Annotated in this window: 94 protein-coding genes and 1 other RNA gene; 52 read left to right on the top strand and 43 right to left on the bottom strand. The window is 31.9% G+C overall.

Annotated elements, in window-relative coordinates:
* Positions 1–260: 260 nt before the first annotated feature.
* Positions 261–965 (bottom strand): DUF4294 domain-containing protein, encoded by a 705-nt coding sequence (locus J8L88_RS21495; RefSeq protein ID WP_027393966.1) that lies wholly within the window; start codon positions 963–965, stop codon positions 261–263.
* A 107-nt stretch (positions 966–1,072) separates the two neighbouring features.
* On the opposite strand from J8L88_RS21495, the gene J8L88_RS21490 reads away from it, so the two are divergent.
* A complete protein-coding gene (locus J8L88_RS21490; protein ID WP_211061808.1) occupies positions 1,073–2,197 on the top strand; it encodes a M42 family metallopeptidase in 1,125 nt (374 codons plus the stop codon).
* Positions 2,198–2,248: 51 nt separating this feature from the next.
* Here the strand turns inward: J8L88_RS21490 and acs are convergent, their stop codons facing one another.
* The 8 genes from acs to J8L88_RS21450 form a co-directional block, all read right to left on the bottom strand.
* Entirely contained in the window at positions 2,249–4,156 is a 1,908-nt protein-coding gene (gene acs / locus J8L88_RS21485) for an acetate--CoA ligase (protein ID WP_027393967.1), read from the bottom strand.
* 139 nt (positions 4,157–4,295) lie between these two features.
* Positions 4,296–4,661: a response regulator transcription factor gene (locus J8L88_RS21480; protein WP_027393968.1), complete on the bottom strand. Its 366-nt coding sequence runs from the start codon at positions 4,659–4,661 to the stop codon at positions 4,296–4,298.
* A gap of 60 nt (positions 4,662–4,721) precedes the next feature.
* On the bottom strand, positions 4,722–7,421 hold the full coding sequence (locus J8L88_RS21475) for a sensor histidine kinase (protein ID WP_211061807.1): 2,700 nt from the start codon (positions 7,419–7,421) through the stop codon (positions 4,722–4,724).
* The gene (locus J8L88_RS21470) at positions 7,414–7,608 is read right to left on the bottom strand and encodes a hypothetical protein (protein WP_027393970.1); all 195 of its coding nucleotides are present in this window, start codon (positions 7,606–7,608) and stop codon (positions 7,414–7,416) included. Before J8L88_RS21470 ends, J8L88_RS21475 begins: the two co-directional genes overlap by 8 nt.
* A gap of 66 nt (positions 7,609–7,674) precedes the next feature.
* The gene (locus J8L88_RS21465; protein ID WP_027393971.1) at positions 7,675–9,465 is read right to left on the bottom strand and encodes a sodium:solute symporter family protein; all 1,791 of its coding nucleotides are present in this window, start codon (positions 9,463–9,465) and stop codon (positions 7,675–7,677) included.
* Between the two features lie 126 nt (positions 9,466–9,591).
* Positions 9,592–9,855: a DUF4212 domain-containing protein gene (locus tag J8L88_RS21460; protein WP_027393972.1), complete on the bottom strand. Its 264-nt coding sequence runs from the start codon at positions 9,853–9,855 to the stop codon at positions 9,592–9,594.
* An 11-nt stretch (positions 9,856–9,866) separates the two neighbouring features.
* Positions 9,867–11,099 carry a hypothetical protein gene (locus tag J8L88_RS21455; RefSeq protein ID WP_211061806.1) on the bottom strand — a complete coding sequence of 411 codons (1,233 nt, stop codon included), beginning with the start codon at positions 11,097–11,099 and terminating at the stop codon, positions 9,867–9,869.
* A gap of 110 nt (positions 11,100–11,209) precedes the next feature.
* A complete protein-coding gene (locus J8L88_RS21450; protein WP_027393974.1) occupies positions 11,210–11,629 on the bottom strand; it encodes a helix-turn-helix domain-containing protein in 420 nt (139 codons plus the stop codon).
* Between the two features lie 158 nt (positions 11,630–11,787).
* On the opposite strand from J8L88_RS21450, the gene J8L88_RS21445 reads away from it, so the two are divergent.
* From J8L88_RS21445 to J8L88_RS21435, 3 genes are all read left to right on the top strand, one after another.
* Positions 11,788–12,342: an NUDIX domain-containing protein gene (locus J8L88_RS21445; RefSeq protein WP_211061805.1), complete on the top strand. Its 555-nt coding sequence runs from the start codon at positions 11,788–11,790 to the stop codon at positions 12,340–12,342.
* Between the two features lie 94 nt (positions 12,343–12,436).
* The gene (locus tag J8L88_RS21440; protein ID WP_118386586.1) at positions 12,437–12,889 is read left to right on the top strand and encodes a Dps family protein; all 453 of its coding nucleotides are present in this window, start codon (positions 12,437–12,439) and stop codon (positions 12,887–12,889) included.
* A 10-nt stretch (positions 12,890–12,899) separates the two neighbouring features.
* On the top strand, positions 12,900–13,763 hold the full coding sequence (locus tag J8L88_RS21435; protein WP_081415641.1) for an SdiA-regulated domain-containing protein: 864 nt from the start codon (positions 12,900–12,902) through the stop codon (positions 13,761–13,763).
* A 6-nt stretch (positions 13,764–13,769) separates the two neighbouring features.
* Here J8L88_RS21435 and J8L88_RS21430 read toward each other — a convergent pair whose 3' ends face one another.
* On the bottom strand, positions 13,770–14,312 hold the full coding sequence (locus J8L88_RS21430; protein WP_118386587.1) for a GNAT family N-acetyltransferase: 543 nt from the start codon (positions 14,310–14,312) through the stop codon (positions 13,770–13,772).
* Positions 14,313–14,623: 311 nt separating this feature from the next.
* Here J8L88_RS21430 and J8L88_RS21425 point away from each other — a divergent pair, with 311 nt between their 5' ends.
* Positions 14,624–14,911, top strand: a complete 288-nt coding sequence (locus J8L88_RS21425; RefSeq protein WP_211061804.1) for a hypothetical protein — start codon at positions 14,624–14,626, stop codon at positions 14,909–14,911.
* A 400-nt stretch (positions 14,912–15,311) separates the two neighbouring features.
* Positions 15,312–15,773, top strand: coding sequence for a hypothetical protein (locus tag J8L88_RS21420; RefSeq protein WP_162897349.1), 462 nt, complete (start codon positions 15,312–15,314; stop codon positions 15,771–15,773).
* Positions 15,774–15,828: 55 nt separating this feature from the next.
* On the opposite strand, the gene J8L88_RS21415 is transcribed toward J8L88_RS21420, so the two are convergent.
* On the bottom strand, positions 15,829–19,533 hold the full coding sequence (locus tag J8L88_RS21415) for a metallophosphoesterase (protein ID WP_211061803.1): 3,705 nt from the start codon (positions 19,531–19,533) through the stop codon (positions 15,829–15,831).
* A 52-nt stretch (positions 19,534–19,585) separates the two neighbouring features.
* Here J8L88_RS21415 and J8L88_RS21410 point away from each other — a divergent pair, with 52 nt between their 5' ends.
* On the top strand, positions 19,586–20,761 hold the full coding sequence (locus J8L88_RS21410) for a Pycsar system effector family protein (RefSeq protein WP_118386591.1): 1,176 nt from the start codon (positions 19,586–19,588) through the stop codon (positions 20,759–20,761).
* Between the two features lie 6 nt (positions 20,762–20,767).
* Here J8L88_RS21410 and J8L88_RS21405 read toward each other — a convergent pair whose 3' ends face one another.
* A complete protein-coding gene (locus J8L88_RS21405) occupies positions 20,768–23,134 on the bottom strand; it encodes a GAF domain-containing protein (protein WP_211061802.1) in 2,367 nt (788 codons plus the stop codon).
* 368 nt (positions 23,135–23,502) lie between these two features.
* Between J8L88_RS21405 and J8L88_RS21400 the strand changes: the two genes are divergently transcribed.
* The gene (locus tag J8L88_RS21400) at positions 23,503–24,624 is read left to right on the top strand and encodes a TlpA disulfide reductase family protein (protein ID WP_211061801.1); all 1,122 of its coding nucleotides are present in this window, start codon (positions 23,503–23,505) and stop codon (positions 24,622–24,624) included.
* Positions 24,625–24,681: 57 nt separating this feature from the next.
* Here the strand turns inward: J8L88_RS21400 and J8L88_RS21395 are convergent, their stop codons facing one another.
* The gene (locus tag J8L88_RS21395; protein ID WP_027393984.1) at positions 24,682–25,332 is read right to left on the bottom strand and encodes a rhomboid family intramembrane serine protease; all 651 of its coding nucleotides are present in this window, start codon (positions 25,330–25,332) and stop codon (positions 24,682–24,684) included.
* A 137-nt stretch (positions 25,333–25,469) separates the two neighbouring features.
* Between J8L88_RS21395 and J8L88_RS21390 the strand changes: the two genes are divergently transcribed.
* Together J8L88_RS21390 and J8L88_RS21385 are read left to right on the top strand one after the other, a co-directional pair.
* The gene (locus J8L88_RS21390) at positions 25,470–26,375 is read left to right on the top strand and encodes a lysophospholipid acyltransferase family protein (protein ID WP_027393985.1); all 906 of its coding nucleotides are present in this window, start codon (positions 25,470–25,472) and stop codon (positions 26,373–26,375) included.
* 77 nt (positions 26,376–26,452) lie between these two features.
* On the top strand, positions 26,453–27,352 hold the full coding sequence (locus J8L88_RS21385) for a lysophospholipid acyltransferase family protein (protein ID WP_211061800.1): 900 nt from the start codon (positions 26,453–26,455) through the stop codon (positions 27,350–27,352).
* A gap of 47 nt (positions 27,353–27,399) precedes the next feature.
* Here the strand turns inward: J8L88_RS21385 and glmM are convergent, their stop codons facing one another.
* The gene (glmM, locus tag J8L88_RS21380) at positions 27,400–28,788 is read right to left on the bottom strand and encodes a phosphoglucosamine mutase (protein ID WP_118386595.1); all 1,389 of its coding nucleotides are present in this window, start codon (positions 28,786–28,788) and stop codon (positions 27,400–27,402) included.
* Positions 28,789–28,909: 121 nt separating this feature from the next.
* Between glmM and J8L88_RS21375 the strand changes: the two genes are divergently transcribed.
* From J8L88_RS21375 to J8L88_RS21360, 4 genes are all read left to right on the top strand, one after another.
* On the top strand, positions 28,910–29,494 hold the full coding sequence (locus J8L88_RS21375; protein WP_211061799.1) for an ACP phosphodiesterase: 585 nt from the start codon (positions 28,910–28,912) through the stop codon (positions 29,492–29,494).
* Complete coding sequence (locus J8L88_RS21370) at positions 29,491–29,880, top strand: hypothetical protein (RefSeq protein ID WP_211061798.1); 390 nt, start codon at positions 29,491–29,493, stop codon at positions 29,878–29,880. The genes J8L88_RS21375 and J8L88_RS21370 overlap by 4 nt, the downstream gene beginning before the upstream one ends.
* A gap of 16 nt (positions 29,881–29,896) precedes the next feature.
* Complete coding sequence (gene ggt / locus J8L88_RS21365) at positions 29,897–31,606, top strand: gamma-glutamyltransferase (RefSeq protein ID WP_211061797.1); 1,710 nt, start codon at positions 29,897–29,899, stop codon at positions 31,604–31,606.
* A gap of 284 nt (positions 31,607–31,890) precedes the next feature.
* Complete coding sequence (locus J8L88_RS21360; RefSeq protein WP_211061796.1) at positions 31,891–32,946, top strand: T9SS type A sorting domain-containing protein; 1,056 nt, start codon at positions 31,891–31,893, stop codon at positions 32,944–32,946.
* Positions 32,947–33,076: 130 nt separating this feature from the next.
* Here J8L88_RS21360 and J8L88_RS21355 read toward each other — a convergent pair whose 3' ends face one another.
* Positions 33,077–34,384: a hypothetical protein gene (locus J8L88_RS21355; protein WP_027393991.1), complete on the bottom strand. Its 1,308-nt coding sequence runs from the start codon at positions 34,382–34,384 to the stop codon at positions 33,077–33,079.
* A 199-nt stretch (positions 34,385–34,583) separates the two neighbouring features.
* Positions 34,584–36,491, bottom strand: a complete 1,908-nt coding sequence (gene dnaK, locus J8L88_RS21350) for a molecular chaperone DnaK (RefSeq protein ID WP_027393992.1) — start codon at positions 36,489–36,491, stop codon at positions 34,584–34,586.
* 235 nt (positions 36,492–36,726) lie between these two features.
* Between dnaK and J8L88_RS21345 the strand changes: the two genes are divergently transcribed.
* Together J8L88_RS21345 and J8L88_RS21340 are read left to right on the top strand one after the other, a co-directional pair.
* Complete coding sequence (locus tag J8L88_RS21345; protein WP_027393993.1) at positions 36,727–38,154, top strand: L-serine ammonia-lyase; 1,428 nt, start codon at positions 36,727–36,729, stop codon at positions 38,152–38,154.
* Positions 38,155–38,163: 9 nt separating this feature from the next.
* Positions 38,164–38,838, top strand: a complete 675-nt coding sequence (locus J8L88_RS21340; protein WP_211061795.1) for a type II CAAX prenyl endopeptidase Rce1 family protein — start codon at positions 38,164–38,166, stop codon at positions 38,836–38,838.
* A gap of 1 nt (position 38,839) precedes the next feature.
* On the opposite strand, the gene J8L88_RS21335 is transcribed toward J8L88_RS21340, so the two are convergent.
* Entirely contained in the window at positions 38,840–39,307 is a 468-nt protein-coding gene (locus J8L88_RS21335; RefSeq protein ID WP_211061794.1) for a nuclear transport factor 2 family protein, read from the bottom strand.
* A 157-nt stretch (positions 39,308–39,464) separates the two neighbouring features.
* Between J8L88_RS21335 and panB the strand changes: the two genes are divergently transcribed.
* The 3 genes from panB to J8L88_RS21320 all read left to right on the top strand — a co-directional run bounded on the left by panB (position 39,465) and on the right by J8L88_RS21320 (position 41,997).
* The gene (gene panB, locus J8L88_RS21330) at positions 39,465–40,283 is read left to right on the top strand and encodes a 3-methyl-2-oxobutanoate hydroxymethyltransferase (RefSeq protein ID WP_027393996.1); all 819 of its coding nucleotides are present in this window, start codon (positions 39,465–39,467) and stop codon (positions 40,281–40,283) included.
* A gap of 35 nt (positions 40,284–40,318) precedes the next feature.
* Positions 40,319–41,017: an RluA family pseudouridine synthase gene (locus tag J8L88_RS21325; RefSeq protein ID WP_027393997.1), complete on the top strand. Its 699-nt coding sequence runs from the start codon at positions 40,319–40,321 to the stop codon at positions 41,015–41,017.
* Between the two features lie 104 nt (positions 41,018–41,121).
* Complete coding sequence (locus J8L88_RS21320; protein ID WP_027393998.1) at positions 41,122–41,997, top strand: hypothetical protein; 876 nt, start codon at positions 41,122–41,124, stop codon at positions 41,995–41,997.
* Between the two features lie 33 nt (positions 41,998–42,030).
* Here J8L88_RS21320 and J8L88_RS21315 read toward each other — a convergent pair whose 3' ends face one another.
* Together J8L88_RS21315 and J8L88_RS21310 are read right to left on the bottom strand one after the other, a co-directional pair.
* Positions 42,031–42,891 (bottom strand): DMT family transporter, encoded by an 861-nt coding sequence (locus tag J8L88_RS21315; protein WP_027393999.1) that lies wholly within the window; start codon positions 42,889–42,891, stop codon positions 42,031–42,033.
* Positions 42,892–42,902: 11 nt separating this feature from the next.
* Positions 42,903–44,447 carry a hypothetical protein gene (locus J8L88_RS21310; RefSeq protein WP_211061793.1) on the bottom strand — a complete coding sequence of 515 codons (1,545 nt, stop codon included), beginning with the start codon at positions 44,445–44,447 and terminating at the stop codon, positions 42,903–42,905.
* Positions 44,448–44,640: 193 nt separating this feature from the next.
* Here J8L88_RS21310 and J8L88_RS21305 point away from each other — a divergent pair, with 193 nt between their 5' ends.
* From J8L88_RS21305 to J8L88_RS21260, 10 genes are all read left to right on the top strand, one after another.
* The gene (locus J8L88_RS21305; RefSeq protein WP_118386603.1) at positions 44,641–45,813 is read left to right on the top strand and encodes a 2-isopropylmalate synthase; all 1,173 of its coding nucleotides are present in this window, start codon (positions 44,641–44,643) and stop codon (positions 45,811–45,813) included.
* 35 nt (positions 45,814–45,848) lie between these two features.
* Positions 45,849–47,231 (top strand): 3-isopropylmalate dehydratase large subunit, encoded by a 1,383-nt coding sequence (gene leuC / locus J8L88_RS21300; RefSeq protein WP_211061792.1) that lies wholly within the window; start codon positions 45,849–45,851, stop codon positions 47,229–47,231.
* A gap of 4 nt (positions 47,232–47,235) precedes the next feature.
* Entirely contained in the window at positions 47,236–47,823 is a 588-nt protein-coding gene (gene leuD / locus J8L88_RS21295) for a 3-isopropylmalate dehydratase small subunit (RefSeq protein WP_211061791.1), read from the top strand.
* A 64-nt stretch (positions 47,824–47,887) separates the two neighbouring features.
* Complete coding sequence (gene leuB, locus J8L88_RS21290) at positions 47,888–49,003, top strand: 3-isopropylmalate dehydrogenase (RefSeq protein WP_027394003.1); 1,116 nt, start codon at positions 47,888–47,890, stop codon at positions 49,001–49,003.
* Between the two features lie 609 nt (positions 49,004–49,612).
* The gene (locus tag J8L88_RS21285) at positions 49,613–50,626 is read left to right on the top strand and encodes a hypothetical protein (protein ID WP_211061790.1); all 1,014 of its coding nucleotides are present in this window, start codon (positions 49,613–49,615) and stop codon (positions 50,624–50,626) included.
* A gap of 11 nt (positions 50,627–50,637) precedes the next feature.
* The gene (locus J8L88_RS21280; protein WP_211061789.1) at positions 50,638–51,948 is read left to right on the top strand and encodes a hypothetical protein; all 1,311 of its coding nucleotides are present in this window, start codon (positions 50,638–50,640) and stop codon (positions 51,946–51,948) included.
* 2 nt (positions 51,949–51,950) lie between these two features.
* Positions 51,951–52,928 (top strand): hypothetical protein, encoded by a 978-nt coding sequence (locus J8L88_RS21275; protein ID WP_211061788.1) that lies wholly within the window; start codon positions 51,951–51,953, stop codon positions 52,926–52,928.
* Between the two features lie 70 nt (positions 52,929–52,998).
* Positions 52,999–56,244, top strand: coding sequence for an RHS repeat domain-containing protein (locus J8L88_RS21270; RefSeq protein ID WP_211061787.1), 3,246 nt, complete (start codon positions 52,999–53,001; stop codon positions 56,242–56,244).
* A gap of 7 nt (positions 56,245–56,251) precedes the next feature.
* Positions 56,252–60,031, top strand: coding sequence for a DUF6443 domain-containing protein (locus J8L88_RS21265; protein ID WP_211061786.1), 3,780 nt, complete (start codon positions 56,252–56,254; stop codon positions 60,029–60,031).
* Between the two features lies 1 nt (position 60,032).
* Complete coding sequence (locus J8L88_RS21260; RefSeq protein WP_211061785.1) at positions 60,033–60,569, top strand: hypothetical protein; 537 nt, start codon at positions 60,033–60,035, stop codon at positions 60,567–60,569.
* Positions 60,570–60,625: 56 nt separating this feature from the next.
* On the opposite strand, the gene J8L88_RS21255 is transcribed toward J8L88_RS21260, so the two are convergent.
* On the bottom strand, positions 60,626–60,835 hold the full coding sequence (locus J8L88_RS21255; protein WP_211061784.1) for a hypothetical protein: 210 nt from the start codon (positions 60,833–60,835) through the stop codon (positions 60,626–60,628).
* A gap of 696 nt (positions 60,836–61,531) precedes the next feature.
* Between J8L88_RS21255 and J8L88_RS21250 the strand changes: the two genes are divergently transcribed.
* On the top strand, positions 61,532–61,951 hold the full coding sequence (locus tag J8L88_RS21250) for a DUF4174 domain-containing protein (RefSeq protein WP_211061783.1): 420 nt from the start codon (positions 61,532–61,534) through the stop codon (positions 61,949–61,951).
* 151 nt (positions 61,952–62,102) lie between these two features.
* Here J8L88_RS21250 and J8L88_RS21245 read toward each other — a convergent pair whose 3' ends face one another.
* From J8L88_RS21245 to J8L88_RS21235, 3 genes are all read right to left on the bottom strand, one after another.
* Positions 62,103–63,053: a phosphoribosylaminoimidazolesuccinocarboxamide synthase gene (locus tag J8L88_RS21245; RefSeq protein ID WP_211061782.1), complete on the bottom strand. Its 951-nt coding sequence runs from the start codon at positions 63,051–63,053 to the stop codon at positions 62,103–62,105.
* 53 nt (positions 63,054–63,106) lie between these two features.
* Complete coding sequence (locus J8L88_RS21240) at positions 63,107–63,484, bottom strand: four helix bundle protein (RefSeq protein WP_211061781.1); 378 nt, start codon at positions 63,482–63,484, stop codon at positions 63,107–63,109.
* Positions 63,485–63,588: 104 nt separating this feature from the next.
* Complete coding sequence (locus tag J8L88_RS21235) at positions 63,589–64,545, bottom strand: PhoH family protein (protein WP_027394006.1); 957 nt, start codon at positions 64,543–64,545, stop codon at positions 63,589–63,591.
* A gap of 282 nt (positions 64,546–64,827) precedes the next feature.
* On the opposite strand from J8L88_RS21235, the gene J8L88_RS21230 reads away from it, so the two are divergent.
* The 3 genes from J8L88_RS21230 to gldG all read left to right on the top strand — a co-directional run bounded on the left by J8L88_RS21230 (position 64,828) and on the right by gldG (position 68,469).
* Positions 64,828–65,658: an S-adenosyl-l-methionine hydroxide adenosyltransferase family protein gene (locus J8L88_RS21230; RefSeq protein ID WP_027394007.1), complete on the top strand. Its 831-nt coding sequence runs from the start codon at positions 64,828–64,830 to the stop codon at positions 65,656–65,658.
* A gap of 38 nt (positions 65,659–65,696) precedes the next feature.
* A complete protein-coding gene (locus J8L88_RS21225) occupies positions 65,697–65,981 on the top strand; it encodes a putative quinol monooxygenase (RefSeq protein WP_118386610.1) in 285 nt (94 codons plus the stop codon).
* A gap of 88 nt (positions 65,982–66,069) precedes the next feature.
* Positions 66,070–68,469, top strand: a complete 2,400-nt coding sequence (gene gldG / locus J8L88_RS21220) for a gliding motility-associated ABC transporter substrate-binding protein GldG (RefSeq protein ID WP_211061780.1) — start codon at positions 66,070–66,072, stop codon at positions 68,467–68,469.
* Between the two features lie 70 nt (positions 68,470–68,539).
* On the opposite strand, the gene J8L88_RS21215 is transcribed toward gldG, so the two are convergent.
* Positions 68,540–68,752 carry a hypothetical protein gene (locus J8L88_RS21215; RefSeq protein WP_027394010.1) on the bottom strand — a complete coding sequence of 71 codons (213 nt, stop codon included), beginning with the start codon at positions 68,750–68,752 and terminating at the stop codon, positions 68,540–68,542.
* A 232-nt stretch (positions 68,753–68,984) separates the two neighbouring features.
* Here J8L88_RS21215 and J8L88_RS21210 point away from each other — a divergent pair, with 232 nt between their 5' ends.
* Complete coding sequence (locus J8L88_RS21210; protein WP_211061779.1) at positions 68,985–69,554, top strand: DUF1572 family protein; 570 nt, start codon at positions 68,985–68,987, stop codon at positions 69,552–69,554.
* An 80-nt stretch (positions 69,555–69,634) separates the two neighbouring features.
* Here the strand turns inward: J8L88_RS21210 and J8L88_RS21205 are convergent, their stop codons facing one another.
* Positions 69,635–70,609, bottom strand: a complete 975-nt coding sequence (locus J8L88_RS21205) for a VPGUxxT family thioredoxin-like (seleno)protein, type 2 (RefSeq protein ID WP_211061778.1) — start codon at positions 70,607–70,609, stop codon at positions 69,635–69,637.
* A 264-nt stretch (positions 70,610–70,873) separates the two neighbouring features.
* Between J8L88_RS21205 and dnaN the strand changes: the two genes are divergently transcribed.
* The 4 genes from dnaN (at position 70,874) to J8L88_RS21185 (ending at position 74,183) form a co-directional block, all read left to right on the top strand.
* Positions 70,874–71,992, top strand: coding sequence for a DNA polymerase III subunit beta (gene dnaN, locus J8L88_RS21200; RefSeq protein ID WP_027394012.1), 1,119 nt, complete (start codon positions 70,874–70,876; stop codon positions 71,990–71,992).
* Positions 71,993–72,178: 186 nt separating this feature from the next.
* Entirely contained in the window at positions 72,179–72,706 is a 528-nt protein-coding gene (locus tag J8L88_RS21195; RefSeq protein WP_211061777.1) for a Crp/Fnr family transcriptional regulator, read from the top strand.
* A gap of 83 nt (positions 72,707–72,789) precedes the next feature.
* Positions 72,790–73,566, top strand: coding sequence for a type 1 glutamine amidotransferase domain-containing protein (locus J8L88_RS21190; RefSeq protein ID WP_211061776.1), 777 nt, complete (start codon positions 72,790–72,792; stop codon positions 73,564–73,566).
* Positions 73,567–73,670: 104 nt separating this feature from the next.
* Positions 73,671–74,183, top strand: coding sequence for a hypothetical protein (locus J8L88_RS21185; RefSeq protein WP_211061775.1), 513 nt, complete (start codon positions 73,671–73,673; stop codon positions 74,181–74,183).
* Between the two features lie 77 nt (positions 74,184–74,260).
* Here J8L88_RS21185 and J8L88_RS21180 read toward each other — a convergent pair whose 3' ends face one another.
* Positions 74,261–76,189 (bottom strand): endonuclease, encoded by a 1,929-nt coding sequence (locus J8L88_RS21180; RefSeq protein WP_211061774.1) that lies wholly within the window; start codon positions 76,187–76,189, stop codon positions 74,261–74,263.
* 360 nt (positions 76,190–76,549) lie between these two features.
* Between J8L88_RS21180 and J8L88_RS21175 the strand changes: the two genes are divergently transcribed.
* From J8L88_RS21175 to J8L88_RS21165, 3 genes are all read left to right on the top strand, one after another.
* Positions 76,550–76,741 (top strand): hypothetical protein, encoded by a 192-nt coding sequence (locus J8L88_RS21175; RefSeq protein WP_027394016.1) that lies wholly within the window; start codon positions 76,550–76,552, stop codon positions 76,739–76,741.
* 81 nt (positions 76,742–76,822) lie between these two features.
* Positions 76,823–77,026, top strand: coding sequence for a hypothetical protein (locus tag J8L88_RS21170; RefSeq protein ID WP_027394017.1), 204 nt, complete (start codon positions 76,823–76,825; stop codon positions 77,024–77,026).
* Between the two features lie 199 nt (positions 77,027–77,225).
* Positions 77,226–77,411 carry a hypothetical protein gene (locus J8L88_RS21165; protein ID WP_027394018.1) on the top strand — a complete coding sequence of 62 codons (186 nt, stop codon included), beginning with the start codon at positions 77,226–77,228 and terminating at the stop codon, positions 77,409–77,411.
* Between the two features lie 67 nt (positions 77,412–77,478).
* Here J8L88_RS21165 and J8L88_RS21160 read toward each other — a convergent pair whose 3' ends face one another.
* The 7 genes from J8L88_RS21160 to J8L88_RS21130 all read right to left on the bottom strand — a co-directional run bounded on the left by J8L88_RS21160 (position 77,479) and on the right by J8L88_RS21130 (position 84,990).
* The gene (locus J8L88_RS21160) at positions 77,479–78,663 is read right to left on the bottom strand and encodes an acetate/propionate family kinase (protein WP_211061773.1); all 1,185 of its coding nucleotides are present in this window, start codon (positions 78,661–78,663) and stop codon (positions 77,479–77,481) included.
* A 16-nt stretch (positions 78,664–78,679) separates the two neighbouring features.
* Positions 78,680–80,773, bottom strand: coding sequence for a phosphate acetyltransferase (pta, locus tag J8L88_RS21155; RefSeq protein ID WP_211061772.1), 2,094 nt, complete (start codon positions 80,771–80,773; stop codon positions 78,680–78,682).
* Positions 80,774–80,943: 170 nt separating this feature from the next.
* Positions 80,944–82,044, bottom strand: coding sequence for a DUF2911 domain-containing protein (locus J8L88_RS21150; RefSeq protein WP_118386618.1), 1,101 nt, complete (start codon positions 82,042–82,044; stop codon positions 80,944–80,946).
* Positions 82,045–82,186: 142 nt separating this feature from the next.
* Entirely contained in the window at positions 82,187–83,413 is a 1,227-nt protein-coding gene (locus J8L88_RS21145) for a peroxiredoxin (RefSeq protein ID WP_211061771.1), read from the bottom strand.
* A 101-nt stretch (positions 83,414–83,514) separates the two neighbouring features.
* The gene (locus tag J8L88_RS21140; RefSeq protein ID WP_211061770.1) at positions 83,515–83,871 is read right to left on the bottom strand and encodes a hypothetical protein; all 357 of its coding nucleotides are present in this window, start codon (positions 83,869–83,871) and stop codon (positions 83,515–83,517) included.
* Positions 83,872–84,023: 152 nt separating this feature from the next.
* Entirely contained in the window at positions 84,024–84,719 is a 696-nt protein-coding gene (locus J8L88_RS21135; protein WP_120650370.1) for a hypothetical protein, read from the bottom strand.
* Between the two features lie 67 nt (positions 84,720–84,786).
* On the bottom strand, positions 84,787–84,990 hold the full coding sequence (locus tag J8L88_RS21130) for a hypothetical protein (RefSeq protein WP_118386621.1): 204 nt from the start codon (positions 84,988–84,990) through the stop codon (positions 84,787–84,789).
* Between the two features lie 124 nt (positions 84,991–85,114).
* Between J8L88_RS21130 and pheT the strand changes: the two genes are divergently transcribed.
* The 5 genes from pheT (at position 85,115) to J8L88_RS21105 (ending at position 90,754) form a co-directional block, all read left to right on the top strand.
* Positions 85,115–87,541, top strand: a complete 2,427-nt coding sequence (gene pheT, locus J8L88_RS21125; RefSeq protein ID WP_118386622.1) for a phenylalanine--tRNA ligase subunit beta — start codon at positions 85,115–85,117, stop codon at positions 87,539–87,541.
* A gap of 188 nt (positions 87,542–87,729) precedes the next feature.
* On the top strand, positions 87,730–89,505 hold the full coding sequence (locus J8L88_RS21120) for a serine hydrolase (RefSeq protein ID WP_211061769.1): 1,776 nt from the start codon (positions 87,730–87,732) through the stop codon (positions 89,503–89,505).
* Positions 89,506–89,583: 78 nt separating this feature from the next.
* A complete protein-coding gene (locus J8L88_RS21115; protein WP_118386624.1) occupies positions 89,584–90,303 on the top strand; it encodes a hypothetical protein in 720 nt (239 codons plus the stop codon).
* A gap of 10 nt (positions 90,304–90,313) precedes the next feature.
* On the top strand, positions 90,314–90,541 hold the full coding sequence (locus J8L88_RS21110; RefSeq protein WP_027394029.1) for a putative signal transducing protein: 228 nt from the start codon (positions 90,314–90,316) through the stop codon (positions 90,539–90,541).
* A 6-nt stretch (positions 90,542–90,547) separates the two neighbouring features.
* Positions 90,548–90,754, top strand: a complete 207-nt coding sequence (locus tag J8L88_RS21105; protein ID WP_027394030.1) for a hypothetical protein — start codon at positions 90,548–90,550, stop codon at positions 90,752–90,754.
* On the opposite strand, the gene J8L88_RS21100 is transcribed toward J8L88_RS21105, so the two are convergent.
* On the bottom strand, positions 90,751–92,310 hold the full coding sequence (locus tag J8L88_RS21100; RefSeq protein ID WP_035085833.1) for a GMC oxidoreductase: 1,560 nt from the start codon (positions 92,308–92,310) through the stop codon (positions 90,751–90,753). The two genes, J8L88_RS21105 and J8L88_RS21100, sit on opposite strands and share 4 nt — an antisense overlap.
* Entirely contained in the window at positions 92,307–94,160 is a 1,854-nt protein-coding gene (locus tag J8L88_RS21095) for a fatty acid desaturase (protein ID WP_211061768.1), read from the bottom strand. The genes J8L88_RS21100 and J8L88_RS21095 overlap by 4 nt, the downstream gene beginning before the upstream one ends.
* Before the next feature lie 85 nt (positions 94,161–94,245).
* Between J8L88_RS21095 and J8L88_RS21090 the strand changes: the two genes are divergently transcribed.
* Complete coding sequence (locus J8L88_RS21090) at positions 94,246–94,848, top strand: TetR/AcrR family transcriptional regulator (RefSeq protein ID WP_027394033.1); 603 nt, start codon at positions 94,246–94,248, stop codon at positions 94,846–94,848.
* 52 nt (positions 94,849–94,900) lie between these two features.
* On the opposite strand, the gene J8L88_RS21085 is transcribed toward J8L88_RS21090, so the two are convergent.
* Positions 94,901–96,526 (bottom strand): ABC-F family ATP-binding cassette domain-containing protein, encoded by a 1,626-nt coding sequence (locus J8L88_RS21085; RefSeq protein ID WP_027394034.1) that lies wholly within the window; start codon positions 96,524–96,526, stop codon positions 94,901–94,903.
* A gap of 244 nt (positions 96,527–96,770) precedes the next feature.
* On the opposite strand from J8L88_RS21085, the gene J8L88_RS21080 reads away from it, so the two are divergent.
* Positions 96,771–98,243 (top strand): hypothetical protein, encoded by a 1,473-nt coding sequence (locus J8L88_RS21080; RefSeq protein WP_211061767.1) that lies wholly within the window; start codon positions 96,771–96,773, stop codon positions 98,241–98,243.
* 37 nt (positions 98,244–98,280) lie between these two features.
* Here J8L88_RS21080 and fsa read toward each other — a convergent pair whose 3' ends face one another.
* From fsa to ffs, 3 genes are all read right to left on the bottom strand, one after another.
* Positions 98,281–98,934: a fructose-6-phosphate aldolase gene (fsa, locus tag J8L88_RS21075; RefSeq protein ID WP_027394036.1), complete on the bottom strand. Its 654-nt coding sequence runs from the start codon at positions 98,932–98,934 to the stop codon at positions 98,281–98,283.
* A 75-nt stretch (positions 98,935–99,009) separates the two neighbouring features.
* Entirely contained in the window at positions 99,010–99,831 is an 822-nt protein-coding gene (locus J8L88_RS21070) for an SDR family oxidoreductase (RefSeq protein ID WP_211061766.1), read from the bottom strand.
* A gap of 93 nt (positions 99,832–99,924) precedes the next feature.
* An RNA gene (gene ffs / locus J8L88_RS21065) (signal recognition particle sRNA small type) lies at positions 99,925–100,023 on the bottom strand.
* Between the two features lie 88 nt (positions 100,024–100,111).
* On the opposite strand from ffs, the gene J8L88_RS21060 reads away from it, so the two are divergent.
* From J8L88_RS21060 to J8L88_RS21050, 3 genes are all read left to right on the top strand, one after another.
* Entirely contained in the window at positions 100,112–101,161 is a 1,050-nt protein-coding gene (locus tag J8L88_RS21060) for a glutaminyl-peptide cyclotransferase (protein WP_118386627.1), read from the top strand.
* Between the two features lie 117 nt (positions 101,162–101,278).
* Positions 101,279–103,048, top strand: a complete 1,770-nt coding sequence (locus J8L88_RS21055) for a DEAD/DEAH box helicase (RefSeq protein WP_027394039.1) — start codon at positions 101,279–101,281, stop codon at positions 103,046–103,048.
* Positions 103,049–103,165: 117 nt separating this feature from the next.
* Positions 103,166–103,930 carry a carboxypeptidase-like regulatory domain-containing protein gene (locus J8L88_RS21050; protein ID WP_027394040.1) on the top strand — a complete coding sequence of 255 codons (765 nt, stop codon included), beginning with the start codon at positions 103,166–103,168 and terminating at the stop codon, positions 103,928–103,930.
* Positions 103,931–103,942: 12 nt separating this feature from the next.
* Here J8L88_RS21050 and J8L88_RS21045 read toward each other — a convergent pair whose 3' ends face one another.
* Entirely contained in the window at positions 103,943–104,308 is a 366-nt protein-coding gene (locus J8L88_RS21045) for a VOC family protein (RefSeq protein ID WP_211061765.1), read from the bottom strand.
* A 140-nt stretch (positions 104,309–104,448) separates the two neighbouring features.
* Here J8L88_RS21045 and J8L88_RS21040 point away from each other — a divergent pair, with 140 nt between their 5' ends.
* Positions 104,449–105,141: a hypothetical protein gene (locus tag J8L88_RS21040; protein ID WP_211061764.1), complete on the top strand. Its 693-nt coding sequence runs from the start codon at positions 104,449–104,451 to the stop codon at positions 105,139–105,141.
* A 77-nt stretch (positions 105,142–105,218) separates the two neighbouring features.
* On the opposite strand, the gene J8L88_RS21035 is transcribed toward J8L88_RS21040, so the two are convergent.
* The 3 genes from J8L88_RS21035 to J8L88_RS21025 form a co-directional block, all read right to left on the bottom strand.
* On the bottom strand, positions 105,219–105,362 hold the full coding sequence (locus J8L88_RS21035; protein WP_155839710.1) for a hypothetical protein: 144 nt from the start codon (positions 105,360–105,362) through the stop codon (positions 105,219–105,221).
* A gap of 199 nt (positions 105,363–105,561) precedes the next feature.
* Positions 105,562–106,221 carry an RNA methyltransferase gene (locus J8L88_RS21030; protein WP_027394043.1) on the bottom strand — a complete coding sequence of 220 codons (660 nt, stop codon included), beginning with the start codon at positions 106,219–106,221 and terminating at the stop codon, positions 105,562–105,564.
* A 383-nt stretch (positions 106,222–106,604) separates the two neighbouring features.
* On the bottom strand, positions 106,605–108,530 hold the full coding sequence (locus J8L88_RS21025) for an OmpA family protein (RefSeq protein ID WP_371813719.1): 1,926 nt from the start codon (positions 108,528–108,530) through the stop codon (positions 106,605–106,607).
* Positions 108,531–108,595: the final 65 nt, after the last annotated feature.

Below are 108,595 nucleotides of genomic sequence, written 5' to 3'. Positions count from 1 at the left end.
AAAAAATAAGTATTTTTTTAAAGAAATTTTGAACTTACTGGTTTTTAAAAAGTTGGAAAGCGAAGATAATAAAATAAATCAAAATAAAGGATAAAAGTTTTTAACAATACAAGCACAGCTTTTCTCACTCCCTAAATCCATAAAAACCACAACTACAACATCTTAAATTAAAACTTAGATTATCAATATCAATAAATCAGAAGTTTTCTAGGAGATAGTATTAAAAAGAGTACTTATTAAATAAAAGAAATATAATAACACTAATTCTTTGTGGCAGTAGTTTTAATTGTATCGTTCCATTTGTTTCTAAGGTCATAAAAACTAAAATCCAATGCCGTTTTTTGTTCTTCTAATATATTAGATTGAAAACTTCTTTGTAGAATATCTTCGATCCAATAATCTTCCTCTACATTAATAGGATCATATTCTTCTTTTAAGGAAATACTAAAAAGTTTAGCTGTACTATTATACCAGAATGCTTTCCAACCACTTCTATATTCCTTTACCAAATCAAACATTGTCTGACCAGTTTGCCTGTGAATTAACTTTACTAAAATCTGTCCTTCTGTACGCGTCATCTTTTTTAACTCTGCTGTAAATTCTTCTTCCATATACTTCTGAAGTATTTTTACATATTTTTTACGAGCACTTTTAGACTTAATATTTTTTAATCTTTCATTTAACGTTGTTAGCCTATCTGATGCTAATTTTGCGTATGGATAAACTTTTCTTGTTTTGCGTCTTAATATAAGATACTTTCTTCTTGCTAGTCTATCTTTAAATTTCAACTTACCCAATATCACCACTTCATCAAGGTCAATAGCATCGTGTGGAATCGTATCTCCTTCTATAATATAGTATTGTACATACCCCGTAGAATCAGTTTTTATTGAATCTATTTCCTTTTGACACAAAACCGTCAATGGAAATAATATCATTAATATGTACATTATTTTTTTCTGCATAATAGATATTGATCTTCTAAAATCATTCCAAAATTAACAATAAACAGTTTGTAAACTGTAAAATCTTTGTGAATATTATTAACTTCGTACAAAACAAATTTATATAAATGGCTAAAAAAAGTATACTAAATAAAAAGTCTTTGACTTTTCTTGAGAAGTATTTGAACAATGCGGCGCCTACAGGTTATGAATGGGAAGGGCAAAAAATCTGGATGGATTATTTAAAACCTTATGTAGATGATTTTATTACTGATACATATGGAACTGCTGTTGCTGTCATTAATCCTAAAGCTAAATACAAAGTAGTAATTGAAGGGCACGCTGATGAAATTTCATGGTATGTAAACTATATTACGGACAATGGTTTAATTTATGTTATTAGAAATGGCGGTAGTGATCACCAAATAGCGACATCAAAGCGCGTAAACATTCATACAAAAAAAGGAATTGTACAAGGCGTATTCGGTTGGCCAGCAATCCACACAAGAAATAAAGCTAAAGAAGAAGCTCCTAAATTAAGTAACATATGTATTGATGTTGGGTGCAATACCAAAGAGGAAGTATTAGCTCTTGGAGTTCATGTTGGTTGTGTAATAACATATCCTGACGAGTTTTTTATTCTTAATAATGATAAGTTTGTTTGTCGTGCTTTAGATAACAGAATGGGTGGTTTTATGATCGCTGAAGTTGCTCGTTTACTAAAGGAAAACAAGGATAAACTTGATTTTGGTCTTTATATTACTAATTCTGTACAAGAAGAAATTGGTCTTAGAGGTGCCGAAATGATCACGCATACTATACAACCCGATGTAGCTATCGTAACGGATGTCTGTCATGACACAACCACTCCTATGATAGAAAGAAAAACTGAAGGTGAAACCAAAATTGGTGATGGCCCTGTAATTTCTTATGCTCCTGCTGTACAAAATAGACTTAGAGAATTGTTGATTGATACTGCAGAAAAAAAGAAAATACCTTTTCAGCGCATGGCATCAAGTAGATCAACAGGAACGGACACTGATGCATTTGCATATAGTAATGGTGGTGTTGCATCGGCATTAATCTCTTTACCTCTTCGCTATATGCATACTACTGTAGAAATGGTTCATAAAGATGATGTAGAAAATGTTATACGTCTTATTTACGAAAGTTTGCTTTCTATAAAATCGGGAGAAACTTTTAGTTATTTTGAAAAACCTAAACCTAGAGCAAGAGCTAAATCAAAAAAATAACAAATTAAAAAGCCTCGCATTTGCGAGGCTTTTTAATTAATACAGAAAATACTACAGTGCATTATCCATTATCTCTTGAACTACTTCTGGATTTAATAATGTACTCGTATCTCCAAGGTTCGATGTATCTTTAGAAGCTATCTTTCTCAAGATACGCCTCATAATCTTCCCACTTCTGGTTTTAGGCAATCCGGATACGAATTGAATTTTATCTAATTTAGCAATCGGTCCTATACGTTCAGTTATTTGTTGATTCACCTCTTTGCTCAAATTATCACGATCTCTAGATTCTCCAACTTCTTTAAGAATTACAAAACCATACAAGGCATTTCCTTTAATATCGTGCGGAAAGCCGACAATGGCCGATTCTGCTACCGCAGGATGTTCATTAATTGCATCTTCTATTGGTGCAGTTCCCAAATTATGACCGGATACAATAATCACATCATCTACTCTACCGGTTATCCTATAATACCCAACCTCATCTCTGAAAGCTCCGTCTCCAGTAAAGTATTTATTATTAAACGCAGAAAAATAAGTATCCTTATATCTCTTATGGTTACCCCAAATAGTTCTTGCTATGGAAGGCCAAGGAAACTTAACACACAATCTTCCTTCTACCTGATTTCCTTCAATTTCATTTCCATTTTCATCCATAAGTACCGGTTGTACACCAGGCATTGGAAGTGTTGCATATGTAGGCTTTGTTGGTGTCGCAAAAGGAATAGGTGAAATTAAGATTCCTCCTGTTTCAGTTTGCCACCAAGTATCTACTATTGGACATTTCTTTTCACCTACATGATCATTATACCAATGCCAAGCTTCTTCATTTATTGGTTCTCCAACCGTACCTAACACCTTTAGACTTGATAAATCGTACTCAGTAACATAATCTAAATTTTCCTTCGCCAAAGCTCTTATAGCTGTTGGAGCAGTATAAAACTGAGTAATCTTATGCTTTTGAACTATATCCCAAAACCTTCCAAAATCGGGATAGGATGGTACTCCTTCAAACATTACTGTTGTCGCTCCATTTGCTAATGGGCCATATACAATATATGAATGTCCTGTAATCCACCCTATATCAGCCGTACACCAATAAATATCATCTTCCTTGTATTGAAAAACATTTTTAAAACTATATGCAGTATAGACCATATAACCCGCAGTAGTATGCATCATACCTTTTGGTTTTCCTGTAGAACCAGAGGTATATAATATAAATAGAGGATCCTCTGCATCCATGACCTCAGGAATACATTCGGTATCTGCACTATCTAGTAAAGGCTGTAACCATTCATCTCGATCTGGTTTCATCTGTATATCAGACTTTATTCTTTTTACCACCAGAACAGAATTAATCCCAGGACAATCTTCTAATGCATCATCTACAATACTTTTTAGATCAATTGTTTTTGCTCCTCTATAGGATCCATCGGAGGTAATAACCATTTTAGCATCACAGTCGTTAATCCTAGTTGACAATGCTGTGGCAGAAAACCCCGCAAATACTACAGAATGAATAGCACCTATTCTTGCACAAGCTAAAACTGAAATTGCTAATTCTGGGATCATTGGAAGATAAATACAAACTCTATCTCCTTTTTGAATCCCTTTACTTTTAAGAACATTCGCAAATTTACACACTCGTTCGTGCAATTGATTATATGTAATATGCTCTGTAGGATCTTTAGGATTATTAGGTTCGAACAAAATGGCCGTTTTATCTCCTCGAACATATAAATGCCTATCTATACAATTTTCTGTAATGTTCAATTTTGCGCCTTGGAACCATTTTACTTCTGGTTTGGTAAAATCCCATTCCAGTACCTTATCCCATTTCTTTCTCCATAAAAAATGTTCTTCTGCTATTTCACTCCAAAAAAGCTCTGGATTCCTAACAGATTTTCTATATACCTGAAAATATTCTTCAAGATGTTTTATGTGATAATTACTCATTATAGTTGGTTTTATATTTTTTTAATATTCAATTTCTTAATAATCATTTTACCTTACATAATTATTTAGGCAAACAACACTTTATTGTTGCTAAAAAACATTTACTTATGTTTTTTTAACATCTAATACTCTGTTTTTTTTATTCAATTAAAGTTTTTATTTCTGCCACTACTTTTTTAACCGAAAATGGTTTTAATAAATATTTATCAGCCCCCATTTCTAATCCTTTTTCTATATCAGCAGTTTTGTTTTTAGCACTTAAGAACACTACTTTAATATTTTCTGTTTTTGGATTCTTTCTTATATATTCAATTGTTTGATATCCATCCACATTGGGCATCATTATATCCAATAATACTACGTCCGGTATCTGTGTTTCTAAAATCTGAATAGCTTCACTTCCATCTCTAGCGATAAAAACTTCATAATTTTGTTTTTTAAAAGTATATTCTAGAGACATTACTATATTAGGCTCATCATCTACTATTAATATTTTTTTCTGCATTTGTCGTAGGTTTTCTATCCTTTCGTAAGATAAAATTTCTTTTTATTTCATTTCTAAAAATTAGCTTATTACATTTTGTGGCAAATCAATAATAAACCTAGCCCCTTTACTAAAAGAATCATCAATCCATATTTTACCTGAATGCCCTTCCATAATTTGTTTACAGATAGCCAATCCCAATCCGCTACCAACAGGTTTCTTAATATTTTGATTATTTGACTGGTAAAACTTATCAAAAATGTATTTTCTATCTCCCTCGGAAATACCTTTCCCGTTATCCTGTATTATTATTCTAACAAGGTTATCAACTTCTGAAAGTGTAATTGTTATCAATCCATTTTTATTCTCTACAAATTTAATCGCATTAGATAAAACATTAGTAAAGACCTGTTGCATCCTGTCCTCATCATAAAAAACAAGAATTTTGTCAGGTAAATCAGAGGTAATAATTTTAATTTCCTTTTGTTTTGTTATCGTTGATACCCCAGTAATTATTTGTTTTAAGGTATCAACCAAATTATTATTCTTTTTATCAAAAATTTCTCTACCAGAAGAAAGTTTCTCTAAATCAAGTATATTATGTATTAATCGAGAAAGTCTTTTTGCATCCATTAGAACAGTACTTAAGAATTGTGTTTTCAATTCACTTGGCATATCATCTTCATCATCTAATAAAACTTCTGCCGCTGCTCTTATAGATGTAATCGGAGTTTTAAGTTCATGCGCTACTGTATCTAAAAATTCATCCTTTATTTTATCCTGAAGTTTCAATTCTTCATTCGCTTGTTTTAACTCTTCCGTTAGTTCAATAAGTTCATTTGATCTTTGTTTTAAAAATTTATTTGTTGAAATTGTTTTTTTGCTTTCTTCTAAAATTTTTAAAACTTCTACCAACGTAACAGGTTGTTCCTTTACAACACTAGCAATCAAGATTCGTGAAGAAGCTCCTCCAATGCTTCCGGTTAATAGTTTTTCTGAAAAATTAATTAATCGGGCATCTGCTTTTTCTTCATTAATAGATAAACCATATTTTTTATAAAATAATTTCAAAGCTCTTTCGGTTCTTGTGGTACCAAGAAATTTAGTTAATAGGTTTCTAATATCTGAAACATAGGCTTCTCCTTTCCATACATATGCACTCTCCTGAAGAGAATTATAACTATTATTAACAAACATTTCGGCATAATTACGCTCCCTATAATTTCCTTTTCTAGAAAGAGAAACTGATAAATACACCAAGGTATTAAAAAACAAACTCCAAAAGAATGCATGAGTAACCGGTGTCATAAAATCTATTCCAAATAATTCATACGGTTTTAATAGTTCTATCCCAAAAGCTCCATTGCGAATAAAACCAGTATCGCCCAATATAATATCCATTACGAATGGTAAGATTAATGTATACACTGTTATCAATGTTCCCGTAATTATCGATGCTTTGGCGGCAATCGCCGAACCTCTGTTCCAAAACAATCCAATAAAAAATGCTGGTGCTAATTGCGATATAACTACAAAAGAAATTTGTCCGATTGAAAACAAAGATAATTGCACATTAAAATTAATATAAAACAAATAGGCTCCAACGATCAATATAAAGATTGCAGTTCTTCTAATGTTTTTAATATAATAAGCATTTCGTTCCGGATGACTTCTACTAAACTTATCAAGAAAACCATAAGGAATAATTAGATTATTACTTAGCATTACCGATAATGCCAATGTAGAAACTACTACCATAGAAATTACTGCAGAAAATCCTCCTAAAAAGACCAAAGTAGCCAGAAATATGTTATCATTTTGCAGTGGCAACAACAATGTATAATAATCCGGATTAAGATTATCGCCAAGACTTAATTTTCCTCCCCAAGCAACAAATATTACAAATAAATTAAATAACAAAAGATATAATGGAAATAACCAAATTGCCTTCTTAAGGTGCTTTTCTGATGTATTTTCTATAACAGAAACCTGAAACTGTCTCGGTAATAGAAAAATAGCAAAAAACGACAATGCGATCATAAAATACCAATTAATACCGGCTTCTAAACCATTAAGTGTAGTAAGTGATTCAAAATTTTCAACTTTGGAAATTTTATCATAAATATCAGTGGTTCCATCAAATAAAAAATAAGTGACGTAAATCCCAATTGTTAAAAAGAAAACTAATTTTAAAACTGATTCTACTGCTACAGAAAACACAATTCCCTGTCTTCTTCTGGTAGCATCAGTAAGTTGAGTTCCAAAAAACGCCGCAAAAACAGCTAATAATAATGCTACGTAAAACGTAGTGTCTTGGAAAATTGAAGCTGAAGAAAGACTTGTATCTATAGAAATAATCGCAAATGTTTCGGATACTGCTTTTAATTGCAATGAAATGTATGGTACAATACTGATCACACAAATTATAGTCACCAACGCTCCCAAGAATCGGTTATTACCATAGCGTAAAGAAACAAAATCAGCGATACTTGATATCTTTTGTTCCTTGGAGATTCTTATTATCTTTTTTAATACTATAATCCATAGAGGAAATGCAATTACCGGCCCCAAATATGTTGTCAAAAAGCTTATACCTGATGTAGCTGCAATCCCTACACTACCATAATATGTCCAAGCTGAACAATAAACCGCTAATGATAAAGTATATACATATGCATTATTGACCCAACTACTTTTCGCTTTTTTTTCTGCCCATAGAGCAATCCCAAACAAAAGTGCCAGGTATATTATAATTATGAATATTAAAATATAATTATTCATAATACTTCATTAAAATAATTGCAGCTATTAAAACTCCAATAGCCCAAATCAAAAAAATAGAAAAAAACATTATAGGAAACCCCAATACACTTCCTGAATGGTTAAATATTAACACCAATGGGATATTAAAAAGTAATAACAACACTAATGATAGTATGATCAATTTTTGTTGATGTCGTTTTTTCATGCAATATTATTATGCTTTTAAAGCCTATGCGATTAACAAAACTCACATAGGCCTCTATATCTTTTATTAATGATTTACGGCTTCTCCTGCTCCGCTCGGTATTCTAATATTTTCTACAATTTCTTGAACATCTTGAGGTGGCGCCGCAGTGAGTTTACAGACTACTATAGAAACTATAAAATTAATAACCATAGCTACTGCACCAAAACCTTCTGGAGAAATACCAAACCACCATTCACTAGATGAAGGAAGTGTTTCATCAAACCAACCTAATTTATATTTTATCATATACAATAGCATACATAAAATACCAACTACCATTCCGGCTATTGCACCTTCTTTATTCATTCTTTTATAAAAAATACCTAATACAATCGCTGGAAAAAATGATGCTGCTGCCAAGCCGAAGGCCAAGGCAACCACTGCTGCTACGAATCCAGGTGGATTAATACCAAAATAACCAGCAACACATACCGCTGCTACTGCAGAAAGACGTGCAGCGATCAGCTCTCCTTTTTCAGAAATATCCGGCTTAATCATTTTCTTTATCAAATCATGAGATACTGAAGAAGAAATCACAAGTAACAAACCAGCTGCTGTGGATAAAGCAGCTGCCAATCCTCCTGCAGCAACTAATGCTATTACCCAGTTTGGTAGATTTGCAATCTCAGGATTCGCTAAAACCATAATATCTCTATCTACAAAAAGTTCGTTTTTCGTAGCTGCATTAACATTTGTAATTACTCGTTCACCTTTTTCGCCGCGATTTTTTCCATCAAATACAGGTTTATTCTTATTCCCTTCCACCGCGTGACCACTCGAATATTGGACTTGACCATCTTTGTTTTTATCTACCCATCCTAATAAACCAGTATCTTCCCAGTTTTTAAACCAAGCTGGCAGTTCTTCATACTTCTTATTCTGAACTGATTCTATCAAATTGGTTTTTGCAAAAACCGCAACTGCCGGTGCAGTTGTATATAAAATTGCAATTAAAAGAAGTGCATATCCCGCCGATTTACGAGCATCTTTTACTCGCTTTACAGTGAAAAAACGAACAATCACGTGTGGTAAACCTGCTGTACCAACCATTAAAGCCAATGTTATTGCAAAAACATCTAATAATGATTTAGAACCATCAGTATAAGCTGCAAAACCCAGTTCAGTACTAAGTCCGTCTAACTTATCTAATAAATACATTTCGGAGCCGTCAGTTACAGTACCTCCAAATCCTAATTGAGGAATTGGATTCCCTGTCATTTGAATAGAGATAAAAATTGCTGGAACCATAAAAGCAAATATCAAAACACAATATTGTGCTACTTGTGTATATGTAATTCCTTTCATTCCTCCTAATACCGCATAAAAAAGAACTATAATCATCCCAATGATTACACCTGTATTAATCTCAACTTCTAAAAAACGAGAAAAAACAATTCCCACGCCTCGCATCTGTCCTGCGACATAGGTAAAAGAAACCAACAAAGCACAGAACACCGCTACTGATCTAGCCGTTTTAGAATAATATCGATCGCCAATGAAATCTGGAACAGTAAATTTCCCGAATTTACGGAGATATGGTGCCAATAATAATGCCAACAGCACATAACCGCCAGTCCATCCCATTAAATAGACCGCACCGTCATATCCCGCAAAAGCAATGATTCCCGCCATGGAAATAAAAGAAGCAGCACTCATCCAATCCGCGGCTGTTGCCATACCATTAGCTAAAGGTGATACTCCACCTCCAGCAACATAAAATTCTTTGGTAGATCCCGCTCTTGACCAAATTGCAATACCTATATATAATGCAAACGTAATTCCTACGATAATATAAGTCCATAATTGAACATTCATAATTTTATATCTTAAATTGTTATTTTAATTTTATTTAACCTTTGGTTATTAAACACCAAGGTTAGTTACAAGCAATAAAGCCTCATTCAACGTGTGTGCTTAATTTCTAACCACAACAACAAAATTCTAATCAGTATCATATCCGTACTTTTTATCTAGCTTATTCATTAACCGAACATATACGAAAATCAAGATCACAAACACATAAATTGAACCTTGTTGAGCAAACCAAAAACCTAACCTAAAACCTCCAAGTCGAATATTATTTAAAGCATCTTTAAACAAAATTCCTGCTCCGTAAGAAACTAAAAACCAGATAGCAAGTAGTATAAAAAGGTATTTTACATTTTCCTTCCAGTACGCTTTTGCTTTTTTCCTTTTTTCTGTCATAATATTAGATTTTATAGATAAATCATTGCTTGCAACGTTAATAATCCTTGGGCACTATTATCGCCATATTTTGTATTTTGATACTCTAGTGTTAATTTAGAGTTATGTCCGCTGATATATGCATTTGCTCCAATTCCAAAACTTGTAGCATTATCATCAATAGCATCTATAGATCTGGTTTTAAACAATGCATAAGGTTGAAACTTTATTTTCTTATCTGTATTAGGAATCACATACCCAACATGGCTATACAACATGGATCCTGTTTCATACGTTTGTCCTAAAGTAAAATCTTTTCCATAATCATTATTTTGATAGGTTGCATATGCCGTAATTGCGGAGCCATTACTTCCTATAGGTGCATCATAAAAAGCATCCACAGCTAATATAGCTACATCTTCTCCTTCTAATGTCCCATCATCGTTAGCAAGTACGCTACCATCTGGATGATAGAAGAATCCAGCACCAACATTAAAGACTTTCTTACCACCTAGGTACGTTCCTACTTTGTAAGGTAAGAAGTTTGATTCTTTATCCATAAAATTATATTCAAAATATCCTGCAAAGTTTTTACCTGCATCCTTAGATCCTAATAATCTGCGTCCTGCATAAACTGCCGAACCATTGGCTACTGGATCTACCGCATCTTGAAGATTGTTTGTTATAGACTCATTAACGGATACTTGATATGAGAAATTACCAAAAGATCCTTTTGCATAAACTCCAATATGTCGAGCAAACTGATCAGATAAACCAATAGTTGCCCAAGATTGTCGATTATTATCTAAAGTCATTATATTTAAAGTACTCTGATTATTTAATCTAGAAATACCATTCCAATAGTGCAACCCTGCTCCTATTGCATGATTTGTTCCTAAACTATATTGTACCCACACACCGTGGAAGAATAATTGAGAACTTTCGCCCAGTCCGGTTGGACTTTGATTATCCGCATTTAAACTATTAAGCCCAAAATGCGTAAGAATAAGAAAGTCTTTATTGATTTGCGAATACAAAAGTACTCTTGCACGTCTGATACTAAAATTAGTATTACTTACATCATCGGGGACATCATCATTATATTGAGCCCAGAACTGAGCCCACGATATTACTCTGAAATATTTAGACCCATCTTCATTAAGTTTCACTTTTAAACCACCAGTATAGTCTGGAGACCCCTGTGAATATGAATACTGAAAGAGAAATAGAAAAATCCCAACCAGCAATATAAATTGCTTTATCATAAAGTTTTAGAGATTAGATTAGTATTAAAATGATTGTGTGCACACTGCTAATCTCATAAAAAGAATGAGTTAACAAAAAAGTACTATACTTTTTTGTTAATTTAATATATCTAATTCCTAAATCGTTCCCATCTTATTAACATAAACTTATCTCCTAGTTCTGTAATTACGAAACCTGCTCCTGATAAATTAGTTGAGTTTTGAAAGTAAATCGACAACTCTGATCCACTGAGAATCTTATATGTAGGATGATAATTATGATTATAAGGCCTCTTTATATTATATTTTTTTACCCAATTCATAATGCTAACATGAGACACCCCCAAAACCCGTTCGATTTCTCGATAAGTTAACCCTTCTAAATACAGTTGCAGCGCTTTATTAACATAATAATCATCGATTTTCTTACCTATCTTATTTACCGAAAAATAATAATTGCAGGATTTACACTTGTATCTTTGTCTATTAGAAACTATTCCACTTTTAATATATTTGTTAGATCCACAGTTTGGGCAGGTTTCGATTTTCATATATATTAAATTTGCATAAATATATTAATTTAGCAATAAAAATTTAACAAACAATTACATTAAACACCAACAAATACTAAAAATAAATGTTATTTATATATAAAATTCATAATAACGAATGATTTTATCGGAAATTAGTATAATCGTATTTCAAAAAAATGGCAGACGAATTAATAGATATTTTAAATAAAAATGCTGAATCTACTGGAGAAGTTAGATTAAAATCTGAAGCACATCAATTAGGATTATATCACGCTAGTGTTCATATATGGTTATATACTATAGATAAAAAAGTTTTAGTCCAACGACGCGCTGGGAATAAGGATACCTATCCAAACCTTTGGGATGTTTCTGTTGCTGGGCATATTGGTGCCGGAGAATTTAAAGAAGATTCTGCTATACGTGAGGCTGAAGAAGAAATTGGGTTATCTCTTAAAAAAACAGACTTAGAGTTTATTGGAAATTATCTATCAGAAAAGCAACCGAACGTTCATATAATAGATAATGAATTTCATTATGTGTATTTAGCTAAATTAACTAAGCCAATAGAGCACCTTACATTGCAGAAAGAAGAGGTTTGTGATGTTAAATTAATTCCTATTCAAGTTATTAAAAATCATCTGGAGGATTTAGAAATAAAAAAGGAATATGTGCCTCATGATATCGAATATTATAATTTCATTCTTAAAGAAATCACAAATCGATTCCAATAATGCCGCGATTACTACTAACTATCGTAAATTCAATTGAAACCATTTAAACTATAGTATTTTTGTATTGAAATAAACAAATCAATAAATAAAAACTATGAAAAATTTAAATAACAACACCGTAAAAGAACTAAATGTCTTATTAGCAGATTATCATTTGTACTATCAAAAGCTAAGAAACTTTCATTGGAATATTACCGGGCGTAATTTTTTTGAATTACATCTAAAATTTGAAGAGCTATATGAAGATGCTAAACTAAAAATTGACGAAATTGCTGAAAGAATTTTGACTCTTAGAGCAAAACCTATTAGTAATTATAGTTCTTACTTAACTACTTCATCTTTAGAAGAAGCTGAAACTAATTTAATAGATCATGAAATGATAACAACTATACTTAAGGATCATGATACTATTTTAAAGCAATTAAGAGTTGTAACAAAAGAAGCTGAAGTAGCTGGAGATGAAGGTACCTTAGATATTACTGGCACATATATTGCTGATTTAGAAAAAACAAGTTGGATGTTAGACGCCTGGAATCAAAAAAGTTAAAACTTATATATTGAAACTAAAAATTTCCATTTTTTTAATAGGTATTACCCTATCTGTTAGTTGCCAAAAGAAAAGTCAACATGATTTTTTAAGTGTAAATCATTTATCAAATTCTTTAAAGGAAATATCTGGCGTAACCAGATTACCAAATGACTCACATCTATATGCTATTAATGATTCTGGAAATGATCATACACTTTTTCGTTTGCTTGAAAATGGAGAAATCTTAGATGAGATCAAAATCCCAAATAGCAAGAATATTGATTGGGAGGATTTGACCTATGATCATCAGAATAATTTATACATAGGAGATTTTGGGAATAATGAAAATAAGAGAAAGAAGCTTACCATTTATACTGTATCAGGAATTACATCAAATTCTCCTGAAACAAGCAGTATAGAGTTTACACTAGAAGATCAAAAAAAGTTTCCACCCTCTAAAAAGAAAAGAAATTTTGATATAGAAGCTTTCATATATAAAGATGGAAGCTTCTATCTTTTTACTAAAAACAGGAGTACTAAATTTAATGGTGAAACAAAATTATACAAACTCTTAAATACACCTGGAAAAAAGCAAGTTGCTAAACTAATTGGTACGTATAAAACATGTAGTGACCCTAATGACTGTTTTATATCTGGTGCCGCCATAAATTCCAAAGGAAATAAAATTGCTCTTCTTACTTATAACAAAATATTTATCTTATCAGACTTTGAAGGTGATCATCTATTTAATGGAAAAATTGAAAAAATAAAACTTAATCACTTCTCTCAAAAAGAAGGGATTTGTTTTAAAAATGACTCTACCTTATTTATTGTCGATGAGCGAAGAAAGAATTCCAAAGGAAAAATATATCAATATCAGCTAGAAAAATAATTACACTTAGTTATTCCAATCTTCCTCTAGCATAGCAAATTCATAATTATCTGACCAACCAGTTTTAAGTGGCAACACTTTTCTTTTATGACCTTCTCTAATCATTCCTATTTTTTCCAAAACTCTCACAGAACCTATATTATCTATAGCACAACCAGCTTCTACCCTATGCAATCCAATTTTTTCGAAACTAAATTTTAAAATTCTTTTAGCTGACTCCGTAGCATATCCCTTAGACCAATAATTAGGATGTAACTTGTACCAAATGGACCCTATACTATACTTAGGGTTTCCAATTTTTAGAGAAACTAAACCAATAAATTCTTTACTTGATTGTATATATATTGCAAAAACAAACTCTTTTCTCATTTCGAAATCATCTATCCATTCCTGAAGATATACATCTGTGACTTCTTTATTAGTAGGTATACCCAAAGCGTTATAAAGATCAACTTCTGGAACAGAGAGCAACTCATGAATTTTAGATAAATTTGACGTATCAACAATTTTTAATTGTAATCGATCAGTAAATAACTCCAACTCTTTCAAAATAATTTAAATTATAGATTATACAAGAACACTTACAAACTCTAAACTACCAAAATAAACAAAAAAGTTATTAACACTTAAGTACTTAAACTAAAGGTTTAACTTTTAATCGGCAAAAACAGTAAAATCAGCACCAAACAAATCAAAAAAAGTAGTACAAAACTTACTTTTTAACAATTAACAAGAGATAAATACGCTTTTCATGTTGATTATTAGCGCTTTATAGATTTTTTTATTAGTAAATTAGCTATTGAAGAATACTATATCGTCGTACTATTTTTCTCTATATAACCCCAAAATCCTATCTATATATGAAAGCTTATCCAGCTTATCTCTTGATGATATCTTTTTTTTCATCTGGTTTACTTTTTTCTCAACAAAACGTAACTAACGATGCTAACAAAGTTCATCAATACAAAATACATGAAACTATAAATAATAACTCAAAAACTGTCGAAAAAAAATTAGCTTCTTCTAATATTAGAAAAGTTGAATTGATTGAGAAAACCAAAATAAACAATAAAAAAGTTAAGACTAATTTAGAACCTGTTAATAAATCAACGAAACCAATACCAAGAACTACTTTAGATTTATTTTAAAATAATATTTTGTTTTGTGAGCAATTCATTGCTCCTTAATAGAAACTCCTAATATTTCGCATCTTATATTGGGAGTTTCTTATTTTCTCTCCTTTTTTACAAAATAATACTACAATATTCCAAACGGAATAGAACTCTAATTATCGTAAAAAACACCAAAACAATCAATTACAAGAAAATAGTTATTAACAACAAGAGGGACGCTTCATAAATTTAGTTGATAATCAACCTATTAGTAACACTATGTTTTTGAGATAAAAAAACCGTAAAACAAAAGTTATTAACAATAATATTCACAATAAAACAACATTAAACAAAGTCGAATAACACATTTTAATATAATTATTAATAAATTTGAAGGAAATAACCTACATGTTATATTAACCCCAAATACAATATTATGATAAAAAACTACATGCCCCTAAGTTTTGTTCTAATCCTATTATCTTCTTTTTCTTTTAGTCAAGAAAAAGAATTAAAAAGTCCTATTATTAATGACATTACATTAATAGCAAATACTACCTATATAGTTCCTAAAGAAATCCTGTTGACCAATGGCTCCATATTAACCATAGAAGAAGGTGTAATTCTAAAAAACAATAATAACCCAAAAATTACAATTAGCATTGAAAATGGTTCTAAAGTAATTGCCTCCGGTTCCTACGAAAACCCTATTACTTCAACATCAAACGAAGCTAACACCAAAAAACCAATGATAATTATGAAATCCAATACAGGTAAAAGCAATAATACCATAACGGATAACCATTTTCATTATAAATCTATAGAGAATCCAACTATATGGATGAATTCTCAACCTGCTATTCAAACAGAAATATCAAGTATACAACCTAATTTCTAGTTAATAATAAATTAGATTATTGAAAAACCGCCTAAGTTTAGTTCTTAGGTGGTTTTTAAAAACTTAGTCCTAATCCAAAAGTAAAACGTAAACCATCCTCACTACTAAACAAATTAAATTGTCCGGCAATTGTATCCAAAGCATTGACCCAAAATCCTCCTCCTATTGAATCGTGCCAATTATCCGCATCCTCACCATCAAACCATACTCTACCTATATCATAACCTCCATAAACCCCTAATTGCAATGGCAACAAACCTGTTTTAAATTTATTAAAACTATATCTAAGATCTCCGCTAAATGCCAACGCTTTATCTCCTGTAAAACGTTCTTCTCTAAAACCGCGTAAACTATTGATTCCTCCTAAAGTAGCCGCTTGATAAAATTCAAAATCATCTCCGATCAGAAATTCTGCTTGTACATCAGTTTTTAATACTAATTTTCGATTTTTAGTAATCGCGTTATAAAAACCTAATTTCGGACTTATATATCCAAAAGTTCTATCAGTATCATCTAAATTCATTTTAGAACCTCCTTGAAGTTTAAACAACATACCTCTAGTTGGATTAGCACTAATATCAGAACTTTTATACTCATAATTAACATCAATTCCAGCAAAGAACTTTCTTTCAAAAAAATCAGGATCCGATGTTACTAAACCTAATCCAGAAGTAATAAATCGTCCTTGAGAATCTTGTACTTCTACGCCTTCGTAGGATGCTGTAACAGTAAAGCCATTACCGTATCTACCATTTTTACCAATTCCAACATTTAGACCCCAAATACCCGTTTTGACGCGATTATAATCCAAGCCAAGATCATCATCAAGGTTCACTGTATTATTACCAAAACCAAAAAAGTTTTGCGCAAAATTTTCACTTGTATATTTTCCACCAATTACTAACCTCCAATCTCCTACTGCATTTAAGAATTCTCCTTTATAAGAGATATCATATCCTTCTGTAGCAAAATAATACGCTGCTTTAATCGTATGCTTACTCTGGTAGGGATTATTATTAAAACCTCTTACTGTATAAACATCAGTAACGTTTATATTAACTCCATCATCTGGATTAAACCCTATTAGTGGTGTCAATGTATTTGTCTTATCTATATACTTATTATAATCATAGGTGTTATGATTATAATTATTACTAAAGATAAATTTAGCTCCACCTTTTTTAACAACTGTATTAGGTTTTGACTTATGATCATAAACTCTTATTTGCCGCCCATTTTCTATTGTGTATTTATCATTATTTTGTCCTCCGACTATTCTCGTACAAATAGGGTTACTTCCTTTTCCGGTAACTATAAATTCATCATCATCATCCAAACCATATATCCATATTTCTTTAGTCTCTTTAGATAAAATAGTTCTTTCATAAAATGGTTCTTGAGGAACTCCATCTTTTATCCTTGAAATTTTAACGGTTGTACTATTATCGTTTCTTATTATTTCAAAACGATCGTCTTTATCCGTTCCTCTAATAATCACCTGTTTAGAAAGGTATTTATAATATCTCTCTGCTATATCTTCAATATTATCTCTTCTCTTTCTTAAATAGCCTTTAATTCTTTCTATCGTTGCATCCTGTAACTCTACAGGCAGGTTACTAAACGCTTTATCTATAGCTTCGTCATTAAGATTATCTTTAATATAATTTGCTTCTTCTAGCCATATTTTCTTACCAGAATTTTGTGCAAAAGTTCGATCTAATCTAATTCCTGACTCATTAATCCATCTTACATTTTTTAATTCGCCTTGATATACTTGAAACTTACGCGTAATAGGAACAATAAATTTTATAACACCTAAAAGTCCACCATCGTAATTAGAAAAGACTTGATCTCGATCTTTAGGAATTGGACGATATAATTTTCCTTTTTTTGTATCAAAACGAGACCATCTCCATTGATCAGAATGTCTGTCCCAATCCCCTAAAATCATATCAAACAATCTTGTTCGGATATAATGTGCTTCATCCATTTGATACTCTTCATCTTTTCTCAAATTTTTAAGTAAGTCATCTGTGCCTTCTATATCATCTGGCCTACCAAATGACGCTAAATCTTTGTGTTCTTTTCCAGGTCTTTCTTCTAGAAAATACATTTCATCACCAAAATCTTTGTTGTACTGTCCTAATGCTGGATGTTTAGGAATATAATACACTTTCGAGTTTGCATGATATACGTCGATTGCGTCCGCCAATCCGCCAACAACTAAAAATGCATAAGGATAACTAGAAGTATAGAAATCAGATAGAAGTTCTTCTGTAAAAGTGTCATCAAAATCGTCTTCTAAATATGTATCTTTAAATGCTCCTTTTTGCAGAAACTGAGTAACACTTTTTCTCATAGCCCTTAAACTATAACGTTTCCCTGTGCTATCTATCAGACGTAGTGATCTAGTAACTTGTCCTCCTCCTCGTCTATCAATAGTAAATCCTCCTAACAACGTATCTAGTGTAGCAATAGGAATTTTAATATCTGTACTGTAAACCTTTCTATAATGATCTCCCCATAAAGATTGATAAAAATTAGACTTTGCTGTTTCTTCTTTATTATATATGGCTGCAGAAATATCATTATCAAAAGAATTACTCAAATTACCACTATCATAATTTTCTGGTTGTTTATGTACATCTATTTGATATACCAATTTTATTTCTCCTTCTTCATTTCCATAAAAACGTACATTTGAGGAGCCATCTTTATAAACATCTAAAACTGCAAAACCTTGATTTGGGTAAGAGAACAATCCATCTTTTCCCAAAGTAGCTGCAGAAGCTTTGGATCCTGATCCTGAAACTATCTGCTTTAACCCTTTACTGTCAATATATTGCAATGAATGTTCATGTCCAGAAGCAAAAATAACTCTTTCACTATCCCTCGCCATAGTGGATAATCTTCTCATTAATTTATTATAACTTTCATTATACCTATCCTGAGGAGAAACACCTCCTTGTGACCTTATTTGAGTAACCAAAGAACCTAAGATAGGAAGAGGAATTTTCTTTTTAGAAGGAAATATATGACTTTTAAAACTGTATTTCCCTCCGTGTGGGCCATTTGTAAACATCGGATGATGCATTACTACTAAAACAGTTTTTCCATTATGCTTTTTAAGCTCACCTTGTATTTCATTTAAAAACTTATCTCTAGTTTTTATTTCACAATTATCATTTATTGTAGGATTTTTATTCCAATCAGCAAGATACCATTGCGTATCTAAAATAAGTAATTGAATTTGGTCACTTACTTCGATACTCTCAATAGGACATCCTTTTGAGGGTAAAAAAGATCTTTTATTACTTAACTTTTTTCTTACGTATTTTTCTTCTCGTCTTAAACCTTTTACCCCATCATTGTACCAATCATGATTTCCCGGAATAAAAACTACATCTCCTTTAAAAGAATCAGCAGCTTCTACCTGTGCATCTATCCTATGCTCTGACAAGGCTCTATCTTCTGATCCTTTTTCGGGCATCCCTTTCTGATATATATTATCCCCAAGGTAAATAAGGTAATCGTCAACAGTATTTTCTTTTTCTACAATTTGTTTTAACGCTTCTAATCCAGCTGTGCTTTGGTTCATTGAGGCATTTCCTGCATCTCCAACCAAATAGAAACTTTTTTCTATTTCTTTATTAGGTAATTTTTTTGGGAAATTTTCGTCTAAATATTGAGTCTGATATGTTGCGCAAGAGTTTAATAATAAAATTGAAATGATTAAGAACGTTTGTATATTTTTATTCATAATGGAGTACATTCATTTTTTTTAATTATTTTGGTTACTGAAAAATTATAACATGAACGAGTTAGTTGAAAAAACTGATAATTTTGTTTCTGAACTTTTTACTAAAAAACTTCCTGAAACCTGTATCTATCATAATTATACACATACCAAAAGAGTATTTAAAAGTACGAAAGAAATCATTGACAATACTAATATTTCAGAAGAAGATAAAGATATATTATTATTGACCGCATTACTTCACGATACAGGCTATTCTGAAAGCCTTGATAATCACGAGGAACACAGTGTTATTATCTCTAAAGCCTTTTTAAAAGAACAAAATATTTCTGACGATATTATTAATAAAGTATCTTCTTTGATATTGGCAACAAAAATGGAGCACAAGCCAAATAATTTATTAGAGAAAATTATTAGAGATGCCGATGCTTCTCACTTGGCTAAGGGGTACTTTAAGGAAACTAGTGAATTTTTAAGACAGGAATTTGAGTTTAACAACAAAGAAAAATATAGTAGCGCTGACTGGTTAAAGATTAATATCGATTTCTTAAAAAACAAACACGAATTTTACACAGAATATGCTTTAAAGAATTGGCAACCAAAAAAAGAAGAACATCTATTAGAAATACTTAATGAACAAACAGCTTTAAAAAAGAAAAAGAAAAAAGCCAAGTTGAAAAAGTTAGTTAAAGAAGAAAGTCCTGAAAAAGGCATCCAAACCCTGTTTAGAGTAACTCTTAGAAACCATTTAAAACTAAGTGATATTGCAGATACCAAAGCGAATATCTTATTATCTGTCAATGCTATTATCATTTCATTAGCACTATCTAATTTAATTCCTAAACTAGATAATCCTTCTAACCAATATTTAATTTATCCAACACTAATATTTATCGTATTTAGTATAATATCGATGTTATTATCGGTATTGGCTACAAGACCTAATGTTACTAGTGGAGAATTTACACGCAAGGAAATAGAAGAAAAGAAGGTTAATCTTTTATTCTTTGGTAATTTTCATAAAATGCCTCTTAATGATTACAAATCGGCGATGCATGAACTAATGGATGACAAGGAGTATATTTATGATACAATGATAAAAGATTTATACTTTTTAGGTAAGGTACTACATAGAAAATATAAAATCCTCAGAATTACTTATACCGTTTTTATGATTGGCTTTATTACTTCGGCATTATCCTTTGTAATTGCATTCAACACATTACAATAAAAGAAGTTATTTATTAATTTCTTTCATTAAATCTTCATAGGTATAATATTCTTTATCCTCTTTATTCTTGTTATAAAGAATATTCACTCTCAATGCTTTTAACCCAGTAACACCTTGTAAATCGTCCAATTCTACCACTTCTATCTCATCTTCTAAATAATTCTTGGACTGTAAGAAGTTGATATATTTGATGTATTCCTTTTCATCAGTACGCTGAGAATAGACAACAACCAATTTTCCTTTTTCAGTGATTCTCTGGTTTGTACCTTTAATCTTAGCTTTATCTACTCTTTTCTTAACTACTTCATATCTTGCATTATAAGTACCATCAACATCAAAACGCTTTTCATCCATTCTAAATCTTACTGATAATGAAGCATTAAAAACCAGTACCATAGAAGCTACATCCAACGGAACAGGTAAATCTTGTTTTAGTTGGTAGTACTCATTCTCCATTTCACACATTACCTGTAACTGCCATAACCTAAGGTTATAAAGATATATTTTATTGAAACTATTCTGTTTAGTAATAGACTCACCTATGTACATATTATGCTCTACTCCGTCAGTTTTAAATCGTTCAAAATAATGCGGGTACATTTTTTGGGCTTCCTTTTGTTTTTCATCTAACAATGCTGCCATCTTTTTATTAATCAACATAACAGATTCATCGTACGCTTTTCTATGCTTATATAGCATTTTAGTACTTTTATCTAATGAATTATTATATTGATTTATCAATCCCTCTAGTTCGATATTAGTTCCCTTTAAATGTTTGAATAACGGCTTAATTTCATTTTTTATAAAATTAAGAATTCGTTGTTCTGTATCTACCTGTAACTGAGAAGAAACTGAATTTATATAATTCTCTATTCTAAATTTAATTTGATCATAAATTGGTAAAGAATCTGTTTCTCTAACCTTATTAATAACCTTAGCAATAGCTTTTAATTGAAGTATTAAATCTTTTTGAACGGAACCATTTCGTGCCTCAGAAGATCCTTTGATATCAATCTGTCCAAATAAAGGATATACATCTTCAAAAACCACCTCTCTAAAAGAAGTTGGATTTTCTTCTACTTTGGATAAAATAAAACGCTTAGCTTCTTGTCTAAATTTCCAATATACACTTGGGTGTATAGAAGTACATTCTTGTTGGATAACCAGTTCTAATTCATCTTCGGCTTTAGCTTTAGATCTTAAAACGGAATCTACTAGATACGGCATAATATCTAACAGTTTGTTGGCATTGATACTATTTAACTCCTTAATATTAGGCGAAACAATTTCTAAAACTCCTAAAAGCTTTCCATTATCCTCGATTGGCGCTATAATTGCGCTTTTAATATTTTGCTTTGCCAGATTGCTGTACATAAGTTCATCTGGATAAGCATCGTGTATTTTTTGAATATTAGAAACTGCGAAAGGTTCTGATTTTTCAAATAGATATTGATAAGTTCCTTTACACAATGCTGTCTCACAACAGTCAGAAAACTTATCATATAGAATATAACTATCTATAGTTTTAAAAGGAACTCGTTCTAAAACTCTTTCTTCCTCGTTATAGTTAGAAAAACCAACTTTAATCTCAGGAAGGTTAAATATTCCTCTAAAAATATTCTGAAAACTTCCTATAAAATCTCCTTGTGTCTTATCGTACTTTAAAAGACTTGTTTTAAATTCTGATAAAGAAACATCGGCAGTTACATCAAATAAATTTGCGATAACAATTCCTTTAAATATCCAACTGTTAGGAGGAAACTTTTCTTTCCAAATCTCTACATTATCAAAATTATCAATTAAAACAGCAACATCTTCATCAGTAATATCTCTTGCATTATCTGTTTTAATTACTTCAATAAAATCACCGTTGTACAAAATTCTATAATGACGCATTATACCAGATGCATCTGGTATATCATAAAAGAAAGGTCTTCTAAAATCAATTTTATAACCGTAATATTGACTCAAAATTATACTACAACCCATTATAAAATAATGGTCTTCATCTAAATTTTTAATTTGTGGTTCAAAATCAGAACCCGCTGCCTTTACAATATTCTTGTAACGTTCAGTAGATTTTACTACTGTATTATTAAAAGGTATTGTTGCAATCTTTATTTCATTTTTTTGTAAAATTTGAGCAAAAGAATCTTCCAAAACGAATTCTATTTGCGGCAACAACTCTTGCACCCGTTCTTCTGTTCTTATCCCTTCTTCTAACTCCGGATAATCTTCAGCAATTTTTAAAATACTTTCCGCACGATCACGCAGTAATTTATTATCACTTTTTAAAAACTCTCTGTATTGGTCAAAGAATGAAGAGAAACTTATCCTAATATCCAACGGAAATTCATGCTCCAGCACCTTCATAACGGTTTATTTACGGTAGTTTAACAAAAATAACACAAAACCTTGTCACTTAATATCGGTATTAACAATTAATTAATTGAAAAGCTTACTTTATAAGACATTTATCAATAATTAATAGACGAATATTAATGTTCAACTAGGACTAAAAACAACAAAAAAATAATTTTCTTAGTAATTTCAGAACAAAACCCCATATTATCTATCTAATTAGACTCCAAACAAATGGTTTTTGTTACACCTATTACATTTTTTTATCTCCTTTATTTTCAGAATACAAATTAAATATTAACAAATACTTATATTTAAAAGTTAATTTTTGGGGTTTAAGGTCCATAATACATATTTTTACAGATCAAAAAAGAAATAGAATGAAAAAAATAGTACTGCTTGCTCTCGTATTGTTAATTGCAGCATGTCAAAAAGAGGAAAAGGGATATTCAATTACAGCTGAAACAAATGGGTTTGAAGATGGAGTTACAGTATATGTGAATGCAATAAACCAGTCAAACAGACCTACTATCATAGATTCTACTACGATAAAGCAAGGTAAATTTTCGATATCATTACCTGTGGTAGAAGATAATGATTTTAATTATTTAACCTTTAATGGGACGCCGCAAAATGTATTATTCCTTGCTGAAAACAATCCCATTAAAATGACTATCTACAAGGATAGTTTGCGATCTTCAATTATTAAGGGAGGACCTGAAAATCAATTATTTTTCAAGTACTTAAGTAAGATGACTGATTTTGGGAAAGAAAAACAAGAACTTAGTAATCAATATCAGATAGCCTCTAAGTTAAAAGAAACAGGAAAAACAGTTAACTTATCTAGAAAATTGCAAAAGATACGTGTTGACGAAAATAAATACAGAAGAGAAATTGCTGAAAACAATCCAAATTCGTTAGTAGCAGTAATGGCGCTTACAGATTTATTAAATCTAAAAGCTGCTCCCGCAAAACAAATTAAAAAAATATATGCTACTGTCCAGGATACCTTAAAAACATCACGATTAGGTAAAAACCTAGATCGATTAATAACAGCTTCTATTGGTAAAATAGATATAGGTAGTGAGGCTGAAGATTTTTCTGCTCCTAATCCTGAGGGAAAAATGGTTTCTCTTAAAGAATCCATGGGTAAAATTACTATAATTGATTTTTGGGCATCTTGGTGTAAACCTTGTAGAGCAGAGAATCCTAATGTAGTTAGAGTTTATAATAAATATCATGATAAAGGATTAAATATTATAGGAGTTTCTCTGGATAGAAAAAAAGACCATTGGACAACAGCAATCGATCAAGATAATTTAGAATGGAATCACGTATCCCACCTAAAATTTTGGCAAGATCCAATAGCAAAAGCCTATGGAGTAAGATCAATCCCCGCTACTTTTATTATCGATGATAAAGGGAACGTAATTGCTAAAAACCTTAGAGGTCCTGCTTTAGAAACAAAAATTTCAGAATTATTAGGAGAAGAATCTCTGTAGATTCGGAACGATAACAATTTAAATAAAAAAAGATCTGATAATCAGATCTTTTTTTATTTAAAGTTTCCCGAGTCGTTGCATGACAAACAAAACAATTATGGGGATTGCTAACAACCCTATCATTAAAAGGTTTTCTTGAAACAAAAAAGGGGCAAGAATTAATGTCACTACATATCCTCCAACTGCTCCACCAAAATGGGCGTCGTGTCCAATATTACCAGACCTACTCTTCATCCCATAAATTGAATATAGCAAATATCCAATACCAAAAATATAGGCAGGAATAGGAATAGGAATAAACATCAGATACAATTTCATTCCTGGTTGAAATAATATTGCAGAAAAAATAATTCCAGAAACAGCTCCACTAGCTCCAACAGCACTATAATGATACTCATCCTTATGAAAAAAGAGAGAAAACAAGTTCCCTACAATCAAGCTACAAAAATAGATTACAAGAAACTTAATATTTCCTAATGCATTAAGAACTACTGGTGCAAAAAAGTATAAGGTAAACATATTAAAAAATAAATGCATATGATCTACATGCAAAAAACCAGAAGTAAGCATTCGTATTTGCTCACCACGTCTTATACCTCCAATATTAAACTTATAGCGTTCCAAAAAAGAAAAATCATTTAATCCCTTTAAAGAAACTAGCACATTTACCAATATAATGGCAATTACTACTACATCAAGATTTAGCATACATAATATTTTATCATCCAAATATAATATATATTTCAACCCAATGAGTACCGAATTTATTTAGAAATAAGATGATTTTATAGTTTAGTAATAGTAAGCTAAAATAGATTATCTTTAGCCGCTAAAAATAGAATTTAATGCAATTAGTGATTTATAGTTTAGTATATCCCATACTTTGGATCATATCTAAACTACCTTGGAGATTATTTTACTTGTTTTCAACTTGTGTTTACATCCTTACTTATCATATTGTAAGGTATCGAAGAAAAACAGTAACAGAAAATCTAAACTTAGCTTTTCCCGATAAGGATACCAAGGAAATAAATCGTATTCGAAAAGCTTCGTATAAACATATGTGTGATATGTTCTTAGAAATGATTCGTTCTTTATCTATAAGTGAAAAAGAAATCGTAAAACGTTTTCATATTACCAACCTAGATGCTATAGTAGACTTAGAGAATAAAAATAAAAGTATCATTGCGATGATGGGGCATTATAATAGTTATGAATGGACCAATTCGATTGATTTAATAAGTAAGTTTAGATGCGTTGGGATTTACAAACCTATCAAGAACAAATATTTTGACAAGTTAGTACATAGAATTAGGGGCAGATTTAACTCTAGATTAATTCCAAGCGCTAAAGTTTTCAGAGAAATGACGATGGATCAAAGAAAGGAGAATCCTGAATTAAGTTTATATGGTTTAATTTCTGATCAATCACCTAAACTAAATAATGCAACATTCTGGACAGACTTTATGGGAATAAAGGTACCGGCATTTGTAGGAGGAGAAGTTCTTTCTAGAAGATTAGGTCTTAGTATATTTTATCTTCACGTAGAGAAGATAAAAAGAGGGTATTATGAGGCAACTTTGATTCCAATTTCTGAAGATCCAAAAAATGAAGATGAATATGCTATTACCAAGAAATTCACAAAACTACTTGAAGAACAAATCAAGCATAAACCAGAGAATTATTTATGGACTCATAAACGATGGAAACATCGCAATGCTAAACCTCCTAAGGATGCTGTAATTGCTTAAAATTTCACTTTTATTTAAGATTATACTAAGATTTTTGAACCTCAAATAATTTTATATTTGTAGGCTAAATTAACATAATGCAACTATTGGTATATCGCCTTGTGTATCCAATTTTATGGATTATTTCTAAACTACCGTGGCGTCTGTTTTATATGTTTTCTACCGGTGTATACATTCTTGTATATCACATTATTGCATATAGAAAGAAAGCTGTAACAGAGAACCTGATACTGGTTTTTCCTGAAAAATCTTCTGAAGAGATCTCCAAAATAAGAAAAGCTTTTTATAAACATATGTGCGATATGTTTTTAGAAATGATTAAATCAATTTCTATAAGTGATAAGGACCTTCTGGATAGGTTTAAAATTATTGATATCGAATCTCTTAAAAAACTAGAAGCAAAAAACAAAAGTATAGTAGTCCTAATGGCACATTATGCCAGTTATGAATGGGCTACAGTTACACAATTATTAATTAATTTCCCGACAGTCGGTGTTTATAAACAAGTTAAAAACAAATACTTTGACCAACTTGTACATCGCATAAGAAAGCGATATGATGCACGACTTATTGCTAGTTATAACGCTATGAAAGAAATTACAAGAGATAAGGTTAATGGTAAATTATGTTCCTATGCATTCTTATCTGATCAATCACCAAGTTTGACAAAAGCAACATATTGGACCGATTTTATGGATATCAAAGTACCTACCCATGTTGGTGGAGCTGTATTAGCTAAAAGACTAGACATGTCCGTTGCCTATTTACAGGTAGAAAAAATAAAGAGAGGGTATTACCAAGCTAGATTTATTCCAATTACAGAAAATGCAAAAAACTGCGAAGATTTTTATATTGTGGAAACTTACTTAAGAATGGTAGAGGAACAAATCCGTAAAGCTCCGGAATATTATTTGTGGACACACAAGCGATGGAAACATCGTAATGCAGAAATACCTAAAGATGCAACAATACATTAATCAAACACTCTTGCTAATTGGATTAACAAGAGTGTTCTGAAATAATATTAAATTCCTGCTATTTCTTTAAGAGTAGCAATTGTATCATTTGCTAATTGATCCGCTTTTTTCTGACTTAAAGCTTCTGTATATATTCTAATAATAGGTTCTGTATTACTTTTTCTTAGATGAACCCAAGAATCACTAAAATCCACTTTTACACCATCAACCGTACTAACTTCTTCCGCAACATGTTTATTATGAAATCCTTTTAAAATTTCATCAACATTTAATTCTGGAGTTAATTGCACCTTATTTTTACTCATAAAATAAGATGGGTAACTATTACGCAACGCACTTACACTGCACTTCTTCTCAGCCAAATGTGTTAAAAACAATGCGACACCAACTAGAGAATCTCTTCCATAATGTAACTCTGGATAAATAATACCACCATTTCCTTCTCCCCCAATGATTGCATTATTAGCTTTCATTTTTGAAACTACATTCACCTCTCCTACTGCACTGGCTTCATAAGTACCATTATGTTTTTCGGTAACATCTCTTAATGCTCTACTAGAAGATAAATTAGATACTGTATTACCTGGCGTCTTACCTAGTACGAAATCCGCACATGCAACTAATGTATATTCTTCTCCAAACATTTCTCCATCTTCACTCATAAATGCTAAACGATCAACATCAGGGTCTACAGTAAGACCAAAATCTGCTTTTTCCTTTACAACAAGTTCTGATAAATCGGTTAAATGTTCTTTTAGAGGTTCTGGATTATGTGGGAAATGGCCATTAGGCTCACAATAAAGTTCTACTACCTCAACCCCCATCTTTTTAAGTAGTTTCGGAATAGCTATTCCTCCAGTAGAATTAACAGCATCCACAACAACTTTAAAACCTGCTTCTTTAACGATTTCTGAGTTCACTAAAGAAAGATTCAACACCTCTTCAATATGCTTATCAATATAAGTATCATTTGTAGTTATTGAACCCAAATCATCTACTTCTGCAAACTGATAGTCATCATTTTCTGCTATATCTAAAATCTTTTTTCCGTTTTCTGCATTCAAGAACTCTCCCTTACCATCTAATAACTTAAGTGCATTCCACTGTTTTGGATTATGACTTGCGGTTAAAATAATTCCTCCATCTGCTTTTTCTAAAGGAACTGCTACCTCGACAGTAGGAGTGGTTGACAATCCTAAATCCACAACATGAATACCTAAACCTATTAATCCATTCATTACTAATTGCTGAATCATTGATCCAGAAATACGAGCATCTCTACCAACAACCACAATAGGATGTTCTTTATTGGTCTCTGCTTTTAGCCAGCTTCCATACGCTGATGCAAATTTAACTGCGTCTATAGGTGTTAAATTATCTCCTACTTTTCCCCCAATAGTTCCGCGAATACCAGATATTGATTTGATTAATGTCATATATCGATTGATTATTTTTTGTTTTTAACAAATGTACGTGCTACAAGTCATTACCACAACCCTATGATTAAAGTTTACATAAAAACAATAACAACTTTCCAAAAAATTGTAAATTCACATAATGAATTTTTTAGCCCATATCTACCTTTCTGGAGAAGATCAAGAACTTAAAATAGGTAATTTTATTGCCGATTCTGTTAAAGGAAAAAAGTTTGCTCAATTCCCAGAACGGATACAACAAGGTATTACTCTACATCGTAAAATAGACTCATATACCGATAGTCATCCAATTGTAAGAGAAAGTGTTTTGAGATTATTCCCAAAATATGGACACTACAGCACTGTTATCGTGGACATATTATATGATCATTATTTAGCTGCATATTGGAGTGATTATTCTAAAATTCCATTAGATAAATATGTCTCTGATTTCTATACGTTATTACAAGAATATTATGAAGTTCTTCCAAAACGAGTACAGGATTTTCTTCCCTATATGTTTCGTGACAATTGGCTACTTAGTTATGCTACAATTCCAGGGATAGGAAGAATTCTTTATCAAATGAACCATCGCACTAAAAACAAATCAAAAATGAACTTTGCCGTTGTAGAACTAGAACAGTATTATGATAAATTCGAAATAGAATTCCGATCTTTCTTTGAGGAGTTAGAATTATTTACAAAAAATGAAATGAGAACACTGTGAAAATATTATATCTTTTTTTATTATTTCTGATGTTTTCCTGTAATACAGGAGAACACAATGTTTCAATAAAAAATATATGTAATGAAGACGTTATTACAACTACTAAAAATGGATATACTAAAAATTACTACCCTAATTCAATAAACTTAGAAAGTCTTGGCCATTATAATAACGGAATTAAACAAGGTTTTTGGAAATATTTTTATCGAAATGGAAGTGTTAAAATTGAAGGGCATTATCAAAATGGTAAAAAACAAGGATATTGGAAAGAATATCACACCAATGGAAATGTAAAGTCTGAGGGACATATAGATAATTGCAAACCTTCGGGTTATTGGAAATTTTATGATAAAAACAACAACACAATTAAAGAAATTAATTACTAATAAAACATCTAACACTATGCGATTACTTTATCTCTTACTTTTTATTCTAGTTATCTCATGTAAGACCAATCCAGAATCAGCACAAGAAATTATTTCTGAAACAAAACCTGTTTTTGGTGTAATTGAAAAAAATGCGATGGTTGTATCTGCACGAGAAGAAGCTTCTAAAATTGGTAAAGATATTCTCCAGAAAGGTGGTAATGCTTTTGATGCTATGGTAGCTACAGAAATGGCATTAGCAGTTTCTTATCCGTATGCCGGTAATCTAGGAGGTGGTGGGTTTATGGTATATAGAAAAGCTAATGGAGAAACTGGCGCTATTGATTATCGTGAAAAAGCTCCTCTCGCCGCATTTAAAGATATGTATCTCGATGAAAATGGAGATCCAATCCCAGAAAAAAGTCAACTAGGTTCTTTAGCTGTAGGTGTTCCTGGCACAATCGCTGGTATTTTCGAAGTACACGAAAAATTTGGAACACTCTCTATAGAAGAGCTGTTAACTCCTGTGGTAAAACTTGCTAAAAAAGGGTATATAATTACAGAAAATCAAGAAAAACGGCTTAACCATTTTAAAGACCTGTTTATTGAAACTAATAAAGACACCATTCTTTATGCTCAGACAATTAAAGCAAATGACACCCTAAAAAATCCAATGTTAGCAAAAACACTTGAACGAATTATTAAGAATGGAAAAAATGAATTTTATAAAGGAGAAACGGGAGAAAAATTAGTTGCATATATCCAATCACAAGGTGGAATAATGACTATGGAGGATCTAAATAAATACGAAGCTAAATGGCGGGATCCAGTTAAATTCTCATATAAAGATTTAAATATCATATCAATGTCTCCTCCTTCTAGTGGTGGAGTATGCTTAGCGCAAATCATGAAGATGATTGAACCCTACGACCTTAGTACGTACGGACATAATTCTTTAAAATCGATACAAGTAATAACAGAAGCAGAAAGAAGAGCTTATGCAGATAGAAGCTTCTATTTAGGTGATCCAGATTTTGTAAAAATTCCAATCGACACTTTAATAAGTGATGCATACTTATCCGAAAGAATGAATGATTTCGATATGGATAAAGCTACTTTATCTACAGATCTTAGCTACGGAAGTATTCCTGGATATGAAAGTAGTGAGACTACTCATTATTCTATCGTTGATCAATTCGGAAATGCAATTTCTGTAACTACAACATTAAATGGCGCGTATGGCTCTAAACTTTTTGTTCCTGAACTAGGTTTCTTTCTAAATAATGAAATGGATGATTTTAGTGCTAAACCTGGAACTCCTAATATGTTTGGGCTTCTAGGAGCTGAAGCTAATGCAATTGCTCCAGAAAAAAGAATGCTTAGTTCAATGACTCCAACCCTAGTCGAAAAAGATGGTAAATTATGGATGTCCGTTGGAACTCCTGGAGGATCTACTATTATCACATCAGTTTTACAAACTATCTTAAATGTTAAAGAATATGGAATGACCATGCAAGACGCAGTAAATGCACCTCGTTTTCATCACCAATGGCTGCCAGATGTTGTTATTTTTGAACCTAATTCATTTGACAAAAATGTGCTAGATAGCTTAAGAAGCAAAGGATACAAGACGAACGAAGAACAAAGTAGAATTATTGGTAAAGTAGATGGCATTTTAGTATTATCTGATGGAACTTTAGAAGGAGGTGCTGATAAACGCGGAGATGATACGGCAGTTGGATTTTAAAATCAAATCTTCGTTTTACCAAAAAAACAAAAACCATATATTATTCTAAACTTGTTAACTATAAAATACCACTATTACTATAAAAAAAGTTAAAAAATTTAAATTATCATAACAAAAACAAACTTCATAGCCCTTTATTCAGAGCTAATGCAACAATATTATCATTAATTGCAACAATTATTACACTAGAGATTTATCCTTAAGAATACATTAGTGGAAACTTAATTAACATTGTTAAAACGTAAACAGATTTTAAAAAAATACAATGTTTAAAATATGTAATTATGATTAAAAAATTATTTTCACTCCTACTATGCTTATGCTCTATTTTTAGCGTAACCGCGCAATATTCGATTAGTTATGATTCGGCAGATCCTGTTACTGTTGTTGCCGGTCAATCTATAACATTAAATTATACATACTCGGCATCTATGGAAGTTGGTGCTCAATTTCAGATTTTTGAAACTGATAATTCAGGTATTTTCGGAGGCGCTACCGCTATAGGAACTGCAGTAGCTGAATTTCCTACGCTAGATGCAGGAACAGATGTTATGGGTACAATTACTCTTAATATCCCAGCGAATTTGCCATTAAGTTCTTCTCTTTCCGGAACGGAATATCGTATTTTCGGAAAACTATCTTCCGAAGCAAATTCTGATGCTACAGCGGATGTAACCTGGGATACTGGAGGAGTATATCCTTCAATAATAGTTACATCTCCTCCTTATTCAATAACATACGACTCTGCAAATCCAGTTACTGTAGCTGCTGGAGAATCTATTACATTAAATTATACATATACAGCATCTATGGATGTTGCTACACAATTTCAAATTTTCGAGGCTGATGTTCCAGGTATTTTTGGCGGAACTACTGCAAACGGTACTGCTGTAATTGTTACTCCGACTGTTGTAGCAGGAACAGATATATCAACTACAGTTACTCTTGACATACCGTCAGACCTCCCAATAAGTTCATCACTTTCAGGAACCAAGTATTACATTTTTGGAAAATTGTCTTCTGCAGATAATCCAGATGCTAGTTCTGATGCGGATTGGAGCATATCTGGAGAATATCCAGAAATTACTATTTCACCTGTACTTAGCACTAGTGATTTCACCACTTTCGATAGAGATAAATTATACTTTAATAATACTTCGGCATCTTTAGTAATCAATGATGTAAATGAAATAAAGTCTTTAAGTATTTATAACATTATAGGTAAAAAAGTATATGAAGTTGAAGATGTAAAAAACACCACAAACATCAACTTATCAACGCTCCCAAAAGGGTTATATATTGCACGATCTGATTCGAAATTCTTAAAATTTATTAGATAAAATATAACAGAATTAAAAAATATTAAGGTCAAAAAATAAACAAAAAGCCAATGATGTATTTCATTGGCTTTATTTATCGTAAAACATTATCTATTTAATGAATTCAATACTTCGAAAAGCAGCTGTTACCTTATAACTTCGAATGATAGGTGTTTGTAACTTCTCTTCTTTTTCCAGAAGAAAGCAAGGGGATTTCATCTACATACAATATATCTATACGAGCATTTTGACCCAAATACCCTTTAAATTCTTCTAACATAGTAGCTTCATCCACTTTCTTATCCGTATTTAATTTGATCTTATAGCTCTTTTCACCATACTGAACCAACTGAAACTGTTTATAATCACCATATTTACATAGCTTATAAGAAACATGAGAAGGAACTATACCTCCTTTAGTATCATAAATCAAATCTAATTTTCTACCCTCAATTGACGAGAGATAACTGATATTATTTTTATCTAAACTTACAACTCCTATATCTCCTGTATCATATCGAATTATTGGCATTGCATAATTATGTAAATCAGTAACAATAATTCTCCCCCTTTCACCTGGAGACACTGGAACATCTTTATAGAAATCAAAAACCTCAATAAAATAACTTGCAGAATTGATAATAAATTTAGAACGTCCCTGTCTATCTTCTTGGGCTAAAATTCCATTCTCATTATTAGAATATCTCGAAATTGGTGAAACTCCAAAATACTTTTTCATACGATTTCTCACATAATCATTAAGCCCTTCTGACATTGTAATAATTGACTGCACATTGGTATCTACAGGATCTGCCTCTACCTTATCAAGGTGTTGACAAATTTTAGTAAACGCAGAAGTGTATCCCAGAAAACTCTTTTTTGAAGAATTTAATCTTAATTCTTTTATAAAAACTTCTATTTCTTTATCCGAAAGTTGGAAAACACTTTTAGGATATATGTTCTGCCACCAAAATCTCGAAAGTATATTATGCTTGTAATTATCAGGCCAAATTTTTACATAAATTAATTTTTGCCCGATCTCATATCCCGATTGATAAGAAAAATATAAATTATCCCCTGTATTACGACAGCGTTTACTCATATTCTGTAACACAGAAAATGGAGCTCCCGTAGAACCACTAGTAGAAACTAACACGCAATTCTTCGCTTTATATTTAGAAGATTTAAATTCTTCAAAATTATCACGAATTATGTTTTTATTAATTACTGGAAAATCTAAAATTGAATTATAACCTGAATATTTCTGATAAAACCAGGTAGTACTAACAGCATGCTTGAGTATTTTCTGAAGATATCTATCTTTTTTAGCTTGAACCGATTGAGAATTTGGATTCTCAATCAATTCTTTAATATCCTTAAAATGGCTTTTGATATCATTTCCCTTAAGAATATCAAAAAACCAAAAGATTTTTCTACGAAAAACTTGTGATAGATTCATTAGTATATTCCATTACTTTAACCCTATATATAGGTAGTATAGCGATTTCCTCTATTAAGAATAACTGTGTGTGAATAAAATTATAAACAGGGGTATTGTTAAGCCTTGATAAAAGTAAACTTTTTTTTGTTATTCATAAATATAAACACAAAAAAAGCACAGTTTTCACTGTGCTTTTTTTTATATAGAATAACAAATGTTATTTCACTTCTTCAAAATCTACATCTTCTACATCACTTCCTTCAGAGTCTCCTCCTTCTGGTTGTGCTCCAGCTTCTGGACCTGCCGCACCACCTTGCGCTTCGGCTTGTGCTTTGTACATTTCTTCACTAGCTGCTTTCCATGCTTCATTCATTTTATCAAGTGCTGGCTGTATAATTGCAAGATCCTTAGTTTCGTAAGCTTTCTTTAATTCTTCTAAAGCTTCTTCTACTGGTTTCTTATTATCATCAGAGATTTTATCGCCAAACTCTTTAAGTTGTTTTTCCGTCTGGAAAATCATTCCATCCGCTTCATTCAACTTATCTGCAGTTTCTTTTGCTGCTTTATCTGCTTCAGCATTCGCTTCTGCTTCTTGCTTCATTTTCTCGATTTCCTCTTCTGTTAATCCAGAAGATGCTTCGATACGAATATCCTGTGACTTATTAGTAGCTTTATCAGTAGCAGAAACTTTGATAATACCATTAGCATCTATGTCAAAAGTAACTTCGATCTGTGGTGTACCTCTTTGCGCAGGTGGAATTCCATCTAAGTGGAAACGACCTATCGTTTTGTTATCCGCCGCCATAGGACGCTCTCCTTGTAACACATGAATTTCTACAGAAGGTTGATTATCTGCTGCTGTAGAAAAAACTTGTGATTTCTTCGTAGGAATCGTTGTATTTGCTTCAATCAGCTTAGTCATAACATTACCCATTGTCTCAATACCTAGAGAAAGTGGTGTTACATCTAATAACAATACATCTTTTACATCTCCTGTAAGAACTCCTCCTTGGATAGCAGCTCCAACAGCAACTACCTCATCCGGGTTTACTCCTTTACTTGGTGCCTTACCAAAGAACTTTTCCACTGCTTCCTGAACTGCAGGAATACGAGTAGAACCTCCTACTAATATAATCTCATCGATATCACTTGTAGATAAACCTGCAGCATCAAGTGCAGTACGACAAGGATCGATAGTACGTTTTACCAAATCATCAATCAATTGATCAAATTTAGCTTTTGTCAATGATCTTACTAAGTGTTTAGGACCACTAGCAGTAGCTGTTACATATGGTAAATTAATTTCTGTCTGAGAAGAAGAAGATAATTCTATCTTCGCTTTTTCTGCAGCTTCTTTAAGACGTTGAAGTGCCATTGGGTCTTTTCGTAGATCCATATCCTCTTCACTCTTAAATTCCTCTGCTAACCAGTCTATTATCTTTTGATCTACATCATCTCCTCCTAAATGCGTATCTCCATCAGTAGATAATACTTCGAATACACCATCTCCTAATTCAAGGATCGATACATCATGAGTTCCTCCACCAAAATCAAATACTACAATCTTCTGATCAGTACCTTTTTTATCAAGGCCATATGCCAATGCAGCCGCAGTAGGCTCATTGATTATTCTTTCTACTTTAAGACCAGCAATTTCTCCAGCTTCTTTAGTAGCCTGACGCTGCGCATCATTAAAATAAGCCGGTACAGTAATTACAGCTCTGGTTACATCCTGTCCAAGATAATCTTCTGCAGTTTTCTTCATTTTTTGAAGTGTCATTGCAGATAATTCTTGTGGTGTATATAAACGACCATCGATATCAACTCGAGGCGTATCATTATCTCCTTTTACTACTTTATATGCAGCTCTATCTGCTTCTTTTGCGGATTCAGAGAATTTATTCCCCATAAATCTTTTAATAGAAGAGATTGTTTTAGTAGGGTTAGTTACTGCCTGACGCTTTGCAGGATCCCCCACCTTAATTTCTCCTCCTTCTACAAATGCAATTACAGACGGAGTTGTTCTCTTTCCCTCTGCATTAGGGATAACAACAGGCTCATTACCTTCCATCACAGAAACACAAGAGTTTGTTGTCCCTAAATCTATTCCTATTATCTTACTCATATTAGTATATAAATGTTTTAGTGTTGTTCTAAATTATTTATTCCACTTAAGTCAATGATTATGCCACGACAATTTATCTGACAGGATGTCATTACTTTATTCTAAGTAATATAATATTCGAAATACTTTCAAAAAATAAAACCAAATAAACAATCTAACTATTTAATAAAAAAAAGCGTTCTTTTTTATCAATACATTATATTTACCAACATAATTTTACACTCAATTAAGAATTATGGAATGTATCAGTGTTTTTGATATGTTAAAGATCGGTGTAGGCCCTTCTAGCTCCCATACTTTTGGCCCTTGGAGAGCCGGACGACGTTGGATTGCGGAACTTAAAAAAAACAACCAGTTTCATCTGGTAGAATCAATAACAGTTGATCTATTCGGATCTTTATCCCTTACTGGTAAAGGTCATGCTACCGATATAGCTTCTATATTAGGTTTGTGCGGTTATGATCCCCAAACAATTGATGTAGCTGCTATTTCTTCTATTATTGAAGATATAAAACTGAATAAAGTTTTAGTATTTAATAAAGAATTAGCTATTAGCTTTAATCCTGAAACTCAAATTGTATTTAACAGAGAGTTTAAAGAATTTCATCCAAATGCCATAACATTTACAGCTACTCTCAAGGATAAAAAAAAAATAGCTTCAACCTTCTATTCTATTGGTGGTGGTTTTGTAGTTCAGGAAACCCGAAAAAGAGAAAAGAAAAAAATGGAAGCATTTAGAGAATTTCCTCTTCCAGTTCAAAAAGCTACAGATCTTTTAGAATATTGTAAAAAGAAAAATAAAAAGATATCCGAAATTGTATTAGAAAACGAACTTTCTCTTCAGCCCCATGAAGAAATAGATGCTAGAATAAGTGATATTTGGAATGTTATGCTAGAATCTATGTACCTCGGTTGTCATACTGAAGGAACACTTCCTGGAGGATTAAATGTAAGACGCAGGGCATTTGATACACACAAGAAATTAATTAGTGATTCTGCCACCTATACGAATCCAACAGAATGGATTGAATCTATTAGAGATACTGAAGTGAAATTTCGTCAGATATTAAAATGGGTTTCTTGTTTTGCTCTCGCTGTAAATGAAGTAAATGCATCTCTGGGAAGAGTAGTTACTGCTCCTACAAATGGGAGTGCAGGAGTTATACCTGCAGTTATGATGTATTATATGGTTATTGAAAATCATGACGCCAATTTTGATGATATAAAACAATTTATGCTAGTTGCAGGAGAAATTGGCAGTTTATTTAAAAAAGGAGCCACAATATCTGCTGCGATGGGTGGTTGTCAGGCAGAAATTGGAGTTTCGTCTGCAATGGCGGCAGGGGCTTTGACCGAATTAATGGGAGGATCACCTGAACAAGTAGTAATGGCTAGTGAGATTGCCATGGAACATCATTTAGGATTAACATGTGATCCTATAGGTGGATTAGTACAAATTCCTTGTATCGAACGTAATGCAATGGGAGCCATAAAAGCGATCAATGCCTGCGAAATGGCTTTAGACTCTGATGCAGCAAATGCCAAGGTCCCATTGGATAAAGTGATAGAAACTATGTGGGAAACAGCAAAAGACATGAATACTAAATATAAAGAAACTAGTGAAGGAGGTTTAGCTATTAAAGTAAGTTTAAGCGACTGTTAATATAAGTTAATGTCTAAAGAAGTTTTATTTTATAAAATAAAAAAATTACTTGTCAGCTACTTTCGGTTATTCGGATTGTACATACTATTCTTTATCTGCGTAGCATTACTTCAGAGCATATTCCCATATTTAGATTTACAAAAATATTCTCAAGATGGTATTTTCGAAATTCTAAAAGAAAACAAGCTCAAAGCGTTTTTCGCAATGGTGATCTTTGCTCCTTTTATAGAAGAATTGATGTTTAGAACATTGTTAAGACCAAAAACTTCGGATCTTATATTATTTTTAACCTCTTGGTCTCTTTTTCTAACCGGACTGTTTATTACAATTGAATTTGAATGGTATTACCGATTCCTTTTATTAACCTTTTTAGTAATCGTATTATTTTTTTCTTATAAGAAAGTAATATCTAACTCTTTTTTAGAAAAAGCTATTATTTACTTAAATAGACATCGATCAATTACACTCCAGGTTACATCAATAATTTTCGGTTTCCTCCACATTTTTAACTACGTGGATTCTTTTAGAATAGATAGTATTTTGTTTTTATTAATTGTTCCCAGAATTATTGCTGGCCATATGTTTGGTAAGATAAAAATAGAAAACAACCATATGATTTGGCCGATACTTTTACATGCTATTAATAATGGAGTTGTATTTTTAATAATAAGTAGCAGATACTAAGTTATTTACAACCTTCTTTTTTTCGAGTATCTGCTATAGCTATTATTTTCCAGGTATCTCCATCATTAAATAATTGGAAAATATTAACTCCGCAATGACTAAACTGATCATTTACATAAAATTCATAAGGAGTCCAGATCTGCGCAATATGTGCATCAGCATCAATCCTAAAGTCCAACAATTTTTCTAACCACTTTTGATCTTTTGGTCTATTATGTATAACCGCTAAGAACTTACCCATATCAGTATTAATAGCCTTTGTTTTGCCTTCTTTTGTTCTAGCAATTGTTTGCATAGCAATACTTGGAGATATCGTTTTTCTAATCATAGAAGTGTCTCCTTTATGAAATCCTTCAAAAAAATCTAATACAGCTTGTTTCGCATTTTTATGATTCGTATTTAAATCTTTCTGTGAAAAAACAACATTACCAGAAACTAACAAAAAACATATAATTAAGAATCTACACATAACAAATCGAACTTTAATTTACCTAAAATTAGGCTTTTAATTATTCTATTAAAAATATAAGTAATACTTCTTTTAAATAAATTTAAATCAAAAATAATATACTCTTGTTACGATCTTTCTAATTGATTACTTTTACGACACTAAATTAACTTATAAAATGTCTACAGCAAAAAAGGATTACAAGCGTGTTACTGTAAAATCTCTAGTCGAGATGAAAGCCAATAAAGAAAAGATTTCAATGCTTACTGCATATGACTATACTATGGCAAAAATTGTAGATGGCGCTGGAGTTGATGTAATTTTAGTAGGTGACTCTGCATCGAATGTTATGGCGGGTCATGAAACTACATTACCGATTACATTAGACCAAATGATATATCATGCTTCTTCTGTTATCCGAGCAATACACAGAGCGTTAATCGTAGTAGATTTACCTTTTGGTAGTTACCAAAGTGACCCAAAAGAAGCACTACGTTCTGCTATAAGAATTATGAAAGAATCAGGAGGACACGCAGTAAAGCTTGAAGGTGGAAAAGAGGTGAAAGAATCGATTAAGAGAATTTTAAACGCAGGTATTCCTGTAATGGGACATTTAGGGTTAACACCACAATCTATTTATAAGTTTGGTACTTATACTGTTCGTGCCAAAGAAGAAGAAGAAGCCAAAAAACTTAAAGAAGATGCTTTAATGCTTGAAAAAGCAGGGTGTTTTGCACTGGTATTAGAAAAAGTACCTGCAAAATTGGCAAAAGAAGTTGCAGAAAGCCTTACCATCCCTGTTATTGGTATTGGTGCAGGAAATGGTGTCGATGGACAAGTATTGGTCACCCATGATATGCTTGGAATGACTCACGAGTTCAACCCTCGTTTCTTAAGACGTTACTTAGATTTATATACAGAAATGACAAATGCATTTCAAAAATATGTTTCTGATGTAAAATCGTTAGACTTCCCTAATGATAATGAACAGTATTAGTTGTTAGTCGAAAATAGTTTTATTCCCTAAGAAAATTGTCTCAAAAAATAATTTCTAACAAAACTAATCTTCAGGTTCTTTATGAGGATAATCACCTGATTATCGTTAATAAGAGAGCTGGAGATATTGTGCAAGGAGATAAAACAGGAGATAAACCTCTAAGTGAAGTGGTTAAGGAATATATTGCTGAAAAGTATCATAAACCAGGTGCTGTTTATTTAGGCGTAGTTCATAGACTTGATAGACCAACAAGTGGAATTGTAGTATTTGCAAGAACAAGTAAAGCATTACCAAGACTTAATAAACTTTTTGCTAATAAGGAAGCTAAAAAAACATATTGGGCAATTGTAAAAAAACCTCCTCCAAAAGAAAATGATAGGCTTATACACTGGTTGAAACGTAATCCTAAACAAAATAAATCATATGCTCATAAAAATGAGGTAACGGATAGCAAAAAAGCAATTTTAGACTATGCAATCATAAAAAAACTAAACAACTATTGTCTTTTAGAAATCGACCTTCATACTGGTAGACATCATCAAATAAGATCTCAACTATCATATATTGGATCTGTAATTAAAGGAGATTTAAAATATGGAGCAGATCGAAGCAATAAAGATGGTAGTATCCATTTACATGCAAGAAAACTTACATTTATACATCCTGTAAAAAAAGAAGCGCTCACCATAATAGCTCCTCCTCCATTGGATTCTATATGGAATGACTGTTTTTAAAGGTATTTTTACTTATATTTTATTCGTAGTAACATTTCCAATAATTATTATACTAATAGGCAAAAGAAAACTCATTTTTTTATTTCATTGCTAATTAAGAATACATGGAGTATGTTTCATATTCATCAGAATTATTTAAAAACATTGATTGGAATTTTATCTGGAGTATTATTAGGGATATTGTACTTCCTAATTCTGGAATTTTGATTTTTAATATCATCCTATTTTTATTTCTAGGGTTGATTATCGCAACTATATACTGTATTTTATTATGGCGTAAAGGTATTTTAAAAAGAACTCCGCGGTATTACAATTGGGCAGTAAAGTTATATATTCCATTATTGCTAATTGGTATACTATACATCTTTGGACAATGGGGGTTTCTAAGAGGTATATATAAAATATTAGATAACGAAAAAGCGGTTATTGTACAAGAAGTATACGAAGGATCTATGTCTCAAGTATTTGAATCCGAAGAAGCCAAAAATAAATTTATAATTTCCATACAAGGACTTGCTATACAAGCAAAATCAGGTTCGCAAGATTATGCAGTCATTTTCGAAAACTATCTAAAAAACCATAATACGGGAAATTCTGTTCTCAATAAAACAAAAAACAAATTAGCAAAATATATTGTTAATCATTACAGTGATGACCTTTATAAATTAACAGTGTATGCATTTATAACATCCGCAGGAAGAGGACATATCGATTTTTCTGAAGCATTACCGTATGAGGAGTTTAGTACTGTAATGGATTTATTATTAGAAGTAGGATATAGGGATATAGAAAAAGTGGTTTTAGGCAAACTAAATGAATGGTTTACATTAGCAATTAGTTCGCAATATAGTGGAATGGTAAAATCATTATTAATACTATTATTTCTAATTCTAATTACTCCCCTATTAGAATATTTTATTTACAAAAAATGGATCGCTCCAAGATACGTCCCCAAAACTAGTCGAATAAAAAAATTATAATTCGTGATAACACATATTTACGAGTTAAATGATTTATTTATATGATCTCACACTCTCAATTACCACTGAAGTTAGAATTAACATCCCACCAATAATTGTTGTTAAAACAGGTATTTCTTTAAGAAAAATTATGCCTATAATAATACCATATACTGGCTGTATACTACTTATAATACTCGCTGTTGTTGCAGAAAAACGCTTTAAACTAAACAAAAATAGTGTATGACCAATTGCTGTAGTAAGAATTGCTAGTACTAATGTCCAAGGCCACTGTGTTACAATCGCTGAACTATCCATTATAAAGAGTGTTGGCAATAACATAATACTAATAATCACAAGTTGATACCACATTAGCACGGAACCATGATAATTACTTACTTTAGTTTTCATGATTAAGTTACGTAGTGCATAGCATAATGCAGATACTACTCCAAATCCAACGGCTTGGGCATAAGAGTTATCTAAACTAAAATTTGGAACTAAAAAATAAATTCCTAATAACACTAAAGCTCCTAAAACCAAATGCATTTTCTGAAATTTAGTCTTCAAAAGTATTGGTTCTAAAAACGAAGTAATTACAGGGTATGTAAATAAAGATAACATACCGATAGCAACATTAGACATTTTTAGAGCATAGAAATATGTAATCCAGTGCAACCCCATCAATACACCTCCGATAATAATTGTAAATCGATCAGAAGAAGCGATTCCAAAAGATATTTTTTTCCATTTGCAAAACAAAAACAGTATAACTCCAGCCAAAATAGCTCTAAAGGCAATAGTTACTGGAACTGGCATATCAATATACCTGCCCAATGCACCAGAAGTGCTTATAAAAAGCATGGCGAGGTTTAATTCTAAAATATTACGTAGATGATGAGAATTTTTTGGCATAAATTATATAGTTAGCGAACTAACTTTTTTGATTTTTCTTTAATAATATCTGCAACTGGTCTACTTTCGATATTGCTCTCCAGCCAAGATAAAATATCTAAATACAAAAATGCTCTTTTTTCGTAAGGATGATCCTCATATTGTTTTAGAGTTTTATGGAGTTTTCTAAACTCATCCTTAATTTGATGTGGAAATATATCTCCAAGGTTTTTCAGAAATTTAATCATCTCCTTTTGTACCTCATAAAGATCATCCATTTTAATTAAAAACCTATAAGTTTCTTTTAACTGGGTTTCTAGATGATAATCCATACCTGCCTCGTAATGAGCCACAAGACTTAATACTCTAGCAAAACACATTAAATCCTCACGCATCTTTAGTGACTTATTATTAATGATCTTGCTTAGATATTCTATGCACTTACGATGATCTGCCATCCCAAAATACAAACAACCTATTTTATAATATAAAACCATAATATGATGATCATCCAAACGGTTTTTATACTCGGTGATACCATCTAAAATCTCACTAACTAAATACTCTCCTTCATCAAAAGTACCTTCCAGAAAATGTACATTTAATCTATTATTATAAATAAATTGAAATGAAAGTACTTCAATATTATCATCTATCGGAAAATCATCCGATTTAATAGTTTTTTCAAACTTACTCAATGTCAATTTTAATTGTGTTTTATCCTGAATAAGATATAAGGATTCTAACAAATAATGATTTCCTCTAAGAAAAAATACCGGATTAAGAATGATCATTTTTGGGTTTTCATAGAAAAGATCAACCCATTTTTTAGAATATTTATAACAAGATAAAAAATCTTGAACCATAAAACTATACCACAAATGAGCTTTATATAACCATAGTTTTTCTCTAAAACCTAAAATATTCCAATCGTACTTGGGCAATTTACTTTCGAAATAATTAGTAATTACATTATGTTCCTTATCATTTCGCACATACCCGCTTTTTATCATCAAACCATACAACTGAAGTGACAGATTAGACAATCGACTTGTAAGCACATTTTTCATACTCAACATCTTTGCTTCTATGGTTAACTCATCTGCACGACTATTGATACTTCTTGTTATATATTGAGTTTCTATTACCTTTTCTAATTCTACTATTTCATAGGCAATATTATTCTCTTCGTTTTCTTTTGCTAAAGTTTTTGCTTTATCTAAAATCTTTAAACTTTGTTTATACAATCCTTTATGATATAAAATAGTAGCAAAATCAAGTTGTTCTCTTATTTGTGACCTGACATTCTGATGCAAAGGACTTAATCTAAGGCTGATCAAAATTTGTTTATATAAATGTGCTTTGAGATTAGATAATTGTTGTTTTTTTACAATCCCTTTAGCCACAATTAATTCTTCGTCTAAAGTTTCACTCTTATCTAAATGATTAAAAAGCGCTAAAAATTTAGAATCTGTATTTACACCAAGCCTGCCAACATATACCTTAAACTGTCGTTTTTCGGACTTAGATAGTGACTTCACTAAAACAAACAAAGGATCTTTTTGATCATTAGTCATTGTAAGAAAATATATTGTAATTAACTGATTAAAAAAGAGTTAAGTTTATTTAAAAACATTTCAACATTGTAAAACATGTAGCTAAATCCCTTCTTTTTGAATAACCAAAATATAAATTCGTAAGAGAATACTAAAACATCTTAGAATATATTTTCAAAAGAAATTATCAAAATTAACAATTCACATAATTCCTATGAGCGATAATAAAGTCCAAATTTTTGACACCACGTTAAGAGACGGAGAACAGGTCCCTGGTTGTAAATTAAATACGAAACAGAAGTTAGTGATTGCGGAGCGATTAGATCTTCTAGGAGTTGATGTAATAGAAGCTGGGTTTCCAGTTTCCAGTCCAGGGGATTTCACTTCTGTAAATGAAATTGCAAAAATTGTAAAAAACGCAACTGTTTGTGGATTAACAAGAGCCGTAGAAAATGACATTAAAGTGGCGGCAGAAGCTTTGAGATATGCCAAAAAACCAAGGATTCATACAGGAATTGGAACATCAGAATCACATATTAAATACAAATTTAATTCCACTCAAGACAAGGTAATTGAACGAGGAATTGCCGCAGTAAAATATGCTAAATCTTTTGTTGAAGATGTGGAGTTCTATGCAGAAGATGCTGGTCGTACAGATAATGAGTTTTTAGCCAAAGTTTGTGAAGCTATGATCAAAGCTGGAGCAACAGTACTTAATATTCCTGATACAACAGGTTATTGCCTACCAGAAGAATATGGTGAAAAAATAAAATATTTAAAAGAAAATGTAAAAGGTATTGATAATGTTATTATTTCTTGTCACTGTCATAATGATCTTGGGTTGGCAACAGCTAATTCTATTGCCGGAGCTATCAATGGTGCTAGACAAATAGAATGTACCATTAACGGTATTGGAGAACGTGCAGGAAATACTGCTCTAGAAGAAGTGGTAATGATTATGAAACAACATCCATATCTACACCTTAATACTGATATTAACTCTAGATTATTATACGACACTAGTTTAATGGTTTCTGAAAGTATGGGAATGATAGTACAGCCAAACAAAGCTATCGTTGGAGCAAATGCTTTTGCACATAGCTCAGGAATACATCAAGATGGAGTTATTAAAAATCGTGAAACATACGAAATTATTGATCCAGCAGAAGTTGGAGTTACGGAATCCGCCATTGTACTTACTGCTAGAAGTGGTAGAGCGGCATTAGCCTATAGAGCGAAAAAAATTGGATACGAATTAACAAAACTTCAACTAGATCAAGTGTACAAAGAATTCTTAAGCTATGCTGATAGAAAGAAAGAAGTAATTAATGATGATATTCATGAAATTATGAAAACTGTTCAAGTAGAAGCTGTCGCAGTAGCATAATTTTTTTCCTGATTACTTCCAGAATAACATAACATATGAAGAAGACATTATTTGATAAAGTTTGGGACGCTCATGTCGTCAAAGAAGTAGAGAATGGCCCTCAAATACTTTATATAGACCAACATCTTATCCACGAAGTTACAAGTCCACAAGCATTTAATGAACTTGAACAGCGTGGAATTCCTGTTTTAAGACCTAATCAAGTCGTTGCAACTGCTGATCATAATACACCAACCGTAGATCAGCATCTACCCATAAAAGATCCGTTATCTCGAAATCAGCTAGAGCAACTCACAAAGAATTGTGAGAAAAACAATATCACTCTTTATGGTCTTGGACATAAGTATAATGGAATTGTTCACGTAATGGCTCCAGAACTTGGTATTACACAACCAGGCATGACTATGGTTTGTGGTGATAGCCACACCTCTACCCACGGTGCATTTGGTTCTATTGCCTTCGGAATAGGAACCAGCCAGGTAGCCCAAGTATTTGCTAGTCAATGTTTATTACTACAAAAACCTAAAAGCCTTAGAGTAAGCGTAAATGGAAAATTACGATCTGGTGTACTACCAAAAGATGTTATACTGTACATAATTGCGAAACTAGGAACTAATGCTGGTACCGGATATTTCTGCGAATATGCAGGTAATGTATTTGAAGAGATGTCGATGGAAGGTCGTATGACCGTATGTAACATGAGTATCGAAATGGGAGCTCGTGGAGGTATGATTGCTCCTGATGAGACTACTTTCGAATATGTAAAAGGACGTGAGTTCGCTCCAAAAGGAGATGCATATGACAAAAAAGTAGCGTATTGGAAAACACTACCTACAGATCAAGGTGCTATTTTTGATAAAGAATACCATTTTGATGCAGCTGATATAGAACCTATGATTACCTATGGAACCAACCCTGGAATGGGGATTAAGGTTACTGAAAATATACCTTCAGAAAACAACGCTTCTTTCGAAAAATCATTAGCATATATGAATTTTGAAAAAGGACAATCTTTAATCAATCAACAAATTAATTACGTTTTTATAGGAAGCTGTACAAACAGTAGAATTGAAGATTTTAGAGTAGCAGCTAACTATATTAAAGGTAAGAAAAAAGCAGAAAGTGTAACAGCATGGTTGGTACCAGGATCACAACAAGTAGCTTCTCAAATTGTTGATGAAGGATTACACGATATTTTTGAAGAAGCCGGATTTAAACTAAGACAACCTGGATGCTCTGCTTGCTTAGCGATGAACGACGATAAAATACCTGAAGGAGCATATTGTGTTTCTACATCTAATAGAAATTTTGAGGGTCGTCAGGGACAAGGAGCTAGAACAATTCTTGCAAGTCCATTAATTGCCGCCGCGACAGCAGTTGAAGGAAAAATTATTGATATCACTAAACACCTAAATTAAAATTATGGATAAGTTTATCAAACTAACATCCACTGCAATACCATTGTCTATAGAAAATGTAGATACTGACCAAATCATTCCTGCTCGTTTTCTTAAAGCAACGGATCGAGAAGGTTTTGGAGAAAACCTTTTTAGAGATTGGCGTTTTCATAAAAACGGAAGTATTAATACCGATTTTGCACTAAATAACACCAATTACTCTGGTAGTATTCTAGTAGCGGGCGATAATTTTGGCTGCGGCTCTAGTAGAGAACATGCAGCTTGGGCTATTCATGATTATGGAATAAAAGTGGTTGTATCCAGTTTTTTTGCTGATATATTTAAGGGAAATTCACTAAACAATGGACTATTACCTGTTCAGGTATCGCCAGAATATCTTCAGGAACTATTTTCAGAAATCAAAAAAGATCCTTCTACGTCTATTGAAGTAGACTTAGAAGAACAGAAAATTACGATTCTTTCTTCAGGATCTTCAGCCAATTTTGAAATTAATAATTATAAAAAAATGTGCTTGATGAATGGCTATGACGACATTGATTTCTTAATTAGTAATCAATCAGAAATTGAAGCTTTCGAAAAAGCAAGGATATAATATACAAAGATCATAATTAGTTCATAGAAAACTATAAAGCTCATTATGATATAACAAACTACTTATGAAACTAGAAATTGCTGTATTATCAGGAGACGGAATTGGACCAGAAGTTACTGGTCAAGCCGTAAAAGCAATGGAAGCCATTGCGCATCGTTTTGATCATTTATTTACTTTTAAAGATGCTTTAGTTGGAGCTATAGCTATCGATAAAACTGGCAATCCATTACCAGATAAAACACTACAACTCTGTGCAGACACCGATGCAGTACTTTTTGGTGCTATTGGAGACCCCAAATATGATAATGATCCCAGTGCTCCTGTACGCCCAGAACAAGGATTATTGAGATTACGAAAAGAATTAGGTTTATATGCAAATATACGTCCGGTAAAAGCATATGAAACTTTGTTAGACAAGTCTCCTCTTAAAAGAGAAATAATAGAAGGTACTGATATTTCGATATACCGAGAGCTTACTGGTGGTATCTATTTTGGAAAAAAGCAGCTAAATGAAGAAGGAACAGTTGCTTCAGATTTATGTGAGTACTCCAAGGAAGAAATTGAACGCATCTCTCACCTGGCGTTTAAAGCAGCTCAAAAGAGAAGAAAAAAATTAACATTAGTAGACAAAGCTAATGTACTGGAATCTTCTCGTCTATGGAGGAAAGTAGTTACAGAAATTGCAAAAGAATATACTGATGTAGATTTAGATTTCTTATTCGTAGATAATGCTGCTATGCAAATGATTTTAAATCCTAGCCAATTCGATGTAATTTTGACAGAAAATATGTTCGGAGATATTATCTCTGATGAGGCCAGTGTAATTGGTGGTTCTATTGGCTTATTAGCGTCTGCTTCTGTTGGTGACACTTGTTGTATGTTCGAACCGATTCATGGATCCTATCCACAAGCAACAGGAAAAGGAATTGCTAATCCAATCGCGGCAATTCTTTCTGCAGCTATGTTATTGGAGCATTTTGATCTTATGGACGAAGCTAACGCAATAAAAGAAGCTGTAGAAAAGGCACTAGAGCTAAACATTACCACTCCTGATCTTAATAGTCTAAATCCTTTAACTACCGAAAAAGTTGGAGACTTTATATATGATTACATACTAAATCCAGAAGATTCTAATATCAATTTTGAAAATATACACGTAGGACAATCTACGATCATATAATATTAGTTATATATTTTTTTAAAAAGCAATCAGGTGGTTTCATCTGGTTGCTTTTATTTTTTATAATTGTTTTAAACATCAAGCTTAATTGGGCTTGGACTATATGGATATTAAGCTTATCAAAAACAGCCCTCATACACTATACAGTATACTCTCATATACTTCTCCGAAGGCTGAGGCTCTCGAAGCCGAAGAATCATGTATCTGGCTTCGACTACACTCAACCCTAACTTTTTTTCTATCACATAGAGAACCTTGAGCAGAGTCGAAGGGTCAGTTTTCATATTATTTCAAAAAAAATGAATTTTGATAGTAACATATTACAATCTCAAGACACTATATATTATAAAATAAAACCAAACGGGGAACTTTAGAAGAATAAAAATATAAAATTATTAAGGGATTTTAAACTGAAAAGCTCATTACCAAACAACTATTAAAACATTATAGTTTAATGACATTAAGAAGTTGTTAACAATCAGTTATTTAAACTATGGGATTACCTTATTCATATTATATTTGCGCCCTTCTTTTAAATACCAAAAGGTATAAACCCCAAAATGGAAGATTTAAATATAGTCAATTAATAATATTCAATTTTTTTAAATTATGAGTAAGTCATTGTTTTTTCTGTGTGTTTTAATTTCTAGTATTAGTGTTTTTGGACAAGATCATTATGAAAAGAAGTACTCACTTGGTCAACATTCTGGAGGTAAATGGTACAAGCTTATGAATTTTGATTTAAACGGAAATGGAAATCATAATTCAGTAAACATTTCTGTTAATTTTCACTACGTAAACACTTGGACAAAATATAATGGTACTGCAATCTTAAGACTTAGAGAAAATTCCACTAATGATTGGCAACACAAGGTTTCTGGAACAAATATGCCTGTTTTAAAATTCAAAAAAATATCTACCAAGGTATCTGAATTGTGGGCATTTTCTCAAAGTGGATGGGGGCATCTTTCCTTTACAGCTGTGGTTACTAAAGAAGCTCCGTTTATCGTCACTATAGCAGATACTCCTATAGAATCTTTAAACATCGACTCATTAGAAGATGTTCCAACAAAAGGCGATTGGTATTTTCCGTCTGGTAGAATAGAAATTGCTCAAGACGATAATCCAAATGAAGACAAAGGACTACTAATTACTGAAAAAAATAACTCTCAGAAAATTCACCTTCATCTTGCGGACAACGCAAGTGGTGAATATGGGTATTTATCCTTAGGAGGGCAAACTAGTTTAAGAGGAAATGGTAAACCATCCTATTTTGAAGGATTCGTTGGAATTGGTACAACAAATTCATCTGGTTTTAAATTAGCCGTAAACGGAAATATTAGAGCTAAAGAAATTAAAGTAGAAACCAATTGGGCGGATTATGTGTTTAAAGAAGATTACAACCTTCCTACCTTACAACAAGTAGAAGATCACATCAATACAAAAGGACACCTGATCAACATACCGTCCGCAGCAGAAGTAGCAGAAAATGGTATCCAATTAGGAGAAATGAATGCTAAACTTCTAGAGAAAATTGAAGAACTGACCTTGTACACGATTTCACAAGAGAAACGTATTAAATCCCTTGAAGACAAATTAAATAAAGTATTAGAAAATAACTAAATCTTAAAAGCATGAAAAAAATTATCTTATTGATACTTTGTATTACCAGTTTAGGATTAAACGCTCAAAATGAAATAAGCAAAACAGTTTCTGTAGATGGACCTGGTTGGAAAAAAGTTGCAAGACTTGATGGAGCGTATGGAAGAGGTTACAATGAAGTAACACTCTTAACTACTGGGGGTTCATCGACACCGAGAGTCGCTAAAATATCTTGGTTTAAAGGTTGGTCTGCTTATGGTGGTCTAAATCTTAGTTCAGTCAGTGACAATGGATATTGGTCTGATGCAAGAATTACTTATGATAGTACAAAAGCCTATTTAGAAATTAATTTTACTAGCGCAATACCAGTTTTAAAAGTCTATTTGGATCAATCTGCTTGGATAGGAGGAGACATTTTAGAAGGCATACTTCCCGTTGGCTCAGGTACGGTACTACTAACTGCAAAATTTGGAAGATTGAATTATGGAGAAAATGATTTATACTTAAGTTATGATGGGAATTTAGGTATAGGCAAGTCTAATCCGACCAAAAAATTAGATGTTAACGGCTCAATAGCTAGTCAAGAATTTCTAAGTGTTCAAAAAGGAGGTAGTTATTTAGTAAGTCTTAATGGACAAGAGCACGGATATATTACAGGAAGAAATTCTAGTTTTGAAAATAAATTTCTGATTGCGTCAAATGGAAATACATTTTTCAATGGAGGAAACGTAGGAATTGGAACCACAACTCCTGCTTATAAACTAGATGTTACCAGTACAGTTAGAGTTGGAGACGATAATTGGGGTGCTTTAATTATAAATGGTAAAGCAAAAAATGATTGGCTTTTTAACGCCCATAATGATGGAAATACTTTCGGTATAAGAACACAACGAGATAATGGAGAAGCTAGTTGGTCATATCAAATAATGACATTTCAACGTTCAACAGGTAATGTAGGTATCGGCACCACAACTCCAGACGCTAAACTAGCCGTAAATGGAAACATCCACACCAAAGAAGTAAAAGTAGATCTAATCGGCTGGGCGGATTATGTATTTAAAAAAGATTACAACCTCCCTACCCTACAACAAGTAGAAGATCATATCATAGAAAAAGGTCATTTAATCAACATCCCGTCAGCGGCAGAAGTAGAGAAAAACGGAATCCAATTAGGCGAGATGAACGCTAAACTTCTAGAGAAAATTGAAGAACTGACTTTATATACTATTGCGCAGGAGAAAAAGCTATACACTCAACAAAAAGAAATAGAAGTCCTCAAAAAACAAAACACCAAGATCAATGAATTGGAACAAAAATTAAATACCCTTTTAAAAACGAAGTAATTATGATTGAAAAGATAATTAGAATTTCTGTAGTAAGCTTTTTGTTTACATCGAGTATTATTGCGCAAAGTTTAGATACTGATGCACAGAATAATGGAGCAATGACCATTGGAAATGGTACTGGCACATTGATGCAATTTGCAGGAGCTCAGAAAGGAACGGATGATACCAATCAGTCGCAAGGTGGATTTGGTATTGTTACGGGCTCTAATCAAATTTCTCCAGTTGTATGGATGTATGGAAATACGGAGAAAAATGCTTTTCAGATTAAAAGAAAAGGATATGGGACTACAGTTCAAAGTGGAGTCACTCTATTTCAAGTAGGTGCAAATGGTAATGTCGGTATTGGAACAATAACTCCTGCTTATAAACTAGATGTTACCAGTACAGTTAGAGTTGGAGACGATAATTGGGGTGCTTTAATTATAAATGGTAAAGCGAAAAATGATTGGCTTTTTAACGCCCATAATGATGGAAATACTTTCGGTATAAGAACACAACGAGATAATGGAGAAGCTAGTTGGTCATATCAAATAATGACATTTCAACGTTCAACAGGTAATGTAGGTATAGGCACCACAACTCCAGATGCCAAACTAGCCGTAAATGGAAACATCCACACCAAAGAAGTAAAAGTAGATTTAATCGGTTGGGCAGATTATGTGTTTAAAGAAGATTACAACCTCCCTACCCTACAACAAGTAGAAGACCATATCTCTAATGAAGGTCACTTGATCAATATACCATCCGCGGCAGAAGTAGCAGAAAATGGTATCCAATTAGGAGAAATGAATACTAAACTTCTAGAGAAAATTGAAGAATTGACCTTGTATACTATTGCGCAGGAGAAGCAATTGAAATATTTTAAAAATGTAACTAAATCGTCTAAAGAAGCTATTAAAAAATTAAAACTTGAAAATGTCCATTTAGAAGACAGGCTTTCAAAATTAGAAGCCATGTTCATGGCTTTAGAAAAGTAACTTATTTTGTGCTTTAAAAAAGCACAGAGTACTTCCAACGATATTACCTATTAACAAAACTGTTATATCAATGAAAAAACCAATTAACTTAATAATTACCTTAGTACTACTATTAATTAGTGATTTATTATTTTCCCAAGATCCGAATGATATTCCTAAAATTTTCCCTGCTTCTCCAGAAGCATCTAATTTAGGTAGATTTGGAGAGATACCAGTAAATTTATCAGTGGGGATGGCTAACTTTTCTGTTCCTGTATATACCATTGAGGAACCAGGTTTTCAACTCCCTATTTCTGTGAATTATCAACATAATGGTTTAGTTGTTGATCAAATACCGGGACATTTGGGAATGGGATGGAGTTTAAGTTCTGGTGGAATGATCACTAGACAAATGAAAGGACGTCCGGATGAAGATCCTGCTGGATATATAGGGAATCAAATGACAGGGAAAAATATAGTAATTCCTTACATCAATAATCTATTAACTCCACAAAGAGAAAGTGATGTTAATCAATTAGCATCAGAAAATCTTATCGATTTACAACCCGATAAATTTATTGCAAGTGCAGGGAATATGAACGTCACGTTCTATTTTGATGAAAATAGAAATCCTGTCATAAAACCTTATAAACCATATAAAATTGAGTTCATAAATAATGATTTCTCGTTAAATCAGGGCATAAAAATAACGGATGACAATGGTATTCAATATTTTTTCCAAGAAAAAGAAACAACTAAACGTACACTACCAATATCTTTAGGTGAAATTGCAGGTTCAATGAGGGATGGCTATACATCTGGATGGAAGTTATCGAGAGTTGTATTAATAAATAATGAAGAGATAACCTTCAATTATGATGCGACCTTACATTATCAAAGTACGAAATCTCAAAGTTTTAAAGAATGGATCGAAGGAGATTCAAATTGCTTCGGTAGTCCATTATCTACCTCAACACGTAATTATGAAATAACTTCTAAAATCATAAAAAACATAACGTTTCCAAAAGGAAAAATAGAATTTGAAAATACTATTGTAACTCTTTCTGACAACAACGATAATAAAAACAGATATTTATCTCATCTTGATAAAATACATATTATTAATCAAAGTGATAAGCTAATAAACACCTATGACTTTTATTATGATGATCTAAACAAAACAAGAAAGCTTTTAACTCAAGTTAGGATTAATAACGATACTAAGAATTTATATGATTTTGAATACTATGGGTCACCACCTGATAACATTAATTTTTACAAGCAAGATTTTTGGGGTTATTACAACTCAAATCCAAATAATTTTTTGATTAATTCTTACAATACATTCGATGTTTATGGAGGAAGAAAACCAGATTTTGAAAAAACAAGAATAGGTGCTCTTAAAAAAATCATATACCCTACAAAAGGTTCTTCAGAAATTGAATATGAACTCAACTCAGTAGAAGCTGAAACTAATAGTGTTCCTTATACATGTCAAAATGCTGAATTAGAAGTTGTGGGTAGTAGATATGTTGGGTTAAATTGGTTAGAGCAAAATGGAGGAGAAAGTTACAAAACTGAGAGCTTAACTTTTACAGTTGAAGAAGGGCTTCAATATGTTTCAATCTATATGAATCTTAAAAAAATAGCTAATGGTAATAATCCTTTTCAAAATTTTGTATACGGAAAAGCAAGTGCATCCTTAACAAATATAGATGGTGTAAATGTAGGTTGTGCAGACATACAATGTTATAGTGGCCCTCCAGGCGAAGATGGATGCGATGGTGTATTTCGTTCTATCGGAGGACCAACACATTTTTCTCCTGGAGAAAAAAGTTTAAGTAGACGCTATAGATTAAAACCTGGAACATACATCTTAAAGGTAGAAGTTCAAAATTATGGTGTCCAATTTGATACAGGAATGGTTATAACAGCTTCTGCTACTGTATCAAAAGAAACTGCCCAGGAAACGACGACAGAGACTGCTGGTATAAGAATTTCTAAAATAAAAAACTGTCCAAATAATAGTAATTCTGAATGCATCGAAAAAGAATATCTATATGAAGACGAGAATGGAACAAGTTATGGGAAGTTATTTAGAAAACGAAATATAACAAAATATAGATTAAATGAAGTAAATAACACGATTGGAAATGGTGTTTGCGGCGCTATTTATGATGTGTATTCTAGTAGTAGTAATGTCCCTTTAGGATATTTTACAGGCTCTCATGTTTTTTATGATACAGTTATTGAAAGGATTAAAGGAAGCAACAATAGTTACCTAGGTTTTACTAAAAAAGAATTTATATGTAGTCCAGTAGAACAAAACTTAACTTTCCCTTTTTTAGATGTTGATAATAAAGAATTTAAAAATGGAAAACCATTAAAAGAAGAAATTTATAATAACTCTTCTCCCATTCCTATTTCTACTAAAGAATATAGGTATGACTTTGATGGTGATGGAACCCCTCTCAATAGTATAAATCAACGTGTTTACATCCTTAATATTGGTGTATCCACAGCTAATAATACTGAGTCTGGTTCAAATGGATATACAAGTAACAATACCATCTTTAGAAACAATATAGATCGTGAATGGTTAACTACTGAAATAAGCACAGAACTATTAAACAATTCTAACCTTATCCGTATTAAAAATTATAACTATTCGAATCCTCAAGGACATATACAAGAACAAGAAGTAATCGATAGTAGAAATGAATCTTATAAAACTAGTTATGAATACCCATATACATTAAATAGTACTATAAATAATGATTTGATAATTAAAAATAGAGTAGCTACACCACTAAAAATAACAGTTACAAAAAATGATTTTCCATTATCTAATCAAGAAACATCTTATCGTGAATGGAGCAGTAATATTATAAGTCCAGAATATATAAAATCGTCTAAAAATGAAAATGTATTAGAAAATCGTCTTCAGTATTACGACTATGATGATCAAGGAAACCCATTAGAAGTTTCTAAAGCTGATGGTGCTCATATCAGTTATATCTGGGGATACAACAAACAATATCCGGTAGCAAAAGTAGAAAATGCTACTAGAGCTGAAATCGAAGCACTATCCGGATTTGGAGCTGATTTCCATACGGGATCCGGCGGATTAACTGCTGTTCAGGAAACTAGACTAAGGAGTTTACCTAATGCTATGGTTAGTACTTATCTATATGAACCTTTAATAGGCGTCACCAGTATGACAGATCCACGAGGATATACCATGACCTATCATTATGACGAGTTTAATAGATTAAAATTCGTAAAAGATGCAGATGGTAATCTGGTATCAGAAAATCAATATAACTACAAAAACTAAGTAACGGATGAAAAATATTATAGAACATAGTATAATGGCCCTACTAGTTTTAGTAGGTATGACTGCTACTGCTCAGGTAGCGGATACAGTAATAATAGAAGATGAAACCATAAATGCATCCAGTGATCCAGCATTGCTGAATGTAAGAGCTGGTCAATCGATCACAATTAAGCCAAACACTTGGATACAATCAGGAACTGTTTTTACAGCAATTGTAACAGCAGACGCATATATACCACATATTTTAAATACAGACGAAAATTATGTATTTACTAGAGCTTTTCAATCACCGATCACAGAAACTATGTTATTGGATCCTACTATTGGAATCAAAAACAATAGTGATGTAATAGAAAATATCACGTATTTTGATGGATTAGGTCGTGATAAACAACAAGTTGATATCAAAGCCTCTCCAGATAAAAAAGATATTGTAACCCATATTGATTATGATGACTATGGGAGACAGGACAAACAATATTTACCTTTCGAAAGACAAGCTGGAGATGTAGGAAGTTATACTACTGTGGATATTACTGATAATATTAATATATATTATCAGACTAAATACCAGGAAGATTTCACGGGAGTAACTACAGCGAATATTAATGCCTATTCGGAAAGTATTTTTGAAGCATCTCCACTAAACAGAGTTTTAGAACAAGGAGCTCCAGGAAAAGATTGGAAAGCAGATGATCAAGTGGATACTGATCATACGATTAAATTTGATTGGACTACCAATGAAGCAGATGAAGTGGTCTATTTTAAAGTAAATTTTCATCTAGATAACACAGAGGTACCTATCTTAGTAAAAGATGCGTACTATGACCCTAATGAACTAATGGTTACCATTACCAAAGATGAAAATTGGCAACCTGGACAAACATACCCAGAAGATCATACAACCAAAGAGTATACAGATAAATTAGGACGAGTAGCGTTGAAACGTACTTTTGATCAAGGAGTATCGCACGATACGTATTATGTATATGATGATTTTGGGAATTTGACCTATGTAATCCCACCAAAGGTTGATATTACAGACGGAGTATCTCCAGAAGAACTTTCCGAACTGTGTTATCAATATAAATATGATCGTAGAAATCGATTGGTAGAAAAGAAAATACCAGGTAAAGGATGGGAATATATTATCTATAACAAACTAGATCAGCCGATTCTTACTCAAGATGCAGTACAACGACCCAAAAGAGAATGGCTTTGTACCAAATATGATGCATTTGGTAGGGTCGTATTTACGGGGCTAGAAAAGTTTCCTTGGGATACGACTAGAGCAGGCTTACAAAACAATCTTGACAACGATACGATACCAGAGTATGAGGATAGAACTGATGGTTTTATAGATGTAAATGGAACAAAATTGTATTATAGTAATAACACTTTTCCTGGTGGAGGCGATATTCTTACGATCAATTACTATGATAATTATGACTTTGATTGGGATTATGGAGGAGGATTTATATATCATCCAGATCTTAATAATGCATATGATCAACCGCACGCCACAAGTTTAAAAGGATTAGCAACAGGATCCAAGGTTCGCATATTAGGAACGGATAAATGGATTGTCTCTTATACTTTATATGATAAAAAGGGCAGACCCATCTATGTTGCAAGTTTTAACGAATACTTAGGAACAGTAGATATTGTAAGTAGCAAGTTAGATTTTGCAGGAAAAGTAGAAGAAACAACAACAATACATCGTAAAACAGGTCAAGCAGAGATACGAACAATTGATACCTTTACCTACGATCATATGGGTAGATTGTTAGATCAAAAACAAACCATTAATAATCAAGCAGAAGAACACCTCATAGCTAATACTTATGATGAATTAGGGCAATTGGAGTCTAAAGAAGTAGGCGGTGGATTACAAGATGTAGATTACACTTATAATGTACGAGGATGGTTAAACAAGATTAATAATGACAACAAAAATGACAATGATTTGTTTGATTTTAGTATCGCTTATAACGATATTACGGATGTGACTAAAAAACTATATAATGGTAATATAAGTCAAACTAGTTGGAGTACTGCAAGTGTTAATAATACTAGCAATCCAGAAAGCAGCCAATATATATATAGCTATGATGCACTAAACCGTATTAAAACCGCTATTGACAATACAGGTAATTATGATCTATCCAATGTTACATATGATAAAAACGGAAATATCTTAAACCTAGAAAGAAAAGGAAACCTTAATACAGCGGTTACTAGTTTTGGTGTTATGGACAACTTAACCTATACCTACAACGAAAATGGAATAGGAAATCAATTATTAAAAGTGGTTGATGCAGCAAATGATTTGCAAGGCTTTAAAGATAGTCTAACAAATGAAAATGATTATCTTTATGATGATAATGGAAATATGACTAAGGACGGTAACAAAAATATTACTGCAATCACTTACAATCATCTCAATCTACCGACAAGGGTTGTGTTTCAATCCTTTGGTACAGAACCTGATAAGTATATTGCGTATATCTATGATGCAACTGGAATTAAGTTAGAAAAACAAGTACAAGAAGCTGTAATTTTGGATAATAGCGGAGTCGTTCCTACATATGGTACCAATACTATAATAACAGAATACGCTGGTAATTATATCTATAAAGGAAATCAAACTGGCGGAGGCGGCTCTAGCTCTTTTAGAGCATCAAATAGCGGTATTATCACCAGTTTAGAGTTTATGAATCACCCAGAAGGGTATGTAGAGCCTAATGGAACCAATGGATTCGATTATATCTACCAATACAAGGACCATTTAGGAAATATTAGATTGTCTTACTCAGATAAAAATAAAGATGGAGATATTGATATAATTTCGGGTTCTGCGGAGAATGAAATCATAGAAGAAAAAAATTATTATCCTTTTGGAATCGAACATAAGGGTTACAATAATGTGATATCTGGAGTTCCACACAATTATAAATATAATGGTAAAGAGCATCAGCAAGAACTTGGTCTTGATTGGTATGATTTTGGTTGGAGAAACTACGATGCTTCTGTTGGACGCTGGATGAATATTGATCCACACTCTGAAAATTATTCTTCTTTAAGTCCTTATAATTCTTTTGCAAATAACCCTATATCTTTTGTAGATCCTGATGGTAGAGATTTATTGTTCTGGCAACAAAATGATGATGGAGAATGGGAACAAGTTCAATTTGATCAATTGAGTAAAGAAGTTCAAGAATCTTTGACTGCTTTTGCGAAAACCGATGAAGGTTTTAGCTTCTTGTCTAATTTCGCAAATGAAGGAGATAAAATAGGTGATGTTGAGTTTGGAGAAACTGGTCAATATGCAAAGCACGAGTTGTCTTTTGGAGAGTTCAACTATTATGGTGGAGCAAGTGGTTCTTCAAAAGCTAAGCAAAAAAATGGAGATGATAAACTAACCTTTGAGTGGACACTTAATTCAGCTTATCGAGGTGATCAAAAAAGTGATGGTATCGACCCAACAGCATCTAATGCGATAACTAATGGACACGAAGCATTTATTCATTATTCACAATATATTGATGAATTGATAGAAGCTTTTGATAGTGGTGATATGGATAGAGTTAATGAAATTTTTAAAGAAAGAAAGGCAATAGCAAGAAACGGTGGAGGAAGATCTGAACACAATGATTTTCTAGATAGTAAATCCGAATTTAAACAAATGAGAACTTATTTAACTCAGTTAAAAAAGGTTTTAAATCCATCAAGCGTTAATAAAGCTTTGAAAGCACATAATAAGAATTTAGAAAGAAGAAGAAATTAGAATGAAATATTTATTATCCATTTTCATAATTATTCAGTTCTTTTCTTGTAGTCAGAAAACTACAATTAATGAAACATATTATTATAGCATCTTTGATGAAGAAAATAATGTCAAAGGTTATTTTAAAAGAATTATAACAAATAACAAAAACAAAAGAGTAGATTCAATTTTTCGTTATGATAAACAAAAAGAATTACAAAATACTCGCCTTGAGGAATTTAGTATAAAAGAAGGAGTTGTAAAATCCTCTAATGGGAGAGATTTATTAATAATAAGTAAAAAAGACTCTTGTTATTCTCATTTTAGCACATCAAATAATGAATATAAATCTTGTTATTTAGGTAAGTCAAAGCTAAACTTGACAGATATGGCTTATGATAATTCTTATAAATTTCTAATTACCGAAATTATAACAGATGGTTTATCGAATTACAGATATTATGATGAAGATTTTGTATTACTTAGACAAGAATATAAGGATGGTTTTTTAGATTATTATAGAATAGATAGAGTCAATAAAATAGAAGGCCTAAAATAGAAATTTTCATAAAATTTTAAAATCAAAACCGTCCAAGTGGCGGTTTTTTTTATGTTCTAACTATAATGAAGTATCGTCATATTATCGAGGTTCAAACCAATTACCTCGTTATTTTCCATTACAGTTTTGATACCTGATATTCTAGATGAATAATTTTTTACTTTACTAACTATACCTTCTGTTTTTCCTTTTACTAGACATCTAAAATTAGTAAGACCATTAATATTATTAAGATCATCAAAATCTAATTCAAAAGGATGAAACACATCAACTTTTATGATTCTCTCGTATAATCCTTCAATAGTATAGTTTTGAAAATACCAGCTCCTGTCTCGTCCTAAAAAAAGTTTACATATTTTATATAATTATCTAAAATAGATTTACAACTTATTCTTAATCCTATTATTGGTTTACAATCCAGTATGATTAATAAATAAAACTTTAACACTACTATAACAAAATTTGCTAAAAACAAGCGAAACCTACTTATGTAAGTACTCAGGGTGTACTTACATAAGTGGGTACGTAAACATAAAACCTTCGTGTTGGGTACTTATGCAAATAGGTACTCTTAACAGAGAATCAGGCATGGGGTACTTCCAAAACAGGATAGAGGTACGTCAAACAGAGGCATGACTAGGTAAAAACAGAAGTACCACTTCTGTCAGAGCTAAGTGGTACTTTCATCAGAGCTTAGTGTAACCTGTGTTTGAGGTACCCACTTGGTACTTCGATAGTAGGGAGAGGGTACATATGAAACACCCCATTAGGCAACCATGTTATGTTAATTTTTTAACAGGTAGGTATACTAGACATGCTTGCACCAACTTCAACTTGGGCTAGAAGAGATATAAAAAGTGTTCATTGGACTTCGGCTACGCTCAGTCCTCGTTTTTTTAATACATCTGGAATCACAAACAGAATCTAGAAGTGAGTCGCTAAGTTTTTTGTACCTTCTATCCATGAAGACTTTTGTATTCCTTTTGACGCTATTACCAATTCTATCTTTCTCCCAAGATCTTGATAAACACCGATGGGAGGATCGCTTGATTTTGGTATTATCAGACTCCTATAAAAACCCCAAATTAGTTAAACAACTAAAGGAATTTAAAAACAAATCGAAAAATCTACAGGATAGAAAGCTAATAGTATATCAGATAACACCTAACTCCTATCAAACAGGAATAGATAAAAACACATCTACCAAAAGTAATGCTGTTTACAAGGGGTATAATCCATCTAATGAAGACTTTAAAATTATCCTAATTGGATTAGATGGCGGTATAAAATTAAAGTCAAACAAGGTATTATTATCTACACAAATTTTTGACCAAATCGATCAAATGCCAATGCGTAGACAAGAATTGAGAATTAAAAATTAAACCAATCAGTTTATTATCTACAATAGATTCCAGATCAAGTCCGGAATGACATAACTTATTTAGAATCCTTATCATTTTCTGTGGATTCCGAATCAAGTCCGGAATGACATATGCTCACGTTCTGCGATAATTTTTAACTTAGCTGCACAAATTAAACAGTCTTCAAATACGCTAACACATTCTCTTCTATCCTACTATCAATATTAGAAACATCCGCTTTTTCAAAAGAAGTTCCTGTTATATTCTCGAATAACTCAATATAACGATCTGATACAGAATTTATATACTCATTACTCATATCTGGAATTTGTTGTCCTTCTTTTCCCTGGAAACCATTACTGATTAACCATTGTCTTACAAACTCTTTGGATAATTGTTTTTGAGCTTCTCCTTTTTGCTGTCTTTCTTCATATCCTTCTGCATAAAAATAACGCGAAGAATCCGGAGTATGGATTTCATCTATCAAGACTATTTTTCCATCTTTTGTTTTTCCAAATTCATATTTGGTATCTACCAAGATCAGCCCTCTTTCTGCAGCAATCTCTGTTCCTCTCTGGAATAATTTTCTAGTATAATCCTCAAGAACTATGTAATCCTCTTCAGAAACAATGCCTTTTGCTAAAATTTCTTCTCTAGAGATATCCTCATCGTGCTCTCCATTATCAGCTTTAGTCGATGGAGTAATAATAGGTTCGGGAAACTTATCATTTTCCTTCATCCCATCAGGCATGGCAACACCACACAAAATTCTTTTACCAGCCTTATATTCCCTAGCAGCGTGACCAGATTGGTATCCTCTAATCACCATCTCTACCTTAAAAGGATCACAAAGATGCCCTACAGCTACATTAGGATCTGGAGTAGCGATTAACCAATTAGGTACTAAATCTTCTGTAGCCTTCATCATCTGAGTAGCAATCTGATTCAGTATTTGTCCTTTAAAAGGAATCCCTTTTGGCATGACTACATCAAATGCAGATAAACGATCTGTAGCAATCATTACCAACAGATCATCATTTATATTGTATACTTCTCTTACTTTTCCTTTATAAACAGATTTCTGTCGAGGAAAACTATAATTTGTATCTGTAATCGTATTCATAATAGTATCTTAGTTGTGGAGTATGTGAGTATCTTAAAAATAAATAATGGTGACTACTCGTTAGATTTTGATTTTAAATGTCTTTTAAATGAGGTTATCATTTTGGATAATTCGGTAATATCTGATCTATTTCTTTCATCCTGATCTTCCCTAATAAAACCTCTTAATTTTGCTTTAGTACTGCAAACAATACATTCATGCGCACTATCCCAAGCCATTTGAAGATATCTATTAAACTGAGCATTAGAACTTGCAGAGCCTTCTGCTATATTTAATGCTACCGAATCCGCTGCTCTAATGAACTGAGAAGCTAATCTATACATTTCTTCCTTCGGAAAAGAAGCTATCTGATTATTTACCGATTCCCCAAACTCAATAGCTTTATTGTAAATAATTAAATCTTCAAATTTAAAATGATACTTACTTTTCAATGTATCTCCTTTTAATATCAAAATAATACAACAATCTTTACAAAACTTAGAATATATTTTATTGAAAGGCTCACCTCTCAAAAACTCACATATTCACCTCTAAATTAATCGTTTCTGTTTTCTATTTCTTTATATGCCGCAATCACCTTTTTTACCAATTTATGACGGATCACGTCTTTATCATCTAAGTGTATTACTCCAATTCCCGAAACTCCTTTTAACACTAATAATGCTTCTTTTAGACCAGATGTTACTCTACGCGGTAAATCAATCTGTCCAGGATCACCGGTAATCATAAATTTTGCATTTTTACCCATACGGGTCAAGAACATCTTCATTTGAGCATGCGTGGTATTTTGTGCTTCATCTAGAATTACAAACGCATTATCCAAAGTACGTCCTCGCATAAATGCCATCGGAGCAATTTGTATCACTCCTTTTTCTATAAAACTTTCTAGTTTTTCTGGAGAGATCATATCGCGTAATGCATCATATAATGGCTGCATATACGGATCCAATTTTTCCTGTAAATCTCCAGGTAAAAATCCTAAATTCTCTCCTGCTTCTACTGCAGGGCGTGTAAGTATGATTCTCTTTACTTGTTTTTCTTTCAATGCTTTCACAGCTAAAGCAACACCTGTATATGTTTTACCAGTTCCTGCAGGTCCAATAGCAAAAACCATATCATTCTTATACGTCAATTCCACCAACTTACGCTGATTTGCTGTCTGCGCTTTAATCGCCTTACCTCCTACTCCGTGAACAAGTGTTTCTCCACTAACAGCAGAAGTTTCATAATCGGCCTTAGTATCACTAGTAAGTACACGTTCTATAACATTCTCATCAAGTTTGTTGTATTTTCCAAAATGTTCCAAAAGCATATTAAGGCGTGCATCGAATTCCTCGAGCATCTCCTCATCACCATATACTTTCATTTTACTTCCTCTAGCTACAATTTTTAACTTAGGAAAGTATTTTTTCAATAATTGGATATTACTATTCTGAAGTCCGAAAAACTCCCGTGGATTGATTTCTGTCAGTTCAATAATAAGTTCGTTCAAAAGCTATAGAAATTTTAGTATGATTTGTTTTTTGGATTGACTAAGTTTGTGCTCCCAATAGCTATTGGGATTGTTTGAAGTTTTTGTCGGGGAATCAAAAATGAAAAACGTATTACAAGTTGGATTTTGTTAAAGATCATAAAGAATATTAGTGGTCTAAAATGATAAACTCATATGTTTTTATTGGTTGATTTCTAGATTCAAAAAAACTTTGAATAACTTCATAGCAAATTTACATATTTTTAAGCGCTTATAATTAAAAGATATTAACAATTCTTATAGATGCCAATAATAACTTTAACTACTGATTTCGGAATCAAAGATCACTTTGTGTCTGCGGTTAAAGGTGCTATCTATACGGAATTACCTGAAGCTACAATTGTTGATATTTCTCACGAAATCTCACCATTTCATATTACTGAAGCTGCCTATATTATCCAAAACGCTTATAAAAGCTTCCCGAAAGGAAGTATTCATATCGTTGGTATCGATAGCGAACTTAATCCAGAGAACAAACACATTGCAGTACAACTAGATGATCATTATTTCATCTGTGCTAATAACGGTTTGATTTCATTAATTGCTTCAGAATTTAGACCCGAGAAAATAGTAGAGATAAATATACATGATGCTATTGGAACCAATTTCCCTGTATTAGATGTTTTTGTTGCTGTGGCTTGTCATATTGCACGTGGGGGAACACTAGAGGTTATTGGGAAATCTATTTCTGATATTAAACTAATTAAAGGAATCACTCCTATTGTAAATCTTGGTGATAAGCAGATCGTAGGAAGCATAATATATATTGATAATTACGGGAACTTAATTACAAATATTACCCGCAAATTGTTCGATGATATAGGTAAAGGAAGAGCGTTTAAAATTACAGCAAGAAGTGCTGTATTTAGTACAATATATGAACGCTATAGTGATGCCATAAATTTCAATATAGAAAAAAGCAAACGCGAAGAAGATGGAAAAAAATTAGCTGTATTTAATTCATCTGGATATTTAGAATTAGCAATTTATAAAAGTAACCCAAAAACTGTAGGAGGTGCCTCAAGTCTGTTTGGATTGCACTTTCGAGATACAGTAAGTATTACTTTTGAATGATCCATAATTCTTTTAAATTTTAAAATACTAAAATAACAATGATCATAAGAATCGTGAAATTAGGTTTCATTCCAGAACAAATCGATGCTTTTTTGGAGAATTTCCATCAAAACAAGGATAAAATTCGAAATTTTGAAGGATGCACACACTTAAAACTAATAAGAGATATCCATAAAACCAATCAATTTTTCACCTACAGTCATTGGGAATCTGAAGAACATCTCAATAACTACAGAAACTCTTCGTTATTTAAAGGTGTTTGGGCAAATACCAAAAATAAGTTTAACCAAAAACCAGAAGCTTGGAGTGTTCAAGAAATATAGATAGTATCTTTCTACCTTTGGTAAAAAGAGTCTACTAAATTCTTATTTTCACCGTAAACTAATTCATAAAAAACGACAATACAAAAATATGCTTGCAGTTATAAGAAAAGAAATCAATACATTTTTTGCCTCCTCTGTAGGGTATTTAGTAATAGGTATATTTTTAGTTCTTAATGGACTTTTTTTATGGGTATTTAAAGGGCAGTTTAATATTTTGGATAGTGGTTTTGCAGACCTTTCGCCATTTTTTCTGATTGCTCCTTGGATTTTGTTGTTTTTGATTCCTGCAATAACCATGAGAAGTATTGCAGAAGAAAGAAAACAAGGGACCTTAGAACTTCTAATAACAAAACCGCTCCCAGGCTGGCAGATAGTTTTGGGAAAATATTTTGGAAGTCTTTTACTCATTATTATTGCTCTAATCCCCAGTTTACTATATGTAATCACAGTACATCAGTTGGGAAATCCAATAGGGAATATAGATATTGGTAGTACGATAGGATCTTATATTGCTCTTTTATTACTCTGCGGTGCTTATACGGCTATAGGGACGTTTTCATCTTCCATAACAAACAATCAGATTGTAGCATTCTTAGTAGGTGTATTTTTATGCTTTCTGTTTTATTTTGGATTTAATGGATTAGCAGACTACCAATTGCTTGGAGCTACGGATTACACTATCGAACAAATCGGAATTCAATTACATTACGAGCGTATTAGTCAAGGGATTATAGATACAAGAGATATTGTGTATTTTATCAGTATTATTGGATTTTTCGTATTTCTCACAACCATTATACTACGACAATATCCTTTAAAAACTATTCTAAAATTTGCCTCTTTTGCTGCCATTGCAGTTATTATACTTAACATAGGAGGAAATTCTTTGTATAATCGTTTTGATCTTACTGCGGATAATCGTTTTACGCTGTCTGAAGCAACCGAAAACTTGCTAAAAGAAGCAGAAGTCCCAATTTCTATAGACGTTTTATTAGAAGGTGATTTTCCATCAGAATTTAGAAAGCTACAAGGAGAAACTAAACAAATTCTAGAAGAGTTTAATGCTATAAACTCTAATATCCAGTATGTTTTTACAAACCCAATAGAGGAAGAAGAATTTAGAAAAGAGACCTTAGAGGAATTACAAAGATTAGGATTGACTCCTATGGAAGTTAGTGTCCAAGAAAGCGGGAAAACTGAAATTGAAACTGTTGTTCCTTGGGCCATTATGAATTATCAAAATCGAAGTGTTAAAGTAGCTTTGGTAAAAAATACAATTGGAGCCACTACCGAAGAAAGAGTCAACAACTCTATTCAACAATTAGAATATGTTTTTGCTGATGCTCTAAAAAAGCTAATCCATCCCAAAAAACATAAAATTGCCGTAATAAAGGGGAATGGACAATTACCTGATGTAAAAATAGCAGATTTTGTAAAAACGCTTCAGGAGTATTATTTTGTTGGGGCTTTTACTTTAGATTCGGTTGCTTCCAATCCCGAAAAAACATTACAAGATTTACAAAAGTTTGATCTCGTAATTAATGCAAAACCAACAAAATCATTTTCTGAAAAAGAAAAATATGTATTAGATCAGTTTATTATGAACGGTGGAAAATCGCTGTGGCTAGTAGAATCAGTTGGCATGGAGATTGACAGCTTATTTACACCTCAATCTCAAGGATCGGCTGTAGCATTTATGCAAGATTTAAAACTTGGAGATGCATTATTTTCTTATGGAGTAAGAATTAATCCGGTTATAGTAAATGACCTCTACTCTGCTCCATTAATGCTTGCCTCTGGCCAAGGAAATGATACTCAATTTACTCCACATCCATGGTTTTATGCTTCGTTAACAAAAAACAGCGGAAATCATCCTATTGTTAAAAACATAGAATCTGTGAAGTTTGAATTTTCGAACCAAATAGATACTTTAAAAAATGATCTAACTAAGACCATATTATTAACCAGTTCTGAAAGATCAAAATTAGAAGGAATACCAACAGAAATAAGACTTGACAATATTATCGGGCAAAAACCAGATATTACTGGTTATACCGAAGGAAATCATAACCTGGCTGTCTTGTTAGAGGGAAGTTTTAAATCTGCATATAAAGATCGTGTAAAGCCATTTAAAATTATTGATGGAAAAGATATCAGTATTGAAACTAAAATGGTAGTAATTGCGGATGGTGATGTGATTAAAAATGGCATTAGAAAAGGAAGGCCAATCACCTTAGGATATGACCCCTATTTAAATCTGCAATACGGAAATAAGGAGTTTTTATTAAACACCGTTAACTATTTACTAGATGATTCTGGACTAACCCAAGTAAGAGGTAAAGAAATAAACATTGCCTTCTTAAATATAGAAAAAGTAGTAGCAACTAGAAGTTTTTGGCAGATAATCAACATCGTGGTTCCACTAATAATTTTAGGGCTATTTGGAGTTGGGTTTTCTTTTCTTAGAAAAAGAAAGTATCAAAAATAGTGCTACATTTTAAATCGATCAGAAAACCCTTTGTTAAGAACTTTCTGATCAAAACAACTAATTTAATCAATTAAATACAGCACTGTCCATTTTGTACGGTACCAAAACAAACTGCTCCACTAGGACTTGGAACTGCACAATTGATTCCATCAATATCTACAAGATAAAATCTGTAACATCCTCTTTGGCAATCAGACAAAATAGGCATTCCTCCTTTGATTTCTTTTTGAGAAGATTTAGGTAATGTTTTAATTCCTGAAATTGAATTCATCATTTTTTTCATAATAAAGGTTTTAAGATTTTAAACTGCGCTACATTAATCTTAAAATCAACATATTTTTTCCCTTTAAAATTACAATCTAAAAAATAAATAAAGTATTATAAATCTGTTGTTTAACCAAAATCACCACTAACCATCCTGCCTTTTTTTTACCGTTATTTATCAAAAAATATGATATAGCATTATAAACCTATATGCTCAAAATTTATTATATTATAATCACTAAATAAGAACAATGGATACTATTATATATATATCAGGAATCAAAAAACAGTTCCTGTACTACAAATCTCTAGGGGAAAAAACAATTGATCAAGTTTCTGATGAAAATTTGTTTTGGCAGCATAATGAAGACAGCAATAGTATTGCAATTATTGTGAAACATCTTTGGGGTAATATGAAATCTCGCTGGACAGATTTTCTAACCTCTGATGGAGAAAAAAAATGGAGAGAGCGTGATAAAGAGTTTGAAAATGACATAAGATCTAAAGAAGAATTATTAATCAAATGGAACGAGGGATGGCAATGTCTTTTTAATGCCTTAGACACTATTAATGAAACCAATTTCGATCAAACAATATATATACGAAATATTGAGCACACCATTACAGAGGCAATCAATAGACAACTTGCTCATTATTCTTATCATATTGGTCAAATCGTATTTATAGGAAAAATGGTTAGTACGCAGTCTTGGAAAACACTCTCTATAGCTAAAGGAGCTTCTAAATCTTATAATACAAAACGTTTTGCCCAACCAAAACATAAAGTACATTATACAGATAAGTTGATGAAAGGTGAATAAATTAAAACAATATCATATCCTCAAGATAAAAGTGATATTATAAATCTCTCTTTCATAAAACTACCAGACTATAACAAGTATTAGATAGCTCCTTTTCCTTTGCTTTTTTTGGTCCAGGCTTTAGCAAAACTTATATGAAACAATACCTCATCTGTATTATTTTTAATCGCTTTAAACCATTTTAACTGAGTAGGACTTAAGAAATGTAATGTAGGCTTACCATCACCCAAAGCACTATTAATTTTCGTTTGCTGAATCGTGGTCAACGGTATATATTTGAACTTTGTTTGTTGTAGATAGTAATGTATATCCTTTGATGAAGATTGATACGATTGTTGATTATCAATTACGATCATCCCATTAGATGTTGCATATGTATCTAATGCTTTTTTGGTCAATTCCTTAGGGTCATAGGTAACTTCTACCACTTCGCTATAATTTATAAAACCTGATTCTGTATTTAATACATCTGTTAATTTACCTAACTCTTTCTCACCAGACCAAAAACACGACATTTTATAGTAAGCTTTATGTGCTTTCTTTACAGATAATTCTTGTGCTAATAAATTGATATATTTAGGAATTTTTTGCCCTTTTTCTTCAATAGCTTGTTGCATACTTTCACACAAACGCAACGCAGAATAGTCATTTCCTATGCGTTTTACTACATCATCTCCATTACTATCAACAATACGAACTACGGGATTGTTCCAACTAGGTTCATTATACTTACGAAGTATTTGTGCATCTTTTCCTCCTTTGTTATTAAATATGGCTAAAGGTATAAATGAATTTTCTATAGCCTCCACCATAAGAGGATGACTTAAAACATTATGTCCATAATTTCTGCAAGTACTACAACCTGGGACTTCCTGAAATAAAATCAACACATCTTTATTTTCCTTTTTTGCCAACGCTATTGCGGTATCATAATCACGCAACCATCGTACTTTTCCTAATTCTTCATTTTGATTATAAGGATCAGTTGTTTTCTGAGCCAAAAGAAGGTTACTTGTAAGTAACAGACATAGTATAAATTGGATCTTGGATTTCATAAGTATCACAGCAAAAATTTTGCTTAATACGTCGATATTTATCGTAAAAACTAACACTAAACGATGGTTTATTTTGAAGAATCATCTTATAAGATATTCAAGGTAATATCTACATCTCATCGAGCATAGTCAATAACTCCTAGCTGTTTGTTAATAACTAACGTTTTTGGCATAATGAAATCCTTGTAGATTACAATTATATTTGCGTTAGCCATTAATATATGGCTACTGTAAAAACAGTACTAATCTAAAAAAATTAAACGGGTGAAATTCATAGTTTCCAGTTCGTATTTATTAAAACAACTTCAAGTATTAGGTGGAGTTATCAATAATAGTAATACACTACCTATCCTAGATAACTTCTTATTTGAATTAGATAATAACTCCTTGACAGTTTCAGCATCTGATTTGGAGACTACTATGTCTGCTAAACTAGAGGTTGAGTCATCAGATGAAGGAATTATTGCAGTACCAGCAAAATTATTATTAGAAACTTTAAAAACGTTTCCTGAGCAACCACTTACTTTTGTTGCAGGAGATAATAATACTATAGAAATCAGTTCTAATCACGGTAAATATGCATTGGCATATGCAGATGGAGAAGAATTTCCGAAAGCTGTAGAATTAGAAGATCCAAGTTCTACAACATTATTAGGAGATATTTTAGCTACTGCGATTAGCAAAACTATTTTTGCTACTGGTAATGATGATCTTAGACCGGTTATGAGTGGAGTATTTTTTCAGTTCTCTACAGAAAGTTTGACGTTTGTGGCTACGGATGCGCATAAATTAGTAAAATACTCTCGTGAAGATGTAAAAGCATCTCAATCTGCTGAATTTATTATGCCTAAAAAACCTTTAAACCTTTTAAAAGGTATCTTAGCTGGTAGTGATACAGAAGTATTAATAGAATACAATGAGTCTAATGCTAAATTCACATTCGAAGATACAGAGTTAATCTGTAGATTGATCGATGGTAAGTATCCTAATTACGAAGCAGTAATCCCTAAAGAAAACCCAAATAAATTAACAATTGCGCGTACTCAATTTTTAAATTCTGTACGTAGGGTTTCTATTTTCTCAAACAAAACTACACATCAAATAAGATTAAAAATAGCAGGTGCAGAATTAAATATCTCAGCAGAAGATATTGACTATTCTAACAAAGCCGAAGAACGTCTTACTTGTGATTATCAAGGAGATGATATGCAGATTGGTTTCAATTCTCGTTTCTTAAGTGAAATGTTGAATAATCTTAATGCAGATGATGTACAGCTAGAAATGTCATTACCTAACAGAGCCGGAATTTTAACTCCTACTGATGGATTAGATGAAGGTGAAAGCGTTACCATGCTTGTAATGCCCGTAATGCTAAACAACTAGTACATATTACCTGAAAACAACATAAAAAGAGTCTGATTATCATTTATAGTCAGACTCTTTTATTTTGTATATACCTAGCTCATAAAGCTTATTCTTTTTTAATATTTTTACAGTAGTAAAAAACGTATTTAGAACCTATACCATATGCATCTCCAAGAAATTTTTCAGGGTTTAACATTGAGTGAAATGCATAAAAATATCATCAGTAAAAAGCTTAAGAAAACAACCATAAATAAAGGAGAAACTTTATTACATCCAAATGATACCACTTTTTATCAATACTATGTAAAAAGCGGTTGTTTAAGATCTTTTTTTACAGATACATCAGCAAAGGAACATACCATACAATTTGCAATAAAAGACTGGTGGATTAGTGATTATACTGCATTTTTCAAGAAAGAAAAAGCAATTCTTCAGATTGAATGTATTCAGGATGCTACGGTTTTAAGACTCTCTAGAGATGATATGAAAGAAATTTTTGATTTGATCCCTGGAATAGAGCGTTACTTTAGAATAAAAACTGAATCGTATATCGGTTCCTTTCAAAAGAGAATCATTGGAGATTTATCAAAAACAGCAAAAGAACAATATATCGAATTCGTAAATACATATCCTAATATCGAGCAATTAGTAAAGAACTATCATATTGCTTCTTATTTAGGAATAACATCAGAAAGTCTTAGTAGAATTCGAAAAGAGATTGCCAAAAAATAAATACTTTTCTTACCATAGATCATTTTTTTGGTTTTTCTGATATTCTAATTTTGTTTCTAATAAACAACAGAAGAATTTTATTCATGAAAAAGATCATCGGTCTTACCGCAATAATTGTATTATTTGCTTCGTGCGGGAAAGAAACAGGAAGTAAGAAAATATCAAAACAAAAAAACCAAATGAAAAAAGTATTATTTGTATTAACAAGTCATAGTGATTTAGGAAATACAGGAGAAAAAACAGGGTTCTGGATTGAAGAATTCGCTTCACCTTACTATTTTTTGAAAGATAAAGGTATAGATATCACCATCGCATCTCCTAAAGGAGGACAACCACCAATTGATCCCAAAAGTGAACTTCCAGATTTTCAGACACCAGCTACTAAGCGATTTAACGAAGATCAAGAAACTCAAAATGTTTTAAAAAACAGTGTAAAACTAGAGAGCATTAATGCTAGTGATTACGACGCTATATTTTATCCTGGTGGTCATGGACCATTGTGGGATTTAGCCGAAGATAAAAATTCGATCAAATTGATTGAAACTTTTTATGAACAACTTAAACCTGTTGCAGCGGTATGTCATGCACCTGCTATATTTAAGAATACAAAAGCAAATGATGGATCACCTTTAGTCAGTGGAAAAAAAGTTACTGGATTTTCTAATACAGAAGAAGCTGCAGTTCAATTAACCGATGTAGTACCTTTTCTAGTAGAGGATATGTTAAAGAATAATGGAGGAACGTACTCCAAAGGGGATGATTGGGCACCATACGCAATAGAAGACGGATTGTTAATTACTGGACAAAACCCTGCTTCTTCTGAACTCGTTGCAGAAAAATTATTAGGCCAATTGAAGTAACACAAACTCATAACATACATTGGACTAAATCAAAAAGCGCAAAACTAACTATTTTGCGCTTTTTTAATATTTTTACATCACATTTATTTCCCAAAATAAAACACATGACAGAGGAGGAGAAACAAAAATATTTTTGCCATACGCATCGTAACCTTTTTGCGCAAAGTAGATGTAATAATTGTTTTAAAGGTATGTGTCATACTTGCGTACACAATAATCCAACGTTATGCGCAGCTTGTTTAAAAAATAATTTTATTACCGGTAGTCAATATAAAAACCAGAAAGAACTTATATATATCCTTTCTATCAGTTTAGGAATTGGTTTATTATACCACATCTATCAATGTGTTACAATTGCAGATATTTACAGTAATTTTAATTTCTCAAAAGACCTCCTGTATGTTACCTTAGGAACACTATCGGTTATAAGTGCATATTACATGTATAGCGAGGTAACTCTTATTTCGAAAGTAAGTAAGATTCCATTTATAGGTGGTAAACTTGCTTTTTTATTAATCATTTTTAGCTTAGTTATAGGAATTCCTTTATTTTACTTACTTTATAAAATACTAATATTTATATGGCAAAAATTAACTAATAAAAAACACCAAACATAGTTTTATCATAATCATAAAAAAATCAACCCCACTTAAAAAAAGTAAGGTTGATACTATTTAATATGTTTTTGTACTAATTATTCTTTAGTAAATTTCTTACTTACTTTTTGCTCTCCAGTATCTATAATTATAAAATACATCCCAGATGATAATCCATTAAGTTGAATTGATTCTGCAGTAAGCTCTCCTTTTTTCATAACTTGACCTACATAATTTACAATTTGATAGTTTGCTTCAACAGCATCATTCAGTTGTAAGTTCAAATTACCTTTCACAGGATTCGGATAAAAACTAAAATCAAAGACATTTGATTTCTCTACTTTCTCTTCAATAGTATCAATCCCAACTCTAGATGTAGAAGTAACACAGAAACTCTTAGTATCTTGAGAACCAAAAGAACCTCCTGAAACCAATACACTACCGCTAGTATCTGTTAATTCATAAGAACCATTTCCATAACTACAACAGATACCGTCGCCATAAGAATCTTTTACTACTAATGTATAACATCCTACATCTAACGTTCTTGATAAATTAATCGTAGAACCATCAGTCTGAGACCCATAAGTACCTCCAGAAAAAACTAATTGGTTGCTTTCATTTCTTATTTCCCAACTAGTTTCTTCTGGATACTGATCAAAAGTAATTCTTAGATTTACATCACTAGTTGTGGATCCTCCTCCTGTACTTCCCGAAGTAGATATACTGACTGCATCAATAGCCATATCGCCTTGCCAAGTAGTACCTGTAATTCCATTAAAACGTAATTGTACTTTTTCACCTAAATAAGCTGCTAAGTTTACAGAAGCTGTTTCCCAAGAATTCCCTTGATTTCCTGATTTACTCCATATAGAGGTCCAACTTGTTCCGTCCAAACTAGCTTCCAATGCGAGACTTCCCATAGCAGAAGCTCCATACATATGGTACTTAAATGAAATAGTTGCTTGGGTAGCACTCGTAATATCATAACAAGGAGAATATAATATCGCCCTTTTATTTGAATAATTAGGGCTTGAAGATTCCATATAAATATAGTAGGAACCAGCATTGGCCGAACTCGGACCAGTATTAGAAGAAGGAGTGCTTCCGGAACGAGTAGCCCAATTAAAATCATCTCCCGATGTAGCTTGCTTCCATGCTCCAAATGTGTTTTCGAACCCTTCATTATAAGGAAATGTAGTTACTGTAGAGCTACACAATGTATTCCCACCACCTCCAGTACTTCCAAAACGATCTTCAGCTTGTGGTCCTCCCCATATCTGAGTAGCAAAAGCAGGATTATCAATGAATGGATTTCTATTACCTTGTAAATTTTCTATAATTGGATTTCTTTGTAATTCTAAGGTAGAAACTGGGTCTTCTGCATTCCATTCTAAAAACAACTCGATCATATCAGAATCTCCAGAAACAGCTGTACCAATACCTACGTTAGATGGCAAGCATCGATTACCATATCTTATATACATAAACATCATCATTCGAGCTACGTCACCTTTAAACTCGTCTCCAGGATACCAATGCCCTTGTGAGGTTGGTCCAGAATTACCAGAACCATCTGCAAACTTTCGACTACCTCTGCTAGAATTTCTTTGTACATCTGAAGGCCTTAAATGATGTGCATCAGCACCAGGTCCAGAAGTTCCTAAATTTGGATTACCTAATGATTTTGGGTACACATGTTCTCTATTCCAATCCGTAGAACCTCCTCCATTATTATCTACACCTCTAGTTCTATCCGTTGTAGTATTTCCATCCGTATCATTATACCCATAAATTAAAATAACTCTTGAAGAATTTGTTGGATCAAGATCAGTTTGCTTTAAAGCATCCCAAACTCCAGGAGTATAAGATAGAGTATTTGTTTGTGTGTTAGTTACTTTAGTCGCTAATTCATTCTTTAGTGATTGACCAGATAAAGAAAGATTGACATCATTATAGTAAGAAGGAATTTGGCCAAAACTAGCCAAAGAGTACCCCATTACTAGTAATAGTACTATTTTTTTCATTGAGTGTTGTGAGTTAAGTTAGTAAGTTTTATCAGTTTCGAAACTAAAACTATTTTGTTTAATTTACTAGAAGGTTATGTTACCAAATCATTACCCAACCTGTTGAAAATGTATCAATTAGATCTGAAAACAAGATTAAATTACTGATAGTCAGTTTTTTACACAAAATCATGTTTGTTAATAAGTTATCACCTACAATAACACATCAGAATAATACTTCAAAAACAGTTCAAAAATCAACAAGCAGAATTTATTCAACATAAAAACTACTACAAAACCGCATTTATTTAATGTTTTTAACCTAGCGCAATTAGGGAATTTTCACTTATTTTTAAGAGATTAACTTAAATATCTTACACAATGAAGAAAATCTTAGATTTACAAGGAATTCAAAAATTAAGTAAAGGACAACAAAGATCTATCAAGGGTGCATGGGGTAATATATCCTGCTGTAGTTCTGGAAGAGGTTGTCAAATCAGTTTTCCAGGTGGAAGTTTTTGCGAACCTGGTTATTGTGATCCATATAGCTTCGGAAGATGTATTCTATATTAGAATAAGATTTATAGGCACGTAAAACTAGTATGCCTTTCTCAAAAACACATCTTAATATTTTTAACTCAAACATAATACACAATGAAAAAAATCTTAGAATTAACAGGTGTCCAAGAACTTAGTAAAGGACAACAAAGATCAATAAAAGGGGCAAATACATATATCTCTTGTTGCAATCCAAATCCAATTAATGGTAGTGGAAACAGATGCCGTATTAGTTTCCCAGGAGGTAGCTTTTGCGAACCAGGTAGATGTACAAGTTTTGGAGGTTGTATTCTTTATTAAACGGCGTATCAATAATATTGAAAGATAAAATAAAAAGAGGCTAGGAAAACTGCCTCTTTTTTATATTTCACTCAATTTTAAATGGATTTGAACCATAGCCAAAAGTTCTTGAAATTTATAAATATCAAGTAATTCAGTTTGTATTTCAATTCATTAACACCCTATCTTGTAGATATAAAATAACTTTAATACTTACACAATGAAAAAAATCTTAAACCTTGAAGGAATTCAAAAATTAACGAAAAAGGATCAAGAACAAATAAAAGGTTCTTGGAGTAACTACGTTTATTGTGGACCTCCTAGAAAATGTTGTCAAATGTTCAACGGTTTTGAGTTTTGCGACTTTGGTTATTGTCAACCTAACGGAAGTTGTATTTGGGCATAACCAAAAAACCAATGTTTTTAATACTTTAACGATTACCCGAACAGTTCTCGGGTAATCGTTTTTATTTTTATGAAATTAAATTAAAGGACTGTCTAGCTATCTCCAATTCTTCATTCGTTGGAATTACCAATATTTTAACCTTGGAAGAAGATTTACTTATGTCCCTTATCTCCTTAGATCTGATAGCATTTTCATCTTGATCCAATTCAATTCCCAAAGATTCTAATTCAGTACAAACCAAATTTCTTACCACCTCCGAATTTTCGCCTATTCCTGCTGTAAAAACAATAGCATCAAGACCATTCATAACAGCAACATATGAGCCAATAAATTTTTTAATACGGTATGCGTTCATTTCTAAAGCCTGCTGACAGTTAATATTCCCTTTTTCTGCTGCAGACTCTATATCTCTTAAATCACTAAAGCCTGTTAACCCAAGCATTCCACTTTCCTTTTGCAATAATGAATTAACCTCTTCTAAAGAATACCCTAATGAATTAACCATATAAAAGATAACTGCTGGATCTATGTCGCCTGATCTAGTACCCATAATTAACCCATTCATTGGTGCAAAGCCTAGAGTATGATCTATACTTTTACCATCCTTAACTGCCGTCATACTACATCCGTTTCCTAAATGTATAGTAATGATCTTAGTATTCTTTTTTTCTAAAAAATCAATTGCTTTTTCCGAAACGTATTTATGACTAGTACCATGAAATCCATACACTCTTATATTGTGTTCTTCTAAAAAAGAGTTAGGAATAGCATACTTATAAGCTTCAACGGGCATTGTTTGATGAAATGCAGTATCAAATACCGCTACTTGTTTAGCTTGTTTAAAAATATCTTCTGACACCAAAATTCCTTGCAAGTTAGCTGGATTATGAAGAGGTGCTAATGCTGAAAGTTTTTCTATTTTTTGTTTTACTTCATTATCAATCAAAACAGTCTCCGCATATGTGCTTCCTCCGTGAACTACTCTATGACCAACTATCTGTATTTCTGAAGCTGTAGTTATTACCCCAATTTTAGCGTCTAATAAATAATTTGCAATTAACTGAAGTCCGATTTTATGATTCTCTATAGCCTCTTCTTTTTCGATATCATCGGTGCTGGTTTTATAGTTTATTTTGGCATTCTCCAAACCAATACGTTCTACCAGTCCTGAACATAGAACCTCAGCAGAAGGCATATTAAAGAGTTGAAATTTAATTGATGAACTCCCTGAGTTTAATACTAGTATTCGCATGTTATTATCTTACTATTTATAATCCTTGTGCCTGAATTGCTGTTATAATTACTGTATTGTAAACATCATCTACCGTGCATCCTCTACTCAAATCATTTACCGGTTTATTTAATCCTTGTAGCATAGGACCAATTGCCAAAGCACCAGTTTCTCGTTGTACAGCTTTATATGTATTATTTCCTGTATTAAGATCTGGAAATATTAATACACTTGCTTGTCCAGCTACTTCAGAATCCGGAAGTTTACTCTGACCTACTCTCATATCCACAGCAGCGTCATATTGAATAGGACCTTCTATCTTAAGCTCTGGATGTTTCTCTTTTACAATTTTAGTAGCAGCTCTTACTATTTCCACATCTTCTCCTTTACCTGATGTTCCAGAAGAATATGATAACATAGCGACTTTAGGTTCTATACCAAATGCTGCAGCCGATTTAGCTGAAGAAATTGCTATTTCTGCTAGTTGTTCTGCATTTGGGTTTGGGTTAATAGCACAATCACCAAATACCGAAACTCTATCATCTAAACACATAAAAAAGACAGAAGAAACCACTTTTACTCCCGGTTTTGTTTTAATAAATTGTAATGCTGGTCGAATGGTATGCTGTGTTGTATGTACCGCTCCAGAAACCATGCCATCTGCATGACCTTTATAAATCATCATAGTTCCAAAATATGATACATCGGCCATCATATCTTTTGCCATGTCTAAATTCACATTTTTATGCTTTCGCAATTCATAAAATGTTTGTACGTAATCGTCAAAATGTGGTGAATTTATAGGTGAAATAATTTTAACCCTACTAAAATCAATAGGAATATCTAGTTTAACTGCTTTACTCTTGATTTTCTTTTCATCCCCAATCAAAGTAATATCAACTACATTTGACGCCTGTAACCTAAAAGTTGCTCTCAATATTCTCTCATCTGATCCTTCAGGTAATACAATGTGTTTTTTGTTTTTTAATGCCCGTTTCAATAGATTATACTGAAACATACTTGGAGTCAAACTATCGGATTCAAAAGTAATTAATGGATCTACTAAACGATCTTCATCTACATACTGTTCAAAAGTGCTAATAGAAGTATTAATTTTTTGTAAATTATCTGCGTGTATTTTCGATCTGATAGCACCTATTCTATTAGTTATAGAAAAAGTGCCTTGTGATACTGACACAATAGGCACAGATAGAGAAACACCTTCTATTAGTTTAAGAATTGGTTCTTCTGGAATTATTCCTCCAGTTAAAATAATACCTGAAATTTTAGGGTAATTATCAGAAATATTTGCCTGTAAAACGCCTAAAATAATATCTGCTCTATCTCCAGGAGTAATAACTAAACTATTATCCTTAAGATGTGTAAGATAATTTCTTAACTGCATCGCTCCTACTCCAAAACTACCTGCTTGATTATTTAAGAATTCTTTTCCAAAAAGAACATTTCCATCTAATTCATTTACAATTTCTCTTATTGTTGGGTTAATTAAGGAACCAATTTTAGGTATGATAATTTTTTCCACAGCAGCACCAAAATCATCATCTAATTTTGCACTCAATTCTTTTTCACAACCATTAACCACTTTATTAGCAACAATTGCTAATACTTCTGCATCCTTACTCGTAAATGTATCATATGCCAGCTTAAGGTTCCCCGTTATTTCTTCTTTAGTTTTATCGACTCCACTAGCCACAATAATCGAAGGAATTCCCAGATTCTTTGCTATAATTACATTTATATCAAACTCAATAATAGAACCTTCATCGGAAAAATCAGTTCCTTCTACAAGAATGAAATCGAATTTTTCTTCTAAATTTTTATATTTTTGGATAATACCATCTATAATTGCTCCAGATCTTCCTTGATTATATTTTTGAAGAACCTCACTTCTTGTAAAAGCATAGGTGTTTTTATAATTAATGTCTAATTCGAAATGTGATATTACAGTATTGATATGATTATCTATCTCACCTTCTTTTGGGTCATCGATAATAGGCCTGAAGTATCCTACTCTTGCCACTTTACCCAGCAACATTCTCATTAACCCTAAAACAACAATTGATTTACCACTATTCGGTTCGATAGTAGCGATATAAACAGCTTTACTCATGTATATAAATTTGGTGGTACAAAGATATGGTAATAATACTAGGTAATATAACAAGAAATAATCAATAGATTAAGCTTTAAAAACATTAACTTTATTTCTTTTAAATCAACAAAAAAAGGATCAGAAAAACTCTAATCCTTTTATTACTGATCTATATTTTTAGGAAGACATTAATTAATATCTTCTCCTTTTTTTAGTTTTTCTAATTCTCCAGATAATCTTCCTTTAAATCTTTCAGGAGCTTTACTCATAGCAGTATTCATTGATTTAATTGCATTTTTATAATCTCCAGTTGCCGAGTAAGCTCTAGCTAATCCATAATTAGAAGGCCAAACGCCATTATTATTCTTTACATTGTTTTTTAAAACCTCTAAAGCTTTATCTTTTTGTCCTTGACCAATAAGTCCATTCCCTAATTGGAATACCTGAGAAGCGTTTCCTTTGGTTGTTGCTTTATCCACTATTGCCATAGCCTCTACTGTCTTTCCTTGTTTTGATAAAATTCTAGACTTAAGAGATAGGTTACCAAAAGTTTCTTTGCTAAAGAAATTACCACTTATTGAGGCATTTACCCAATCAAGTGCTTGATCTAAATCTCCTGAATTAAAAGCATAATTAGCCGCATTATCCCAGTTTGATTGTGTAAATCCAGCATTACTCCTGAGGTCATCTTTAATCCCTTTCATTACAATATCATCAACGTCCACCTCTATCTTAAACGGAATTTCTTTCTTCTCCCATCTTAAAGCTGCAGTAGTACTAGTAGCATCAAAAGAAGGAAATAAAAACAGTAACGTTTCTGTATGCCCTACTTCTTTGGATTGCACATCAACACGCAAAGCATCTTCTTTTTCATCATAAAAATAACTCCCCCATGATGATGAATTCTTAGAAAATATGACTGTTGCTCCTCCTCCTTCTTTTAAAGCGATATGAAGTCCATAAAGTCCTGCTCTAATATCTTTTCCTTCTATTTTTACATCATGTGAAAATTCTATAGTAGTATTCTGATTAGCTCCCGCCCTCCAAGGTGCTGCCGTGGATGTCCCAAATCCTAAATTATTATATCCATAAGGAACTAGTTTACCCCAAACCTCTCGTTCTTTTACACTTGGTCTACCGTAATCTATAGTAATATCTGTTATTCCGACTCTTTGAGTAACTTGAGCTCGTTGACTTGCTTCTGGAGTTTTTAGCTGAGCATTCATCGGAATCGATAATAACATTATTGCACTCACAAAAAATGCTCTTATAAGTTTGGTCTGTTTCATGACTTGAATTGTTTGAATTATATTTTGAATTCTGTATGAAAGAAAAGTCATACACTTCAAACAATAATAAGATGATATTCTTAATCAAGATGTTACCGTAGTGTTAAACTAACGATACAAGTCCTAATAATTGTTAAATCAATTATTCTTTTAACAGCTGATTAACAAAACCTTCGAACTCATTCTTATAATCAATATATTTTTGACCAGTGGCAGGGCCGTTAAATCCTGTATGGATTTTACGTATTTCTCCTTTTTTGTCAACAAAAATTGTAGTAGGATAAGACAAAATATGATTTAGCATTGGTAACTTTTCCTGAGCCTTTTCTTTATCAGATGTTCCATATTGAGCTAAAAGAATTGGGTATTCTACTTTTAATTTTGATCGAAGCCTTTCTATAGATTTAAATGCTTTTTCTGAAGTTTTAGCATACTCAAATGCTAATGCTACAAATGCTATATTTTTATCCTTGTTTTTATTATAATAATCTACATAATATTTGGTTTCATCCATACAATTAGGACACCAAGTTCCCATGATTTGTACCATCGTTACTTTTCCTTTAAAGCGTTCATCATTTAAGGAAACTTGATTTCCTTTAGCGTCTGGAAAACTAAACTCTAGTTTATCATATCCTTCTTTGATAAAAGTTAAAGAATCTGCAGAAGGTAATTCATACTGTTCATTACGTTTGGCTGTAAAAGGTTCTTTCCAATGATTTCCAGAATAAAAATGACCATTCATTGTACTATCGGTAACTTGTGCAGTAAATAGAAAGGCATGAGCTCCATCAAAAGCTGATAGTTCTAATTTATTATTGTTAAGAACTCCTTCTAAAAATCGGTAATCTCCCGTTGTCGTTCTAAAAGTTCCGGTTACAACATTTCCGTTTTGCTTAAAAACACCTTTAGCTATATATCTATCTTCTGGAGTTTCGGGACTAAAAATTGATTCCCAATTCCCTTTTATATTGGCAGCAGGTTTTGAAATCACTTCGAACCTATCTTTAACACCAAATTCTGCTTTAAAAGGTACGATTCTATCCAAACTTTCTTTTATAAAACTTCCCGAAATCGTCATAGAATCCTGAAATTTCGCAGCTATATATCCTTCAAAAACTGGGAATTTAATAAATATAGAATCTCCTTTAATACTCACCTCATCAACATCAATCACTTCTTCTGCATTAAAAATTTTCAATGTTTGATCTTCAAAAACCTCAAAAAGGAAAGGTAATTCTTTATCATCTTGAACTTCTAAAGAAGCCTTCCAAAGGCCACTTTTAATTAAAACTTCGTTATTTGTTTTCTCCTTTTTACAGGAAAGTAATAGTACTCCAGATATTACTATTAATAAGATTTTATTCATAGGTATTTGTGTGAATATAAAAACTGTCTAGTTAGATCGTTACATCTAACTAGACAGTTTTATAAATTACAATTTATTTTACGTGTGGTAAAACAATCTATTTATTGTTTATTTTTATTTCTCTTTAAAGGCTTTTTCCTTTTTGTTTTATTTTCCTGCTTAATCTCAGCAACTCTAGATTCTATGCGTCTTTTTGCCTCTTCTGATGTTAAACTTGGTTTTCCACTGTTTTTAGACTTCTTTGCTGTTAAGGCTCTCGCTGTCTTTTCACGTTCCGAATATAAACTTGTTTTATCCGAAGAATTCACAGTTCTATTTGCTCTTTTTATAGATTTCGAATCTACTTGATCTGGTATAAACTGTTCTGATTTACTTTTATCCGATTTTTGCGCAACACTATTTTGGTTACCTAAAACAAAAGAAAAGAATAAAAGAATAATTATTTTAAAAGTTTTCATTTGGGGGCTTTTTAAAGTACTCTTTTGAAATTCAAAAATACGTAATAATTTGATTATATTAAATAATTATATTGATTATACATTATTTAATACAATAAACAAAGCCTTCTTTTTATTTTGGCAAAAAAAAGCTCTAAAAAAAAGGGCAATATTTATTGCTTCTCCTGATATATTTTATTCAGTTTATCTTTTTCTTCTTTTACTTTTTTCTTACCATTTTCTAAGGACTCTTCAAGTGCTTTTAATTTTTTTTCAGCTTTAGCAATCTTACTTTCTTTATCAGCAATTTCTTCTGGTGTCATTGCATCCTCACCTTCTTTGACCTTAGCTTTTTCTAATCGTTCTCGAGCAGCATCAATTTTAGATCTTCCTTTTTTTAACCGTTCCTCATCTTTATTTAAACTTTCTTCACTCTTTGCCGCCATTAGTTTAGCATCTGCGGCTCTTGCCTGTCCATACTCCCTACCAGTAAGTCCATCCTTATTTTTACCATATGCGTTTCCTTTGAGTTCTTTATCGGCTTTTTTCTCTGCTTTTCTTGTTTCCTTCTCAGCCATCTTTTTGGCTTTCTTAGCCTCGCCCTTTAACTTACTACCTTCTTCTTTAACATCTTTCAGTCCATTTTCCACTGCCTCTTCAGATTCCTTTATTTTATCCTTTCCCTTTTGTTTTTCTTTATCGAGTTTTTCCTTAACTTTTTCCTTATTTCCCTTCATTTTCTCCTGTCCCTTAGCTTTTTTCTTAGATACTTTCTCTTTAGCTTCTTTTGATTTTCCTTGGGACAACGCTGTATGATTGCCACAAATGGAAATCAACATCAATACCATAATAATTCTTACTAATTTCATTTTTAAATATTTTATAGTTAGTACTTTGAAAGTTTGGGTATGAATAATTTAAAAATAGACAAAAGGTTTATATACTGTCTAAATCTTTTAATGAGTCCTCCAGTTCGTCAGCTTTTTTTGTTACTTCTTCTGTAACACTTTCTAACTCTGACTCAACCGCTTCAATTTTCTCGACTGCAGCTTTTGTTTCTTCTTCTTCCTTTTTTTTATCTGTACAAGAAATTACTCCAACAAACAATAATAAAGTAAAAAGCTTAAAGATATTTTTCATATAATAAGGGTTAGATTAATACTATCATAAATATACTTAATTTCCATAAATATATCCCAAATTTCTTGTTTGTTAGCTTTACCCAAAGTATTATCTTTACCGCCTAATTTCAGAATCATCATTAATGAAAATTTCATATAACTGGCTCAAGCAATTTATTAAGCTTGATTGGGATGCAGAAAAAGCTGGGGAGTTACTAACTGACTTGGGGCTTGAAGTAGAAGGAATCGAAACCTATCAAAGTGTGCAAGGTGGCCTACAAGGTGTAGTTGTTGGACAAGTTATTAGTTGTTCACAACACTCTAATGCTGATAAATTAAAAGTAACCAAAGTAGATTTAGGTACTGGAGAACCTGTGCAAATTGTATGTGGTGCTCCCAACGTGGCAGAAGGTCAGAAAGTTCCAGTTGCAACTATAGGAACAAAACTATATAATCCAGATGGAGAAGAATGGACCATAAAGAAAGGTAAAATTCGTGGAGAAGAAAGCCATGGAATGATCTGCGCTGAGGATGAACTAGGATTAGGAAAAAGTCATGATGGAATTATGGTTCTGGACAAAGATATTCCCGTTGGAACACCTGCTGCTGATATTTTTGATATAGAAAACGATCACGTATTCGAAATTGGTTTAACACCAAACCGGGCGGATGCTATGAGTCATTGGGGTGCTGCTCGAGATCTAAAAGCGGGTTTACAGCAAAAAGATCTTAATTTAGAACTGATCACTCCATCTGTTAGTAATTTTAAAATAGAAAACAGATTACATAAATTTGATATCGATGTAAAAAATCCTGAATTAGCACCAAGATATTGTGGTGTTTCTATTTCTGGATTAAAAGTAGGAGAATCTCCTTCTTGGTTACAGCATCGATTAAAGGCTATTGGTCTTACTCCAAAAAATAATGTCGTTGATGTTACTAATTACGTACTACACGAACTAGGACAACCTTTACACGCTTTTGACGCCAATTACATAGAAGGAAATAAGATAGAAGTTAAGACTCTTAAAGCTGGAACAAAGTTCACCACATTAGATGAGGTAGAAAGAGAGCTTCATTCGGAAGATTTAATGATTTGCGATGCAGAAAAACCGCTTTGTATTGCTGGAGTTTTTGGTGGAATTAATTCTGGAGTAACTGAAAAAACCACTTCAATTTTCTTAGAAAGTGCTTATTTTAATCCTGTAAGTGTTCGTAAGACAGCCAAACGTCATGGACTAAATACTGATGCTTCTTTTAGATTCGAAAGAGGTATAGATCCTAATATCACAGAATACGCACTAAAAAGAGCTGCATTACTTATACAAGAATTAGCAGGTGGAGATATTACAAGTGAAATTACAGACCTCTATCCTAAAAAGACAGAGGACTTTCAGGTATTTTTATCTTTTGAAAATACAACAAAATTAATTGGTGAAGAACTTCCTCAAGAAACTATTAAAGATATTTTAAGCTCACTAGAAATTAAAGTAAATAGTGTCACAGAAGGTGGTCTAGGTCTTACCATTCCTGCATATCGAAATGATGTTCAGCGAGAAGCAGATGTTATTGAAGAAATTCTAAGAGTATATGGCTACAATAACATTAAGTTTACACAAAAACTAAATGCATCCATCTCTAATATTGATAAATTTTCTGATCATAATATACAAAACACCATTTCTAACCAATTGGTAGGTCAAGGATTTAATGAAATGCTAGCAAATTCTCTAACCGCTCCAGAATATATTTCTTTATCAGAACAATTAAATGCTGATAATAATGTAGAAATGCTAAACCCATTAAGTAATGACCTAGCAGTATTACGTCAGTCTTTGTTATTTTCTGGATTAGAAGCAGTTTCTTACAATATTAATAGGAAACGTTCTGATCTCAAGTTTTTTGAGTTTGGTAAAACCTATCATAATTATGAAAATGGAAGAATTGAAAACAAACATCTTACCTTACTAGTTACAGGAAATAAGACGAAAGAAAGCTGGAAAATAGGACAAGAAAAAAGTGATTTCTTTTATTTAAAAGGAATTATCGAAACAATCCTAGATCGTTTAGGGATTAAAAGATCCAAAACAACTCCAGCTAAAAATGATATTTTTTCTGAAGGAGTTTCTTATAGTCTAGGAAAGTCTAAATTAGTAGAATTTGGAATTGTAAAGAAATCCGTATTAAAGCATTTTTCAATTTCTCAAGAAGTATTATTTGCAGACTTTAACTGGGATACAATATTAGAGTTCGCTAGACGAAGTAAAATTAAATTTAGAGATATTCCTAAATTCCCAGAAGTTAAGAGAGATTTTGCACTGTTATTAGATAACACTGTTACTTTTGAAGAAATTCATACTATTGCGAAACAAACAGAAAAACAACTTCTAAAAAACATTAATTTATTTGATGTATATGAAGGGAAGAATTTGCCTGATGGTAAAAAATCATATGCTGTAAGTTTTACATTGCAAGATGAGCATAAGACATTAACAGATAAGCAAATTGATAAAATCATGAATAAGCTTCAGTATAATTTTGAGAACAAATTAGGAGCAGAATTACGATAAAAAAGCAATCTCATTATAAAAATCACAATAGTGCCTTTAAGTTTCTTAAAGGCACTATTTATTTAATAAAACAATACCTTTAGCCTTAAACCTCAATAATAGTAGTAAATGACAGATAGGTGACACCTAAATGACGTACTAAATACCAATAGCAATTAATAGTTTTGTCTTGTACAAAAAACATAATCATGGAAAATCAATCTATTTCTAAAAACTTACTATACCAACGTAAATTAAAAGGCTACACACAGGAAGAGTTATCGGATAGAACAACCGTAGGAATAAGAACTATCCAGCGTATTGAAAAAGGAGAAGTAACTCCACATTTACAAACCATAAAACTATTAGCAACAGCTTTAGAAATTAAGGTAGAAGACCTCTTACCCATAGAAAATCCAAAAGAAGAATCTATACAACAAAAATGGCTATTACTATTGCATGCTACACCCTTCTTAGGACTAATGATTCCTCTATGTAATATTCTATTACCCGTTTTTCTATGGATCCACAAAAGAGAAGACAACAAAATCTACGATGTACACGGAAGAGCAATTATAAACTTCCAGATAACAATGACAATATTGTTCCTATTATCATTTATCGGTTTAGTTACAATTGAAGGTGTTGGCTTCTTTTTATTTATTGCGGTTATTCCTTTTTGTGTTATTGTAATGATTATCAATATAGTTTCTGTTCTAAACTCTCAAAAATTTTATTATCCTTTATCAATTCCATTCTTAAAGAAAAACAAATCAATAAAACATATTAACTTTTTGATCATTCTAATATCGATAGGATTCATAGGATGTACTGATACCAAATCAAAACAAATTGTTAGGCTTGATGGCTCTGTAATCACTAAAGATTCCTTAACCTCTAAAGTAAACCAATTAGTATATGATGCGAATGTCCATGGTATTGCGATAACTCTTTTTAATAAGAATCAAATTACGTATCAAAAAACTTTCGGATATAAGAATTATAACCATAAAAAGCAGCTAACTGATTCTACTAATATGTATGGAGCATCTTTTAGCAAAGCTGTTTTTGCTGTGTTAGTAATGAAACTCGTAGAAGAAAATGTGATTGACCTAGACACTCCTTTAGAATCTTACCTCCCAAAAAAAATACACGAATACAAACCAATGACCAGATGGCATGATGATTTCTCTGCTTTACAAACAGATTCTCTATATCATAAAATTACTGCAAGGATGTGTTTGGCTCATACAACTGGTTTTCATAATTACAGATGGTACGAACCTGATCATAAATTAAGAGTTCATTTTGAGCCTGGGGCTCGTTATAGTTATTCTGGAGAAGGGTTTATCTATTTACAGGTAATATTAGAAAAGCTACTTGGCAAAGGGCTTGAGGAAATAGCACAGGAAAAAATATTTGAACCATTAAACATGAATCATTCTAGTTACCAATGGAATAAAAAATTCGAAAATGACTTTGCTCATGGACATTCTAAGGAAGGAAAACTATTTAAAAAAGATAAAGATAATGAACCAAGAGGTGGAGGAACATTAGAAACTAGCACTAAAGATTACAGTAAATTCTTGGAAGCTGTATTACAAAACAAAATTATTACAAAAAGTTCATGGGATGAAATGTTCAAGCCACAAATAAGAATTCGAACATTAGCCCAATTTGGCCCACTATCCCATAAAAAGAGTGATATTAATGATGCCATTCAATTAGGCTATGGATTAGGCTGGGGAGTTTTAAATTCTCCATATGGCAAAGGAGCTTTTAAAGAAGGACATGGTGATGGTTTTCAACATTATTCTATATTATTCCCAAAAGCTAAAAAAGGAATCATGATAATGACCAATAGTGATAATGGAGAAAGTATTTTTAAAGAACTACTAGAAGTTGCATTAGGGGACATCTACACCCCTTGGAAATGGCAAAACTATGTTCCCTACAACCATAAAGAAAGTGAATCTAGAAATTAATTCAACATTTGTTAAAAACAATGAAATCTTGTAATCTATATCGTAAATACTTAATTTAGTGGAGCTAAAGAAAAAGACATGCTATTTCCAAAAACCAATATCGAAAAAAAGTTAACTCAACTTAAGAACAAGCAGTTTAATCCTTCTATTTGGGAAAAACAAGTTGAGTCTATTTTTGAACGAGAAGAGAAAAAAGATCACCGAATTCTTAAAACTCTAGAAAAAGGCACTACGTCTGAAACAAATGATTTCATTTTTGATAATACAGAAAGTTCTAAAATTTATCATATTGATCAAATTAAAAAAATATGTGTTGATTATCGATTGCGTTTTTTAGATACTAAATATTTTAAGGGAAAACTTCCTCAAGAAGCTATTTCGCAAATAAAGGAGTTAGAAAAAACTCATAATACAGAATTAAAAGGGTTTAAAATTATAGCTCCGTCAAAGCTATTTAAGTTAGCTAATGCTGATGACCCTTTATTATTTGCCCCAATGGGTAATGATTACTATTATTTAATTCATAAATGGGGTGATGATCTTCATCCATTTCGTAAAATAATGATGTGGTTTTTTAAGAGTTTTGAAAACTTATTAATTCTTACCTTTTTAGTAAGTCTTTTAGTTACCTTTATGGTCCCACAAGGTTTATTTAGCAAAGAAAGTAATACTTCAGAATTTATCATGATATTCTTTTTTATGTTTAAATCTGTTGCTGCAGTAGTTTTATTTTATGGATTCGCATTAGGTAAGAATTTTAATACTGCAATTTGGGATAGTAAATATTTTAATGCATAAAAAAACACATATGTTTCCAGAAAGTGAATATGAAAGAGTATACACGGGAAGTCTAATTAATATACAATTTCTTCAAAATATACTGCAGGATAGCGGTATTAATTCTATAACTAGAGATGACATGAAATCAGGTATGGCAGCCGGTTTTGGCGGTGGAATTCCGGATCACATTCAGCTATTTGTAAAAAAGACAGACGTAGAAGAGGCTATTCCTATTATAGAAAAAAGTTTATCTTAAAGTATTATGAGTCAAGAAAACAATAACCCAAGGAAAAACTGGGATTTTATGATCGGAATAGCATTGGTCCTATTCGGAAGTTTTCGGTTATACCAGCGTACAAGAGTTGAATTTGAATGGAATTATAAAATTTTTCTTACAATTTCATTTATCCTATATGGAGGTTTTTTAATTTATAGACATCTTCAAAATAAAAATAATACTTCGGACTAATTTCCCTTTTTCGGGATTTTACTCATTGCACGCTCAGTTATAGCTGTAATAGATAAAGAAGGATTTACTCCTGGATTTGCAGAAATCATAGATCCGTCGCATATATACATATTCTTATATCCAAATACTCTGTTATTTTTATCAATCACCCCATCTTCTGTGGTAGCAGCCATTACTGCTCCTCCTAATATATGAGCTGTAGACGGTATTCCTGCTAATGGTTCTAGTCCAAAAACAGTTTCTTTACCTTCTGTTAGTTCAGAATATTGTTTTGCTAAACTAAGTGATTGTGGTATAAAAGCACTAGGTTTTTTACCTTCTGCAATACTCGTATTCATAAACCCTAAGGAGTTTCGTTTAAATTTTAATGTACTATCCAATGTTTGCATAAACAAAAGAATAGCTGTACTCTTACTCCAATCTTTAGCCGTATATAATTTAAGATAAGATATTGGGTGGCTTATAAAACTTGTGATCATTTTAGTTACCCGGACAACGGTATTCTTACCATGGGTTAAAGGTAAGTGTGATAATCTCCAAAATCCAGAACCTTTAGCATACCTAACAATCTCTAGATGACTATTCTTATCAGTAGTCAAAATAGATCCTATAGCTACACCTTTTGACATATCTTTATTGCCATTTAAATTAGTTACACTTATCAGACTTTCATTATTAGTTCTGATATCGGATCCTAAATGATCTGATAAATTAGGTAAGGATTCTTTCTTTAGTTTTAGTAATAATTTTATTGTTCCTAAAACTCCTCCTGAAAAAACAATCCCTTTAGCTTTTAATTCTTTTTTAGAACCAAATAGTCTGGTAGATGACTTATACTTAACCGAGTATCCATCTAAGGAATGAGTTACATCGATAACTTCATTTTCTGCAAGAACAGTAGCTCCTAATTGCTGTGCCAAGTATAAATAATTCTTATCTAATGTATTTTTTGCTCCAACCCTACATCCGGTCATACAGCCACCACAAAAATTACACCCAGTGCGATCAGGACCTTTTCCATCAAAATACGGATCAGGTACTTTTTTATCAGGAGTTCCAAAAAAAACAGCTACATCTGTTTTAGAAAAACCCTCTTTAATATTCATTTTATCAGCTAATTCTTTAAGTGCCTTATCTCCATCGAACAAATATGGGTTTTTCTGAGCTCCTAACATGGTTAATGCTGTTTGATAAAATGGTCTCAATTCTGACTGCCAGTCCGCTAATTCCTTCCAACTACCAGATGTAAAAAAATCTCTTTTAGGGACCGGTAATGTATTAGCATAAACCAACGAACCTCCTCCTACTCCTGTACCAGAAATTACTACAACATGTTTAAAAAAAGACATCTTCATAATTCCAAACCATCTTAAAAAAGGAACCCAAAGCCATTTTCTAAGATTCCAATTTGATTTAGGGAAATCTTTGGGTTTATACCATCTTCCTTTTTCGATGACCAAAACTTTGTATCCTTTTTCTGAAAGACGTAATGCACTAACTGATCCTCCAAAACCGCTACCAATTATTACATAATCATACTCTTTTTCAATATTCATACTTTTAATATTATATCGGTTTTTGGAGTGCACATACAAGTAAGTATATATCCTTGATTTATTTCATTTTTTAAAAGAACAATATCTTCTCTAGAATTCCAGTTTACTTCCCCTTTTATCAATAAAGCTTTACAAGTACCACAATCTCCCATTTTACAAGCATGTGGTAATGTGTTTTTAGTTTTCATTGACCCTTGTAATATTGTTTCAGAACTATCGGTATTAAAACAAAATTGATTGCCACTCATCGTTATATCAATTTTACGTGTTACACCAGAAAGTTTATTAACGTTCTGAGAAAATTCTTCCACTTTAATTAAATTATCCAAAACTCCAAGCCCACCTAACACTTTCTTAGAAGCTTCCATCATTGCCGATGGACCACAGATATAAAAATAGGAATCTACCGATAACTTTGATAAATATTTGTGTTGTAAATCTGCATTCAATATTTCGAAACTTAATATTATAACTATACGGTTTGTATAGCGTAAAGAAAGTTCTTTAAGTTCTTGATCAAATATTACTTCTTCTTTATTCCTAGATCCATAAAGTAATGTCACCTTTTCTTCTGAAGTCCTTAAAACAAATTTGATCATAGACATGATAGGCGTAATACCGCTTCCGCCGGCAATAAAAACAAATGGTTTACTAATACTTTTTGGCAATAAAAACTTACCAAATGGACCAGAAACTCTTAGCTTATCCTTCTTCTTTATAGTATTTACTAAATGATTAGACAACTTTCCTCCTGCTATTCTTTTTATAGCTACCGCAAGCTTTCCTGTAACAGGATCCTCACAAATAGAATAACACCTACTTATTAAATCTTCATTAACGAAATCTGAAATAACTACATATTGACCAGCTTCATAAAGAAAAGGAATCTGGTCTAAATTTTTGAAAACAAGTTTAATAGTGTTTGATGTTTCTCTATATACTTCTTCTACTAATAAAACGTAATTCCATTTTTTTCCTAATTGAATATCTACATATGTATTTTTCTTGTCTAACAATTTCAAATCCTGATCTCTATAACCCTCAATCACAGATTGTTTTTCTAATAATTCGGATTCCATATCCAAAAAACAACTTCTATATTTATAAAAGGGTACTCTAGGGTGTAAATGATGTATTAGATGATAACTTTGGTATAGTGACAGAAACTCTAAGCCTGGAATCGTAATGATACGTGTATTATGATACCTACTTAAATTATTATGTGGATAATGTGGTAACCAATCAAAAGAAAAAGCCAATACTGGTGCCGCAATAAGTGCTGATAAAATAAAAACAAAAAACAACGCACTTCCATATCCCAAAAAAATCACAGCGCTTAAGATCGTAGTAAGAAAAAATAAAAATAAAATAGATTGACCTCTAATTTTGTTCATTGCTTCGTTCTTTTTACTGTCCTTACCTAACGCTAATTCGAAATAATAGCCGATCAATGTTAGGCAACGAAAGAAAATTGACAAAGGATTACTACCATTAACATAATGATCTGGATCATTTACCGGATCATTTGTATGTGCGTGATGTCTAAGATGTATCACTACAAATGCAGAAAAAGGAAATATCAAAAAGAAACTAGATACCCAACCCAAGGCTTTTTCTAATTTTACAAACGACTGAACTCCTCCAGAAATATTACCATGACTGGCTTCGTGGGCAATTGTAAACATCCCATAAGCTATCAAAGCTCCAATAATAGAGGTCCATATTGGTGAGAACCCTAATAAATAAAAATTCCAAAGCAAAATATATCCAATACATAAAATGGAAAACAAAATTATAGTTGGCCAGGCTACTTTTCCCGAATATTTTTGCCAAACTGCTTGATTTTTCACAGGTCAAATGGTTATGTTTGAAAAAGATATTTATTTTTTCGAACTATTTAATCAAATATAGTTCGATTATTAGAGAATACCAAATATGGGAAGAAAATCAATTCATCGAGAAAGAAAGGATAAAACTAAAAAGGTAGAACAATGGACTCAAGCTATACTTCCTAAACTGAGTAATATGGCTCTTGGAGAACTAACTATTGATGATCTAGCGCTACTAATGAACAAAAGTAAGTCTACGATTTATCAATACTTTGTTACTAAAGAAGAAATTTTTGAATACATCACTCAAATAAGGGTTGATCGCCTTAAAGCTTATAAAAACGAAATTTCTGGCGAACTGTCTACTATAAACTACCATTATGAAACCTTAGCAAAGATTCTAGCTGAAGGAGTTAAAGATATTTCTCCTTTTTATCTAAAGCAATTACAAACGCATTATCCTAGTGCCTGGAGTATCGTAAATGACTTTTTACAGGGTTTATTAGATGACCTTAAACATTTTTATGTTTTTGGAATAGAGAATAAGATGTTTAAGGAAGTTTCTCCCGAATTATTAATCAAACTGGATGAATATTTTATCATGCAGCTTATTACTGATCATACTTTCTTTAATAATAATCAGCAAACTTTAGAATCTGCAATCAAAGAATATATGTACATAAAGTTCGAAGGTTTGGTATTAAAATAACAAAAAAATCTCGTTGTTTGCGAGATTTTTTTACTTAGTAAAAACGTATTCATTAAACATTAACGGCATACATCTTATCTCGTAATTCTTTAATTTTTTTATCACTCATATATTCATCAAAAGTAGCGTAACGATCAATTACTCCATTGGGAGTTAACTCAATTACTCGATTTGCTACGGTTTGAGCAAACTCATGATCGTGTGTAGTGAAAAGAATAGTACCTTTAAAATTTTTCAAAGAATTATTAAATGCTGTAATTGATTCCAAATCCAAATGGTTTGTTGGTTCATCTAACATTAATACATTTGCTCTTGTCATCATCATCTTAGATAACATACATCTAACTTTTTCTCCTCCGGATAATACATTTGATTTCTTTAACGCTTCTTCTCCACTAAAAATCATTTTACCAAGAAAACCTCGAATAAATACTTCTTCTCTTTCTTCTTCTGTAGTTGCCCACTGACGCAACCAATCTACTAACGTTAAATCATTCTGAAAATATTCACTGTTATCCGCTGGCAAATAAGATTGTGTAGTAGTAATACCCCAAGAAAAAGTACCATTATCTGCTTTTTGTTTCTCATTAAGAATTTGATAAAAAGCTGTAGTCGCTCTAGAATCTTTTGAAAAAACTACTACTTTATCGCCTTTAGCTAAATTAATATCTACTCCTTTAAAAAGAACATCTCCTTCTATACTTGCTGCCAACCCTTCTACATTAAGGATTTGATCTCCCGCTTCTCTATCTCTTTCGAAAATAATTGCTGGATAACGACGACTAGATGGTTTAATATCCTCTATATTTAATTTCTCGATCATCTTTTTACGAGAAGTAGCTTGTTTTGATTTTGCTACGTTTGCACTAAAACGAGCTATAAATTCTTGTAATTCCTTCTTTTTCTCTTCAGCTTTTTTGTTTTGTTGCGCTCTTTGTCTTGCAGCTAGTTGAGATGATTCATACCAGAATGTATAATTACCACTATAGTTGTTAATTTTTCCGAAATCAATATCTGAAATATGTGTACACACAGAATCTAAGAAGTGACGGTCGTGAGAAACAACAATTACGGTATTATCATAATTGGCCAAGAAATTTTCTAACCAAGATATGGTTTCATAATCCAAATCATTGGTAGGCTCATCCATTATCAGCACATCTGGACTACCAAACAAACATTGTGCAAGTAACACTCGTACACGCTGTTTAGTATCTAAATCTGCCATACTTGTATAATGTAAATCCTCTTTTATCCCAAGATTAGATAACATAGTTGCAGCATCACTATCTGCATTCCATCCATTCATCTCTTCGAACTGTACTTGAAGTTCCCCTATTTTCTCTGCATTCTCATCTGTATAATCAGCATACAAAGCATCAATTTCAGTCTTAATCTTATACAAATCTTTATTACCCATGATGACTGTTTCTAACACAGTATATTCATCATACGCATAATGGTTTTGTTCTAAGACTGACATGCGCTTTCCAGGCTCCAAGTGAACATGACCTGAAGTTGGTTCAGAAACACCAGAAAGAATCTTCAAAAAAGTAGACTTTCCTGCCCCGTTTGCTCCGATAATACCATAACAATTACCTTGCGAAAAGGTAGTATTTACTTCATCAAATAAAACTCTTTTACCGAATTGTACTGAAAGATTAGAAACTGATAACATAGGTATAAATTGTATTTTCGGCAAAAGTAGAAAAATGGATCCAGAACTTGAAAGAATATAAAAGTATTTTAAATGAGAGTTTGTCAAATAAAAGTTCTTGTCATATCATACTTTCGCAACATAAGTAATTATTAAAGCTCCCTACGAATTGCCTAATAATAACACAATTAACGTATTCTTAACAAATCTTAGAGGTCATTCCATTTATTTTTGAATGTTTGTCAGTTTAATAATAGCACCCAAAATGTATTTCTTCAGGATAAAATATTTTATTTATATCTCGATTATTGGTTTTTGTTTATGTGGTTGTGAATCAACAACTACAGAGATAACGAATGAACATATCTATTTCGGTGGTGAGATTATCAACCCTAATGCTGATTATATTGTTCTTTATAAAGACAAAGATTTTCAGGACACGATTTATTTAGATAAAAACAATAGGTTTTTACATAAGATAGAAGGTATTAAAGAAGGTTTATACTCCTTTAGACATAATCCAGAATTTCAGTTGATATTACTAGAAAAAGGAGATAGTATTCTAATGCGTCTAAACACATTAGAATTTGATGAATCTTTAGTTTTTACTGGAAAAGGAGCTAGGAAAAATAATTTTCTAATTGATATGTTTTTGCAAAATGAAATTGAGCGCAATCAATTACAAAAAAGAAAATTTAAAAAAAGTCCTAGATTCTTTAAGAAAGAACAAGACTCCTTATTAGACATAAGAATCAAAAGATTTGATCGTCTTACCAGTAAATACAACATAAGTGATCTTTCGAAAAAAATATGTAGATCTAGTTTTGAGTATGATTTCTTTTCGAGATATGAATTATATTTATATAAATACCAATACCACAGACTTAAAAATCTTGATCCAAACAAAGAGTTTTCCGAAGATTTTTTCGATTACAGAAAGCAGGTTAATTTTAATGATAATGATCTAATGAGGTTATACTCGTATAATAGATTCCTTAATCATTATTTCACCAACTCTTCCTACACAAAATACATGAATAAAAAATCTTTTTCTAAAAGTAAAGTTGAGTATACCATGTATAAGTTGGATCTTGTAGATAGTTTAATCGAACATTCTTACATCAAAAACAATCTTTTAAGAGGTATAACGACTAATTTTATTTTAGATAATAAAAATGACTATACTTCTCAAAAAGTACTTAATCATTACTTATCTATAAGTACCGATAAAAAGATCCAAAAAGAACTGGTGAAATTAGCAAAAGCTACTGCTAGATTGAAACCAAATAGTATTATTCCTGATCAGGATCTTATTTCTTCCAACGGAGAAATGACTAAGCTATCCTCTCTTTTCGAAAAGCCTATTACTGCTTTATATTTCTGGTCTATTGAAAGAAAAGATCATTATATCCAAGCACATAAGAAAACTGATCATTTAAGTAAAATATATCCAGATATTGATTTTATCGCTATTAATACGGATGATGAACAAACGGACAATTGGCTAAAAACGATTAATCGTCATAATTACGATCTATCAAATGAATATGAGTTTAAGTTTCCTAAATGTTCTTCTGATGAATTGGTTATTCATTATTCTAACAAGGTAATTTTGGTTAATCAACAAGGAAAAATAATCAATCCAAATGCTGATTTATTCTCATCAATTTTCGAAAAACAGTTGATGAGTTATAGCAGAATGGCAAGTATCGAAAAACAAAAAACTGTTCTCGACTAAAAGAACAGTTTTTAGAATTTTATTATTTCAAAAAAAATTAGTTTCCTTTTTTGTAGTCTGCTAAAAACTTAGCTAAACCGATATCTGTTAAAGGATGTTTTAGTAAACCTTCTATTGAAGAAAGAGGTCCTGTCATAACATCTGCTCCAATTTTTGCACAATCGATTACATGCATCGTATGTCTTACTGAAGCTGCTAGGATTTGTGTATCGAAACCATAGTTATCGTATACCATTCTTATTTCTGCTATTAAATTAAGACCATCTGTAGAAATATCATCCAATCTTCCTATAAACGGAGAAACATAAGTTGCTCCTGCTTTTGCAGCTAATAAAGCTTGTCCTACTGAAAAAACTAATGTGCAATTAGTTTTAATTCCTTTATCACTAAAATATTTTATTGCTTTTATACCTTCTTTAATCATAGGTACTTTTACAATAATCTGATCATGAAGTTTAGCAAGTTCTTCACCTTCTTTAACGATTCCTTCAAAATCTGTAGAAATCACTTCAGCACTTACATCTCCAGTAACTATATCACATATTTTTTTATAATGCTCTATAATATTATCCTTCCCTGTGATACCTTCTTTAGCCATCAATGATGGATTTGTAGTTACTCCATCAAGTACACCTAGATCTTGTGCTTCTTTGATTTGATCAAGGTTAGCAGTATCAATAAAAAACTTCATATTGTTGTGTTTAAATTTATGATTTATTTATTATGATTATTAACTATAATATGTTTTTAAAATATGCGGTCAAAATTACAACTTATAATGATTCATTAGTAATTTCTCATATACTTTATCTGGTAAAATTCGCTTTAAAACCACAGAGAATTTCTGCATAAACGCACCAACCTTATAATGTACCTTAGGACTAGAAGTACAAATAACCCTAAACACTGCTTTAGCCATCTCATCCGGGTCATTACCCTCATCTACATGTTCATCCATTAATTGTAAAGAATCACCATATGATTTTTCGTAAGGAGAACCACTGACAACTGGAGCATGATACCTTCCTGCTGCAATATTAGTAGCAAAATCACCAGGGGCAATATTGGTCATATGAATATTAAATGCTTTTAACTCCATTCTCCAGGCTTCTGTGGTTATCTCTAAGGCAGATTTAGAAGCACTATAAATTCCACGATATGGCAATCCCATGTATCCTGCAATAGAAGTTATATTAATAATTAAACCACTATGCTGTTTCCTCATTAAAGGCAACACTGCTTTAGTGACATTGATAGGCCCAAAATAATTGGTCGTAAAATTCCTTATAATCTCTTCTTCTGGTATTTCTTCTAAAGGTCCTGTAATTCCTGCTCCCGCATTATTAATCAAAACATCCAATCGTCCGTGTTTCTGCTCAATTATACTAACAGCATTAGAAATACTTTTTTTATCCGCTACATCAAGTTGCAACAAAGTAAAAGCATTAAAATCCGAAAAACGCGAAGGGTTTCTACTAGTACCGTATACGATATATCCTTTATTGGTAAGAAATGTACCGATAGATTTTCCAATACCTGAAGAACCACCGGTTATTAAAACAACTTTAGAGTTTTGATTTGCGTTCATGTTCGCAAATATACATTCGGAATTTAGAATTATGAATTTAGATTTACGAAATAAACTTAAAAATACTTAAAAGACGAAACTAAAAGGCATAAAAAAAGGCAAGCTACCTACATCACACTGCTACAACCGTTTACCTTTGCTGCGTTCCCGCCCTGGAGGATTCAACAGGAGCTAGTTGTGTAGGACTTGCCGCTGCAAAGATACAATCTTTACTATATAAAACAATGATTTTTTAAACCCAATTAAAATAAATATCTTGCTATAAATATTACCAAATATCATGAACAAACGTAACCTCTTCGTCATCATTACATTATGTGCTATTATTTTTTCTTGTGGTAGTAATATTGAGACGAAAAAAAAACATTTTTCGATTAAAACCGATAATAACCAGACCAAATATAAGCTTGGAGAAACCATAAAAGCTAGTATTGTTAATGACCAAAACATCAAAATTGATTCTGTCGTTTACTTTTTAGAAGATATTAGATTAACAACTAATAATGAGAATCAATTAGAAGAAAAAATCGATAACGAGAGATTGGGAAAACACCTTCTAAAAGCTATTGTTCATTATAAAGGAAAAGAGGAAGATATCTATCAAAAACTTTCTTTTTTTAACAACGCCCCTCCTAAATTATATAAGTATAAAGTTATAGCAGAATATCCCCACGATCAAAATGCTTTTACTCAAGGATTAGAATTTATTGGTGACACACTTTATGAAAGTACTGGTAAAAATGGATTGTCCTCATTACGTAAGGTAGATTACAAAACTGGAAAAGTGATTATCAAAAAAGATATCGATAAGAAATATTTTGCAGAAGGTATTACTATTATTAATGATAAAGTGTTTCAACTTACATGGCAATCTAAAGAAGGTTTTATCTACGATTTAAACACTCTAGAAAAAACAGGAAGCTTTGCTTATAATAAGAGTAAAGAAGGATGGGGATTATGTAATAATGGTAATCAAATATATAAAAGTGACGGTACTGAAAAAATCTGGATATTAGACGCAGAAAGCTTGGCAGAAAAAACATTCATTGAAGTTGCAACTCACAACAAGGTAAAGTCAAAATTTAATGAATTAGAATGGATAGAAGGAAAAATTTATGCTAACACTTGGCAAAAAGACGGAATTGCTGTAATTAATCCAGCAAATGGAGCTGTAGAAGCAGTTATTAATTTATCTGGTCTAAGAGAAAAGGTGAGTCAACATTCTGATCTAGATGTGCTAAATGGTATCGCTTACAAAAAGGACACGAAACAATTATTTGTTACCGGCAAGAATTGGGACAAACTTTTTGAAATTGAGATAATTAAGTAATCAAACACCTAATCTAATTTTACATTTAAAACAATTCTTTTGTAACATCAGAATAAGTACTTCGTTATTATTATAGACAGATAATAAACCGTACCTTTGCGGCTTATTTTTATTTATATGAACAAATTTGAAGCATTAGGCCTCGGTGAAGCCATTATTAAGGCGGTGAATGAAATGGGGTTTGAGACCCCAAGTGAAGTACAGGAAAAGGCTATCCCTATTTTGCTTAATGAAGAAACGGATATTGTTGCTCTTGCACAAACCGGAACAGGAAAAACCGCTGCATTTGGTTTTCCTTTAATAGAAAAAGTAGACATTGATAGTAGAATCACGCAAGGGTTAATACTATCTCCTACCCGTGAACTTTGTTTACAAATTACCAATGAATTAAAAAACTATTCTAAGTTTAGTAAAGGATTGCGTACTGTAGCCATTTATGGTGGTGCAAGTATCCATGATCAAGCTAAAGAAATCAAACGTGGAGCTCAAATTATTGTAGCAACTCCAGGACGTATGCAGGATATGATCAATAGAAAGATGGTTGACATATCTAATATCGGTTATTGTGTTCTTGATGAAGCAGATGAAATGCTTAACATGGGATTCTATGAAGATATAACTTCTATACTTTCTCACACACCAGAAGATAAAAGTACTTGGTTATTTTCTGCTACAATGCCAAAAGAAGTTTCTACAATTGCAAAACGTTTTATGCACAATCCTATAGAAATTACTGTAGGACACAAAAACACAGGATCTAAGAATGTTTCTCACGAATATTATGTAGTGAGTTCTAGAGATCGTTATGCTGCTTTAAAACGTCTAGCAGATGCAAACCCAGACATTTTTTCTGTAATATTTTGTCGTACCAAAAGAGACACACAAAAAGTTGCAGAAAAACTTATTGAGGATGGATATAATGCAGCTGCCTTGCACGGAGATCTAAGTCAGAACCAACGAGATTTGGTGATGAAGAGTTTTAGAAATCGACAAATACAGATGTTAGTGGCCACCGATGTTGCTGCAAGAGGTATTGATGTAGATGATGTTACTCACGTGATTAATTATCAACTACCAGATGAGATAGAAACCTATACGCATAGAAGTGGTAGAACAGGACGTGCAGGAAAAAGTGGTGTATCTATGGTTATCGTTTCTAAAAGTGAACTTAGAAAGATTAAGTCTGTAGAACGAATCATCAAAAAGAAATTTGAAGAAAAAGAAATACCAAGTGGTGAAGAAATATGTCAAGTACAATTATTTCATTTAGCAAATGATATTGCTAAATCGGAAATTAATGACGAAATTGAAAGCTACTTACCATCAATTAATGAGGTATTAGAAGATTTTACTAAAGAAGAACTTATTAAAAAATTCTTCTCTGTAGAATTCTCTCGTTTTCATAATTACTATAAAAACTCTAAAGATCTAAATGCATCCAGAGATAGCGGTGGAGATGGATCTAGAGGAAGAGACGGAAGCACGCGTTATTTTATTAACGTAGGTGAAAAAGATGGATTTGATTGGATGACCCTAAAAGATTTCTTAAAAGAAAACTTAGGATTAGGAAGAGATGGAGTTAGTCGTGTTGATGTTAAGGAAAGTTTTTCATTCTTTAATACAGACTCTGAACACCAAGATGCAATTCTTGCAGTTTTCGAAGATTTTAGAATAGAAGGTAGAAAAGTTAACGTTGAGATCTCTAAAGATTCTGGTCGAAGCCGAGGCGGTAGACGAAGAAGAGATAATAACGGCGGTGGCGGTTTTAAAGGAAAGAGAAGAAGTGATGGTTTTAAACCAAAAGGAAGAAACCGTCGTGATAATGATGGTGGTGACCGCGGAGGTAATGGAAGAAGAGACCGAAGAAAACGTAGTGATCGTAGATAATTTTTCTATGAATTAACTAAATTATATGATTTTTGGTCCGATTTTTATGTTATGTTCGTATAGATTGGTCGTCATATATAGTAGTTAACGATATAGAATAATTATAAAAATAAGCTTTTGAAAAGATTTTTAATATACATATTACTTATTGTAGGCATCAGTATTAATGCCCAAGAAACTGATTCACAAACAGTATCGGGAAAAGTACTGAATGCCTCTACTGATAGTAAATTACAGAGTGTTCACGTAGTAAACCTAAGTCAGGTTATAGGTACCATTACTAACAAAGAAGGTGATTTTGAGATTAAAGCTAAAGTTAATGACACCCTATATTTTACATACATTGGATATAAACCTCTTAGAGTTCGAGTTACTAATGACTGGAAAAAATTTGGTGATGTAAAAATCAAAATGACTGAACTTGGTATCGCTCTTGAAGAAGTTGTCGTTGCAGATGTACAACTTACTGGATACTTAGAAATTGATGCGAAAAAAATCCCTGTATATAATAATTACAGATATAGCATTTCTGGTTTAAACTCTGGATATGAAGGAGGTAGCAGACAACCTGGAGCTGTTAATAAAGTGTTAGGTGCTATTTTTAATCCCGCAGACTTTCTCTATAACATTTTTAGTAAACGGTCTAATGAACTGCGTAAGCTAAGAAAGATGAAGAAAGATGATGAAATAAGGAACCTACTGGAAACAAAATTCGATAGAGCTACACTTATGGCATTGCTTCAAGTAGAACGTATCGATATTGATGAAATATTACGTAATTGCAACTATTCTGCTGATTTCATAAAGTTTGCTAATGACTTACAAATTCTTGATGCAATCAGTGAATGCTATGAAGAGTATAAAGTTCTAGATAGAAAATAATAATACATTATCTTATCGAAGGGAATGTAATGATATTCGATTCCCTTCCGAATCTACAAAATAAGCCATGTATCCATGCTCTTCTGATATTTGTGTTTTCTTAGATAGTACTGTCCCTCCAGCATCCTCTACTCTACTTATTTCATTAGCTACATCACTACAAGAAAAATAGATCATAACTCCGTCTTCACTAGGTTTATAATGATCTCCCGCAAGTATTAATGATCCTGTAACTTCACCCGTTACATTTTTATTAGGAAACCAACCCATTTGTAACCCTTCTACTTTGTGGATAGCTATTTCTATTTCAAAAACTTTTTCATAAAAGGATTTAGCACGATCCATATCTATAACCGGAATTTCAAACCATGTAACCATAATTATTGATCTAAAAATTAAGTCTTTAAATTACAAATTAGATTTAAAAACCAATAACTGTTTTATAAAAAAATAATTATCTGTTAACCTTTCTAATTTTTTAATACTAATGGATGTAACTTTTAAATAACATACATACCATGAAAAAATTGAAAATAGTTTGTCTATGCTTAACTTCTTTATTCTTGTTTAGCTGTTCTAATGAAGATGATATAACATTTGTAGATGAAATATCTCTTTTAGAAAAAAGCAATACTATAAACTGGGTAGGAACCTGGAACTCCACTTATGGAGAATTAAGACTTGTAGAAAAAGGACAATTAATATATGGAGATTATGCAGATATTGGCGTCATTTATGGATATAGACATTATATAAATGGTAAAGAATATTTTGAAGGAACTTTTGACAATTACAGGATGAATAGAAAAGGGATAATTCGTTTTGAAATGAATAACTCTAATTTTAATAATTCTTTCTCTGGTAAATGGACTTGGGGTAACACACCAAATTGGTATAATTGGAATGGCACTAAAACATCAAAAAAAGAACCTATTCTTCAAAGTTTTTACAATGTAAAGGGTCGTGTTTTTAATAATAGTACTTTTCAAACTATTCAAGAACCTATATCAATTGAAGTTTTTAAAAACGGAATTAGACACTTTACAACTACATCCGAGAACGGATCTTATTCTCTGCAACTACCAAGAGGTAACTGGGAATTAAAAGTATCAAATGTTGCATATCAGGATTTTTCAAGAAACATTGAAGTAAAAGAGAATTATGACTACAACAATTATTTTACACAAAACATATACTTAACCAAAAGGTAAATCTTATGATTTTAGAGGTATATCCAAGGCTTACTTAATCTCTTTGGATATACTTTTCTTCTATGTTTTAAATAGAATTAAGAAGTACTTGTTCTTTTTTGAAAAATATCGTGTACTACTTCGGATGTATAATTAATTGTAGTTTTATTAGGTTTAATTCCTGTTTTCACTTGTTTAAAAAGTGACTTAATCTTGTTGGTAGGCGACTGTTTTTTGCTCATGACAAACATGTTTTTAGGGAGTTAAAACGATTAGTCCTTATCAAATATAGCGAATTAATTAATAAAACCTCTGATTTAAGCACATTAACCTTTTACGTGTAAACCTTTATTTATAAGTTACTTACAAAAAATAAAAGCAGTATTTATCTAGAATTTGTAACTTATTAAAAATAATTCGTAATGAGTTATTTAGTATCTGTTAGGTATTCTCCTTTCTGTATCTAGCAATAATTTTCTCGTGGCTTTTGATTACTTTTTTAGCCCAATCCAATCTTTTTTCTAATTTTTCTTCTTCTGACAACTTCCAATCGATCTTAGAGTTCCTTAATAAAGATGTTACCTGCTGCAAAATAATAGCAGCTGAAACCGAAATATTAAGGCTTTCTGTAAAACCAACCATAGGTATGTGTAATTTTACATCGGCTTCATCTAAGATCATATCACTTAATCCCTCTTGTTCCTGCCCAAAGAAAAATGCAGAAGGCTTATTAATATCGAAATCTTTTAACTCTATCGAATTATCATGTGGTGTAGTAGCTACTATTTGATATCCTTTATTTTTTAACTCAGCAATACAAGCTTTAGAAGTAGTATATCTATTTATATCTACCCATTTTTGGGCTCCCATTGCAATCTCTCTATCAATACGTTTAGCATTTATTTCTTCTATCACGTGTACATTCTGAATTCCAAAAACATCACAACTCCTAATTACTGCACTTGTATTGTGTAATTGATATACATCTTCTACCGCAACCGTAAAATAATTAGTACGTTCCTCAATTACCTTTTTATAAAGGCCTTGTCGTCTGGGCGTAAGAAAAGATTCTAAATACGCTAATAGTTTATGATCTACCATAGACTGCTAAAATAGGAAACATTGATAATTTAGAGATAAAAAAATTGATCCTGCTTTATTCATTACAAAGATTATTCTGGAAATAAAAGCAAAGAGAAGGTAATAGAAAGACTATTAATAAGGGAGACCTCTCTAATGTCACCCAAACATAAGAGAGGCCATACTAAAATAAGATCAAAAATTTTGTAAAATGTTGCTTAACGTTTTTATTCCCATCGTCATATAAAAATAAAAAACACAATATTTTGAAATTAAATTAGCTCCCATTAACAAATCACATTGTTCTTTCTCATATTTTTTTTAAAATAAAACTTATCAAATCATTTCAATATTTATGCCTAACTATACTCTTAATGATTAAAAAGATCAAAAAATATCGTTTATCATTCTAATAGAATAAATTCACTTCTTCTATTTTCCTGATGTTGTTGTTCATTACAGTTAGTATTATTGTCACATTTATTTACTAATGAAGACTCTCCATATCCTCTACCAGTGAGTCTGGATCTATCTATCCCTCCTTTTTCTACTATATATTTAATTGTACTTTTTGCTCTACGTTCACTCAAAGCCAAATTATAATCATCTGGGGCACGACTATCTGTATGAGAACGAACATCTATTTTTATAGTAGGATATTCTTTCATCGCAGCTATTATCTTTTGTAATTCTATTTCTGCGTCAGGCCTAATAAAAGATTTATCCAAATCAAAGTAAATAATTTGAAGATCTAACACTTTTGCTAGGTCATCACCTGGAAGCACCTCTTTATTACTAAAACCTCCTTTTGATAATTGTAATGGTACTTGATGGGTATACTCTAAAGCTGTATTGGTCAATAGCATTTCTTCTGACGGATTATACCCATCTTTAAGCGCTCTAATGATGTAGGATTTCTCACATTCTACTTCAAAAGTATACACTCCATTATTATCACTTGTTGTTTTATTGATTTCGTTACCATCATCATCCAATAAGATCACATCAGAATTGGCTAATATTTCACCCGTAGGATCCTCTGTTACTACTCCAGAAACATATTGTTTACAGGTAGTTATTAATTCATCTATTTGTTTAAAACTGTAAATATCATCATTTCCTTTACCTCCTTGTCTATTACTAGAAAAATAACCTATTTTAGTTTCTTCATTTAATACAAAACTAAAATCATCTTCCGAACTATTTACTGGTTTTCCTATATTGTATGGTATAGAAAAAGTACCTTCTTCTGGAACTGTAACGAATATATCTAATCCACCTAGCCCAACGTGTCCATCACTCCCAAAATAAAGTCTTCCAGAATCACTTACATATGGAAAAGTTTCTCTTCCCTCTGTATTTATTTTATCTCCAAGATTAATTGGCTCACCAAAAGTACCATCCTCAAATACTTCTACTTTATACAAATCCGACAACCCTCTAGTGCCAGGCATATCACTAGCAAAATATAGATGTTTCCCATCTGCGGTTAGTGCAGGATGAGCAACTGAATACTCTTCGCTATTAAATGGTAGTTCTTCTATATCAACCCATTTATTCCCTTCTAACTTTGCTCGATACAATTTTAAAAGAATAGTTCCACTCGCATCAGATTTAAGTTTCTTTTTTGTGAAATTATTTCGTGTAAAGTACACTGTTTTGCCATCTGAACTAAAAGAGGTAGAGGATTCATGAAACTTAGTATTTATCTTACCCTTCAACTTTTTAGCTGGTCCTAGCACATTTTTTTGTGTTCCAATATCAGATTTATAAAGATCTAAAAATGGCATTTCATTCCATTCGTGAATAACCTTTGACATAGAACTATAGTTTCCTCTTGAAGAGGCAAAAACAAGATTTCCAAGGTTATCGAAACTAGGCGCGTAGTCTGAAAAAGCGGAATTAATATTTATTCTTTTTAGCGTAAATTTTCCAGATTGCATTTCAATAAATCTAAGGTAGTCGCGAGTACTCACGAAGTATACTGCTCGTTGATCCGTATTGGTTATGTTATAAAACATTTCCATTATTTTATCTGCTTCATCATACTTTTTGATACTTTTTAAACTTTGTGAATATCTAAACAGGTATTCTGTATCTATATCATCGGGGTAATCATTTATCATTTTTTCATACCATATAACAGATTTTTCTAATTGTCCATTGAAATAATAAGAGTCTCCAAGTTTTTTGAATAAATCAGCAGAAGAATATCCTTTCTCTGCAACATTCAAATAAATTTTACGAGCATCTACAAACGCGTATCTCTTAAAGTTTTCATCCGCCCTTAAGAGCCGCTTTTCTTGTGAAATCAAAGCACATGAAAACATAAAAATTAAAAATGTAGAAATTATATATTTCATAAAGTTCCTAATCATTTTTTCTAAAAGAATCT

The organism is Aquimarina sp. MMG015 (assembly GCF_018100855.1).
Lineage (GTDB): Bacteria > Bacteroidota > Bacteroidia > Flavobacteriales > Flavobacteriaceae > Aquimarina > Aquimarina latercula.
Note: the sequence above shows the minus strand (reverse complement) of the source record. Positions and strands in the feature narration are given on the sequence as shown.

Excerpts from the sequence above, each read along its gene's own strand:
- J8L88_RS21495 (WP_027393966.1), bottom strand. The coding sequence starts at position 965 with ATGCAGAAAAAAATAATGTACATATTAATGATATTATTTCCATTGACG.
- J8L88_RS21490 (WP_211061808.1), top strand. The coding sequence starts at position 1,073 with ATGGCTAAAAAAAGTATACTAAATAAAAAGTCTTTGACTTTTCTTGAG.
- acs (WP_027393967.1), bottom strand. The coding sequence starts at position 4,156 with ATGAGTAATTATCACATAAAACATCTTGAAGAATATTTTCAGGTATAT.
- J8L88_RS21480 (WP_027393968.1), bottom strand. The coding sequence starts at position 4,661 with ATGCAGAAAAAAATATTAATAGTAGATGATGAGCCTAATATAGTAATG.
- J8L88_RS21475 (WP_211061807.1), bottom strand. The coding sequence starts at position 7,421 with ATGAATAATTATATTTTAATATTCATAATTATAATATACCTGGCACTT.
- J8L88_RS21470 (WP_027393970.1), bottom strand. The coding sequence starts at position 7,608 with ATGAAAAAACGACATCAACAAAAATTGATCATACTATCATTAGTGTTG.
- J8L88_RS21465 (WP_027393971.1), bottom strand. The coding sequence starts at position 9,465 with ATGAATGTTCAATTATGGACTTATATTATCGTAGGAATTACGTTTGCA.
- J8L88_RS21460 (WP_027393972.1), bottom strand. The coding sequence starts at position 9,855 with ATGACAGAAAAAAGGAAAAAAGCAAAAGCGTACTGGAAGGAAAATGTA.
- J8L88_RS21455 (WP_211061806.1), bottom strand. The coding sequence starts at position 11,099 with ATGATAAAGCAATTTATATTGCTGGTTGGGATTTTTCTATTTCTCTTT.
- J8L88_RS21450 (WP_027393974.1), bottom strand. The coding sequence starts at position 11,629 with ATGAAAATCGAAACCTGCCCAAACTGTGGATCTAACAAATATATTAAA.
- J8L88_RS21445 (WP_211061805.1), top strand. The coding sequence starts at position 11,788 with ATGGCAGACGAATTAATAGATATTTTAAATAAAAATGCTGAATCTACT.
- J8L88_RS21440 (WP_118386586.1), top strand. The coding sequence starts at position 12,437 with ATGAAAAATTTAAATAACAACACCGTAAAAGAACTAAATGTCTTATTA.
- J8L88_RS21425 (WP_211061804.1), top strand. The coding sequence starts at position 14,624 with ATGAAAGCTTATCCAGCTTATCTCTTGATGATATCTTTTTTTTCATCT.
- J8L88_RS21420 (WP_162897349.1), top strand. The coding sequence starts at position 15,312 with ATGATAAAAAACTACATGCCCCTAAGTTTTGTTCTAATCCTATTATCT.
- J8L88_RS21415 (WP_211061803.1), bottom strand. The coding sequence starts at position 19,533 with ATGAATAAAAATATACAAACGTTCTTAATCATTTCAATTTTATTATTA.
- J8L88_RS21410 (WP_118386591.1), top strand. The coding sequence starts at position 19,586 with ATGAACGAGTTAGTTGAAAAAACTGATAATTTTGTTTCTGAACTTTTT.
- J8L88_RS21405 (WP_211061802.1), bottom strand. The coding sequence starts at position 23,134 with ATGAAGGTGCTGGAGCATGAATTTCCGTTGGATATTAGGATAAGTTTC.
- J8L88_RS21400 (WP_211061801.1), top strand. The coding sequence starts at position 23,503 with ATGAAAAAAATAGTACTGCTTGCTCTCGTATTGTTAATTGCAGCATGT.
- J8L88_RS21395 (WP_027393984.1), bottom strand. The coding sequence starts at position 25,332 with ATGCTAAATCTTGATGTAGTAGTAATTGCCATTATATTGGTAAATGTG.
- J8L88_RS21390 (WP_027393985.1), top strand. The coding sequence starts at position 25,470 with ATGCAATTAGTGATTTATAGTTTAGTATATCCCATACTTTGGATCATA.
- J8L88_RS21385 (WP_211061800.1), top strand. The coding sequence starts at position 26,453 with ATGCAACTATTGGTATATCGCCTTGTGTATCCAATTTTATGGATTATT.
- glmM (WP_118386595.1), bottom strand. The coding sequence starts at position 28,788 with ATGACATTAATCAAATCAATATCTGGTATTCGCGGAACTATTGGGGGA.
- J8L88_RS21375 (WP_211061799.1), top strand. The coding sequence starts at position 28,910 with ATGAATTTTTTAGCCCATATCTACCTTTCTGGAGAAGATCAAGAACTT.
- ggt (WP_211061797.1), top strand. The coding sequence starts at position 29,897 with ATGCGATTACTTTATCTCTTACTTTTTATTCTAGTTATCTCATGTAAG.
- J8L88_RS21360 (WP_211061796.1), top strand. The coding sequence starts at position 31,891 with ATGATTAAAAAATTATTTTCACTCCTACTATGCTTATGCTCTATTTTT.
- J8L88_RS21355 (WP_027393991.1), bottom strand. The coding sequence starts at position 34,384 with ATGAATCTATCACAAGTTTTTCGTAGAAAAATCTTTTGGTTTTTTGAT.
- dnaK (WP_027393992.1), bottom strand. The coding sequence starts at position 36,491 with ATGAGTAAGATAATAGGAATAGATTTAGGGACAACAAACTCTTGTGTT.
- J8L88_RS21345 (WP_027393993.1), top strand. The coding sequence starts at position 36,727 with ATGGAATGTATCAGTGTTTTTGATATGTTAAAGATCGGTGTAGGCCCT.
- J8L88_RS21340 (WP_211061795.1), top strand. The coding sequence starts at position 38,164 with ATGTCTAAAGAAGTTTTATTTTATAAAATAAAAAAATTACTTGTCAGC.
- J8L88_RS21335 (WP_211061794.1), bottom strand. The coding sequence starts at position 39,307 with ATGTGTAGATTCTTAATTATATGTTTTTTGTTAGTTTCTGGTAATGTT.
- panB (WP_027393996.1), top strand. The coding sequence starts at position 39,465 with ATGTCTACAGCAAAAAAGGATTACAAGCGTGTTACTGTAAAATCTCTA.
- J8L88_RS21320 (WP_027393998.1), top strand. The coding sequence starts at position 41,122 with ATGGAGTATGTTTCATATTCATCAGAATTATTTAAAAACATTGATTGG.
- J8L88_RS21315 (WP_027393999.1), bottom strand. The coding sequence starts at position 42,891 with ATGCCAAAAAATTCTCATCATCTACGTAATATTTTAGAATTAAACCTC.
- J8L88_RS21310 (WP_211061793.1), bottom strand. The coding sequence starts at position 44,447 with ATGACTAATGATCAAAAAGATCCTTTGTTTGTTTTAGTGAAGTCACTA.
- J8L88_RS21305 (WP_118386603.1), top strand. The coding sequence starts at position 44,641 with ATGAGCGATAATAAAGTCCAAATTTTTGACACCACGTTAAGAGACGGA.
- leuC (WP_211061792.1), top strand. The coding sequence starts at position 45,849 with ATGAAGAAGACATTATTTGATAAAGTTTGGGACGCTCATGTCGTCAAA.
- leuD (WP_211061791.1), top strand. The coding sequence starts at position 47,236 with ATGGATAAGTTTATCAAACTAACATCCACTGCAATACCATTGTCTATA.
- leuB (WP_027394003.1), top strand. The coding sequence starts at position 47,888 with ATGAAACTAGAAATTGCTGTATTATCAGGAGACGGAATTGGACCAGAA.
- J8L88_RS21285 (WP_211061790.1), top strand. The coding sequence starts at position 49,613 with ATGAGTAAGTCATTGTTTTTTCTGTGTGTTTTAATTTCTAGTATTAGT.
- J8L88_RS21280 (WP_211061789.1), top strand. The coding sequence starts at position 50,638 with ATGAAAAAAATTATCTTATTGATACTTTGTATTACCAGTTTAGGATTA.
- J8L88_RS21275 (WP_211061788.1), top strand. The coding sequence starts at position 51,951 with ATGATTGAAAAGATAATTAGAATTTCTGTAGTAAGCTTTTTGTTTACA.
- J8L88_RS21270 (WP_211061787.1), top strand. The coding sequence starts at position 52,999 with ATGAAAAAACCAATTAACTTAATAATTACCTTAGTACTACTATTAATT.
- J8L88_RS21265 (WP_211061786.1), top strand. The coding sequence starts at position 56,252 with ATGAAAAATATTATAGAACATAGTATAATGGCCCTACTAGTTTTAGTA.
- J8L88_RS21260 (WP_211061785.1), top strand. The coding sequence starts at position 60,033 with ATGAAATATTTATTATCCATTTTCATAATTATTCAGTTCTTTTCTTGT.
- J8L88_RS21250 (WP_211061783.1), top strand. The coding sequence starts at position 61,532 with ATGAAGACTTTTGTATTCCTTTTGACGCTATTACCAATTCTATCTTTC.
- J8L88_RS21245 (WP_211061782.1), bottom strand. The coding sequence starts at position 63,053 with ATGAATACGATTACAGATACAAATTATAGTTTTCCTCGACAGAAATCT.
- J8L88_RS21230 (WP_027394007.1), top strand. The coding sequence starts at position 64,828 with ATGCCAATAATAACTTTAACTACTGATTTCGGAATCAAAGATCACTTT.
- J8L88_RS21225 (WP_118386610.1), top strand. The coding sequence starts at position 65,697 with ATGATCATAAGAATCGTGAAATTAGGTTTCATTCCAGAACAAATCGAT.
- gldG (WP_211061780.1), top strand. The coding sequence starts at position 66,070 with ATGCTTGCAGTTATAAGAAAAGAAATCAATACATTTTTTGCCTCCTCT.
- J8L88_RS21215 (WP_027394010.1), bottom strand. The coding sequence starts at position 68,752 with ATGAAAAAAATGATGAATTCAATTTCAGGAATTAAAACATTACCTAAA.
- J8L88_RS21210 (WP_211061779.1), top strand. The coding sequence starts at position 68,985 with ATGGATACTATTATATATATATCAGGAATCAAAAAACAGTTCCTGTAC.
- J8L88_RS21205 (WP_211061778.1), bottom strand. The coding sequence starts at position 70,609 with ATGAAATCCAAGATCCAATTTATACTATGTCTGTTACTTACAAGTAAC.
- J8L88_RS21195 (WP_211061777.1), top strand. The coding sequence starts at position 72,179 with ATGCATAAAAATATCATCAGTAAAAAGCTTAAGAAAACAACCATAAAT.
- J8L88_RS21190 (WP_211061776.1), top strand. The coding sequence starts at position 72,790 with ATGAAAAAGATCATCGGTCTTACCGCAATAATTGTATTATTTGCTTCG.
- J8L88_RS21185 (WP_211061775.1), top strand. The coding sequence starts at position 73,671 with ATGACAGAGGAGGAGAAACAAAAATATTTTTGCCATACGCATCGTAAC.
- J8L88_RS21180 (WP_211061774.1), bottom strand. The coding sequence starts at position 76,189 with ATGAAAAAAATAGTACTATTACTAGTAATGGGGTACTCTTTGGCTAGT.
- J8L88_RS21175 (WP_027394016.1), top strand. The coding sequence starts at position 76,550 with ATGAAGAAAATCTTAGATTTACAAGGAATTCAAAAATTAAGTAAAGGA.
- J8L88_RS21170 (WP_027394017.1), top strand. The coding sequence starts at position 76,823 with ATGAAAAAAATCTTAGAATTAACAGGTGTCCAAGAACTTAGTAAAGGA.
- J8L88_RS21165 (WP_027394018.1), top strand. The coding sequence starts at position 77,226 with ATGAAAAAAATCTTAAACCTTGAAGGAATTCAAAAATTAACGAAAAAG.
- J8L88_RS21160 (WP_211061773.1), bottom strand. The coding sequence starts at position 78,663 with ATGCGAATACTAGTATTAAACTCAGGGAGTTCATCAATTAAATTTCAA.
- pta (WP_211061772.1), bottom strand. The coding sequence starts at position 80,773 with ATGAGTAAAGCTGTTTATATCGCTACTATCGAACCGAATAGTGGTAAA.
- J8L88_RS21150 (WP_118386618.1), bottom strand. The coding sequence starts at position 82,044 with ATGAAACAGACCAAACTTATAAGAGCATTTTTTGTGAGTGCAATAATG.
- J8L88_RS21145 (WP_211061771.1), bottom strand. The coding sequence starts at position 83,413 with ATGAATAAAATCTTATTAATAGTAATATCTGGAGTACTATTACTTTCC.
- J8L88_RS21140 (WP_211061770.1), bottom strand. The coding sequence starts at position 83,871 with ATGAAAACTTTTAAAATAATTATTCTTTTATTCTTTTCTTTTGTTTTA.
- J8L88_RS21135 (WP_120650370.1), bottom strand. The coding sequence starts at position 84,719 with ATGAAATTAGTAAGAATTATTATGGTATTGATGTTGATTTCCATTTGT.
- J8L88_RS21130 (WP_118386621.1), bottom strand. The coding sequence starts at position 84,990 with ATGAAAAATATCTTTAAGCTTTTTACTTTATTATTGTTTGTTGGAGTA.
- pheT (WP_118386622.1), top strand. The coding sequence starts at position 85,115 with ATGAAAATTTCATATAACTGGCTCAAGCAATTTATTAAGCTTGATTGG.
- J8L88_RS21120 (WP_211061769.1), top strand. The coding sequence starts at position 87,730 with ATGGAAAATCAATCTATTTCTAAAAACTTACTATACCAACGTAAATTA.
- J8L88_RS21115 (WP_118386624.1), top strand. The coding sequence starts at position 89,584 with ATGCTATTTCCAAAAACCAATATCGAAAAAAAGTTAACTCAACTTAAG.
- J8L88_RS21110 (WP_027394029.1), top strand. The coding sequence starts at position 90,314 with ATGTTTCCAGAAAGTGAATATGAAAGAGTATACACGGGAAGTCTAATT.
- J8L88_RS21105 (WP_027394030.1), top strand. The coding sequence starts at position 90,548 with ATGAGTCAAGAAAACAATAACCCAAGGAAAAACTGGGATTTTATGATC.
- J8L88_RS21100 (WP_035085833.1), bottom strand. The coding sequence starts at position 92,310 with ATGAATATTGAAAAAGAGTATGATTATGTAATAATTGGTAGCGGTTTT.
- J8L88_RS21090 (WP_027394033.1), top strand. The coding sequence starts at position 94,246 with ATGGGAAGAAAATCAATTCATCGAGAAAGAAAGGATAAAACTAAAAAG.
- J8L88_RS21085 (WP_027394034.1), bottom strand. The coding sequence starts at position 96,526 with ATGTTATCAGTTTCTAATCTTTCAGTACAATTCGGTAAAAGAGTTTTA.
- J8L88_RS21080 (WP_211061767.1), top strand. The coding sequence starts at position 96,771 with ATGTATTTCTTCAGGATAAAATATTTTATTTATATCTCGATTATTGGT.
- fsa (WP_027394036.1), bottom strand. The coding sequence starts at position 98,934 with ATGAAGTTTTTTATTGATACTGCTAACCTTGATCAAATCAAAGAAGCA.
- J8L88_RS21070 (WP_211061766.1), bottom strand. The coding sequence starts at position 99,831 with ATGAACGCAAATCAAAACTCTAAAGTTGTTTTAATAACCGGTGGTTCT.
- J8L88_RS21060 (WP_118386627.1), top strand. The coding sequence starts at position 100,112 with ATGAACAAACGTAACCTCTTCGTCATCATTACATTATGTGCTATTATT.
- J8L88_RS21055 (WP_027394039.1), top strand. The coding sequence starts at position 101,279 with ATGAACAAATTTGAAGCATTAGGCCTCGGTGAAGCCATTATTAAGGCG.
- J8L88_RS21045 (WP_211061765.1), bottom strand. The coding sequence starts at position 104,308 with ATGGTTACATGGTTTGAAATTCCGGTTATAGATATGGATCGTGCTAAA.
- J8L88_RS21040 (WP_211061764.1), top strand. The coding sequence starts at position 104,449 with ATGAAAAAATTGAAAATAGTTTGTCTATGCTTAACTTCTTTATTCTTG.
- J8L88_RS21035 (WP_155839710.1), bottom strand. The coding sequence starts at position 105,362 with ATGAGCAAAAAACAGTCGCCTACCAACAAGATTAAGTCACTTTTTAAA.
- J8L88_RS21030 (WP_027394043.1), bottom strand. The coding sequence starts at position 106,221 with ATGGTAGATCATAAACTATTAGCGTATTTAGAATCTTTTCTTACGCCC.
- J8L88_RS21025 (WP_371813719.1), bottom strand. The coding sequence starts at position 108,530 with ATGTTTTCATGTGCTTTGATTTCACAAGAAAAGCGGCTCTTAAGGGCG.